80 protein-coding genes and 1 pseudogene (2 of these 81 running past the window's edge) are annotated in these 115,343 nt (G+C 74.6%); 36 read left to right on the plus strand and 45 right to left on the minus strand.

Translation table 11 applies throughout. From position 1 onward, the window contains the following. Positions 1–426, minus strand: the 5' portion of a protein-coding gene (locus O7606_RS03900) for a hypothetical protein (protein WP_281597623.1). 135 nt of this gene lie to the left of the window's left edge; the window shows 426 of its 561 coding nt (coding positions 1–426); the start codon lies at positions 424–426; its stop codon lies beyond the left edge, outside the window. Between the two features lie 1,361 nt (positions 427–1,787). On the opposite strand from O7606_RS03900, the gene O7606_RS03905 reads away from it, so the two are divergent. Further along, positions 1,788–2,285 carry a GNAT family N-acetyltransferase gene (locus O7606_RS03905; protein ID WP_281597624.1) on the plus strand — a complete coding sequence of 166 codons (498 nt, stop codon included), beginning with the start codon at positions 1,788–1,790 and terminating at the stop codon, positions 2,283–2,285. 48 nt (positions 2,286–2,333) lie between these two features. On the opposite strand, the gene O7606_RS03910 is transcribed toward O7606_RS03905, so the two are convergent. Together O7606_RS03910 and O7606_RS03915 are read right to left on the minus strand one after the other, a co-directional pair. Next, positions 2,334–3,164, minus strand: coding sequence for a 5'/3'-nucleotidase SurE (locus tag O7606_RS03910; protein WP_281597625.1), 831 nt, complete (start codon positions 3,162–3,164; stop codon positions 2,334–2,336). Next, positions 3,154–4,134 carry a PfkB family carbohydrate kinase gene (locus tag O7606_RS03915; protein WP_281597626.1) on the minus strand — a complete coding sequence of 327 codons (981 nt, stop codon included), beginning with the start codon at positions 4,132–4,134 and terminating at the stop codon, positions 3,154–3,156. Before O7606_RS03915 ends, O7606_RS03910 begins: the two co-directional genes overlap by 11 nt. 179 nt (positions 4,135–4,313) lie before the next feature. Between O7606_RS03915 and O7606_RS03920 the strand changes: the two genes are divergently transcribed. After that, positions 4,314–5,606, plus strand: coding sequence for a serine/threonine-protein kinase (locus O7606_RS03920; protein ID WP_281597627.1), 1,293 nt, complete (start codon positions 4,314–4,316; stop codon positions 5,604–5,606). An 85-nt stretch (positions 5,607–5,691) separates the two neighbouring features. Further along, positions 5,692–7,476 carry an extracellular solute-binding protein gene (locus tag O7606_RS03925; RefSeq protein ID WP_281597628.1) on the plus strand — a complete coding sequence of 595 codons (1,785 nt, stop codon included), beginning with the start codon at positions 5,692–5,694 and terminating at the stop codon, positions 7,474–7,476. Positions 7,477–7,565: 89 nt separating this feature from the next. Here the strand turns inward: O7606_RS03925 and O7606_RS03930 are convergent, their stop codons facing one another. Beyond that, entirely contained in the window at positions 7,566–8,075 is a 510-nt protein-coding gene (locus O7606_RS03930; protein WP_281597629.1) for a flagellar protein FlhE, read from the minus strand. Positions 8,076–8,397: 322 nt separating this feature from the next. On the opposite strand from O7606_RS03930, the gene O7606_RS03935 reads away from it, so the two are divergent. Beyond that, complete coding sequence (locus O7606_RS03935; protein WP_281597630.1) at positions 8,398–9,588, plus strand: serine hydrolase domain-containing protein; 1,191 nt, start codon at positions 8,398–8,400, stop codon at positions 9,586–9,588. Between the two features lie 149 nt (positions 9,589–9,737). Here the strand turns inward: O7606_RS03935 and mmsB are convergent, their stop codons facing one another. The 4 genes from mmsB to O7606_RS03955 form a co-directional block, all read right to left on the minus strand. Continuing rightward, on the minus strand, positions 9,738–10,985 hold the full coding sequence (mmsB, locus tag O7606_RS03940) for a multiple monosaccharide ABC transporter permease (protein WP_281597631.1): 1,248 nt from the start codon (positions 10,983–10,985) through the stop codon (positions 9,738–9,740). Then, positions 10,982–12,496, minus strand: coding sequence for a multiple monosaccharide ABC transporter ATP-binding protein (gene mmsA, locus O7606_RS03945; protein ID WP_281599481.1), 1,515 nt, complete (start codon positions 12,494–12,496; stop codon positions 10,982–10,984). Before mmsA ends, mmsB begins: the two co-directional genes overlap by 4 nt. 41 nt (positions 12,497–12,537) lie before the next feature. Then, the gene (gene chvE, locus O7606_RS03950; protein WP_281597632.1) at positions 12,538–13,680 is read right to left on the minus strand and encodes a multiple monosaccharide ABC transporter substrate-binding protein; all 1,143 of its coding nucleotides are present in this window, start codon (positions 13,678–13,680) and stop codon (positions 12,538–12,540) included. Positions 13,681–13,933: 253 nt separating this feature from the next. Beyond that, complete coding sequence (locus O7606_RS03955; RefSeq protein ID WP_281597633.1) at positions 13,934–14,734, minus strand: hypothetical protein; 801 nt, start codon at positions 14,732–14,734, stop codon at positions 13,934–13,936. Positions 14,735–14,902: 168 nt separating this feature from the next. Here O7606_RS03955 and O7606_RS03960 point away from each other — a divergent pair, with 168 nt between their 5' ends. Next, entirely contained in the window at positions 14,903–16,801 is a 1,899-nt protein-coding gene (locus O7606_RS03960) for a BTAD domain-containing putative transcriptional regulator (RefSeq protein ID WP_281597634.1), read from the plus strand. Here O7606_RS03960 and O7606_RS03965 read toward each other — a convergent pair. From O7606_RS03965 to O7606_RS04000, 8 genes are all read right to left on the minus strand, one after another. Beyond that, positions 16,779–17,522: a DUF2071 domain-containing protein gene (locus O7606_RS03965; RefSeq protein WP_281597635.1), complete on the minus strand. Its 744-nt coding sequence runs from the start codon at positions 17,520–17,522 to the stop codon at positions 16,779–16,781. The two genes, O7606_RS03960 and O7606_RS03965, sit on opposite strands and share 23 nt — an antisense overlap. Before the next feature lie 117 nt (positions 17,523–17,639). Beyond that, positions 17,640–18,416 (minus strand): J domain-containing protein, encoded by a 777-nt coding sequence (locus O7606_RS03970; RefSeq protein WP_281597636.1) that lies wholly within the window; start codon positions 18,414–18,416, stop codon positions 17,640–17,642. Beyond that, entirely contained in the window at positions 18,413–19,300 is an 888-nt protein-coding gene (locus O7606_RS03975; protein ID WP_281597637.1) for a hypothetical protein, read from the minus strand. Before O7606_RS03975 ends, O7606_RS03970 begins: the two co-directional genes overlap by 4 nt. A 154-nt stretch (positions 19,301–19,454) precedes the next feature. Next, positions 19,455–20,687: a cellulose binding domain-containing protein gene (locus O7606_RS03980; RefSeq protein ID WP_281597638.1), complete on the minus strand. Its 1,233-nt coding sequence runs from the start codon at positions 20,685–20,687 to the stop codon at positions 19,455–19,457. A 254-nt stretch (positions 20,688–20,941) separates the two neighbouring features. Beyond that, positions 20,942–21,229: an acyl carrier protein gene (locus tag O7606_RS03985; RefSeq protein ID WP_281597639.1), complete on the minus strand. Its 288-nt coding sequence runs from the start codon at positions 21,227–21,229 to the stop codon at positions 20,942–20,944. Next, positions 21,226–24,438, minus strand: a complete 3,213-nt coding sequence (locus O7606_RS03990; protein ID WP_281597640.1) for an amino acid adenylation domain-containing protein — start codon at positions 24,436–24,438, stop codon at positions 21,226–21,228. The genes O7606_RS03985 and O7606_RS03990 overlap by 4 nt, the downstream gene beginning before the upstream one ends. Positions 24,439–24,466: 28 nt before the next feature. Then, complete coding sequence (locus tag O7606_RS03995) at positions 24,467–25,975, minus strand: AMP-binding protein (RefSeq protein ID WP_281597641.1); 1,509 nt, start codon at positions 25,973–25,975, stop codon at positions 24,467–24,469. Further along, the gene (locus O7606_RS04000) at positions 25,972–31,647 is read right to left on the minus strand and encodes a non-ribosomal peptide synthetase/MFS transporter (protein WP_281597642.1); all 5,676 of its coding nucleotides are present in this window, start codon (positions 31,645–31,647) and stop codon (positions 25,972–25,974) included. The genes O7606_RS03995 and O7606_RS04000 overlap by 4 nt, the downstream gene beginning before the upstream one ends. Positions 31,648–31,787: 140 nt before the next feature. Between O7606_RS04000 and O7606_RS04005 the strand changes: the two genes are divergently transcribed. The 7 genes from O7606_RS04005 to O7606_RS04035 all read left to right on the plus strand — a co-directional run bounded on the left by O7606_RS04005 (position 31,788) and on the right by O7606_RS04035 (position 41,170). Beyond that, on the plus strand, positions 31,788–33,200 hold the full coding sequence (locus tag O7606_RS04005; protein WP_281597643.1) for a condensation domain-containing protein: 1,413 nt from the start codon (positions 31,788–31,790) through the stop codon (positions 33,198–33,200). A gap of 18 nt (positions 33,201–33,218) precedes the next feature. Then, positions 33,219–34,625 carry a condensation domain-containing protein gene (locus O7606_RS04010; RefSeq protein ID WP_281597644.1) on the plus strand — a complete coding sequence of 469 codons (1,407 nt, stop codon included), beginning with the start codon at positions 33,219–33,221 and terminating at the stop codon, positions 34,623–34,625. Between the two features lie 67 nt (positions 34,626–34,692). Next, complete coding sequence (locus tag O7606_RS04015; RefSeq protein WP_281597645.1) at positions 34,693–34,890, plus strand: hypothetical protein; 198 nt, start codon at positions 34,693–34,695, stop codon at positions 34,888–34,890. Then, positions 34,887–35,900 (plus strand): cupin-like domain-containing protein, encoded by a 1,014-nt coding sequence (locus O7606_RS04020; protein WP_281597647.1) that lies wholly within the window; start codon positions 34,887–34,889, stop codon positions 35,898–35,900. Before O7606_RS04015 ends, O7606_RS04020 begins: the two co-directional genes overlap by 4 nt. Positions 35,901–36,181: 281 nt before the next feature. Next, positions 36,182–38,296 (plus strand): cellulose binding domain-containing protein, encoded by a 2,115-nt coding sequence (locus O7606_RS04025; protein WP_281597648.1) that lies wholly within the window; start codon positions 36,182–36,184, stop codon positions 38,294–38,296. Positions 38,297–38,432: 136 nt separating this feature from the next. Next, on the plus strand, positions 38,433–40,439 hold the full coding sequence (locus O7606_RS04030) for an EAL domain-containing protein (RefSeq protein WP_281597649.1): 2,007 nt from the start codon (positions 38,433–38,435) through the stop codon (positions 40,437–40,439). A gap of 26 nt (positions 40,440–40,465) precedes the next feature. After that, positions 40,466–41,170, plus strand: coding sequence for a VOC family protein (locus O7606_RS04035; RefSeq protein WP_281597650.1), 705 nt, complete (start codon positions 40,466–40,468; stop codon positions 41,168–41,170). Here O7606_RS04035 and O7606_RS04040 read toward each other — a convergent pair. Both O7606_RS04040 and O7606_RS04045 read right to left on the minus strand, forming a co-directional pair. After that, positions 41,145–41,387, minus strand: a complete 243-nt coding sequence (locus tag O7606_RS04040; protein ID WP_281597651.1) for a hypothetical protein — start codon at positions 41,385–41,387, stop codon at positions 41,145–41,147. The two genes, O7606_RS04035 and O7606_RS04040, sit on opposite strands and share 26 nt — an antisense overlap. Continuing rightward, a complete protein-coding gene (locus O7606_RS04045; protein WP_281597652.1) occupies positions 41,381–42,097 on the minus strand; it encodes an NAD(P)-dependent oxidoreductase in 717 nt (238 codons plus the stop codon). The genes O7606_RS04040 and O7606_RS04045 overlap by 7 nt, the downstream gene beginning before the upstream one ends. A gap of 181 nt (positions 42,098–42,278) precedes the next feature. Between O7606_RS04045 and O7606_RS04050 the strand changes: the two genes are divergently transcribed. Continuing rightward, positions 42,279–42,602, plus strand: coding sequence for a cupin domain-containing protein (locus O7606_RS04050; protein WP_281597653.1), 324 nt, complete (start codon positions 42,279–42,281; stop codon positions 42,600–42,602). Between the two features lie 97 nt (positions 42,603–42,699). Continuing rightward, positions 42,700–43,734 (plus strand): DJ-1/PfpI family protein, encoded by a 1,035-nt coding sequence (locus O7606_RS04055; RefSeq protein WP_281597654.1) that lies wholly within the window; start codon positions 42,700–42,702, stop codon positions 43,732–43,734. Here the strand turns inward: O7606_RS04055 and O7606_RS04060 are convergent. Continuing rightward, positions 43,694–45,928: an alpha-galactosidase gene (locus O7606_RS04060; RefSeq protein WP_281597655.1), complete on the minus strand. Its 2,235-nt coding sequence runs from the start codon at positions 45,926–45,928 to the stop codon at positions 43,694–43,696. The two genes, O7606_RS04055 and O7606_RS04060, sit on opposite strands and share 41 nt — an antisense overlap. A gap of 21 nt (positions 45,929–45,949) precedes the next feature. Further along, positions 45,950–47,239: a peptidase M23 gene (locus O7606_RS04065; protein WP_281597656.1), complete on the minus strand. Its 1,290-nt coding sequence runs from the start codon at positions 47,237–47,239 to the stop codon at positions 45,950–45,952. A gap of 89 nt (positions 47,240–47,328) precedes the next feature. Here O7606_RS04065 and O7606_RS04070 point away from each other — a divergent pair, with 89 nt between their 5' ends. Then, entirely contained in the window at positions 47,329–47,526 is a 198-nt protein-coding gene (locus O7606_RS04070; RefSeq protein WP_281597657.1) for a ferredoxin, read from the plus strand. A gap of 60 nt (positions 47,527–47,586) precedes the next feature. Here O7606_RS04070 and O7606_RS04075 read toward each other — a convergent pair whose 3' ends face one another. The 4 genes and pseudogenes from O7606_RS04075 to O7606_RS04090 all read right to left on the minus strand — a co-directional run bounded on the left by O7606_RS04075 (position 47,587) and on the right by O7606_RS04090 (position 50,920). Next, positions 47,587–48,765, minus strand: coding sequence for a cytochrome P450 (locus tag O7606_RS04075; RefSeq protein WP_281597658.1), 1,179 nt, complete (start codon positions 48,763–48,765; stop codon positions 47,587–47,589). A 486-nt stretch (positions 48,766–49,251) separates the two neighbouring features. Next, positions 49,252–49,677 (minus strand): hypothetical protein, encoded by a 426-nt coding sequence (locus O7606_RS04080; RefSeq protein WP_281597659.1) that lies wholly within the window; start codon positions 49,675–49,677, stop codon positions 49,252–49,254. A gap of 666 nt (positions 49,678–50,343) precedes the next feature. Next, a pseudogene (locus O7606_RS04085) lies at positions 50,344–50,469 on the minus strand (cold shock domain-containing protein); the annotation flags it as partial. A gap of 208 nt (positions 50,470–50,677) precedes the next feature. Next, complete coding sequence (locus O7606_RS04090; RefSeq protein WP_281597660.1) at positions 50,678–50,920, minus strand: hypothetical protein; 243 nt, start codon at positions 50,918–50,920, stop codon at positions 50,678–50,680. A 243-nt stretch (positions 50,921–51,163) separates the two neighbouring features. Between O7606_RS04090 and O7606_RS04095 the strand changes: the two genes are divergently transcribed. The 3 genes from O7606_RS04095 (at position 51,164) to O7606_RS04105 (ending at position 54,526) form a co-directional block, all read left to right on the plus strand. Further along, positions 51,164–51,610: a hypothetical protein gene (locus O7606_RS04095; RefSeq protein WP_281597661.1), complete on the plus strand. Its 447-nt coding sequence runs from the start codon at positions 51,164–51,166 to the stop codon at positions 51,608–51,610. Between the two features lie 239 nt (positions 51,611–51,849). Continuing rightward, a complete protein-coding gene (locus O7606_RS04100) occupies positions 51,850–53,967 on the plus strand; it encodes a cellulase family glycosylhydrolase (protein ID WP_281597663.1) in 2,118 nt (705 codons plus the stop codon). 190 nt (positions 53,968–54,157) lie between these two features. Then, positions 54,158–54,526: a YciI family protein gene (locus O7606_RS04105; protein ID WP_281597665.1), complete on the plus strand. Its 369-nt coding sequence runs from the start codon at positions 54,158–54,160 to the stop codon at positions 54,524–54,526. Positions 54,527–54,637: 111 nt separating this feature from the next. On the opposite strand, the gene O7606_RS04110 is transcribed toward O7606_RS04105, so the two are convergent. The 12 genes from O7606_RS04110 to O7606_RS04165 form a co-directional block, all read right to left on the minus strand. Then, entirely contained in the window at positions 54,638–56,251 is a 1,614-nt protein-coding gene (locus tag O7606_RS04110) for an RICIN domain-containing protein (protein ID WP_281597666.1), read from the minus strand. 174 nt (positions 56,252–56,425) lie between these two features. Next, on the minus strand, positions 56,426–57,385 hold the full coding sequence (locus tag O7606_RS04115) for a hypothetical protein (protein WP_281597667.1): 960 nt from the start codon (positions 57,383–57,385) through the stop codon (positions 56,426–56,428). Next, positions 57,382–58,749 (minus strand): hypothetical protein, encoded by a 1,368-nt coding sequence (locus tag O7606_RS04120; protein WP_281597669.1) that lies wholly within the window; start codon positions 58,747–58,749, stop codon positions 57,382–57,384. Before O7606_RS04120 ends, O7606_RS04115 begins: the two co-directional genes overlap by 4 nt. Then, on the minus strand, positions 58,742–59,044 hold the full coding sequence (locus O7606_RS04125; RefSeq protein WP_281597670.1) for a DUF6403 family protein: 303 nt from the start codon (positions 59,042–59,044) through the stop codon (positions 58,742–58,744). Before O7606_RS04125 ends, O7606_RS04120 begins: the two co-directional genes overlap by 8 nt. A 198-nt stretch (positions 59,045–59,242) precedes the next feature. Further along, positions 59,243–62,611 carry a hypothetical protein gene (locus O7606_RS04130; RefSeq protein WP_281597671.1) on the minus strand — a complete coding sequence of 1,123 codons (3,369 nt, stop codon included), beginning with the start codon at positions 62,609–62,611 and terminating at the stop codon, positions 59,243–59,245. A 553-nt stretch (positions 62,612–63,164) separates the two neighbouring features. After that, positions 63,165–65,291: an alpha-glucuronidase gene (locus O7606_RS04135; RefSeq protein ID WP_281597672.1), complete on the minus strand. Its 2,127-nt coding sequence runs from the start codon at positions 65,289–65,291 to the stop codon at positions 63,165–63,167. Further along, positions 65,288–65,977 carry a DUF624 domain-containing protein gene (locus O7606_RS04140; RefSeq protein ID WP_281597673.1) on the minus strand — a complete coding sequence of 230 codons (690 nt, stop codon included), beginning with the start codon at positions 65,975–65,977 and terminating at the stop codon, positions 65,288–65,290. Before O7606_RS04140 ends, O7606_RS04135 begins: the two co-directional genes overlap by 4 nt. Beyond that, a complete protein-coding gene (locus O7606_RS04145; RefSeq protein ID WP_281597674.1) occupies positions 65,974–67,596 on the minus strand; it encodes a xylan 1,4-beta-xylosidase in 1,623 nt (540 codons plus the stop codon). The genes O7606_RS04140 and O7606_RS04145 overlap by 4 nt, the downstream gene beginning before the upstream one ends. Before the next feature lie 63 nt (positions 67,597–67,659). Continuing rightward, on the minus strand, positions 67,660–69,294 hold the full coding sequence (locus O7606_RS04150) for an extracellular solute-binding protein (protein ID WP_281597675.1): 1,635 nt from the start codon (positions 69,292–69,294) through the stop codon (positions 67,660–67,662). A 40-nt stretch (positions 69,295–69,334) separates the two neighbouring features. Then, positions 69,335–70,255 carry a carbohydrate ABC transporter permease gene (locus tag O7606_RS04155; RefSeq protein WP_281597676.1) on the minus strand — a complete coding sequence of 307 codons (921 nt, stop codon included), beginning with the start codon at positions 70,253–70,255 and terminating at the stop codon, positions 69,335–69,337. After that, positions 70,252–71,241, minus strand: coding sequence for an ABC transporter permease subunit (locus tag O7606_RS04160; RefSeq protein ID WP_281597677.1), 990 nt, complete (start codon positions 71,239–71,241; stop codon positions 70,252–70,254). Before O7606_RS04160 ends, O7606_RS04155 begins: the two co-directional genes overlap by 4 nt. Positions 71,242–71,251: 10 nt before the next feature. After that, on the minus strand, positions 71,252–73,690 hold the full coding sequence (locus O7606_RS04165) for a glycoside hydrolase family 3 N-terminal domain-containing protein (protein ID WP_281597678.1): 2,439 nt from the start codon (positions 73,688–73,690) through the stop codon (positions 71,252–71,254). Between the two features lie 329 nt (positions 73,691–74,019). Here O7606_RS04165 and O7606_RS04170 point away from each other — a divergent pair, with 329 nt between their 5' ends. Then, the gene (locus O7606_RS04170) at positions 74,020–75,054 is read left to right on the plus strand and encodes an acetylxylan esterase (RefSeq protein ID WP_281597679.1); all 1,035 of its coding nucleotides are present in this window, start codon (positions 74,020–74,022) and stop codon (positions 75,052–75,054) included. A gap of 24 nt (positions 75,055–75,078) precedes the next feature. Here the strand turns inward: O7606_RS04170 and manD are convergent, their stop codons facing one another. After that, positions 75,079–76,287 (minus strand): D-mannonate dehydratase ManD, encoded by a 1,209-nt coding sequence (gene manD, locus O7606_RS04175; RefSeq protein WP_281597680.1) that lies wholly within the window; start codon positions 76,285–76,287, stop codon positions 75,079–75,081. A 426-nt stretch (positions 76,288–76,713) separates the two neighbouring features. On the opposite strand from manD, the gene O7606_RS04180 reads away from it, so the two are divergent. Together O7606_RS04180 and O7606_RS04185 are read left to right on the plus strand one after the other, a co-directional pair. Beyond that, positions 76,714–78,150, plus strand: a complete 1,437-nt coding sequence (locus tag O7606_RS04180; protein ID WP_281597681.1) for an endo-1,4-beta-xylanase — start codon at positions 76,714–76,716, stop codon at positions 78,148–78,150. 153 nt (positions 78,151–78,303) lie between these two features. Then, positions 78,304–79,161, plus strand: a complete 858-nt coding sequence (locus O7606_RS04185) for a maleylpyruvate isomerase N-terminal domain-containing protein (protein WP_281597683.1) — start codon at positions 78,304–78,306, stop codon at positions 79,159–79,161. A gap of 104 nt (positions 79,162–79,265) precedes the next feature. Here the strand turns inward: O7606_RS04185 and O7606_RS04190 are convergent, their stop codons facing one another. Continuing rightward, the gene (locus tag O7606_RS04190) at positions 79,266–79,508 is read right to left on the minus strand and encodes a hypothetical protein (RefSeq protein ID WP_281597685.1); all 243 of its coding nucleotides are present in this window, start codon (positions 79,506–79,508) and stop codon (positions 79,266–79,268) included. 276 nt (positions 79,509–79,784) lie between these two features. Here O7606_RS04190 and O7606_RS04195 point away from each other — a divergent pair, with 276 nt between their 5' ends. From O7606_RS04195 to O7606_RS04245, 11 genes are all read left to right on the plus strand, one after another. Continuing rightward, positions 79,785–82,421 (plus strand): hypothetical protein, encoded by a 2,637-nt coding sequence (locus tag O7606_RS04195; RefSeq protein WP_281597686.1) that lies wholly within the window; start codon positions 79,785–79,787, stop codon positions 82,419–82,421. Beyond that, positions 82,418–83,995 carry a hypothetical protein gene (locus tag O7606_RS04200; protein WP_281597688.1) on the plus strand — a complete coding sequence of 526 codons (1,578 nt, stop codon included), beginning with the start codon at positions 82,418–82,420 and terminating at the stop codon, positions 83,993–83,995. The genes O7606_RS04195 and O7606_RS04200 overlap by 4 nt, the downstream gene beginning before the upstream one ends. Then, entirely contained in the window at positions 83,992–85,356 is a 1,365-nt protein-coding gene (locus O7606_RS04205; RefSeq protein ID WP_281597689.1) for a DUF4407 domain-containing protein, read from the plus strand. The genes O7606_RS04200 and O7606_RS04205 overlap by 4 nt, the downstream gene beginning before the upstream one ends. A 32-nt stretch (positions 85,357–85,388) precedes the next feature. Beyond that, a complete protein-coding gene (locus O7606_RS04210; protein WP_281597690.1) occupies positions 85,389–86,102 on the plus strand; it encodes a VWA domain-containing protein in 714 nt (237 codons plus the stop codon). After that, entirely contained in the window at positions 86,102–87,793 is a 1,692-nt protein-coding gene (locus O7606_RS04215) for a protein phosphatase 2C domain-containing protein (RefSeq protein ID WP_281597691.1), read from the plus strand. Before O7606_RS04210 ends, O7606_RS04215 begins: the two co-directional genes overlap by 1 nt. 4 nt (positions 87,794–87,797) lie before the next feature. Further along, positions 87,798–88,769, plus strand: a complete 972-nt coding sequence (locus O7606_RS04220) for a protein kinase (RefSeq protein ID WP_281597692.1) — start codon at positions 87,798–87,800, stop codon at positions 88,767–88,769. 47 nt (positions 88,770–88,816) lie between these two features. Next, positions 88,817–89,584: a protein DA1 gene (locus tag O7606_RS04225; RefSeq protein WP_281597693.1), complete on the plus strand. Its 768-nt coding sequence runs from the start codon at positions 88,817–88,819 to the stop codon at positions 89,582–89,584. Then, positions 89,581–89,772, plus strand: coding sequence for a hypothetical protein (locus O7606_RS04230; RefSeq protein ID WP_281597694.1), 192 nt, complete (start codon positions 89,581–89,583; stop codon positions 89,770–89,772). The genes O7606_RS04225 and O7606_RS04230 overlap by 4 nt, the downstream gene beginning before the upstream one ends. A gap of 184 nt (positions 89,773–89,956) precedes the next feature. Continuing rightward, a complete protein-coding gene (locus O7606_RS04235) occupies positions 89,957–93,106 on the plus strand; it encodes an AAA family ATPase (protein ID WP_281597695.1) in 3,150 nt (1,049 codons plus the stop codon). Between the two features lie 86 nt (positions 93,107–93,192). Then, the gene (locus O7606_RS04240) at positions 93,193–95,718 is read left to right on the plus strand and encodes a caspase family protein (RefSeq protein WP_281597696.1); all 2,526 of its coding nucleotides are present in this window, start codon (positions 93,193–93,195) and stop codon (positions 95,716–95,718) included. An 89-nt stretch (positions 95,719–95,807) separates the two neighbouring features. Next, a complete protein-coding gene (locus tag O7606_RS04245) occupies positions 95,808–96,035 on the plus strand; it encodes a hypothetical protein (protein ID WP_281597697.1) in 228 nt (75 codons plus the stop codon). Positions 96,036–96,080: 45 nt separating this feature from the next. Here the strand turns inward: O7606_RS04245 and O7606_RS04250 are convergent, their stop codons facing one another. Next, complete coding sequence (locus O7606_RS04250) at positions 96,081–96,677, minus strand: LuxR C-terminal-related transcriptional regulator (RefSeq protein WP_281597698.1); 597 nt, start codon at positions 96,675–96,677, stop codon at positions 96,081–96,083. A 474-nt stretch (positions 96,678–97,151) separates the two neighbouring features. Between O7606_RS04250 and O7606_RS04255 the strand changes: the two genes are divergently transcribed. From O7606_RS04255 to O7606_RS04265, 3 genes are read left to right on the plus strand one after another with little or no spacing between them, the layout of a single operon-like run. After that, positions 97,152–98,348 (plus strand): hypothetical protein, encoded by a 1,197-nt coding sequence (locus O7606_RS04255; RefSeq protein WP_281597699.1) that lies wholly within the window; start codon positions 97,152–97,154, stop codon positions 98,346–98,348. Beyond that, positions 98,329–101,121, plus strand: a complete 2,793-nt coding sequence (locus O7606_RS04260; RefSeq protein ID WP_281597700.1) for a CHAT domain-containing protein — start codon at positions 98,329–98,331, stop codon at positions 101,119–101,121. Before O7606_RS04255 ends, O7606_RS04260 begins: the two co-directional genes overlap by 20 nt. Positions 101,122–101,157: 36 nt before the next feature. Further along, positions 101,158–104,538: a CHAT domain-containing protein gene (locus tag O7606_RS04265; RefSeq protein ID WP_281597701.1), complete on the plus strand. Its 3,381-nt coding sequence runs from the start codon at positions 101,158–101,160 to the stop codon at positions 104,536–104,538. 22 nt (positions 104,539–104,560) lie between these two features. Here O7606_RS04265 and O7606_RS04270 read toward each other — a convergent pair whose 3' ends face one another. The 6 genes from O7606_RS04270 to O7606_RS04295 form a co-directional block, all read right to left on the minus strand. Next, positions 104,561–107,983 (minus strand): CHAT domain-containing protein, encoded by a 3,423-nt coding sequence (locus O7606_RS04270; RefSeq protein WP_281597702.1) that lies wholly within the window; start codon positions 107,981–107,983, stop codon positions 104,561–104,563. Positions 107,984–108,065: 82 nt separating this feature from the next. Next, the gene (locus O7606_RS04275) at positions 108,066–108,731 is read right to left on the minus strand and encodes an FHA domain-containing protein (protein ID WP_281597703.1); all 666 of its coding nucleotides are present in this window, start codon (positions 108,729–108,731) and stop codon (positions 108,066–108,068) included. Continuing rightward, complete coding sequence (locus O7606_RS04280) at positions 108,719–109,369, minus strand: 4Fe-4S cluster-binding domain-containing protein (protein ID WP_281597704.1); 651 nt, start codon at positions 109,367–109,369, stop codon at positions 108,719–108,721. Before O7606_RS04280 ends, O7606_RS04275 begins: the two co-directional genes overlap by 13 nt. Further along, complete coding sequence (locus O7606_RS04285; RefSeq protein WP_281597705.1) at positions 109,366–111,201, minus strand: AAA family ATPase; 1,836 nt, start codon at positions 111,199–111,201, stop codon at positions 109,366–109,368. The genes O7606_RS04280 and O7606_RS04285 overlap by 4 nt, the downstream gene beginning before the upstream one ends. Next, the gene (locus O7606_RS04290; protein WP_281597706.1) at positions 111,198–112,481 is read right to left on the minus strand and encodes a hypothetical protein; all 1,284 of its coding nucleotides are present in this window, start codon (positions 112,479–112,481) and stop codon (positions 111,198–111,200) included. Before O7606_RS04290 ends, O7606_RS04285 begins: the two co-directional genes overlap by 4 nt. After that, on the minus strand, positions 112,478–114,835 hold the full coding sequence (locus O7606_RS04295; protein WP_281597707.1) for a protein kinase: 2,358 nt from the start codon (positions 114,833–114,835) through the stop codon (positions 112,478–112,480). The genes O7606_RS04290 and O7606_RS04295 overlap by 4 nt, the downstream gene beginning before the upstream one ends. A gap of 339 nt (positions 114,836–115,174) precedes the next feature. Here O7606_RS04295 and O7606_RS04300 point away from each other — a divergent pair, with 339 nt between their 5' ends. Then, positions 115,175–115,343: the 5' portion of a carbohydrate-binding module family 20 domain-containing protein gene (locus O7606_RS04300; protein ID WP_281597708.1), read on the plus strand. 1,988 nt of this gene lie beyond the right edge of the window; the window shows 169 of its 2,157 coding nt (coding positions 1–169); its start codon is at positions 115,175–115,177; its stop codon lies off the right edge, out of view.

Consider the following 115,343-nt stretch of genomic DNA (forward strand, 5'->3'; position numbering starts at 1 on the left):
CGGGAAACCGGCGACGGGCAGCAGGTTCCGCAGCAGGACCAGGTGCGGGGTGGTCGGGTACGACACGGAGAACGGCAGGAAGGTGACGTCCCGGACTGTCTCGATGGTCGACCGTTGCTGCTCGGTGCCGAGCACGTAGGTGTAGTAACCGTGGTGGTCGAGTCGGGTGTCGTCGTCGTAGCGGCATCCGTAGCTGGTGGGCGCGTCGGCGAACCGGTTGATCACCACAGGCTTGTACTGGCCGCCCAGGTTGGTGCACATCGACCAGTACCGGACGTCGGTGTGCCGGCGGGGCCAGACCCCGGGGTGGGTGCCGGAGACCGGGCGGGGCGCCCGACCCCGGATCACCACGACCTGGTCCGCGCCGGGCGCGGTGAGCCAGGTGCCGAGGTACGCGTTGTCCGGGTTCGGGGCGAGGTTGTCCACCTCCGAGGTACGGACGAAAAGCTTCTCCCCGCTTGGTCCGGGAGGTCCGGGAGGTCCGGGAGGTCCGGGAGGTCCGGGAGGTCCGGGAGGTCCGGGAGGTCCGGGAGGTCCGGGAGGTCCGGGAGGTCCGGGAGGTCCGGGAGGTCCGGGAGGTCCGGGAGGTCCGGGAGGTCCGGGAGGTCCGGGGGGCCCGGGAGGTCCGGGGGGCCCGGGAGGTCCGGGGGGCCCGGGAGGCCCGGGGGGCCCGGGAGGTCCGGGAGGTCCGGGAGGTCCGGGAGGCCCGGCGTGCGGGGGACGGCCCGGCCCGCCGGAGGCGACGGAGTCGGACGACCGCTTTGCCGTGGACGTGGTCGCGGCCGGCGATGGCGGGACCGCCGCCGTGGGAGGGCACAGGGGCAGCGTGGTCGACACGCCGTCCTGGGTGAGGGTCACGGTCGGCAGGGCCACCGTCGCGTCGCCCCCGGTGGGCAGGTAGACGCGGAAGATCACCGATGCCTTCGCGCCGGCCGGCGCGTCGGACCGGGCCAGCGGGAGCCGGTTGACCTCCCCCGGCGACACCTCCGGGGTGATCCTGATGGTGAACCGACCACCCGGGGCGGCAGCCGTCTGCCAGGGGTTGGCGCTGCCCGCGTCCGGGGCGATCAGGTAATCAGGCAGGCTGGAACTGACGCCATCGCGGGTAAAGGGGGACGGCTTGTCGTCATAGACGTTGAAAGACGCGTAACGGGCGTCCGGGAAAACCCCGGAAATGGTGATCTCCAACCCCGGGGTGACCGGATAGACGGTCGACCAGTAAGTGGCCGCGCTGTCCGGCCAGTAGGCGTTCAAGCCCGTCACGCCGTACTTCGAGGCCCACGAGCAGGTTGGCATGGCGACGTCCGCGGCTGCGGCCGGTTGCGCGCCAACCGGGGCGACCGCCAGGGAAGATGTCAACGCGAGCAGCCCGAACACGGCCAGGATCGGGCGGCGCGTAGACGGCGCGGCCCTTTTCGGAACGGCTGGTTTCATGCGTCGACTTGACCATACGTAGATGTCGGCCAAGTAACGTCTGAGGTCAGCGGCGAATGGTTTCGGCCGTCGGGTTTCCGGCTCGTTACCGATGGAACTTCCACACCCTGCCCTGCGGATCGCGCATCATGATCTGTTGTCACGACACGCACATAAAATAGCGACAAGGCCATGATCGACACGAAAGGGGCGGGTAGGTCGTCGGTCGCCGGCCGGGCGCACCACCCGCCGGTCGCCGGCCGGAGGTTCGGACCGTCGCACGCCGTATCCTGCACCGCGAGCAGACCACGGCCCCTGACGTCCGGGCCGGACGCCCGTCCGGCGCCGACGCCCGAATGGAACGGATCCCGTTGATGGTCGACGTCACCGTCCGCCCGATGACCCCGCAGGACGCCGACGCGGTCCTGGCCGTCTACCAGGCCGGTCTGGACGACGGCGACGCCAGCTTCGAGACGACCGCGCCCACCTGGGCCGAGTTCGACGCCGGTCGCCGGCCCGACCACCGCTTCGTCGCCGTGGACCCCGGTGGCCGGGTGCTCGGCTGGGTCGCCGTGTCGCCGACCTCGAACCGCGCCGTCTACGCCGGCGTGGTCGAGCACTCGGTCTACGTCGCGCCGACCGCCCGGGGACGCGGCGTGGCCCGCCTGCTGCTGGAAACCCTGGTCGGGTCCACCGAGGCGGCCGGCATCTGGACCATCCAGTCCGGCGTCTTCCCCGAGAACACGGCCAGCATCGAACTGCACCGCCGCGCCGGCTTCCGGACCATCGGCGTCCGCGAGCGGATCGGCCGGCGACACGGACGCTGGCGCGACGTGCTCCTGCTCGAACGCCGCAGCCCCACCGTCACCTGACCACCCGGCGGCTGCCCGGCCACCGTCGGCGGCCAGCAGCGGGGGGGCTCAGTCGTCGGTCGGCAGGACCACGTCGGGCAGGTGCGCCAGGCCCTGGACGGCGGTGACGGCGGCGTAGCCGTCGGCCAGCAGGGCCAGGTCGGTGCCGGGCAGGCGACGGCCGCCGTTCTCCTCGACGGACGTACGGACGTAACCCTCACCGGTCTCGGCCACCGTCATCTGCACCTGGCCGAACGGGGCCAGGGTGGCCTGCCGTAGCCCGGCCACCTCTGCCGCCGGCAGGTCGGGCACGTTGAGGTTCAGCACCGTTCCCGGCGCCGCGTCCAGCAGCCAGGGCAGCAGCCGGCCGGCCAGGTCCGCTGCCGTCGCCCAGTGCCGGCTCTCGTCGTCGACCTGGTCCAGCACGGCGATCGCCGCGCCGCCGCTGCCCGCGCTCGCCGCCGTGGGCGTCAGCACGTCCAACGACACGGCCAGCGCGCGGGCGCCGTTGTTGCCGGCGGTCAGCGCCGCGCCCACCGTGCCCGAGTGCAGGATCGCGTACCCGGCGTTGGCGCCCCGGTTGATGCCGGACAGGACCAGGTCCGGCGGCGGGCCGAACACCCCCAGCCCGGCCAGCACCGCGATGTAGGCCGGTGAGGCGGCGACACCGTACGCCGGCACCCCGGGCAGCCCGGCCAGCTCCGTCCCGGTGAACACCACGCGCCCCTCGTCGGTCACCGCGGACAGCGCCGCGCTCATGCCGCTCGCCTCCTCCCGGGGCGCGGCCACCACCACGTCCGCGCCCCGGTCGTACGCGGCGCGGGCGAGCCAGCGGATGCCGGGCGCGTGCACGCCGTCGTCGTTGGTCACCAGCACCCGGGCCGGCCGGTCACCGGTCACCGTCGTCCCCCTCCGCCCCGTCGTTCTCCGCCCCGTGCCCCTCCGACTCGTCGAGCGGGACGATCCGCACCCGGTCGACGAGCTCCCGTACCGCCTCCGCGCGTCCGGTGCCCAACCCGTGCCGGGTGACGTTGAGCGCCCCGGCGGCGGCTCCGGTGCGTACCGCCTCCTCCATGTCCCCGCCCCGGGCGAGCACGGCGGCGACGCCCGCGGTCATCGAGTCGCCGGCGCCGTGGTGATCGGCCAGCTCCAGCGGGGGAGCGTGCACCAGTCGCGCCGGGCCGTCGTCGAGCAGGGCCAGCGCCGGCTCCCCGGCCCGGCTGATCAGCACCGACGTCGCGCCCTTGCGCTGCAACGCGCGTCCGGCGGCCAGCAGCGTCCCGACGCTGTCGTCGTCGGCGTACCCGTCGTCGATCAGCTCCTCGTGGCTGACCTTGAGCACGGCCACCCCGCTGTCCAGCACCGCCCTCAGGTAGTCGCCGGACAGGTCGGCCACCACGATCCCGCCGTTCGCGCTCAGGTCGGCGGCGAGCCGCCGGTAGATGTCCGGGTCCACCACGTCCGGGGAGGCCGGGCCGCTGAGCACGCTGACCGGCGCGCGCAGCCCCTCGGTCAGCGTGACGGTGTACAGGTCGTCGATGTCGTGGCGGACCATCGGCGCTCCCGGGTCCTCCGCGATCTCCGCCCGGGAGCCGTCCCGCCGGTCGTGCACGTACCAGCCGGTGGAGGCGCCGCGACGGACGACGCGCAGTGTCACGTCCTCCTCGTCGAGGAGCCTGCCCAGGGTGTCACCGACCTCGCCGCCGAGCGACACGCACAGCGTCACGGGCACCCCCAGACAGGTGATCATGCGGGTCTGCCACACGCCCTGGCCGCCGGGGTGCAGGTGCAGCTCGACCGCGTCGGCCTGCTGCTCGATCGTCACGGTCAACAGCGGCGCCGGGGCGAAGACCATCACACGCTTGTCCATGGCCACCTACTGCCCCGGCGGCCGGCCGCTGAACCGTCCCGGCCATCCCGGCGACCGGGACGTCGGGCAGCCGCCCGTGCCCGCGTTCGGCGGGGTGGGGGCGGGGTCGGCGCGGCATGGCACGATGGCCGGTGTCCCCGGTCGGCGGGTGGCCGGGGCCCGACGACTGGGAGTCGCCGATGACAGGGTTGGGCGACGCGTCGGTGCCGGGGCTGACCGCGCTGTGGACGCACGATCCGGTCACCGCCGGTCCCTACCGGCTGCTCGGCCGACTGGGCGCGGGCGGTCAGGGCGTGGTCTTCCTCGGCGCGGATGACCAGGGTCAGCGGGTCGCCGTCAAGATGATCAACATTGACCTGAGCGAGCCGCGGGCCCGTTCCCAGTTCATGAAGGAGATCGCGGCGGCCCGTCGGGTCGCCCCGTTCTGCACCGCGCAGGTCCTCTTCGCCGACGTGGACGGCGAGCGCCCCTACGTGGTCAGCGAGTTCATCGAGGGGCCCACCCTGTACCGGCACGTCCGCGAGCAGGGCCCGGTCACCGGCAACGCGCTGCACCGGCTCGCCGTCGGCACCGCCACCGCGCTGGCCGCCATCCACCGCTCCGACGTGGTGCACTGCGACCTCAAACCGGACAACGTGGTCCTCGGCCGGGACGGCCCCCGGGTGATCGACTTCGGCATCGCGCGGGCGTTGGGCAACACCGAGACGGTCACCAGCCGGGTGATGGGCACCACCGCGTACATGGCGCCGGAGCGGTTCCGCAACGACTCGGTCGGTCCGCCCTGCGACGTGTTCGCCTGGGCCGCCACCATGGCCTTCGCCGCCGGCGGTCGGCCGCCGTTCGGCAACGACTCGCTCTTCGCGGTGATGCACCGGGTGGTGAACGATCCGCCCGACCTGCCGCCGCTGCCGCCGGGGCTGGCCGAGCTGATCCAGCAGTGCCTGGCCAAGGACCCGGCGGACCGACCGGTGGCCGAGCAGGTGCTGATCCGGCTGCTCGGGCAGGACACCCGGGTCACCGCCGCGCTGCGGCCGGAGACCGTCCTGCAGGTCGGCAACGACACGGCGGGCGCGCCGACCCCGAACCACCCGCCGCCACTGCCCCCGCCTCCCGCCACCGGCCCCACCGCGACCTCCGGCGCGCAGCCCGTTCCGCCGGCCGGCGCCCGGCCCACCCCGACGGCCGGCGGGCAACCGGTTCCGGCCGTCGGCGGGTACGGTCTTCCGCTGACCGGCGGGCCGCCTGATCCGACCGGTGGTGACCACTGGGGACGGCGGTGGCGCCGGGAGGCCGCCGACGCCTGGGGGATCTCGACCGCCATCTTCCTCGGCTCGGTCGGCGCGGCGGCCGGCTACCTGGCCGCGAACGCCGCGACCGTGGCGGTGGCGACCGGCGCGGCCACCTTCGGCGTGGTCTACCTGGTGCGGTTGCTGGTCGCGGTGCTGGTGGGTGATCGGGGCGACGGTCGCTGACCGCGGGCGCCGGTCCGCCGCCGCCGGGGTGGCGCCGGGCGGATAGGTTGGCTGCCGACAGTCGACCGCCGAGGAGGACGTCCCCATGGCCCCGTCGCGCGCCCGATCATGGCTGCCGTACACCGCCGCTGTCACCGCCGGCATGCTGGTCATCGGCGGGGCGTTCGTGCTCGTCCGGGAGCGGGCCGCGGACGGCGGTCGTCCACGCGCCGACTGCGCGACCACGTTGGAGGTCACCTCCTCGACCGAGAAGGCGGCGCTGCTGGTGGAGCTCGCCGAGCGGTACGACAGCAGCGATCGGATGTTGCCCGGGGGCGGCTGCGCGCGGGTGCACGTCAGCGCGCTCAACTCGGGCAAGGCGACCGAGGCGCTGGCCGCCGGCTGGGTCGGCGTCGGGCTGCCCGAGCCGCAGGTGTGGCTGCCGACGTCGAGCCTGTGGACCGGCCAGCTCCGGCTGCTCGACCGGGCCGCCGGTCGGGCGCCGCAGACCCCGGACCGGTATCCGTCGATCGCCAACAGCCCGCTGGTCATCGCGATGCCGAAACCCAAGGGCGACCTGGTACGCCAGCGCGGCCCGATGGGCTGGGGGGAGATCCTCGGGCTCTCCGGCCGGGAGGGCTGGGCCGGGTTCGGTAGGCCGGAGTGGGGCCGGTTCACCTTCGGCAAGGACAATCCGAACCTGTCCACGTCGGGCCTGGCTGCCACCATCGCCACCTACTACGCCGCCGTGCAGCGGTCCAGCGACCTGACCCGGTCGGACCTGACCGACCCGAAGGTCACCCAGTTCGTCCGCCGGATCGAGGCCAACGTGTCGCACTACAGCGACGACTCGGTGGACCTGCTGCGGGATCTCGCCGAGGCGGACCTGGCCGGTGGGGGCGGCAGCGCCGACGACCTGAGCGCCGTGGTCCTCCAGGAGGAGCTGGTCCACCTCTACAACGAGGGGATGCTGAGCCCCCGGGAGGAGGGACGGCAGCAGGGCCGGCGGCCCACCGTCCCGCTGGTCGCCGTACACCCGAAGGAGGGCACCTTCAACCTGGACCACCCGTACGTGGTGCTGCCCTCCGCCGACGAGCGGCAACGCGTCGCGGCGGAGGACTTCCTGGCCTTCCTGACCGAGGAGCCCCAGCAGCGGGGTTTCGCGGCGCTCGGCTTCCGGGACCACGAGGGCCATGCCCCGGCGGAGCTGCTCGCCAGCGTCGGCGCCGAGCCCGCCGGCGGCCTGACCTACTTCGCGCCGCCGGACCCGGCGGTGGTGGAGGCGATGCTGGACGGCTGGAGCACGCTGCGCAAGAAGGCCAACATCCTGATCGCGTTGGACACCTCCGGCTCGATGGAGGCGGCGGTCGGCAACCGGACCCGCTTCCAGGTCGCCTCGGCGGCGGCGGCGAAGGGCCTCGCGCTGCTCAACCCGGAGGACCGGGTGGGCCTGTGGTCCTTCTCGTCGGAGACGTCGCAGCGTCCGGGCGGACCGTACCGGGAGGAGGTCCGGCTCGGCGAGTTCGACCAGAAGCAGGTCACCAGCCGCATCGCCGGCCTGCACGTCGAGGGTGGCACCGCGCTCTACGCGACCGTCCGGGCCGCGCACCGGCACCTGCTCGACCGGTACGACCCGAACCGGATCAACGCCGTCGTGGTGCTCACCGACGGCAAGAACGAGTACCGCCGGGACAACGACCTGAAGCGGCTGCTCGCCGACGTCGCCCTGGATCCGGACCGCCCGGTGAAGGTCTTCTGCATCGCCTTCGACCGGGAGTCGGATCTCGCCACCCTGGACCAGATCGCCAAGGCGTCCTCGGGTAAGGCGTTCGACGCCACCGATCCGGCGCTGATCGACGAGGCCTTCGTCAAACTGGTGAGCAGTTTCTGAGCCGACCGGGTCCGGTCGACCGCGACCGGGGCGCCGGCGCGGGCGGTCCCCGGGGTCGGGGGCCGCCCGCCCGGTCGAGCCGGGAGAGGTCAGTAGTTGTAGGTGACGTCGAGGGTGTAGCTGCGGCTGTACCGGGGCGGGTTGACGACGTACGTCGTCGACGCCGACAGGTACACCGCGTACTGGAAGGTGGTGTTCGCCGGGAAGTTGGCGAACGCCGTGGTGGAGCCGCTCCACGCCTGCGACGACCAGTTGGGCGTGACGTTGAGGCAGTTCGTGCCGTTGGTGCTCGCGCACAGGTACACGGTGTACGTGGTCAGCGACGGCGGCAGGTTGAGGAACTCCCACCGCCAGGAGACCGAGCTGATCCGCCCGGTCGACGGCGTGCCGGCCGGCGCGGTGAACGCGGTGCCGAAGTACACCCAGTTGGTCTGGTAGATGGTGGGGTAGGTGGTCTGCTGGGTGGAACCCCAGCTCGACGTGGCGGCCTGGGCGGGGGCGGCCGTGCCCAGCGTGACCGCGAGCACCACCGCGGCCACCACGGACCCCGGGAACGCCCACCGGCGTCGGCCCGGCCCGGCTCCTCTGATCTCGCGCATCTGTTCCGTTCCCCTTTCCGAAAGCCCGCAAAACTGTGGGGAAAACGAGGTTATCGATGGCGGCGAAATCAACTCAACGGCCGCCCGAACCGCTTGTCGCGCCCTCCGAAAGAATCGACACGTAATTGTACGTAACCGTGGTCGCCGATGGCGTGGGCCGGGCTGGGCGAGCGCGGACGGGACGGACAGCGGGCCGGCCGCGACGGTAGGCTGACCGTCGCGTCCACCGGGGTCGTCGGCGTCGCGCCGACCGCCCCGGCAGCTCCCGGTCCAGGCCCGGCCGGGACGGCCACCAGCCACGGGCCACCGGGAGGGCCGACGGGTGAGCACGCCACGTGTGCACGGCGACGTCGACGAGGGGTTCGGCCGGGTGGCCGACGTGTTCCGCGACAACTTCGCCACCCGTGGCGAGGTCGGCGCGTCCGTCGTCGTCTACCGGCACGGCCGCCGGGTCGTCGACCTGCACGGCGGCGTCGCCGACCCGCGCTCCGGGCGACCCTGGACGCCCGACACCCCGGCGGTCGTCTTCTCCTGCACGAAGGGGATCCTGGCGGTCTGCGCGTACCTGCTCGTGCAGCAGGGCCGGCTGGATCTCGACGCGCCGGTCGTGCGCTACTGGCCCGAGTTCGGCCGGCAGGGCAAGGCGGAGATCCCGGTGCGGTGGCTGTTCACGCACCAGTCGGGCCTGCCGGCGGTGGACCGGGCGTTGACCCTGCCGCAGGTGCTCGCCTGGACGCCGGTCGTCGAGGCGCTGGCGGAGCAGCGTCCGCTCTGGACTCCGGGCGCCGCGCACCGGTACCACCCGATGACCTACGGCTGGCTGGTCGGCGAGGTGATCCGTCGGGTCACCGGTGAGCTGCCCGGCGCGTTCGTCCAGCGGACCCTCGGCGGCCCGCTCGGTCTGCGTACCTGGCTCGGGTTGCCGGCCGGGGAACGGGACTCGGTCGCCTGGACGCTGGCCGCGCCGCCCGGCCCGCCCGGTCCGGCGGACCCGCTGGCCGACCGGTCGGCGACGATGAACGGCGCGTTCCCGTTCCCCGCCGACGACGCCGGGCTGGTCAGCTTCAACGACCCGGCCATCCAGGCGGCCGGGCTGCCCGGGGCCGGCGCGGTCAGCACCGCCGACGGCCTGGCCCGGCTCTACGCCGCCTGCGTGTCCCCGGTGGCCGGGCCCGCGCTGCTGACCACCGCCTCCGTCGACGACGCGACGGTCGTGCGGGTCGGGGGGCGGCAGTTCCAGGGCGGGCCGGACGCCGGGCACCGGTGGGGCACCGGTTTCCTGCTGCACTCGCCGCCCGGCAAGCCGATGCTCGGGCCGCGCAGCTTCGGCCACGACGGGGCCGGCGGGCACCTGGCCTTCGGCGACGACGCCCACGGCATCGGTTTCGGTTACGTGGTCAACCAGATGGGCGGGGTCGACGACGACCGGGCCGACCGGCTCACCGCCGCCCTGCGGGACTGCCTGGCCGTCGCGCGCCCGACGTCGACCGAGGAGCCGTCGCCGACCCGTTGACCTCCGACAACCGGCCCGGCGTTCGGCAGGCCCGGCGCGGCCAGCAGCGCCGCCCCGACGCTGGCCCGGTCCGTGACGTGCCGCGTCCCCGCCCGGCCTGACCCGACCGGACGGGGACGCGGGGGCCCCGGCAGGACCCGATGGTCCGGTCAGCGGGCCGCGCCGGCCCGCCGCTTGTTGTAGACGTCGAAGGCGACCGCGACCAGCAGCACCAGGCCCTTCACCACCGACTGCATCGACTGGTCGACGCCCATGAGCTGCATGCCGTTGCTCATCACCGCCATGATCAGACCGCCGACCATCGCGCCCACGACGGTGCCGACGCCCCCGGTGACGGCCGCGCCGCCGATGAACGCGGCGGCGATGGCGTCCAGCTCGAACATGTTGCCGGCGGCCGGTTGCGCCCCGTTGGACCGGGACGAGTAGATGACCCCCGCCACGGCGGCCAGGAAGCCCATGTTGACGAAGACCCAGAAGTTGACGGTGCGGACCTTCACTCCGGACAGTTGCGCCGCGGCCAGGTTGCCGCCGATCGCGTAGACCTGCCTGCCGAAGACCGTCCGCCGGGTCAGCAGGCCGTAGCCGAGCACCAGGACGGCCAGGATGATCAGGACGATCGGCAGGCCCCGGGCGTGGGCGAGCTGCCAGGCGAAGTACATGACCACGACCCCGACCAGGGCCACCCGCAGGACGAACAGCGGGAACGACTCGACGGGCTGCTGGTACCGGATCCGCGCCACCCGGGTACGGAAGCCGCTGACCGCCCAGCCGGCCACCGCGACGGCGGCGATCAGCAGGGTGAAGGCGTCGTATCCCTGCCCGCCGAGCAGCCCGTTGAGGAAGCCCGCCGCGATCTGCTGGTACTCGGTCGGGAACGGCGACAGCGAGATGTTGTCCAGCACCCGCAGCGTCAGGCCACGGAACAGCAGCATGCCGGCCAGGGTGACGATGAACGCCGGGATGCCCGCGTACGCCACCCAGAAGCCGTGCCAGGCGCCGACCGCGAGGCCCACGGCCACCGCCGCCAGGATGCCCACCCACCAGGGCAGGCCCTGCTGGATGACCAGCACGGCGGAGACCGCGCCGGTGAGCGCCACCACCGACCCCACCGACAGGTCGATGTGCCCGCCGATGATCAGGATGACCATGCCGATGGCGAGCACCAGGATGTAGGAGTACTGCAGGACGATGTTGGTGATGTTGCCGGGGCTGAGCAGGACGCCGTCGGTGAGAAACGCGAACAGCGCGACGATGACCACGAGGGCGACGAAGATGCCGCTCTGCCGCAGGTTGTTCATGATCAGCGTACGCGGGTCGCTGGTGCCGGCGTGCAGGGCGTCGCTGGGCGCGTCCGACGAGGGGCGCTCCGGGCCGGTCCTGGACTTGCTGACGGTCATCCCTTGGTTTCCCTGTCCTGTGCCATGAGCTGCATGAGCCTCTCCTGGGTGGCCTCGCCCACCGGCAGCTCGCCGGTGATCCGGCCGGCCGAGAGCGTGTAGATGCGGTCGCACATGCCGAGCAGTTCGGGTAGCTCGGAGGAGATCATGAGGACCGCCCTGCCGTCGGCCACCAGCCGGTTGACGATCGTGTAGATCTCGTACCTGGCCCCGACGTCGATGCCGCGCGTCGGCTCGTCCAGGATCAGCACGTCCGGGTCGGTGAACAGCCACTTCGACAGGACGACCTTCTGCTGGTTGCCCCCGGAGAGCTTGCCGACGACGGACATCACGCTGGGCGCCCGGATGTTCAGGTCGCGCCGGCTCTCCTCGGCGACCTTGATCTCCTCGTTGTCGTGCATCCAGCCGAACCGGGACAGTTTGCCCAGCGCGGCGGCCGACACGTTGCGGCGGATGTCCTCGATCAGGTTCAGCCCGTACCGCTTGCGGTCCTCGGTGGCGTACGCGATGCCGTTGCGGATCGCCTCCGCGACGGTGCGGGCCCGGACCTCCCGACCGTGCAGGAACAGCCGGCCGGTGATGTCGCGTCCGTAGGAGCGGCCGAAGACGCTCATCGCCAGCTCGGTCCGGCCGGCGCCCATCAGCCCGGCGATCCCGACCACCTCGCCGGCGCGGACCGTCAGGTTGACCCGGTCGACGACGGTGCGGTCCTGGACGGGATGGCGCACCGTCCAGTCCTCGATCCGCAGCACCTCCGCGCCGGGGGAGGAGACCCGGTCCGGGTAGAACGACTCCAGGTCGCGGCCCACCATGGCCCGGATGATCCGGTCCTGGGTGACCCCGCCGGCGGTGTCGAACCGCTCGACGGTGCGACCGTCCCGCAGGACGGTGATCGAATCGGCGATCGCGGTGACCTCGTTGAGCTTGTGGGAGATCAGGATGCAGGTGATGCCCTGGTCCCGCAGCCGGCGCAGCAGGCCGAGCAGGTGCGCCGAGTCGACGTCGTTGAGCGCCGCGGTCGGCTCGTCCAGGATCAGCAGCCGTACCTGCTTGGACAGCGCCTTGGCGATCTCGACGAGCTGCTGCTTGCCGACCCCGAGCTGACCGACCGGGGTGACCGGGTTCTCGGCCAGGCCGACCGAGGCCAGCAGCCTGCCGGCCTCGGCGTTGGCCCGGTTCCAGTCGATCAGGCCGCCGGGGCCGCGGCGCTCGTTGCCGAGGAAGATGTTCTCCGCGATCGACAGGTACGGCACCAGGGCCAGCTCCTGGTGGATGATGACCAGGCCGCGGGCCTCGCTGTCGCGGATGCCGCGCAACTGCACCGGCGAGCCGTCGAAGACGATCTCGCCGGTGTAGCTGCCGCTCGGGTGCACCCCGGAGAGCACCTTCATCAGGGTGGACTTGCCGGCGCCGTTCTCGCCGCAGATGGCGTGGATCTCGCCACGTCGTACCGCGAGTGAGACGTCCCGCAGGGCCACCACGCCGGGGAAGGTCTTGGTGATGCCCCGCATCTCCAGGATGGTGCCGGCCGTGGTCGTCCCGATGTCGGCGCTCACTTCTTGGCCTGACCGGCGGCGACCTCCTCGGCCGTCAGGTAACCGGAGTCGACCAGCACCTTGGTGATGTCCTCCTTGTAGACGGTCTCGATCGGCAGCAGGTACGACGGGACGACCTTCACCTTGTTGTCGTACGTCGTGGTGTCATTCGCCTCCGGCGTCTTCTCCTGGAGGAACGCCTCCGCCGCGCGGACCGCCTGCTCGGCGAGGAGCCGGGTGTCCTTGAACACCGTGGAGCCCTGCACCCCGTCGTTGATCAGCTTCACCGAGGCGACCTCGGCGTCCTGGCCGGTGACCACCGGCATCTTCTTGCTCCCCGTGCCGTATCCGGCGTTCTGCAGGGCGGTGATGATGCCCCGGGACAGGCCGTCGTACGGCGACAGCACACCCTGGACGGTCGAGCCGTCGTTGTACGCGGAGGTGAGCAGGTCCTCCATCCGCTTCTGCGCGGTCTCCTGCTGCCACCGCAGGATCGCCGCCTGCTCGATGCGGGTCTGGCCGGACTTCACCTTCAGGGTGCCGGCGTCGAGGAACGGCTTGAGGGTGTCCATCGCGCCCTTGAAGAAGTACTGCGTGTTGTTGTCGTCCAGCGACCCGGCGAACAGCTCGATGTTGAACGGCCCGGTCGCCGCGCCCTTCGCGCCGTCCTTGGTCTGCAGGCCGAGCCCGACCAGCAGGGCGGTGGCCTGGGCGACGCCGACCTTGTAGTTGTCGAAGCTGACGTAGAAGTCGACGTTGGGGGTGTTCAGGATCAACCGGTCGTACGAGATGACCGGGATCTTCGCCTCGGCCGCCGCCTGGAGCTGGCCGCTCAGCGCGGTGCCGTCGATCGCCGCGACGACCAGGACGTCCGCGCCCCGGGTGATCATCTGGTCGATCTGCTGCGCCTGGGTGGGGATGTCGTCGCCGGCGTACTGGAGGTCGACCTGGTAACCCTTGGCGGTCAGCTTCTCCTTCACCGCGTTGCCGTCGGCGATCCACCGCTCCGAGGTCTGTGTCGGCATGGACACCCCGATGGTCAGGTCACCCGGCTTCTTCTCCGCCGTGTCGCCCCCGCTGCCGGCGCCCTCGCCGCTGCAGGCCACCAGGCTCAGCGCCAACGCGACGCCGCCGAGCGCCGCCACCAGTCGTCTGCCCACCACATGCCTCCCGGACCTCGTGCCGCTGCCCGTCGCGGCCACGTCTGGATAGTGTTAGCGCTAACATAATCATCGGTCAACGGGTACCGGCAATGTGCTGGTCACGGTCGCGTAACAAACCCCCGGGACGCCCCGACAGGCCCGCGCCCGGGGCCCGTCAGCGGGCCCCGGGCGCGGAAGCGGGACGGTGGAACGACGACGAGCCGACGCCGCCCACCATCCACGACGCGACCCGACGGATCACGCCCGACCGTCACTCCGGAGTGGAGACTCCGGCGGTGACCGTCTCCGACAGCATGCCGTTCTCCCGGGTCCGGACGTAGAACCGGTAGAACGTGTTGGGCAGCAGCGGAACGACCGTGTGGCTGTACCAGCCCGTTCCCGCGCCCGGTCCGACCTGGACGGTCCGGGCCTCGGTGGTGATCACCCACCGCCCGTCCTCGAACTTGCGGGCCACCCAGTCGTAGGTGATCGAGTAACCCTCCTCGTTGGTGGAGCGGTCGACGAAGCCCACCGTGACCGCGGGCTGGCCGTTGACCTTGCCGGCCGTCAGGCTCAGGTCGGTCGGCGCGGTCGGCGTGACCGTGTAGGTCAGCACGTTCATGATCGACGAGTACGGCGCCGCCGGCTGGGTGCCGTCGGGCACGTTCACCAGCGTGAGCATCACCTGGTGGGTGCCGGCCGTCGAGGGCGCCGGCACGACGATGTCGAAGCCCACGTACCCGCCCTGCCCGGCGTGCCACTGCCCGGCCGGGAACCCGCCGACGAACGGCCCGTCGACGTTCACCCAGACGGTGACCGGCCCGCCGTTGACGTCCCGGGCCCAACCCCGGACGTGGAACTGACCGTTGGCGAAACCGTACGAGTCGACCCGGCCGGTGGGGGACTTGTCGCTGCCCTCCGGCGGCGGCGGGTCCTCCGGCGGCGGCTGGCAGATCGGCGGCGGCGGGAACGCGTCGCAGTCGGGGCGGGCGGAAGCGGGAGCGGCGGCGACCGTGACGGTGACGGCCGCGGCGGCCACCGTCGCGGCGACGGCCGCGAGAAGACGTCTCATGACCGACAGCCAACGCGGCCGATCTTGGATCCGTCTGGGAAACCGGCCGGGCAGTCCGCTACCCGACACGAACCATCCGGATCACCGTGGGCGTCTCACAGGATCAGCGGGACGACGGGCCCGCGCCGAGGGCGACGGCATCGGCATCCCGGGAGGGCGGAGGCGGGCGTGACGGTTGCGGCGACGGACGTCGACCTGTGCGTGCTCGGCCCGGTCAGCGCCCGCCGCGACCACGAGCCGGTGGCGCTCGGCGGTCGCCGGCAACGGATGGTGCTGGCGGCCCTGCTCGTCGCCCGGGGGCGGACCCTGCCGGCGGAACGCCTGCGGGAGCTGGTGTGGGGTGACCACGACCGGACCGCCAGCCGCGCCACCCTGTACGGCTACATCGCCGGCCTGCGTCGGGCGCTGGAACCGCAACGCGCCTCCCGGTCCGGGGGCCTGCTCGTCCGCGAGGGCCCCGGGTACGCGATCCGCCTGCCACCCGACCGGGTCGACGCCGACCGGTTCACCGCGCTGGTCGGCCACGGTGGCGTCCTGCTGGACCGGGGCCGCTCGGCTGAGGCGGTGTCGACCCTGGAGACCGCGCTGGCCCTGTGGCGCGGGCCGGCCTACGCCGACGTCGGCGACACCCCGTTCGCCCTGCCCGAGGTGACCCGGCTGGAGTCGCTGCGCGCCACCGCCGTCGAGCTGCGGCTCACCGCCCTGCTCGACCTGGGGCGGCACGCCGCCGTGCTCGGTGAGCTGCAGGCCCTCGTCCTCGAACATCCGCTGCGGGAACGGGCCTGGGAGCTGCTCGCCCTCGCGCTCTACCGGCTCGGTCGGCAGGGCGACGCGCTCGGTGTGCTCCACCGGGCCCGCCGCCGGCTGGCCGAGCGCCTCGGCGTCGACCCCGGGCCCGCCCTGCGCCGCCTGGAGACCGCGATCCTCAGCCACGACGAGTCGCTCGCCCCGGCCACCGGGGCCGTCGCCGCCGGGCCGGCGCGGCCCGGCGGCGGAAATCTGCCCACCCCGGTCTCGTCGTTCGTGGGGCGCGCCGCCGACCTGGCGGACGTCCGGGCCGCCGTCGCCGCGCACCGGCTGGTCACGCTCACCGGCCCGGCGGGCGTCGGCAAGACCCGGCTGGCGATCGAGCTGGCCCGGCGCCGGGCCGACGCGGACGGACCGTGGCTGGTCGAGCTGGCCGAGCTGCGGTCCCCCGGGGCGGTGGTCGGCGCGCTGGCCGCCGCGCTCGGCGCGCCGGCCGGTGACCTCGGGCAGCTCACCGCCGTACTGGCCGACCGGGCGACCCTGCTGGTCGTCGACAACGCCGAACACCTGCTGCCGGGGCTGGCGCCGGTGGTCGGCGAGCTGCTCGCCCGCTGCCCCCGGCTGCGGATCCTCACCACCAGCCGGGAAGCCCTCGACACCCCCGGCGAGCGGGTCGTGACGATCCCGCCGCTGCCCCCGGCCGACGCCGTCGCCCTGCTCACCGACCGGGCCACGGCGGCGGGCGCCCCGACCGACGACCCGGCGGTCGCCGCGCGGCTCTGCGCGGACCTCGACGGGCTCCCGCTCGCCATCGAACTGGCCGCCGCGCAGTGCCGGGCGCTGTCCCTGACCGAGGTCGCCCACCGGATGACCGGCCGGTTCGCGCTGCTCGCCGCCGGCCCGCACGGCCCGCCACGGCACCGGTCCCTGGCGGACGCGATCGGCTGGAGCTGCCGCCGGCTGACCGGGCGGCAACGACGCCTGCTCAACCGGCTCAGCGTCCTCGACGGCGCCTTCGACCTGGACGCGGCGCGACGGGTCGGGGCGGAGCACCCGGGCGACGAGGGCGTCGTCGTGGATCTCGTCGCGCTGGTCCGCAAGTCGCTGGTCACCGTGGACACCACCTGCGCCCCACGCCGCTTCGCCCTGCTGAGCTGCGTGCGCGCGTACGCCGCCGACCAGCTCGACGCCCCGGCCACGGGGGAACGCGTCCGGACCGGACGCCTCCGGTCCGGACGCGGCCGAGCCGGGAGCGGCCGAACCGGCGCGGTGACGCCGTACGTGCGGCGGGTCGCGGTCAGCCGGGTCGTCGCACGGTGACCGGCGGGCCGAACACCACCGGGACGCCGGGGGAGTACAGCACGCTCACCGGTGGCCCGGTCGGCGTCGGCAGGCCGGCGGCGGCGACCAGTTCGTCGTCCAGGCGCAGCAACTCGGCGCGGCGCAGCGGCCAGCGGGGATGCCAGTTCGACAGGCGCAGCGTGCGGCCGTACGCGCTGGTGTGCAGCGCCCAGCGGGCGGTGAGGAAGTGCTCCAGCGGGGTCGGCTCGTCGACCGGCTCGCCCACCCGGACGGTCATCCGGCTGGTCGCGCCGGTCGGGCCGGGCCAGCGCCTGCGGCAGCGGTAGGTGCGCAGGTCGCCGTCCCGCTCCATCCGCATCGCCGACCACAGGTACGGCAGCCCGAGCGTCACCCGGGCGACCAGCACCGGCAACAGCCGGGAGGCGTCGAGCGAGCGGAACACCACGGCCCGCCGGCCGGTGTCGTCGACGGAGTAGAGCCGGACGTTGGTCTCCCAGAAGCTGCCGAGGTACGGCACCGCCGGCCCCCGGCCGAGCCCCACCCCGACCATCCGGAAGGCGATCAGGCCGACGTGACTGGTCCCGTCGACGGTGTCCGGTCGGGTCCCGGCGGGCAGCAGGGGCGCGACCTGCGCCGGTGGCACCGCCCAGTGGAGGAAGGTCAGATCCCGCCAGGACTGCCGCAGGATCGCCGGGGAGAGATCTGCCGCGGGCGCGGGTTCCACCGCCTCGATGTCCATCCATCCATAGTGGCCTGCCCGGCCCGGACGCCGGTCACCGGCCCGCGACTGTTCCCCCGCGGGGGCGGTTGGGCTGCTCCGTCGCGCGGCGGGCTACGGCTGGCCGGCCAGCGCGGGCTACGGCTGGCCGGCCAGCGCGCCGACGAACAGGAGCCCGAAGTACGACGCCCCGCAGCAGAGCGTGATCCCGTTGATCCCGATCGCGAGGAGCGCGCAGGTCCGGTCGGCGCTGCCCGGAGCGGGCCGACGGCTCAGGGCGACGATGCCCAGCACCAGGCTGACCGGCCCGCACACGAGGGTGAGCAGCAACGCGAGCACCCCGAGCGACATGCCCGACGACGGCCCTGGCGGGCCCGGCGGCGGGTAGCCGCGCCGTGGACCGTACGGCGGCGGGAACGGGTACGCCTGCGGCGGCGGGTACGGCGGCCGACGCGGATACGACGGGTCGTGCGGGTACGGCGGGGAAGACGGCGGATCGGGGAGGAACTCGGTCACCACCGGCCCCGACGGTGGCGCGTCGGGCCGCCAGCCCGGCCGGGGCGGGTCGGCCGCGCCGCCGACCACGTCCGGATCGTCCCAGAGCGAGGCGGGCGGCTCGTCCCACCCGGAGGTCGGCGCGTCGTCCCAGGGCGAGGCGGGTGGGGCGGTGACCGGCTCGTCCGACCCGGCGTCCCGCCGGCGGTCGTACTCGCGACGGGTCTCCGGGTCGCTCAGCACGTCCCGGGCGACGTTGAGCAGGGTGGCCGCGTGCAGGTCGCCGGTGGCCGCGTCGGGGTGCACGGTTCGCACCTTCCGCCGGTAGGCGGCGAGGATCTGCTCCGGCCCGGCCGTCCGGGGCACCCCGAGGACCTCGTACGGATCCCGACCGCCCAGGTCACGCAGGGACGGGCTCACCGGTTCGCGGCCTCGGCGCGGGTCAGGGTGGTGGCCCGCCAGCAGGTGGCCTCCCACGAGCGGGCGCCCGCGCCGTCCCGGTAGCCGTGGCCCACGCCCGAGCAGAAGGTCAGCGACCGTTCGTCGGTCAGGTAGCACCACAGCCGTACGACCGCGCCGCCGAGGCCGGCCGGGTTGCCGGCGTAGCTGACGTACCAGTCGCCGCGCAGCGGTCGCGGTCCGGTGAGGAACGGATCCTGGAGCAGCTGCTGCGCCCGGGCCGGCAGGAGGCCCAGGACGGCGGTGAACTCCGGCCCCAACCCGAGGTCGGCCGTCCCGCCACCGCCGGGCCCGGAACCGCCGGGCCCGGAACCGCCGGGCCCGGAACCGCCGGGCCCGGAACCGCCGGGCCAGGAGCCGATGGGTCCGGAGCCGACGGGCGTCGAGCCGCCGACGGGGGTGGAGCTGCCGAAGGGCGGACCGCCCGGCGTGGCGCCGGTGGCCTGACCACCCGGAGTGGGGCTGGCCCCGCGCACCACCACGGACCGGAAGGACTGCTCCGCCAGGTGCACGGTGACCAGCTCGTACGCGGGTTGACCGGCGGCGTTCACCGTGGGCGTCACCGCGACGAGGGCACGGGTGCCGAACACCACGGCGCCGACCCGCCCGCCGAGGTCGGTGGCCCACCAGTCGAGCACCCGTCCGACGCGTTGGTCGACGCGGCCCCGTACGCCGGGGCTGAGCCGCTGCCAGCAGTCCTCCCGGCTGGCCACCGACTCGGTCCAGTCCACCGCGCCGGGGCGGTGCACCGGCGCGGTGGAGGTGGCGCGGGTGGCCGGCGCTCCCGGTTGCCGGGGCGCGGGCCTGCCGGACCGGAAGGGCTGCAACGACTGGTCGCCGGTCATCTGTCCTCGATCGGTGTGCGCCTGGGGTGACCCGCCGAAACGGCGGCAGGCTGGGTTCCACAGTAGAAAACCCGGCCCGCCGCTGTCGATTCGCCCTCCGTACCGTTGCGTAACGCCGGCCCGCCTCCCCCGAAGGGAGACGGGCCGGCGCGGGTCAGGACGTGGCGCAGGCGGCTCCGTTGAGGGTGAACGAGGACGGCCGTCCGGCGTTGCCGGTGTGGGTGGCCTGGAAGCCGATCTCCACCGAGCCGTTCGGGGCGATCGTCCCGTTGTAGGAGACGTTGCGGGCCGTGACGGCGCCGCTGGCCGGGGCGTACGTGGCGTTCCACCCGCCGGTGATCGTCTGGCCGCCGGGCAGCGTGAACGCGAGGCTCCAGCCGTCGACCGCCGTACCGCCGAGGTTGGTGATCCGTACGGCGGCGGTGAGGCCGGCGTCCCAACTGTTGACCGTGTACGTGACCCGGCACGTCCCGGCGACCGGCGGCGGCGTGCTCGGCGGCGGCGTGCTCGGCGGGGGAGTGCTCGGCGGCGGTGTGGTGGGTGGCGGTGTGGTGGGTGGCGGTGTGGTGGGCGGCGGCGTGCCGCCGATGCTGCCCGGCACCGACCGCAGCGCCTCGTGCCAGACGGCGGCCATCTTGCGGTAGCCGCCGGCGTTCGGGTGGATGCCGTCGGCCAGGTCGGCGAGCGTCAGCGCCCGGTACATGTCCACCAGGTGCACCCGCCGGCCGGCGTCGGCCTTGCTCCGCACGATCCCCGGGATCGCGGAGTTGTACGTCCGGACCTGGTTGTCCGCGTTGGCGCGCGGCACGATGGTGGCGACGAAGACGTCCGCGTTCGGCGCGGTGGTGGTGATCTTGTCGATCAGGGTCGACAGTCGGGACGCCGCGCCCGACCAGTCGCCGAACATGTCGTTGGTGCCGATGTGCAGCAGCACGGTGCGGGGGTTCGTGGCCCGCAGCCAGTTCACCACGTTGGCGTCGATCTGGGCGATGGTCCAGCCCGAGTGGCCCTCGTGGTCGTGGTCGCCGAGGCTGCTCGGCCCGTTGAACATCGAGCCGACGAAGTCGACCTTGTAACCGCCGGCGACCAGGTGCTGCCACAGGTCGATCCGGTAACCGCCGGGGACGTTGAAGCCGTCGGTGATCGAGTCGCCGAGCGGCATCACCCGGACGCCGCCGTTGGACTCGGCGTTGGCCGGGCCCGTCGCGACGGCCGCGGCGGCGACGGCGACGGCCAGGGCGAGCGCCGCGACCGCGCCGAGACGGAGCCTGCCGGCCAGGCCGCCGCGCCGGAGCCGGGCCGACGGCCGGGCGGCCGGGCGCTCGACCGGACGCGACCGGGCCGGCGGACCGCCGGGCTCGTCGGGTTGGCTGAAGGGACTGCTCATGGGGAACTCCTGAGGGCCGGGACGACCGGCGGCGACCAGGATGGGGAAAGGGTCGTCGGCCGGCGCATCCAGAGGGATGATCGGAACGACCCTGCCGCACGTCACCGGAGACCCGGCGCCGCGCGCCGGCGGCGGTGCGGCCGGTCGGCACGTGCCCTTCGCGCCGACCGGACCCGACGATATCGGCCCGTCCCCCACCCCGGCAACCATCGGCGTACGCCCATGGCCGCCGGGACGTGGCCGGCAGCCCCGGCTCAGCCGGCCGGAACCCCGCCCACCGGCACGACGGGACCGCCGCCACGCGCCGCGACCAGCAGGGCCACCAGGTCGTCCAGCGTGTCCAGACCCCGACCCGGCGTCTGGAGGTCCACCTCGACGCCGTACTCCAGCTCGACGGCGTCGACCAGACGCAACAGGCCCAGCGAGTCCAGGCCCAGCGCGACCAGCGAGCCGCCGGCCAGCAGGTCGGCCACCGCCACGTCCCCGCCGGTGGCCTCGCTGACCAGCTCGGCGACCCGTTCCCGCAGCTCCACGACAGTCATCGCGACTCCTCTCCGGCCTCTCGGATGAACGCGGCGATCTCCGCGATGGTGGGGGTGTCGAAGAACGCGTCCAACGGCACCTCGACCCCGATCCGCTGGGCGATCCGCCCGCTGATCCGGGTGATCGTCAAGGAGTGTCCGCCCAGGTCGAACAGGTCCTCGTGCGGGCCGATGTCCGGGATCCGCAACACGTCCTGCCAGATCTCCCGCAGCGTCTCGACCAGTGGGTCGCCCTCGGTCGACGACGCCTCCCCGCCGGCCGCCGGACGCGCCGCGGGGGCCGGCAACGCGGCCCGGTCGATCTTCCCGTTCGGGCTGACCGGCAACCGGTCCAGCACCATCCAGTCGGCCGGCAGCATCACCGCCGGCAGCCGGGCCGCCAGATGCCCGCGCAGGTCGGCCGGCTCCGGCACGTCGGCCCCCGGCCGGACCACCAGGTACGCCACCAGCCGGGGGTCGTCCCCGTCGCCGGGATCGTGCCGTACCACGGTCGCCCCGGCCACCGCCGGGTGCTCCAGCAGACCGGCGGTGATCTCGCCCAGCTCGATCCGGTGCCCCCGGATCTTCACCTGGTCGTCGGCCCGACCGAGGAAGTCGATCCGGCCGTCCGGCAACCACCGGCACCGGTCCCCGGTGCGGTAGAGGCGCTCCCCGGGCCCGGCCGCCGCGTCCGGGCCGGCATCGGTCCCGCCCGGGCCGGCATCGGTCCCGCCCGGGGCGGCATCGGCCCCGCCCGGGGCGGTGACGAACCGCTCGGCGGTCAGGTCGTCCCGGCCCAGGTAGCCGGCCGCCAGCCCGGCCCCGGCCAGGCACAGCTCGCCGGGCAGCCCGACCGGCACCGGCCGCAGCGCGTCGTCGAGCAGGTACGCGCGGACGTTGGGCAGCGGACGGCCGATGGTCACCTCGTCCGGGTCGGCCGCGACGTCCGCCATGGTGGCGTAGATCGTCGCCTCGGTCGGCCCGTACCCGTTGACCAGTCGACGCACCCGGGCCCGCAGCTCGGCCGCCAGCGGCACCGGCAGCGCCTCGCCACCGGCGACCGCCACCAGCGGCTCCGTCCCGTCGACGCCGAGGCCCGCCTCCAGCAGCACCCGCCAACCGGACGGGGTGGCCTGCGCGTGCGTCACCCCGTGCGCGCGGACCAGCCGCAGCACGCCGGCCCCGTCCAGCGCGCTCACCGCGGCGGCGACCACCACCCGGCCGCCGGTGACCAGCGGCAGGAACACCTCCACCCCGGAGATGTCGAACGACAGCGAGGTCAGGTGCAGCCAACGGTCGGTCGGTCGGCTGTCCAGGGTGTCCCGGACGGCGAGCAGCAGGTTCGCCAGCGCGTCGTGCCGGACCGCGACGCCCTTGGGTCGGCCGGTCGAGCCGGAGGTGTACAGCACGTACGCCAGGTCGTCCGGCCCCGGCGACCCGGCCGTCCCGGCGGCCTCGTCCGTCCCGTCGACCGGGACCTGTCCGTCGCCTCCGGCCGGTCCGTCGAGTACGGCCGGTCCGTCCGGGTCGAGCAGGTGGGCCGGGTCGTCGAGGACCAGCGTCGGGCGGGCCGGATCCAGCCCGGCCGCAGTGCCGGCGGCGGTCACCACCAGCGCCGGAGCGGCGTCGGCGAGGATCAGCTCCTGCCGGGCCACCGGATGCCCGGGATCGACCGGCAGGTACGCCGCCCGGCAGCGCAGCACCGCCAACAGCGTCACCACCGCCGCCCAGGACCGGTCCAGCGCCACCCCGACCAGGTCACCCGGGCGCACGCCCCGCTCCCGCAGCCGCCCGGCCAGCCGGACGGTGGCCGCGTCGAGCTGCGCGTAGGTGAGCGTCAGGTCCCCGTCCACCACGGCCACCGCGTCCGGGGTGGCCCGGGTCCGCTCGGCGACCAGCGCCGACACGGTGACCCCTTCCGGGTACGCCCGGGTGGTGTCGTTCCAGGCGCGCAGCACCAGCTCCCGCTCCTCGGCGGGCAGCAGCGGCAGCTCGGCCACCGGCCGCGTCGGGTCGGCCACCACGGCGGCCAGCAGGGTCCGCAGGTGCCCGCCGACCCGGGCCACCGCGTCGGCGTCCCAGGCCGTCGGGCTGTGCTGGAGGCTGACGGTCAGCCCGGTCGGGGCGTCCACCATCTGCACGTGCAGCGCGTTGCGCGCCGCGCCGCCGAACAGCGCCCACTCGACCCGGCTGGCCACCCCCTCGAAGACCGGCTCGGCGTCCCGCCGCCGGTAGCCCACCGACACCGGGGTCAGCGCGGGGGCCGGACGGAGGCCGCCGACCGCGTGCGCCAGCGGCACCGCGCGGAACCGGTACCGCTCCCGCAGTTGCGCGCGGACCGCGCGGACGTACCCGGCGACGTCGCCGGTGGCCGGGGCGACGTGGGTGGGCAGCTCGTTGACGAACAACCCGACCTGGTCGGCCTGCGCCGGCGTACGGGTGGACAGCCCGACGCCGACCGGCGCGCCCGGGTTGCCGTACCGGGCCAGCAGCGCGTGCACCACGGCGAGCAGCAGCTCGAAGCGGGTCACGCCGAGCGCGGCGGCCGTCCGGCCGACCCCGTCGACCAGCTCGCCGGGCAGCTCCACGTCGACCGTCGCGCCCGGCTCCGCGGCGGCCGGCGCCCGCCGTAGGCCGGGCAGCGTCACGTCACCCGGGCCGGTCCAGTGCCGCGCCCAGTACGCCCGGGCCGCCGGCAGCGCCCCGCCGACCAGGTCCTGCTCGGCGGTGGCGTGCCCGGCGTACCCGTCCGCCGGCGGCGGCAGGTCGACGGGCCGTCCGGCCCGCGCGGCGGCGTAGCCGGCGGCCAGGTCCCGGACCAGCACGTCCTTGCTCATCCCGTCGAAGACCAGGTGGTGCGCGCAGACCAGCAGCAGATGCGTCCCGTCGGCGGCGGTGAGCAGGGTGAACCGGGCCAGCGGGCCGACCGTCGGGTCGTGCCGGCGGCGGATCTCCTCGGCGACCCGCCCGTCGGTCAGCTCCCCGGACGTCACCACCGGCCGGCTCTCGGCGGGCGCCAGCCGGGGCGTGCCGTCGTCGTCGACGACGACCCGGGTGGCCAGGACGGGATGCCGGGCGGTCACCGCCGCGCACGCCTCGAGCAGCGCCCGGCGGTCCAGCTCCGCGCCGAACCGGATGCCCAGCGCCATGTGGTACGCCGTGCCGGCCACCCCGGCCTGCTCGGTGAACCAGACGGCGTGCTGCGCGTATGTCGTCTCGGCGGCGCCCACGTGCTCTCCCCGGGTCTTTCGATGGTGGTCAGTTGTCGAAGTGACTGGTCAACTGGCGTTTGAGGACCTTGCCGCCGGCGTTGCGGGGCAACCCGTCGACCAGCCGTACCCGCGCCGGCAACTGGTAGTCGGCCAGCCGCCCGGCGAGGAAACCGCGCAGCGCGGCCAGCGTCAGCGCCGCCGGGTCGACGCCCGGCCGGGGCACCAGCACCGCGGCCACCGCCGCGCCGAGCACCGGGTGCGGCACGCCCACCACGGCCGCCTCGGAGACGCCCGGATGCTCGAACAGCGCCGCCTCGACCTCCAGGGAGGAGATCTTGAACGCTCCGGACTTGATGACGTCCTGGTGCCGGTCGGTGAGGTAGAGGTAGCCGTCGGCGTCCAGCCGGCCGACGTCGCCCATCCGCACCCAGCCGTCCCGGAAGGTGGCCCGGTTGGCCGCGTCGTCGCGGTAGTAGGCCCGGGGGTGCGGGGCCCGCAGCCACACGTCGCCGGTGACCCCGGCCGGCAGCGGGTCACCGTCCGCGTCGGCGATCATGAGCTGGCCGCCGACCGGCCGACCCACCGCGTCCCGCCGCGCCGGATCGTAGATCATCGTGGTCTGGGCCGGGGCGGCCTCGGTCGACGTGTAGTAGTTGACCACTGTGGCCTGCGGAAACGCCGCCGCCAGGCGGGACGCTACGGCCGGGGGCAGCGCCGCCGCGGTCGACCCCACCAGGTGTACGCCGGAGAGGTCCCGCCCCCGCAGCGCCCCCGAGTCGAGCAACTCGATCGCGATCGACGGCACCACGAACACCGTGCCGACCCGGCCGCCCTCGACCAGCCGGGCGAACCGCAGCGGGGTGAACCGGGGCAGGGTGAGCGCGGTCGGCTTGGCGGTGAGCGCGTTGAGCAGCATCGTCTGGCCGGCGTTGGTGCCGATCGCGAACGCGTGCAGGAACGCCTCCGAGTGGGCCAGCGCCAGCCGTCGCGGATGGCTCGGCGCGCCGACGACCAGGTTGGCGTGGCTGGCCCCGACCCCCTTCGGCCGCCCGGTGGTCCCCGAGGTGTAGAGGATCTGCGCCAGGTCGCCGCCGCGCACCGTGGGCGGCTCGACGCCCGGGTCGACGGCGGCGCGCAGCTCGGCGACCGTCCACGCCGGCAGCCCGGCCGGGACCACCGGGGCGTCACCGCCGTGCAGCACCGCGACCGCCGCGCAGTGGGTGAGCGCGTGCCCGACCTGACCGGCCGCGAGCCGGTCCGACAGCGGCACGGCCACCGCGCCGGCCCGCAGCGCCCCGGCGTACGCGACCGCGTACGACGTCCAGTCCTGCTGGCCGAAGACCAGCCCCACCCGGTCGCCGGGGCGGACCCCGCGCCGCAGCAGCGTCCCCGCCACGGCAGTCGCCGCGTCCGCCCACTCGGCGAAGGTCAGCGCGGCCACCCCGGCCACCTCGACGGCCACCCGGTCCGGGTGCAGGTCACGCCGCCAGGCGAGCAGCTCCGGCACGGTACGGGCGACCGGCGTCACCGGCCGCCGCAGCGACGTGCCGCTCATGACCGACCAGGTCCCACGCTCGCGGCGGGAACCGCCCGGGGCGCTTCCGTGCCCCCGGCGGCGGCGCGGGCCTGGCGGGCCTCGATGCCGATCAGGTCGTCCGGCGGGGCGTCGGGCACCTCGTCGTCGAACCGGGCCAGCACCCGGGTCCGCAGCGACACCAGCGCGGTCACCGCGATGCAGCCGGCGAAGATCACGTACAGCAGGGCGATGCCCCGGCCCGGCCCGACCCCGATCACCGCGCCGACGCTGCCGGCCAGCGCGCCACCGGGCAGCAGCAGCGGCTCCAGGGCCTGCGAGGCGAACGGGGCGATCACCCCCCAGCCCAGCGGCATCGTCGACCAGGCGACCATCTGGTTGAGGGCGAACACCCGGCCGTGGAACCGGGGTGGCACCTTGGTCTGGATGATCGTGTTGTAGACGCCGTTGACCACGCCCAACGCCAGGTACATCCCGAACGCGCCGGCGCCGATCACCACCAGGTTGGGGCGCAGCCCGGTGACCAGGCAGGCCGCCGCGATGCCCAGGGCGCCCAGCAGCACCGCCCGCATCCGGTTGCGCCGCGGGCCGCCCCAGACCAGCATCACCAGCCCGCCGACGGCCGCGCCCAGCCCGCCGGTCAACGCGATCCGGGCCACCTCGGCCAGGTCGGCGAAGCCCAGCACCAGCGGGGAGAGCAGGTACAGCACCGGGAACAGGAACAGGTTCAACGCGGCGAAGAAGATCAGCATGGCCCGGAACTCGCGCCGCCGTACCGAGTAGCGCAGCCCGCCGAGGATCTCCTCGCCGATGCCCTCCCGCCGGCGCAGCGCCAGCGTGCCGGGGAACCGGATGGCCAGCAACACCCCGATCGCGAACAGGTACGACGCCACGTCGATGAGCAGGATGCCCGACAGGCCGACCGCCTCCAGCAGGGCCACCGCGATCAGCGGCACCAGGAACTGGGTGATCCCGGTGGCGGTCTGCGCCAACCCGTTGGCGTGGCCGAGGTAGCGCTTCGGCACCAGTTGCGGCACGGCGGACAGGAACGCCAGCCGTTGGAACGCCAACGCCACCGACAGCCAGCCGACCAGCAGGTAGAAGTGCCACACCTGGATGCTGTCGGTGAGCACCAGCGCGGCCAGCGTGGCGTTCGCCGCCCCGGCGGCCACGCCGGCCAGCAGCAGCACCCGGCGTCGGCTGCTCCGGTCGATCAGCGCGCCGGCCAGCGGGGACACCAGCAGGCCGGGCACCAGCCCGAGCACCGCGAACAGCGCGAAGCGGGCCAGCGACCCGGTCTCCAGGTAGATCCACAGCGGGATCGCGAAGTTGGTCAGCGCGGTGCCCGTGCTGGAGACGATCTGCCCGGCGGCGACCAGGCCGAAGCGGGCCATGCTCGGCTGCGGCGTCCGTCCGGCGCGCGGACGGCGACGGCCGCCCGCCCCGCCCGGCGGCGCCGTCGGACCGCCCGCGGGCGCGCCGGGAACGGGCGTGTCCGCGGCGGGCGGCCCGAGGGCCGGCGCGACGCTCGGTGGCGTGGGGCTGCGGTCCGACACGGCGGCCAACTCCCACGCCGGATCGGGGCCGTCCGCCCCGACCGTGCCGACCACCCCGGCCGGCGCGGCGAGCCGCCGGTGCACGGTGGTGACGATCTCGGCCAGCTCCTCGGCCCGGTACTTCAGGAAGTAGTGCCCGCCCTCGTCGATCACCGCCAGCGCGGTGCGGTCGCTGAGGAAGTGCCACTCCCGGAACCGTTCCTCGTGGTAGTCGGTGCCCCGGTCCCGGTCGCCGACCACCGAGACGATCGGCGCGCGCAGCGGCGTGACGTTCTGGTGCGTCAGCGCGGTGAAGTACTCCTCGGAGACCCGGGCGTCGTGCCGCATCGCCCGGATCAGGAAGGCCGCCTCGTCGGGGTCCAGCGCGCCGATCGAGGTGCCCTGGGCCTGCAACCAGGTGCGGTAGATCCGGTCGCTGCGGATCCGCTCGGCCAGCCGCAGCCGCAGCAGCGGGCCGAGCAGCCCGCCCACCGGCCGGGCGAACGGGAACACCGCGCCCAGGTAGACGGCGTCCAGCTCCCGGCCGGCGGCCTCCAGCCGCCGGGCCACCTCGACGGCGAGCGCGCCACCGGGGCCGCAGTGCCCGTAGAGGACAAGCGGACCGTCCACCCGGGCCAGGATCTCCGCGGTCACGTCGGCGGCGACCTCGTCGATCGGCGCGGGCTCACCACCCAACCCGATGTCGTGCCCGGGCACCGCCACCGACAGCAGCCGGTATCCGGCGGGCAGGGCGTCGGCGAGCGGCTGGTACACCACCGCGCTGCCGCCGCCGTACGGGACGCAGACCAGGGTGGTGGTCCGTCCGGCGGCCGGCGCGGGCGGGGTCAGCTCGTGCAGCAGCCCGGCCGGGCCGGTCGGGCCGGTGGCGACCCGGGCGGCCAGCTCACGGACCGTGCGGTGCCGGAACAGGTCCATCACGCTGACCCGGGGCGGGGCGCCGTCCGGGCCGGCCGGCAGCTCCCGCCGGATCCGGGCCACCACCTGCGTGGCCAGCAGCGAGTGCCCGCCGAGGTCGAAGAAGTCGTCGGTGGCGCCGACCTCCGGCAGCCCCAGGACCTCCTGCCAGATCCCGGCGATCAGCGTCTCCACCGGGCCGACCGGGGCGGCCCGTTCCCCGGTCGGCGGCTCGGTGGTCGGCTCGGGCAGCGCCGCCCGGTCCACCTTGCCGTGTTCCTGCAACGGCAGCGCGTCCAGCCAGACGAACCGCTGCGGCACCATGTGCTCGGGCAGCCGGTCGGCCAGCGTACGGCGCAGCTCGGCCGGCTCGGGTACGACCGACCCGGGCGTCGCCTCCAGGTAGGCCACCAGCCGCCCGTCGCGCAGCGTCACCACCGCCTGGCGCGCCGGCGGGCAGTCCCGCAGGGCGGCCTCCACCTCGCCCAGCTCCACCCGGTAGCCCCGGATCTTCACCTGGTGGTCGGCGCGGCCGAGGAACACGAGCTCCCCGTCGGCCCGCCACCGCCCCAGGTCACCGGTGCGGTAGAGCCGCGCCCCCGGCGGCCCGTACGGGTCGGGCACGAAGCGTTCGGCGGTCAGCCCCGGCCGGTTCAGGTAGCCCCGGGCCAGTCGGTCGCCGCCCAGGTAGATCTCGCCGGGCACGCCGACCGGCGTGGGGCGCATCCGCGCGTCCAGCACGTGCGTCCGGGCGTACGGCAGGGGTCGGCCGGTCGGCACCGGGCCGGTCGACTCCGCGTCGGCGGTCACCTCGTGGGTGGCCACCCCGACGGTGGCCTCGGTCGGCCCGTAGTGGTTGAACACCCGGGTCGCCCCGGCGGCGGCCAGCGGCCGGATCCGGTCCAGGTCGGACGCCTCGCCGCCGAGGATGAGCGCGCGGGCCGGCAGCAGCTCGGCCGGCTCGGCGTCGGCGGTCAACGCCGCCAGGTGTGACGGGGTGATCTTCAGGTAGTCGATGCGGTGCGCGCGGAGCTGGTCGGCCAGCTCCGCGCCGGTGCCCCGCCGGGGCAGCAGGTGCACCGCCCCGCCGGTGGCCAACGCCAGGTAGAAGACGGTGACGGCGAAGTCGAACGCCATTGACTGGAGCAGCGCGTACCGGGCGGCCGGCGTGACCTCGAAGCGGGCGGCCACCCCGTCGAGGTAGCGCAGCACCTGCCGGTGCGCCACCGCCACCCCCTTGGGCACGCCGGTGGAGCCGGAGGTGTAGATGACGTACGCGAGGGTGTCGCCGTGCGTCGCCACGTCGGGGGCGGTGTCCGGGCCGGCGGCGACCCGGTCCCGGATGTCGTCCAGGCAGGTCGGGGCGACCGGCGTCGGGACGGTCGGGTCGGTCGGGGTGAGCCGGTCCCGCAGGTCGGCGCTGGTCAGCACCACCGCAGGCCGGGCGTCGGCGAGCATGGTGGCGAGTCGGTTCGGCGGCTGCTCCGGATCCAGCGGCAGATACGCCGCGCCGGCCCGCAGCACCCCGAGCAGCGTCACCGCAAGCTCCGTCGACTGCTCCAGCAGCACGCCGACCAGCGCGTCCGGGCCGACGCCGGCCGACCGCAGCCAGCGCGCCAGCCGGTTGGCCCGCCGGTCGAGCTCCCGGTAGGTCAGGGTGTCCGCGCCGCACACCACGGCCGGCGCGTCCGGGGTGGCGGCCACGTGCGGGGTGAGCAGGTCCGCCAGGGTGGTGGCGTCGCCGGTCACCCCCGGCGTCCCGGCCGGGGCGTCCGGGGCGTCCGGGGCGCTGAACGCGCGTACCCGGTCGTGTTCGCCCGGGTCGAGCAGGTCCAGGTCGACGATCGGCAGGTCCGGTCGGGCCACCGCCGCCCGCAGCAGGGCGGTGAGCCGGTCGGTCAGCCGGGCGGCCGTCGCCGCGTCGAACAGGTCGGTGTTGTACACGAGCATGCCGCGCAGGCGCCCCCGGCCGCCGGGCCCGCCGTCGTCGACCTCGCTGAGATAGAACGACAGGTCGAACCGCGCCGCGTCACCGTCCGCGCCGAACGTCTCGGTGGTCAGCCCGGCCGGCCACCGGCCGCCGCCGCCCCGGGCGTAGTTCTGCAGGGTGAACAGCACCTGGAACACCGGCGAGCGGCTGACGTCCCGGGTCACGTTCAGCTCCCGGACGACCCGTTCGAACGGGATCTCCTGCCGGGTCAGCGCCTTGACCACGGTGGTGCGGTTGCGGCGCAGCAGGGCCGCGAAGCTGGGCTCCCCGCCCGGCGTGTCGGCGTCGCCGCCGACCGGGGACAGGTCGGCGCGCAGCGCGAGGGTGTTGACGAACAACCCGACCAGGTTCTCCAGCTCAGGGGTCACCCGGCCGGCGACCGGGGAGCCGACGGCGAAGTCCCGCTGGCCGCTGTGCCGGAACAGCAGCGCCTGCAGGCCGGTCAGCAGCGTCATGTACAGGGTGGCCCGGTGGGCGCGGGACAGCCGGCGCAGCCCCTCGGTGAGGTCGGCGTCGACGGTGAACCGGTGGGTCGCCCCGGCGTAGGTCTGCACGGCCGGGCGGGGCCGGTCGGTGGGCAGCTCCAGCGCCGGCACCCCGGCCAGGGTCCGCGTCCACCAGACGAGGTCGGCCGCGGCGGCCGGGGTGTCGGCCCGTTGCCGCTGCCAGGCCGCGTAGTCGGCGTACGACAGGGACGGCGGCGGGGGCGGCGGCGCGCCGTCACGCAGCGTGCCGTACCGGGTGGCGATCTCGCCGAGCAGCAGGTTCAGTGACCAGCCGTCGCTGACGATGTGGTGCATCGCCAGGTGCAGCACGTGGTCGTCGTGGGCCAGCCGCAGCACCAGCGCCCGCAGCAGGGGAGCGGTGGCCAGGTCGAACGGGGTGCGGGCGGACTCGGCGACCAGGGCGCGGGCGGTCGCCTCGTCCGGCACGTCACGGACGGTGACCGGGACCCGTACCGCCGGGGCCACCTCGACCAGCGGCTCGCCGAGGTCGTTCTCGGTGAACCGCATCCGGAGGCTGTCGTGCCGGCCGGCGGCGGCGTCGACGGCGGCGGCCAGCATCCCCGGATCGAGGAGACCGGTCAGCCGAACGGTCGCGTAAACCAGATAACCGGCCGTACCGGGAGTCAGTTGTTCGGTGAACCAGATTCTCTCCTGCCCGAACGACAACGACGGAGTCGCGCCGACGGGTTCGGAAAGCGCGGTCGAGGAGGGACGGACAACCCGAGCCGGAAGGTCTACATTGGTCACTCGGATCGGCCTTCTCAGTTGGTGGCGGGCGAGGATCGCAGTCTGCCGAACGCAACCGACGCATGTAATCAACTGAACGGCGCACTGTGGAAAGCCCGAACGTTCGATCCGGAATCCGGGTGTCCGACTTACGGTCGGGAATGCGAATCGCGGATGCCGTGGTCCCGGCCGAGTGGGCCGATCAGACGCTGGTGCTGGCCGAGTTCGGTGGTGGCCGCACCGAGACCGCCCCAGTGACCTGGGCGCAGCAGGTGATGTGGCGGGCCGCCGAGCGGTCCGGGTCGAACCACCGGTTCATGAACCTGCGCCGGACGGTGCCGGTGTCGGAGCGGGTCCGCGCCGACCTGCCCAGCGTGACCAGGGCCCTCGGCCTGCTGGTCAGCCGGCACGGCGCGCTGCGCACCCGGGTCCGGTCGATCGACGGTGAGCTGCGCCAGGAGGTCGCCGCCGCCGGCCAGTTGCCGCTGCTGGTGGCGCCGGGCGAGGCGGACGGGTCGGCCGCGGCCCGGCAGGCGGCGGCGCGGCTCGCCGACGTCGCGTTCGACCACGCCGCCGAGTGGCCGCTACGCGTCGCCCTGGTCACCGTCGACGACCGGGTACGCCAGGTCGTCCTGGTCTTCAGCCACTCCGCCGTCGACGCGTACGCCGTCGACGTGGTCCTGCGGGACCTGCGGCTGATCCTGCTGCGCGGGGCGCTGCGCACCCCGCCCGGCCCCCAGTCCGCCCAGGTGGCGCGGGAGCAGCGCGGAGTGGACCAGGCGCGTTCGGCGCGCGCCGTGGAACGCTGGGTCCGCGAGTTCGCCCGGCTGCCGCATCCGCCGATGGACCAGGTCGGCCCCGGCCTCTCCCCACGGGTACGCCGGGGGACGCTGGTCTCGTCGGCCGTGGACCGGGCGGCCCGGCTGATCGCCGCCCGGCAGCGGGTCAGCGTGTCGGCGGTGCTGCTGGCCGCGACGACGGCGCTGGCCGCCGGCCGGGACTCCTCGACGGTGTGCGGGCTGTTCACCATGGCGCACAACCGGTTCCGCGCCGACTACGCCGACGCGGTGGCGAATATCGGGCAGATCGGAATGTGCGTGGTGGAGTTGACCGACCGGCCCGCTTTCGGCGAGCTGTTGCCCCGCATCTGGCGGGCCGCGCTCACCGGCTACCGGCACGCCTATTACGATCCGGCCGCGTTGCGGCGGAGTTTCCAGGACGCCGGCCACGACCCGGAGACCGCGTTTCTGCCGTACTACTACTTCAACGACGTCCGGCTCGCCGGCGGGGGCGTCGAAACGGTTCCGGTGGTCAGCGAGAAGCAGTTGCGGGCCGCGACGGCGGACAGCTCCTTCGGGTGGGTCGACGGCATCGAGCGGGCGGCCTGGCACCGGCTGACGCACGTCGTCGACGAGCCGGGAGCGGCCGGCCTCACGCTCAGCGTCGACACCCGGTTCGTGGCCGTCGACACGGTCGAGCCGTTCCTGCGTGACCTGGAGGAGCTGCTGGTCACGGCGGCTTTCCGGGAGGTGCCCTGGCCCTGGACGCCGTCGTCGACAGTGGCCGGGAGCTGACCGGTTGTAATCTGAGCCGTGCTCGTTTCCCAGCCGGTCGACGGTACGACCGAAGAGATGGCGTACGTGGACTTCCACGGTGGGCGGGCCGCGACAGGGCCGCTCACCTGGGGCCAACGCGCGATGTGGCGGGCGGTGACCGAGTTCGAGTCCACCCGGCACAGCTTGCTCAACCTGCGCCGGACGCTGCCTGTCTCGCCGCGCGCCCAGGTGCCGCCCCGCCGGGCCCTGACCGCGTTCGCCGCCCTGCTCGGCCGGCACGAGTCGCTGCGCACCCGGGTCCGGGCCGACGGCGGCGACCTGCGGCAGGTGGCGTCGGCCGCCGGGCGGCTGCCGGTGCTGGTGTGCACGGTCCCGACCGCCGACGCCGACCCGGACGGTCGGGCGGCGGCCCGGCGGCTGGTCGAGCGGCTGGGCGGTCCCCGCTTCGACCATGCCGGGGAGTGGCCGCTGCGGGCCGCCCTGGTGGTGGTCGACGGCCTCGTCCGGCAGGTCGTGGTGGTGTTCAGCCACTCCACCGTCGACTTCCACGCCACCGAGACGGTGCTGCGGGACCTGCGTCTGCTGCTGGTGCGCGGCGTCGTGCCCGGCCCGCCGGGCCTACAGTCGCTGGACGTGGCCGACCGGGAACGGCAGGCCGAGCGGCCCCGCTCGGCGCGGGCGGTGGCGTACTGGCTCCGCCAGTTCCGGTCGCTGCCGCCCGGCGCCTTCGCCGAGCCGGCCGGGCCGGCGGCCACCCCCCGGTACCGCCGGGGCGCGCTGACCTCACCGGCGGTCCACCAGGCGGCGCGGCTGCTGGCCGCCCGGCACCGGACGAGCAGCCCGACCGTGCTGCTCGCCGCCACCGCCGGCGTCCTCGGCGATCGGGCCGGCTCAACCGTCTGCGGCGTCTTCACCATGGCCAACAACCGCTTCCAGCCCGCCTACGACACCGCCGTCAGCAAGCTCAACCAGGTCGGGCTCTGCCGGATCGACGTCGGCCCGGGGCGCCCGGGCGGCGGGGTCGGGAGCTTCGCCGAGCTGCTCGCCAACGCCCGGCGGGCGTCCCTGGACGGCTACCGGCACGCCTACTACGACCCGCTCGAACTGGCCGGGGCCTTCGCCGAGCAGGGCCTCGACCACGGCACCGCGCTCGCGCCGTTCTGCTTCTTCAACGACATCCGGCTGCCGCAGGAGGTGCCCGCCACCGTCACCGAACCGGCGTCGGGGGAGCTGGAGTCGGCCCGGCAGGCCAGCGCTTTCCGGTGGCTGGAGGAGCTGGAGCGGTTCGCCTGGCGCTGCCGGATCCAGGTCGTCGACGCCCCCGGCGCGGTCGAGCTGGTCGTCACCGCCGACACCGCGTACCTGCCGTCCGACCAGGCGGAACAGCTCCTGCGGGACATCGAGCACAGGCTGGTCGAGGCGGCCCGGACCAGCCCGCGCTGACCCGTCCCGGGGACCCGGGACACCGGCACCTGGTGACCGGGACGCCCGGCCCGGTTGACTGGCGGGCATGACCGCTCACCCGGACCACATCCCGGCCCACGTCAAGAACAGCTACCCGACCTGCCCGCCGGTGCGCCGGGCCGCCCGGCCCACCCCGCTGCCGGAGACGGAGCACTTCCCGGCCCACGTCAAGAGCAACTATTCGACCTGCCACGGGCACCCCCGGGGCGTCACCCCGACCCCCGCCCCGGGGATCGGGGCATGACGTCGCCCACGCTGTCCCGGCTGGACCGTGGCTGGCGGGAGTGGCTGGTGGAGAACCTCGCCATGGGCGTGCCGGTGGCCGACGTGCGGGCCGCCGCCGTCGCCGGCTGCGGTGACGCCGACGCCGTGGACGCCGAGCTGCGGGACCTCACCGGGCATCCGTACTTCGCGGTGTGCCGCCGGCTGGCCCTGCGGTACGACTGGATGGAGTCCGTCCTGGACACCTACCGGGCGTTGCGGGCCGACGACGGGGGCCGCACGCTGGAACGCCGGTCGGACGTCACGCCGGAGGAGTTCTTCTCCCGCTACTACTTCGGCAACCGCCCGGTGGTGCTGGAGGGCCGGATGGCGGACTGGCCGGCCCTCGGCTGGACCCTCGACACGATGGCCGCGGCCTGCGGCGACGCCGAGGTGGAGGTGATGACCGGTCGGAACGCCAACCCGGACCACGCCTGGCAGTACGACAGGCACCGGACGACGATGCCGTTCCGCGACTACCTCGCGCTGCTCGGCTCCGGCGTGCGCACCAACGACTACTACATGGTGCCGCGTAACGAGAACTGGGCCGGGCCGCTGCGACCGCTCGCCGCCGACGTGCGCCCGCCCGAGCGGATCGTGGACCCGTCGGCCACCGGCCACCTGCTGCTCGGGCCGGCCGGCACGGTCACCCCGTTGCACGTGGACAACAGCTCCGTGCTGCTCTGTCAGGTGCTCGGCCGCAAACACGTCCGGCTCGTCCCGTCGTACGAGCGGCACCTGGTCTATCCACGTGGCGGCACGTTCAGCGCGGTCGACGCGGCCCGGCCGGACCTGGCGCGGCATCCCCGGTTCGCCGAGGCGACCGTGCTGGAGACCGTCCTGGAGCCGGGCCAGATGCTGCTCGTCCCGGTCGGCTGGTGGCACTGGGTGCAGGCCCTGGACGTCAGCGCCACCGTCACCTTCCACCACTTCCTCGTGGCCGGCCAGAACCACAAGATGGCCACCCCGCCGGCGGCCGGCGAACAGGACTGACCGCACGGCCGGCCCGCCACGTCCGGGCCGGCCGTGCGCCGGGGGCCGTCGGCGGCTTGAGTTCGGCGGAACCGGCGTGAGATCGTGGTACGCCGACGAGGCAGCCGCGCGGGCTGACCCCGTCCCATGGGCGACGGAGGGCCGGGTGGCCGTCCGACGGGACGGACTCGTGTGTCGAGCACCCGACCACGTCCCGCCACGAGTCCGTCACCGTCCACCGGCAGGCGCGCCCGCCGGTGGCCGGCCGCGACGGTCCTCGTCCGTTCCGAAGGAACCCGACCATGCAGAACCCGAGCGGGTACGCGTACCCGGCTCACCTCTCCCCGCCGCGCCCGACCCGCCGCCGATGGACGGCGCTCGGGGCCAGCCTGGCGCTCGCCGTCGGCGTGCTCGCCACGGTCGACGCCCCGGGCGTCCGCGCCGCCGACCCGGACCCGGTCCGGGTGACGGTGAACGCGCGGGCCGGGATGGCCACCGTGCCGGACACCGCGCTGGGCGTCAACCAGGCCATCTGGGACACCCACCTCGGCAGCGCCGAGACGTCGGACCTGCTGCGCGCGGCCGGGGTGCGGATGCTCCGCTACCCGGGCGGCTCGTACTCCGACATCTACCACTGGAAGACGCACACCGCCCCCGGCGGGTACGTCGCCCCGAACACCGACTTCGACACCTTCATGGCCGGGGCGCGGCGGGTCGGCGCGCAGCCGATGATCGTCGCCAACTACGGCACCGGCACCCCCGCCGAAGCCGCCGAGTGGGTGCGCTACGCCAACGTGACCAAGGAGTACGGCGCGAAGTACTGGACGGTCGGCAACGAGAACTACGGCAACGGGCACTACGGGTCCGGCTGGGAGGCCGACGAGCACCCCGACAAGAGCGCCACCTACTACGCGAACCTGGTGGTCGACTACGCCGAGGCGATGAAGGCCGTCGACCCGACGATCAAGGTCGGCGCGGTGCTGACCATGCCGGGGAACTGGCCGGACGGGATCACCGCCGGCGCGGACCCGGGGCCGTGGAACCGGACCGTGCTCGGCATCGCCGGACCGAAGATCGACTTCGTGGACGTGCACTGGTACCCGGGCGGCGGCGCCGCCCAGTCCCTGGAGCGCATCGCCCACGTCGACGACGCCGTGCACCTGCTGCGGCAGCAGATCACCCGGTACGCCGGGCCGGACCCCGACCGGATCGGCATCAGCCTCACCGAGCTGAACGTGGAGGAGGGCCGCACCACCCAGCCGGGCGCGCTCTTCCTCGTCGACGCCTACAGCCGGCTGCTGGCCAACGGCGTGTTCACCATCCAGTGGTGGAACGTCCACAACGGCATCGGCACGGTGTCCACGGTGGCCGGCCACACCGACTACGGCGACTACGGGCTGCTGTCCAGCGGCACCTGCACGGCCGACGGGTCGGTCTGCCAGCCGCCGCTGAACACCCCGTTTGGGCCGTACCACGGGCTGACCATGATGAGCCGCTTCGCCCAGCCCGGCGACCGGTTCGTCCGGGCCGCCGCCGACGAGCCGCTGGTCTCGGCGCACGCGGTACGCCGCCCCGACGGGGCCCTCGCGGTGCTGCTGGTCAACAAGGACCCGGCGAACGCCCGCCCGGTGGCCATCGACTACGCCGGGTTCACCCCGTCGGCCGCCGCGCCGACCGCGCACGTGCACACCAACGGGGCCACCGCCGTCACCACCAGCCAGGGCGGCAGCGCCACCAGCCGGACCCTGCCGCCGTACTCGTCGACCACGCTGGTGCTGCGCCCCGCCGACGCGGAGACCGGCCGGCCCGGCGCGCCCGGCCAGCCCACCGCCGCCGACGTCACCGACCGGACCGCCACCGTCTCCTGGCCGGCGGCCACGCCGGGCGCGGCGCCGATCGCCAAGTACGAGGTGCACCGGCAGAACGGGGCGGTCAGCGAGCAGCTCGGCGAGACGGCCGGCACCTCGTTCACCGCCGGCAACCTCGTCCCGGGTCGCCGGTACACGGTCAACGTGCTGGCCCGGGACACCGCCGGTCGGGTCTCCTGGTCCTCGCCGCCGCTGACCTTCACCACCGGCAGCCCGACGGAGAGCTCCTGCGCCGTCCGGTTCACCACCGACGGCGACTGGGGCAACGGCTACATCGGCGGCGTCGAGATCGTCAACACCGGGTCCGCCCCGGTCGACGGCTGGACGCTCACCTGGACCTGGCCCACCACGTGGCAGCAGGTCAGCAGCGGGTGGAACGCCACCTGGGAGCAGACCGGCACGGCGGTCCGGGTCACCGCCACCGCCGACAACCGCCGGCTCGCCCCGGACGGCGGGAGCACGAGCGCCGGCTTCGTCGGCGCGTACAGCGGCCCGAACGTGCTGCCCACAGTGTTCCGGCTCAACGGCGCGCTCTGCGCCACCCGGTGACCGTCGGGGCGGGACTGGCCCGACCGGCCGGTCCCGCCCCGGCCGGCCCGTGGGTAGACTCCGCGTCGCGGTTGGATGACCATGTGTCGGTGCCCGGGTGGCACGCCGCGACCGTGAGGGATGGGGTGGTCACCGGATGGGGACTCTGCCGGCCGTCGCGGCCGACGCCGCCGCCACCGCCATGATGGTGCTCAGCCCCGATGGCCGACGCCTGTGGTCGAATCCGGCCGCCCGACGCTGCGGGGTACGCCCGGAGCAGTTGACGCTGGCGGGCGTCGAGCCGGGCGGCCCGCCCGTCGACCGGTCCTGGCCGGACGCCGACGGGGCCACCAGGTGGTGGCAGGTGTGCTGCCGGGCCGCCGAGCACGACGGCCGGCCGGTGCGGGTGTACGAGCTGCGCGACGTCACGGAGGAACGCCGGGAACGCGACCGGGGACGCAACTACCGGTGGCGGCTGGCGCACATCGAGCAGCTCGCCCGGGTCGGCACCTGGGAGTGGGACGTCGCCACCGACACGGTGGTCTGGTCGGACGTGCTGCTGGAGATGTTCGGGCTGCCGGCGGGCACCGAGCTCGACTACCCGGCGTACCGGGCGCTGCTGCACCCCGAGGACATCGCGCTGATCGAGCAGACCCTCGCCACCGCGCTGCGGGTCGGCGGGACGTTCGCCTACACCCACCGGATGTACCTGGCCGACCGCACGACGCTGCGGGTCTTCGAGTGCTACGGCGAGGTCTTCCCGGACGCCTCCGGCGCGCCCGAGCGGGTGCTCGGCACCGCCCACGACATCACCGAGATGCGGCGGGTCCAGGAGGAGCTGACCCAGCTCGCCGAGCGGGACCCGCTGACCGACCTGCCGAACCGGCGGGCCCTGCTCGCCCGCCTCGACGAGCTGCTCGTCTCCGGCGGGCCGTCCGGCGCGCTGCTACTCATCGACATCGACAACTTCAAGGACATCAACGACGTGCACGGCCACGCCGTCGGTGACGACGTGCTGCGGCTGCTGGCCCGGCTGCTGGTCCGGCACCTGCCGGCCGGGACGGTGCTGGGGCGGTTGGGGGGCGACGAGTTCGCGGTGGTGCTGCCCGACGCGACCGCCGGGGACGCGCTGGCCGTCGCCGAGAGCCTGTGCAACACGGTGGTCCGCAGTCCCGTGCCGTTGGCCGGGGCCGGGCTGCGGGTCAGCCTGAGCATCGGGGCGGCCTCCCCGGAGCCGGGCGACACCCGCGACGCGGTGCTCGCCCACGCCGACCTGGCCCTGTACGAGGCGAAGAACGCCGGTCGCAACCGGGCCCGGCTGTACCTGCCCGAGCAGTACCGGCACGCGGTGCAGCGGGTCAACGTGGTGACCCGGGTCCGGGACGCCCTCGACGGGCACCGGATGCAGCTCGACGCCCAGCCGATCATCGACCTGGCGACCGGCGAGGTGGTCAGCCACGAGCTGCTGATCCGACTGCGGGACGGCCGGCAGCCGCCGCTGTCGCCGGCCGACTTCCTGCCCACCGTGGAACGCGACGACCTGATGGGCGAGCTCGACCGGTGGGTGGTGCGCACCGCCGTGGCGGCGCTGGCCCGGCCCTCGGCGGCCGGCGCCGGGCTGCGGTTCGACGTGAACATCTCGGCCCGCTCGATGGAGTCGCCCGGTTTCGGCGACTGGGTGGTGGAGCGGCTGCGCGCGGCCGGCATCGCGCCCGGCCGGCTGGGGCTGGAGGTCACCGAGACGGCCGCCATCACCAACGTCGCGGCGGTACGCAACCTGGCCGGCGTGCTGCGGGACGCCGGCTGTCCGCTCAGCCTGGACGACTTCGGCGCCGGGTTCGGCTCGTTCGCCTACCTCAAGCACCTGCCGTTCAGCACCGTCAAGATCGCCGGTGACTTCGTCCGGCAGGCCGACCGGGGCGGGGCCGACCCGGTGCTCATCGACGCGGTGGTGCGCGCCGCGCACGGCCTGGGCATGCGGACGGTCGCCGAGTCCGTCGAGCACGCCGGGCTGGTGCCCGCGCTGCGCCGGCTGGGCGTCGACGCCGGGCAGGGTTACCATCTCGGCCGTCCGATCCCGTTGGACGTGCTGCTCGACCGGGACCGGGCCGAGCGGCGTACCGCCGTCACCGCCGACGCCGTGGTACGACACCCCGACCACTGACCACGCCGTCCCCTCAGGAGCCCCAGGTGAGCGAACCCCCCGTGCCGGCCGTACCCGGTGGCGTCGAACTCGTCACCGGCGACGTCGCCGCCGCCCGCGCCTTCTACGCCGAGCTGCTCGGCTGGACGTACGACACGTCGGGCGACCGGACGGTCGCGCTGGCCGACGGCGTGCCCGCCGCCGAGCTGGTCGCCGCCGCCGGGGCGGCCCGCTGGTGGGCGGTGTTCACCGCCCCCGACACCGCCGCCGTCCGGGCCGCGGCCACCCGGGCCGGCGCGCGTCTGCGCGGCGACGACGTACGCGATCCGCTCGGCGGCGCGTTCCGGCTGCGCGCCGGGGTGGCCGCCGCGCCACCCGGCCCGGGGAGACCCTGCTGGTACGAGTACATGACGTCGACGCCCGCCGACGCCGACCGGTTCCACGCCGAGGCGTTGGCGCTGACCGTGGGCGCGCCGCCCGGCGCGCCGGACGACTCGTACGCGGTGCTGGCGTACGCGGGCCGCCCGGTCGCCGGCCGGCTGGCGTTGCCCGCCCCGCTGGCGGGCGTGCTGCCGGCCGGCTGGATGGTCTACTTCGCGGTGGCCGACCCGGACGACACGGTCGCCCGGGCCGAGCGGGCCGGCGGCCGGGCGCTGCTGCCGCCACGTGACGTCCCCACCGGTCGGGTGGCCGCGCTGACCGACCCGGCGGGCGCGGTGTTCACCGTCATCCGGCCCGCCCCGGCGGCCTGACCGCCGCCGCCCGGCCGCTCACCTCGTCCGGGCCGGTGGGCGGTCGACGCCCCGCCCGGGTACGGGCCCGCAGGGCGTGCACCACCGCCGCCATGTCCGCCCCGGCGTGCCCCGACCGCAGCGTCTCGCCGTACAGGGCGTGGCAGACGTCCAGCAGCGGCACGACGGCGCCCCGGGCGCGGGCGGCGTCGGCGATCAACCGGTTGTTCTTCAGCACGTCGGCGATGGCCGCCTGCGCCGCGAAGTCGCCCGGGCCAGTTTGTCGACCTTGGTCCGGGAGACCGTGGAGGCCATCGGCCCGGCGTCCAGGATCCGGGCCAGCAGCGCCGGGTCCGCGCCGTGCTCCTCGGCGAAGTGCACGGACTCCGCCAGGCCGGTGACCATGGTGATCAGGAAGATGTTCACCGCGAACTTCATCACCAGGGCCGAGGGCGGCGGACCGCAGTCGAACACCTCCGCGCACATCGGCGTCAACGCGGGTCGGCACCGCGCGACGGCGGTCGGGTCGTCGCCGGCCACCATCGCCACCAGGCGGCCCGCCTCCGCCGGCCCGCGCGACCCGGACACCGGCGCCTCCACGTAGTAGCCGCCGGCCGTGGCCACCTCGTCGGCCAGGGCCCGCGAGTAGCCGGCGGCGACCGTGCCCATCTGCGCCACCGTCCGCCCGCGTACCCGGTCGGCGAACCCGGCGGTCCCGCGGGTCAGCACGGCGTCGGTGGCGGCCCCGTCGGCGAGCATCAGCAGCACCACGTCCGCGCGGGCGAACACCTCCGCCGGGTCGCCGGCCCGTTCGGCGCCGGCGGCCACCACCGGGTCACAGCGGGACGCCGTACGGTTCCACACCACCACCGGTAGCCCGGCGTGGGCCAGGTTCAGCGCCATCGGCTGCCCCATGATCCCGAGGCCGATGAAACCCAGCGTCGTCACGTGCGCCTCCACTCTCGTCGGTCAGGTGGACCGCCCGTGCGCGGGCGGGCCAGAGTCGGGGAATTGGACGGTGATCCGCCCGGCCGGTCCGGGGTGGGATGGGCACCGGACCCGGCCACCGCGCCGACCGTTCCGGCGGGCGCGAGGACCCCGCCGGACCCACCGACCGGAGGGGACGGACATGAGGGTGATCACGGAGGCCGGTCGGCGGCTGGACGGCCCGGACGCCAGGTACGTCGAGCACCTGCGGGTGCCGCGCCTGAGCCTCGGCACGTACACCGTCCCGGCCGGCGCGGTGGACCCGCAGCGACCGCACACCGAGGACGAGGTCTACGTCGTGCTGGCCGGGCAGGGCCGGTTGCGCACGCCGGAGCGGACCGTGGACGTCGGGCCGGGCAGCGTGGTGTTCGTCCCGGCGGGCGAGGAGCACCGCTTCGTCGACGTCGTCGCCGACCTCACCGTGCTGGTGTTCTTCGGCCCCGCCGAGGGTACCGCCGGCCCCTGAGCCGGCCACGATCCGGGCCGGATGGACACGACGGGTACGGAGCACGTCCCGAGTCTCGCCCCCGACCCGCCCGCCGACGAGTGGCCGGAAGGCCACCATGCGCAACAAGCGGGCCATGGCCTTTCTCCCGCACCGGGTCGCCGTGCTCGCCCTCGACGACGTGGTGGGTCTCGACCTCGGCATGCCCACCCAGGTGTTCGGCACCGCCCGGACCCTCGACGACGTCCCCTTCTACACGGTCGGGGTCTGCGCCCCCGGCGGCGGTCCGGTACGCAGCAGCGCCGGCTTCCGGGTGCTGCCCGAGCACGGGCTGGAGCTGCTCGCCGCCGCCGACACGGTGGTCGTGCCCGGGGTGCGCGGCGGTCCGCCGCTGGACACCGGCACGCTCGACCCGACGGTCACCGCGGCGTTGCGCGCCGCCCACGCCCGGGGGGCCCGGGTGATGGCGATCTGCACCGGCGCGTTCGTGCTCGCCGCCGCCGGGCTGCTCGCCGGGCGGCGGGCCACCACCCACTGGGCGTACGCGGACCGGTTCCGCCGGCTCCACCCGGACGTCGACCTGGACCCGGCCGTGCTGTTCGTCGACGACGGCGACGTGCTGACCTCGGCCGGCGTCGCCGCCGGGCTCGACCTGTGTCTGCACGTCCTGCGCGGCGACCACGGCAGCGAGGTGGCCGCCCGGGCGGCCCGACGCTGCGTGGTGCCGCCCTGGCGCGACGGCGGCCAGGCCCAGTACATCGAGCGGCCGGTGCCCCGCGACCCGGACTCCGGCACCGCCGCCACCCGGGAATGGGCCCGGCAGCGGCTGTCCGAGCCGGTCACCCTGCGCGAACTGGCCGGGCACGCCCGGATGAGCGTCCGCACGTTCACCCGGCGCTTCCGCGCGGAGACCGGCCTCAGCCCGGCGCAGTGGCTGCTGCGGCAGCGCACCGACCATGCCCGACTGCTGCTGGAGACCACCGACCTGGCCGTCGAGCAGGTGGCCCGACGGTCCGGCTTCGGCACCGCCGTCGCGCTGCGCCAACGGCTACGTCAGCACGTCGGCGTCACCCCGTCGGCGTACCGCCGCACCTTCCGCGTCGACGACGCCCTCACCGGTGGGGGAGCGGGCCGACCGGCTCGACGACGGTGACCTCCAGCAGCAGGGCCTGCTCGGGGCGCAGCGCCGGGAGCTGCACGCCCACCGTGCCGAGCGCCGCGCCGCTCAGGGTCACCCCGCCGGCCGCCAACCACGCCGGCCCGGTCACCTCCAGCGTCGCCGGCTCCGGCGCGCCGGCCGCCAGCCGTACCGCGTACCGCCGGGACGGGTCCAGGCCGGGCAGCCGCGCCGGACCGGGCACCTGGGCCACCGAGGTGGCCAGCCGGGCCACCGCGAACACCGCCCGCGCGCCGTCCCGGGCGACCACGCCGTGCACGTGTACGGCCGGGTCCGGGTGGTCGACCCGGACCACCCGGCCGGTGTGCAGCAGCGGACGCAGCCGTTTGTGCAACGCGATCCAGCCGGCCAGCTCGGACCGCTCCACCGCCGACACCGCGCTGATGTCCCACTCGACGCCGTGGTGGCCGAAGAGCGCGGCGGCGGCCCGGAAACCCAGGTCGTGCACCCGGCCGGTGGTGTGCGACCGGGCCGGTCCGATGTGCGCGCCGACCAGCTCCGGCGGCAGCAGCAGCCCGGTCCAGCGTTGGATGGCCAGCCGCTCCAGGGCGTCGTTGCAGTCGCTGGCCCAGACCCGGTCGGCGCGGCGCAGGATCTCCAGGTCCACCCGGCCGCCGCCGGACGAGCAGCTCTCGATCTCGATCCGGGGGTGCCGGGCGCGCAGCTCGTCCAGCAGCCGGTACACCGCGACGGTCTGCTCGTGCGTTCCCGGCCGACCCCGGTGCCCGGCCTCGGTGAGGTCCCGGTTGTGGTCCCACTTGAGGTAGTCGATCCCCGGGTACGCGGTGAGCAGCGCGTCCAACCGGCCCCGCAGGTGCGCGTACGCGTCCGGGTCGGCCAGGTCGAGCACCTGCTGGTGCCGCCAGGGCAGCGGCAGCCGCCCGTCCGGCCGGAGCACCCAGTCCGGGCGTTCCCGGTACAGGTCGGAGTCCGGGTTGACCATCTCCGGCTCGACCCAGAGCCCGAACTGCATGCCGTGCCCCCGGACGTGGTCGATCAGCGGGGCCAGCCCGTCCGGCCAGACGTCCGGGTCGACGTGCCAGTCGCCGAGGCCCGCCCGGTCGTGCCGGCGACCCCGGAACCAGCCGTCGTCGAGGACGAACCGTTCCACGCCCACCTCGGCGGCCCGGTCGGCGAGGGCGGTCAGCCGCCGCAGGTCGTGGTCGAAGTAGACGGCCTCCCACACGTTCAGCGTCACCGGCCGGGGCGTGCGCGGATGCCCGGGCCGGGCCCGCAGGTGGGTGTGCAGCACCTCGCTGAGGCCGTCCAGCCCGGCGTCGGAGCGTGCCGCGTAGAGCAGGGGAGTGGCGTACTCCGCGCCGGGGGCGAGCACCACCTCCCCGGGGGCGAGCAGCTCGCCGCCGCCCAGCACGGCCGCGCCGGTCGGCAGGCGCTCGGCGTACGTGACGTGGTCGCCGCTCCACGCGGTGTGCGCCGCCCACACCTCGCCGTGCCGGAACCCGAAACCGGGCGTCCCGGCCACCAGCAGCAGCGTGGCGTCGTGCCCGGTACGCCCGTGCCGGCCCTCCCGCACCCAGGCGCCCATCGGCCACGGGTGCCGTTGCGGCGCGCGTTCCCGACACCAGCGGCCGGTCAGGTCGAGCAGCTCGGTGGCGACCGCCGGCACCGGCAAGGCCGGGGTCAACCCGACCAGCTCGTACGGGCGCTCCCCGTCGTTGCGCAACCGGTGCCGTACCCGCAGCAGCCCCGCCGGGTCGAGCTCGATCTCCACGGTCAACGCCAGCCCCGCCACCGGATCGGCCGCCCGCACCCGGACCCGCGCCCACCCCGCCGCGTCGCCGTCGCCATCACCGTCACCGTCGCTGTCGCTGTCGCTGTCGCTGTTGCCGGGGGCGGGCCGGTCGGGGTCGTCGCGTACCTCGACGTCGAGCAGGCGGAACGCGGTGGACCAGGCGGCGCGGTCGCGGTGCCCGGCCAGGCCGGGCCGGCCGCTCCAGCCGGCGCTCGCCTCGGGCAGCAGCGACAGCGTGGCCGGCACGTCGAAGGCGCCCGGCGGCACCGGCGCGACCGTGGCGTCGACCAGGGCGGGCAGGTCGTCGGCGGGCACCGGCCCCAGGTCGGCGCCCCAGTGCGCGACCCGGGGCAGGCCCGGGCCCCGGGCGTCGAGCACCAGACTGGTCCGGGCGCGGCGCAGGTGGACGATCGTCATTCCGGAGACGCTACGGCGGGCTCAGCACCAGCCGTTGACCGGTCCGCTCACCCCCGTCCAGAGGTACGCGTCGCTGATCCAGGAGCCGTCGGTGAGCCGGTTCCACAGGGCCGTGGCACCCCACCTGCCGGTGTGCGTGGTGCCGTTGGCCGAGCAGGCGACCGAGACCGTCGCCCCGTCGGTGGCCGCGCCGACCACGCCGTACCCGGTGCCGGGGCCGGAGCGCCGGTTGACCGTGCCGCCGCCGAAGCTGTCCACGATCCCCTGGGTGAGCCCGAGCGCGCCGTAGTTGTAGAGCGTCCCGCCGGTGTACACCTGCGCCGAGCCGTGCAGGGCCGACCCCTGGTACGGGCTGCCGCCGTTGACCAGCACCCACTTGCCGATGTTGTGGCCGGCGATCGGCGCGTACGCGTCGTGCTGCCGCAGGGCGAAGTGCACGTGTCGACCCAGGGCCGAGCCGCCGCAGGTCACGTCGGTGCCGGTGTCCCCGAGGTACGTTCCCTCGCCGACGCTCGCGCCGTTGACGGAGATGTTGTTCCACAGGTGGTAGTAGTCCGTGGCGTACCCCCGGTCGTGGATGACCCGGATCCAGCCCCGGCACATGGTGTAGGCCGTGCCGGCGCGCGCGGCGAGCACCCGCTGGTCGCCGCCGGCCAGGTCGAGCGAGCTCCACGGCGAGTCGCTGCCCGCCCACCCGTGCGGTCCGCCGGCGTAGGACCACGACTGCCCGACCGCGTACGGCAGCCGCATGCCGGTGCGGGTGTCGCCGCCGGCGTACGGCGTGACCTGGGCGGTGAACACCGCCCGCTCGGCGGGCGTCACGACGGCGTCCGGCGCGCGCCGGGCCAGGTCGGCGAAGGCGGCCTCGCCGTCGAAGGCGACCCGCCAGCCGGCGTGCTCGCGGCGCGCGACGAACACCCAGCCGACTGGGTGGGTGTCCGTCTCGTGCGGGGCCACGACCACGGCGGTGCCGAACGCCCACGCCTGGCCTGAGCGGCGGGTGACGCTGACCCGGACGTCGCCGGCGTCGGCGGCGCGCAGCTCGTCGTGCGTGGCGACCCGGTCGAGGAGCCGGCCGGTGACCGCCGGCACGACGTCGTCCTCCGGCGCGGCTTCGGCGGGCACGACGGCGCTGGTCGGCGGAGCGGTCGTGGCGCGGACGGCGGTCGTGGCGTGGACGGCGGCGGTGGGATGGTCGGCGGCGGTGGCGGGCGCCGCGGCGGTGCTGGCGAGGGTGACGGCGGCGACGGCGGACGCGGTGCCGGCGGCGAGCGCGGCCCGCGCTCCGCGTCGGGCAAGTCTCAAGAACACGTGCCCTCCATAATCGACTAGCATCAATGTACAGGGATGTTGGAGGGTAGTCTTCGGGGCGGAACGTGTCCACAGCGGAGGGCAGAGCCATGCGGGTCACCGTCGACCGGACGAAGTGCTACGGGTCGGGGCAGTGTGTCGCGACCGCGCCGGACGTGTTCGACCAACGCGACGAGGACGGTCTGGTGGAGCTCCTGACGGCCACCCCGTCGCCCGACCGGCACGCCGACGTGGTGGACGCCGCCGGGTTGTGCCCGGCCGCCGCGATCACCACGCACGCCGACTGAGCCCGGCGACTCCGCCCGGCGACCGGGCCGCGCCCGGCGGGCACGCCGGGGGTGTCGGCCCTACCAGGTGACCGGCAGCTCGTGCAGGCCGTAGACGGTGCCGTCGTCCTTGACCGGCACCTCGTCGGCCGGCACCGCCAGCCGCAGGCCCGGCACCCGCCGGAACAGCGTGTCGAAGACGATCTGCAACTCCAGCCGGGCCAGGTGTTGCCCGAGGCACTGGTGCGCGCCGAAACCGAAGCTGAGGTGGTGCCGCGCGGCCCGGCCCAGCTCCAGCGCCTCCCCGTCGGGAAAGGCGGCCGGGTCACGGTTCGCCGCGTTGGCGAGCATGACCACGCCCTCGCCCGCCCGGATCAGCACCCCGCCGATCTCCACGTCCGCCAGGGCCACCCGGCACATCACCAGCTCGGCGATCGTGAGGTACCGCAGCAGCTCCTCCACCGCCTGCGGGGTGCGGCCGGGGTCGGCCCGCAGCGCGGCGAGCTGATCGGGGCGTTGCAGCAGCGTGAACACCCCGAGCGAGATCATGTTGGCGGTCGTCTCGTGCCCGGCGATCAGCAGCAGGAAGGCCAGCGAGACCACGTCGCCCGCCTCGGCGCCGCGCCGCAACTGCCGGCCGATCAGGTCGTCCCCGCCCGGCGTGGCGGCCTTGGCGGCCACCAGGTCCCGCAGGTAGTCGTGCAGCTCGCTGGCCGCCTTCATCCGCTGCGCGGGCGCGGCCGTGCGCCGCAGCGTCGTCTCGGTCGCCCGCTGGAAGAACTCGTGGTCGGCGTACGGCACGCCGAGCAGGTCACAGATGATCAACGAGGGCAGGGGCAGCGCCAGCGCCTGCACGAGATCGACGGGGCGGGGACCGACGAGCAGCGCGTCTACGTGCTCGTCGGTGACCTGTTGGATCCGGGGTCGCAGCGCGGTCATCCGCCGGACGGTGAACTCACCGGTGACGGCCCGCCGGGCGGGCGCGTGCTCGGCCGGGTCCATGTCGAGCAGGGCCGGTCGCCGACCTTCCACCCGGGGCAGGTCGGGGTTGAAGTGCGGGTGGCCGGGGCGCTGACGGTCGGTGCTGAACCTCGGGTCGGCCAGCACCGCGCGGACGTCGGCGAACCGGCTCACCGCCCAGGCCTGCTGGCCGTTCGGCATGGTGACCCGGGTGATCGGCGCCTCCTCCCGCAGCCGGACGTGCTCGGCGTGCGGCGCGTAGGGGCAGGTGCGGACGAGCGGCAACACGGGAGCCGTCATCGAGTCGTCCCATCATGATCGAGCGTGGTCAGGTGGACGAAGGACCGCCGGTCGTATCCGCACGGTAACCCAGAGCGACCGGATGAGTCCACACTGGCCCGTCAGCCATGGTTGGCGGATCTCGTCCGCCGCGCTCTCGTGTCCGTCGGGCTCGGATGACCCTGAGTGATCCTCGGCCGGAGTGGTCGGTGTCGTTTGACGCCCTTTGCTCTGCACCCTTACCAGCGCCAGCGACCCTGAGTGATCGCTGGTCGTCCGTAACTTGTAGCCCACGAGCGGGATTTCCGTAGGTGGATTGCTGGTGGTGCCTACTCGGGTGCAGAGCAAAGCCTCCGTCGGGCAGCTCGACGTTCGCCCGGACCTCACTCCCGGTGTTAGCCAGGCGTCGATCGGCGGCGAACACGCACAGCGAGCAAGGGCGAACAGGCTCATGAGTCCGGGGCTGGACGGCCGGTACGCCCCGCCCACTCATCCGTCAGCCGACGGTCAGGCCCACGCCACGCCCGCCTCGACCGGGAGCGTGCCCGGCGGGCAGTAGACACTGACGTTCCAGTAGCTGTACAGCACGCTGGACGTGTAGGTGTTCTGGTTGTTGCAGGTGATGTACGCGAGCCAGACCGAGGTGGGTGAGATGGGCGAGCACGCGATGTTGAAGTACCACTGGTATCCGTCGAAATTGAACGTTCCCGCCGAGCAGTTCAGGCTGGAGATCTGCACCGGCTTCGATCTGGCCGAGGGCGAGAAGGGGATCTTCTTGACGGACTGAGAAACGCCAGCGGCCTGGAACATCTGCCTGGCCCCCACGGTCTGGGGCACCTGCGGAGTGTCCGCAGCCTGGGCAGGCGTCATGCCCACCAGTCCGCCGACAAGGGCGCCACAGGCGATCAGTGCAGCGTTGATTCGTCTACGCATGCGTATCCCTTCGGATCTCACGTCCTGCATCCGGACGTATCGATAAAAGCCTAAGAGATCGAATTCCCTCCGACAAGGATACGGTTTCCGCGTTCGTCGCTGGCGAACTAATTGCAAAGCCGTCCTTTGTGGATCGTGCGGCCGAATTCAGATCATTCCGCGAAGGCGGCAGACCGTCGGTCTGGCCGGTTTCCGTCGTCGACGTGGCGGGGACGAGGACCTCGGCGCCGGACCAGTCGACGTACTCCTGGGCGACCGGTCGGTAGGGCTCGTCGTTCTCGTCCAGGGTGGTGAACGCGGCGTAGCGCCGGCCCGACCCTCGCCTTTGGCGTCGAGGCGTGGAGCGACTTCCTGCGTACGTTCAATCGGGCCTGAACTGTCGTCCCGGTCCATCTGACCGGTGCTTTTCCGGATGCGGGGCAGCGGGCAGACGGGAACGGTCGGACGGCGGGACGGTTCAGGCGGAGTCGATCGAGACGAACGCGAGGATGACGACGGTCTGCGGCGGCGCCACGTCGGCGAACGGCTCGCCGTCGACCAGCCGCGGAAGGCGTGCCGTTGGCCGTCGACGACACCGTCGAACGGATCTCCGGCCGTACCGTCGCGTGCCGGGCCCGCGGGCAGCCGGGCCGACGTCGCGGTGGGGACGGGTCGCAGGCCGGGTGATCAGATCGGCCGTACGTCCTTAGCCCCCGGCCCCTTCGTCAACTGCACGATCCTGAACGCGACGCGTTGGCCGTCGATCAGGCTGCGGTGGCCCGGCGCGAGCATGGAGAAGTGCACGAAGACGTCGGCGCCACCGCCGCCGTCCTCGGGCGTTGGGGAGTGGTGACCGGCGGGACCGGGGGCTTCGCCGTCTTCGGGCGGGCGAACCTGGCGACGGGTTCACCCTCGGGCGCGCGGGCAGGGCTCTGGGCAGCGGACAGTCGGCCCAGGGTCTGGTGGAGGGCGGCGGCGCTGCGGGGTCGGTCCTCCGGCTTCTTGGCGAGCAGCGAGAGGATCACCGTGTCCCACGCGGCGGGCAGCCCCGGCCGGATCGCGCTGGGCGGTTTCGGCGGGCCGCCGACCGGGCCTCGCGGTGCAGCCGGGCCGCCGCCTCGGGCGCCTGGAAGAGACCCGAGATCAGCTTGACGGCCACGTACCGGCCGAGCGTCTCGTCGTGGGCCTTCCACAGTTGGCCCATGCCTCCTTCGCCGACCAGCTCGGTCAGGCGGTATCTGCCGTTCAGAACTTGCCCCGCCATGTGCCGCCCACTTCCTGCCGCCCGGTCCACCTGGCGGCCGTCCGCTCCGGCCGCCGTGTCCAGGATGGAGCGTAGACCGCCCAGGGCGCTCCGTACGAAGCGACCGTGGACGGCCTGCCGGGGTGGGCCTTCCACGGCGTTTCCATCGGGCTTGAACGCCGCTGGGGGAGGTTGAGGTGGTCCGGCGCTCCTGCCGGATCTGCCGAGGAGGAGACGTCTCCACGTCTCCGGGAAGGAACGACGATGAGAGGTACGACGCGTTTCATCAGGCGGGCCGCCGTGCTGACGGCTGCGGTCGGTGCGTGGTTCGCGTTCGCCGCGCCGGTCACGGCGGCGAACGCCGCTACCGTCGAGTCGACGGACGCCTCCGTGAGCGTGGTGAACGAGCCGCCGGACATGACGCCGTCGAACGTCGGCGTGCTGGCCTGCTACGACAGCAACGTCCGCAACGGCGGCGGGGGCGCGACCGTGGCGAAGTCCATCTACCTCAGGAACGGGCCCAACGAGGGGTGTGGCAGCTCGAGCGGCTACTCCATCCCGGTGGACGTGCGGCTCGGCGGCTGGTGCTACAAGTACAACGAGTCGGGGAACCTGTGGTACTACGTCAGCGTCGGCGGCGCGGCGCCCCATGGTTGGATCTACTCGGGGAACGTCAAGAACGTGAGCACGTTCGACACGGTCTGCTCCTGAGGTGACCTGAGCACCCGGGGTTGACAGCGGTCTGTCAGGGCTCGTCCGGCTCGCCCGGACGGGCCCTGACCTGTGTGGGCCCTGGCCCCGGAAGGGCGCGGCTCGCGCCACGAATAGGGTTCAGTCGATTGACAAAGTTTGGATTCCAAACTTAATCTGCGCGGAACGTGGACGTGGCCGGCGTGGGCGGCGGGCGTCCCACCCTCCACCGGAACACCCCTCGTCCCGCAAGGAGCGTCATGACCGGACTTCGCGGCACCCTACGACGAACCCGATGGCGGATCAGCCTGGTCACCAGCACCGTCGCGGCGCTGGTGGTCGGCTTCGCCATGATCATGGTGGGCACCGCCCAGGCCGCCGCCGGCTGCCAGGTGACCTACGCGGTCGGCAGCCAGTGGCAGGGCGGCTTCACCGCCAACGTCACCGTCACCAACCTCGGCGACGCGATCAACGGATGGCGGCTGACCTGGACGTTCCCGTCCGGGCAGCGGGTCACCGACGCGTGGAACGCCACCGTCACCAGCTCCGGCGCGACGGTCACCGCCGCCAACGTCGGCTACAACGCGGCGCTGCCCACCAACGGCAGCGTGTCGTTCGGCTTCAACGGCGCCTGGTCCGGCACGAACACCGCGCCGACCTCGTTCGCGCTCAACGGCGTGACCTGCACCGGCAGCGTCGGCGGCACCACCCCGCCGCCCACCACGACCCCGCCGCCGACCACCCCGCCCCCGACCACGCCGCCGCCCACCACCCCGCCGCCGGCCGGTGACGCGATGGCCGCCGTCGCCGCCATGCAGCCCGGCTGGAACCTCGGCAACTCCCTCGACGCGGTCGGCAGCGACGAGACCGCCTGGGGCAACCCGCGCATCACCGAGGCGCTGCTGGACAACGTCAAGGCGCAGGGCTTCAAGAGCATCCGCATCCCGGTCACCTGGAGCGCGCACCTGGGCGGGGCCCCGAACTACACCATCGAGGCCGCCTACCTCAACCGGGTGAAGGAGGTCGTCGACTGGGCGCTCGCCGACGACTTCTACGTGATGATCAACATTCATCACGACTCGTGGCAGTGGATCAACACGATGCCCACCGACCGCGTCAACGTGCTGAACAAGTACAACGCGATCTGGACCCAGCTCGCCGCGACCTTCCGCACCACGTCGCCGAAGCTGATCCTGGAGAGCGTCAACGAGCCGCAGTTCACCGGCAGCTCCGGCGACGCCCAGAACGCCGCCCTGCTGCACGAGCTGAACACCTCGTTCCACCGCATCGTGCGCGCCTCCGGCGGCAACAACGCCACCCGGCTGCTGGTGCTGCCGACCCTGCACACCTCCTCCGAGCAGGCCCGCATCGACGAGCTGACCGCCACCTTCAACACCCTCAACGACCGCAACCTGATCGCCACCGTGCACTACTACGGGTACTGGCCGTTCAGCGCCAACGTCGCCGGCGGCACCCGCTTCGACGCCACCGTGCAGAAGGACCTGACCGACTCGTTCGACCGGGTCCACGCCGCGTTCGTCGCCAAAGGCATCCCGGTGATCATCGGCGAGTACGGCCTGCTCGGCTTCGACCGGCACACCGGCACCATCGAGCAGGGCGAGAAGCTGAAGTTCTTCGAGTTCTTCGGCCACTACGCCCGGACGAAGGGGTTCACCACCCAGCTCTGGGACAACGGCCAGCACTTCCACCGGACCAACTTCACCTGGCAGGACCCGGAGCTGTGGGCCCAGATCCGGTCGAGCTGGACCACCCGCTCCGGCACCGCCTCGTCCGACCTGGTGTTCAGCGCCAAGGCCACCGCCATCACCAGCAAGACCCTGACGCTGAACCTCAACGGCACCTCGTTCTCGTCGCTGCGGCAGGGCAGCACCACCCTGGTCCGGGGCACCGACTACACGGTCAGCGGCGACCAGCTCACCCTGACCGCGGCGGCGCTGACCCGACTGCACGGCAACCGCGCGTACGGGGTGAACGCCACCCTGCACGCGCACTTCTCCGCCGGGGTGCCGTGGCGGATCAACATCGTCACGTACGACCGGCCGGTGCTGTCCAACGCCACCGGCCCGACCAGCGGCTTCGCCATCCCCACCCAGTTCCGGGGCGACCAGCTCGCCACCATGGAGGCGAGGTACGCCGACGGCAGCAACGCCGGCCCGCACAACTGGACGTCGTACAAGGAGTTCGACGTCGCCTTCGCGCCCGACTACCCCGGCAACCGGCTCGTCCTGAAGCCGGAGTTCTTCGCCGAGGTCAACGACGGCGCGCCGGTCACCCTCACCTTCCACTTCTGGAGCGGCGAGAAGGTGACCTACCGGGTCACGAAGTCCGGCAGCAACGTCACCGGTGTCGCGCTCTGATCACACGTACCGAGGAACCTGGTGGTCCGGCCGGCGCTCCCGGCCGGACCACCGGCGTTTCCGCCCCGGGCGACCGGCGGCGCGGCTTCCGCGCGAAATTCCTCCTGGCGTAGCGTCGGAACACCGGCGAGCCGTTCGTGGCAGAGGCGGGGGCGGCCGGTCGAGGCCGCCGGAACAAGGGAGTGGTGGGATGACGCGGTACCTGATCTCGTTCGACGACGGCGCGATGGACCACATCCCCGACGGGGACTGGCCCGACGTGGGCAAGGCCGCGCACGCGGTGACCCAGGAGGCCGTGGACGCCGGCGTGTTCGTGTTCGGCGCGGGGCTGGAACGCCAGCAGTCGAGCGTCGTGACCACGGACGGGCTGGTCACCGACGGCCCGTTCCCGGAGACCAAGGAGGTCATCGGCGGGTTCGTGGTCGTCGACGTCGCCTCCCGCGCCGAGGCGCTCGCGTGGGCTGCCAAGATCGCCGTCGCGTGCCGCTGCGCTCAGGAGGTCCGGGAGCTCATGGCCGACCCGGAGACCGACGAGATGCTCCGCCGGGCCGGCCGGTGACGCGACCGCCCGTCCTCCCGACCCGGAAACCCGACGGCCGACGCCCCGCCGTGCTGGCGCGGGCGTCGGCCGTGGGCGTCCCCGGGGAGACGGACGGTCAGCCGGGACGGCTCAGCAGCGGCTGATCGTCGAGTTGGACAGGACGACGTTGCTGATCACGAAGTTGGTGGCGCAGGGGCTCTCCAGGATCCGGTTGTTCACCAGCGTGAAGTTACGCAGGGTGATGTCCCGGTTGCCGGGGAACTCGCTGCGCGCCGCCAGCCGCACCTCGCCGCCGCCGCTGATCGTCCCGCCGTTGGTCGCCAGGCTCACGCCGTAGCAGTTCTCGATCAGGACGGCGTTGTTGCCGGTGTTGGCGATGTCGACCCGGTCGATCACCGCGCCACCGGACTCCGACACGCAGAAGATGCCCCGGCCGCCGCCACGGGCCCGGACGGTGCCGACCCGGATGTTCGTCGGGTAGCTGCTGCCGATCCGGCCGTTGCGGTTGGCCATCCGGAACGCCGCGTAGCCGGTGCCCGCGCCCGCGTTCTCCGCGTCCACGGTGGTGATGGTGGCGTTGATGGTCTCGTTGAGCAGCAGCCCCGACTCGCCGACGTTGCGGGCGGTGACCGTGCCGACGGTCAGGCCGTCCACCCCGTACGTCTCCACCGCGTGCGAACGCGCGCCGGAGACGTACACGTTGTCGATGCGGACGTTGCGGGTCCACTGGCTGGTGTCACCCCGGTTGTCGATCCGCACGCCGAGCCCGTCGGAGAGCCGCATGTCGATCTGGCCGAGGATCACGTTGGTGACGTTGCGCATGAAGATCCCGTACAGCGGCGCGCCGGTCACGTTGAGGTGCTGCACCTCGACCTCGGTGGCGCCCCGCGAGTAGATCGGGGCCTGGTCGCCGGAGCCCGACCCGGTCACGTTGATGGTGCCGCACACGTCGATGGTGGTGTAGCTGGGCAGCGAGATCCGCGAGTTCGCGCTGATCGTTCCGGAGCCGCGCACCACGACCCGCTGCTTCGACGTACGGCCGGCGCTCAGGCTGCCGATCGCGGCCTGGACGGCGGCCCGCATGTCGGCGCCGGTGTAGACGGTGCTGCCGCCGTTGCGGGCGGTCCAGGTGCTGCCGTTGAGCACCGCCTCGGCGTGGAACGCGCCGCCGCCGCAGTCGCCGCCCGACGAGCCGAGCCGGACGAGCTGCCACTGCTGGTTCCAGCCGTCCACGTCCTGGTACTGGGAGATCATGCCGCCGTCGGCGGTGGAGAACGCCCAGACGTCCAGGGCCTTGTTCGAGTGCCGGTTGACGAAGCGCACGTACCCGCTGTCGGAGTCGGCGAGCCGGAAGTGCTGGCGGGTGTTGCCGCTGACCGCCGGGTTCTGCACGAGCTGGACGCCGTCGTTGGCGTTGGGCAGCTCGAGCACCTTCCCGCTGTGCGCCGAGCGGACCTGGTAGTAGCCGTTGCCGACGTCGACGAACCGCCACTGCTGCACGGCCAGGTCGTTGCGGGTGTACTGGTTGACCGGGGCGTTGTCGGCGGTGGACCAGTTGTACAGGTCCATCGCCTTGCCGCTGTGCCGGTTGACGAACACGTACGTGGCGCCGGTGTCGGGGGTGGCCGCGGAGGCGGCCGGCGCGGTGACCGCCGCGTCGACGCCGATCAGGGCGAGCGCGGCGGTGGCCGCCGCGGCGAGCCGCCAGCGACGTGGGCGCGGTGGCGTGGTGGTGGGTGCCATGCAGGCTCCTCGGTGAAAATGGGTGGCGGACGGACTCGCCGGACACCGCCCATGTGACCGACGAGGCATCCCGGAGGGCGCACAAATTTACCCTTGTAGATAAATGTGGTCAAGGGCTCCGGTGGCCCACCCCCACCCTCCCCACCCCGTCACCAACGTCCATGGACAGAACGCCTAGATCGACCCGGGGGAGCGGCTGAGGTGGGTGGCCCGGCGGGTCAGGGAATCGATGCGTCGGGTGAGGCGGTCGCGGTGGGCCGGGTCCCGGGCCTCGGCGGTGCTGAGGTCGTCGAGCAGCTCCGCGTAACCGGTGACCAGCTCCCGGTAGTCGTCGACGAAGGCGCGCTGGCGCTCGTTCGCCGGACGCGGGGCCGCGCCGCCCGGTGGGCCCACCCGGCGGGGCAGTCGCCCGTCGAGGTCGATGATCTGCTGGGCCAGCACCGCCGTCGCCGCGCTCAGCGTGCTGTCGGCGTCGTCGGCGGCGGCCCGAAGCGCCCGCCGCGAGTCGGCCAGCCGACCGGCCCGCAGCCCGGCCGCGTACACGGCGGCCGAGCCGGCGACGACGGCCAGGATCGCCGCCGCCGCGACCAGGTAGCGGGGCAGGGACGGGCTGATCGTCCGGGTGCCGTCCGGGACGATCTTCGCGCGTACCAGGCGGTCGTAGTTGATCGTGATGACCTTCATCGCCTCCAGCGGGCGGTCGACGAACTGGTCGGTCCCCTGACCGATGACGGTCTCCGCGACGAACGCCCGACCGAAGTTCTCGTCGTCCCGCCCGGGGACCAGCGCGCAGCCGTACGTGTCGAACTCGTCGTCGTCCCGGCTGAGCAGCAGCACCAGGGTGCCGTCGGCGGCCCGGTGGAGTCCGTCGCAGCCGTCGCGCAGATCCGTCCCCGGGGCCAGCAGCACGACGACCAGGCGACGGTTCCCGATGATCCGTTCCGCGGCTGCCTCGTCCAGGTCGACCCCGGGCGCGGCGTACACCGACGAGACGCGGACGTCCCGGGCGACCGGGCCGTCGAGGATCCCGCCCGACCACAGCGCCCAGCCGGCCAGGACCAGGCAGCCCAGCACGGCCAGGCTGAACGGCGTACCCAGGAAACGACCCGCCGCCCGACGGCGCGGCGCGGTCACGCCAGCCCGCCCTGGAGGTACCCGGCCGGCCGGTAGCCGGGAACGCCCAGCGTGCGGGCGCAGGCGTCCAACTCGGCCTCCGCGTCGTCCAGCAGCCTGCCGACGTGCCCCGCCGGCAGGTCCTCGGCCAGCGCGGAGCGGGCCGCCTGGAGCACACCGATGCCCCGGGTCAACGCCGGGTCGCTGCGCCGGTCGGTCAACAGGGACATCTCCACGGCCAACGCGGTCAGCGCGGCCAACCGCGCCGACGGTCCCGGCCCGCCCGCCGTGCCGAAGCCCGCGCCCCGCAGCCGCAGCAGCGACCGGGCGGACAACCCGAGGAACGCCACCACACAACCCGCGAAGATCCACGGCAGTACGGGCAGCGCCACCCGCAGCGGGTCCGCCGGCCGGTACGGCAGCGGCCGGTCGAACAACCCCGCGTAGCGGATGTCGGTCACCTGGTTCAGCCAGGCGTGCAGCACGTTGTCCTGCGGATAGTCGTACCGGCTGAACCGCTCGGCGAACCGGGCGTAGAAACTCGCCCCGGCCAGCTCGGCGAAATCGGCCGCCCGGGGGCCGTGGTACTCCACCCACGAGCCGTACATCACCACCACCGGACGGCCGGGGAACGCCCCGGCCAGCGCCGGCCCGTACCGGGGGACCGGGGTGCCGAACGGCTGCCGGGGCAGCGCCACGTACAGCCCGGCCGCGTCCGGGAACGCGTCGTCGGCGGCCTTCGGCACGCCGGTCAGCGTCGCGCCGTCCGCCACGTGCCACCCGGTGGCGCGCAGGTCGGCGGTGACGGCGGCCAGCTCCGGGGCGGTCGGCTCCCGCCAGCGCAGCCCGTCCCGGTCGTCCGGGGACGGCAGCTCGCGCAGCGCGGCGACCAGGGCCAGCAGCGGGCCCGTCACGTCACCGGCGACGAACTGGGCCCGCCACCCGGTCAGCCGGTCGGCGGTCGCCGCGTAGAAGCCGCCGGTGACCTCCGTGCCGATCACCCGGATCCGGGCGTTCTCCACGCCCCGGACCAGCTCCCGTTCCGTCTTGTCGAGACCGGGCGGCGCGACCAGGATCCGTACGTCGTCCCCGCCGATCGCCGCGCGGACCGCCGCCTCGTCCCACCGGGCGACCGCCCCGGGCAGCCGCACCACCGGCGCGGCCCCGACCAGCGCGGTCATCTCCGCGACCGTCGGCACGCTGGCGTCGCTCAGCTCGCCGGCCGACCCCTCCGGGACCGCGTTGGCGGTGGTCGGCGAGCGCCCGTAGCTGACGTCGAGGCTCTGCCGCTGGGCGAGCAGGAACACCACCAGCACGAGCACCGCCATCCCGAGCAGCGGCCAGCGCAGCAGCTCGACCCGGCGCCGGCGGGACCGGTCAGCCATCAGCGTGCTCCCGCCACAGCCGGTCGGCCCGCTCGGCGTGCTCCGCCGCCGTCCGCGCCGCGGCGGAACCGCCACGTCGGGCGGCGATCAGCTCGGCCTGGCTGAGCAGCCGCTCGGCCTCGGCCACCGGGCGACCGGCCGCGTCCCGGCTGACCGCCGCGCTGTCGATCGCCGCCCGCGCCGTCGACCAGGCCACCCGCCGCTCCCGCTCCCGGGCCCGCCAGCGGGGCGCGAACGCGGTCACGAACCCGGCCGCGACGATCAGCACGCCGCCGCCCACCCAGGTCAGCCACATGACCGAACCGTCCTTGCCGGGCCACGCCCGCCGGGGTTACACACGAGAGGTGACACCCGGCCGAGTCTGCCGTACCGGATCAAGCCCGCTTACCCCGGCCGCCGTGCCGGGCCGTCCCGGCTGCTGGGGTACGGAAAGTGGTCTTGCCCCGCCGCAGCGGATACCCGGGACCGGCCTTCGCCCGTACCTGGGGAGGGGTCATGACCTTGCCATGGTGATGGCGAAGGCCGCGTCGCGGACGTCGGCCACCGGGTGCCGGCGCAGCTCGTGCACCAGTTCCCGCCACGGCTCCGACCAGCCGTAACCCTTTCCCCTGCCGGCGAGCGCGACCGCGAACAGGCCGGCGGCGGCCTCGTGCCGGGCGGCCAGTCGCCGGGCCGTGTCGAGGATCGGCGTCGGGTCGGCGGCGCCGGCGGTCCGCTGACCGCAATGGGCGGCTAAACGCGCCGCCAGGTTGGCGGCGAGCGCCGGGCGGTCCTCGACCAGGGCGGTGATCTCCAGGAGGTCGGCGGTGAGTTGGTCGGCGGTGTCGTCGTCGAGCCGGACGAGCGCGGTCAGCAGGCCGGCAGCCCCGGCCCGATACGCGGAACGCCGGCCCAACTCGCGGGCGGCCTCCCGGACGGGGGCGCGGTCCACCTGTGGTTCCGCCGACGCGGCCCAGTCGGCTGCCGCGCCGAGGACGGCCTCCATCCGGCGGCGGGCGGGACGGTCGGCGGCGGGGCCGCCCGGCTCGGGGTCGGTCTCGTCGGCGTGCACGAGGGCGCGCAGGGCGGCGTCGAGGACGGTCCGCTCGGGGCGGTCGGGATGGTCGAGCAACGCGCCGACGAAGGGGCGCAGCGACGGCCAGAGGTGCGGGTCGGTCAGGTCGGTGAGCGCCGCCGTGACCAGTGTGCCCAGGTCGGGGGGCCAGGGCAGCCAGGGGCCGAGGCGCGACCAGGCGAACCGGGCGACCTGCCGGTCCGGGCTGGCGCAGGCACGGGCGACCAGGGCGGCGTACCGGGGCCGGTCGGGCACCGGGACGTCGTCGGGTGACGTCGCCAGCACGGTCACGCTCTGTTCCCGGCCGGCGTGGACGGCCTCGTCGAGGACGATCCAGCTCTCCGGCGCGGCCAGCCGTTGCCGGGCGGCGGCGACGACCGCCGTGCGGACGTCGCGGTGCTGGTCGGGCTGCTGCCAGGCGGACACCAGCACCGGCATCGCCTCGGCCGGGCCGAACCGGCCGAGCAGCCGCAGGGCTTCCTTGCGGCTGGTGACCTTGCCCCGGCCGAGCGCCACCGTCGACAGTGGCGCGAGCAGGGCGGACGGGCGGACGAACCGGGCGGCCCGGCCGGCGGAGTACAGGGCGACCCGGGCCCGGTCGGTGTCGGCGTGGGCGAGCAGCACCGGCAGCGCCTCCTCCGGGCGGTCGGTCCAGGGCAGCGCGCCCAACGCCGCCTCGGCCAAAGTCACGTTCGCCGAGTCGACGTACCGCAGCACCAGGTCACGCCCGGCGTCCGGCACCTGGGCGGCGGCGCGGAGGGCCGCGGCCCGGTAGGCCAGCGGGGTGCCGGCGTCCGCGACCAGCCGGGCCTGCAACGACACGTACGCCTGCCGCTGCCGGGGCAGCCAACGTCCGGGACGCTCCGGCGGGCCGGGGATCCAGCGGGTGCCGGCGGTGAGGAACGCCCCGGCGGGCGGCGGCCCGGTCAGCACCCGGTCGAGCAGGTCGGTGCGGCGGGCGCTGACCGCACGCCACACGACGTCCAGGGTGATGGTGGACGGGTCGTCGGCGAGGACCTGCGCGACCCGCTGGTCCCGGGTGCTCGGGTCGGCCAGCCACAGCCCGACGGCCCGCCGGACGGTGTCGGAGACGTTGCCGGGGCGGGTGGCCCGACGCAGCAGCTCCTGGAGGTCGGGCAGCTGGTGGGCCCGCCGGCCCAGCGCCCGGGTCACCGCGAACAGCGGCGCGGCGTTCCCCCGTGCCAGGCCGGCTTCGATCCAGGGACCCAGCCGGGTCAGGACGAGGGCTTCCTGACCTCGGCGCAGCGTCCGGTCGAACTGGCCCAGCGGCGGCAGCCGGTGACCGCCGAAGAGCCGGTCGAGGGTGTCCAACGCCCAACCCACCAGGGCCGGCTCGTCGAGATGGTGGGCGAGGACCCGGGTGGCGAGGGCGCCGAGCGCGGAGAGGGTGCCGGGGGAGGCGTCCCGGGCGGTCGTCGCGTCCACGGTGAGCTGGGTCAGCGCGTCGACCGAGTCGGCGCGCAGCAGCGGGACCAGGACCGTCGCGCCGAGCACCGCCGCCGCGCGTACCGGATCCTGCTCGTTACGCAGCCGGGGCAGCCGGGCCACCGCCTCGGCGACCACGGCCGGGTCGCCGCTGCGGCGCGCGGCGGCCAGCAGCAGCGTCCAGCCGGCGGAGCGGTCCTGCGGGTCGGCGGCCCGCAGCGCGGGCGCGAGCGCGGCGGACGCCTCCGGCCAGGGCAGCAGCGCGCTCCACGTCCGGACCGACGCCTCGTGCAGGCGGACGACGTCCAGGGTGAGCGCCCGCCGGGCCTCCCGCTCCCGCCAGGCGTACGGCAGCGCCGCCACCAGCGCCGGGTTGGGCGGTACGCGGTCGGTGTCCACGTCGGCGTGCGCGGCGTCGTAGAGGGCCCCCCGGTCGGCCGGGGGCACGACGAGCAGCAGCCGGCGCAGCTCGTCGGGGCGTCGACGGAGCCGGCGGGCCAACTCGACCAGGTCCGGCCAGGGCAGCCGGCCGAGCCGCCGCAGTAGCGCCCGGGGCAGCCGACGGCGGGTCAGCCCGCCCGCCCGGGCGGGCGCGGTCAGCAGGGCGAGCAGCCGGCGCGGGGCGACGGCGGCGAGCGGACCGTAGTCGACCAGGTCGCCGGGGAGCCGGTCGGCCGGGACGTGCCGTTCCAGCAGGTCGAGCACCCGCCCCGGGTGGCGCCGGGCGACCGTCAGCAGCTCCGGGCCGTGGGCCGTCCACCAGCCCGCACGGCGGGCCGGACCGAGGTCGGCGAGCGTCGTCTCCGCGTACGCGAGCAGGGTTTCGCCGTGCCGACGGGCGAGCGGCTTCCAGTTGCCCACCGCGTGCGCCAGGTCGGGCAGCAGCCGACCGACGTGGCCCGGGGCACAGACCGGGAGCAGCGCGGCGGCCTCGGCGTCGCCGAAGCCCCGCCGGACCTCGTCGACGAGCGCGTCGGCGAGGTCGGCGCGACGCAGCCGGCGCAGCGTCCGGTAGACCAGGCGGCGCAGGTCGGCGGAGGCGTCGCGGAGCAACCCGGCCAGGTCGGCGGCGCTCAGCCAGCCGGCGCGCAGCCCGGCCCGGACCGCCGCCGCCCGCACCGACCGGTCCGGGTCGTCCACCGCCGCCAGCACTCCTGCCCGGTCGCCGACGACCTGGCCGGCGGTGACCGCCAGGAACCGGTGGTACGTGTCGCCGGCGCGCAGGTCGGCCAGCACCTCCGGCAGGTCACCGCTGTCGGCCAGGGCCCGGACCCGGTGGGCCAGGGTCACCATCCGATCCGGGTACGCCAGCGCGTCCAGTTCACTGAGCAGCCGCTTCGTCGATCGTCGCACGGCGACCATTGTGGCCGGCTGGGGTGGCAGACGCCGAACGGGTTTCCGGTCGGGCCCCTTCGGAGAGGGTGTTCTCATCAGGCTCTGAGCTCGGCGGGCATGGAGTGTTCCTGGATCTTCCCCACTCGCGGCGAGGAGGGTACGGGTACCGGTCGACAGCCGGAAGATGGGGCTCATCCCCGCGTGCGCGGGGAAGGGGCCACCAGCGACATAGCGGTTGATCTCGCGGCAGGATCACCCCCGCGTACGCGGGGAAGAGCGTTCGTGCCCGAACGGGTTCAGCGGCGGCTGGGATCACCCCCGCGTGCGCGGGGAAGAGACTTTTTGGCCTGGGGCGTTAGAGATCAACTAGTGCGTTTTTCTTCACTTTGATTCGCTTGGTGTCCGCATGGTGGACGGTGGTGGTCACACCGGACAGTGTTCAGGGTTCCACTGTCCGGAGGCAACTGTCGGCGGCCGGCGAGTCGTGTCCGCAGGGGCGTCGGGGGCCGAACTCTGCCCGTACGACGGGATGGTCGTGAGGAGAGCGGGCGTCGCGGGCATGGTGGCCGGAGGGCCGGGGTCAGTGGATGGTGCGGCCGTGCGCGTCCGGCACCCCGGACTTGCGGTAGAAGTACGTGTTGATCTGGTCGCGCCACTCGACGGCGTTGCGGAGCTGCTCGTCGAGGCGTTCGCTGACCCGGGCGTGCAGCGCGTCGTCGACCAGGCCGGCGAGCCGCCGCCACCGCTCGCGCATGGTCTCCACCTCGGTCACCCCGGCGAAGTGGGTGTCGTAGATGTGCTGGATGACGGTGACGCCGCTGTGCAGGACGTGCCCGTACGGGACGTGGTGGAAGAACAGCAGCAGCTCGTCGGGGCAGGTCTCGGGTGACTCGTACACCTCGGACCAGGGCGGCGGGTACTGGCCGGTGAAGCCGGTGCCGGTGGCCCGGGTCCGGTCCACGCCCACGCCGTCGCGGTCGGCGAAGTGGTACGTGCCCCACGCGGTGTACTCGTACCCGTCGACGGACGGGCCGTAGTGGTGGTGGGTGGGGCTGACCATGAAGCCCACGCCCAGCGGCGCGGTGTACCGCTCGTACGTCCGCCACGAGTCGTCCATGATCTCGTGCAGGGCGCGTCGGAGCAGGTCGGGATCGGTCACGGCGCCGGCGGGGAAGGTCAGGTCGAGCCACTCGTCGAGGATGTCCTCCGGCGTCAGGGCGGGGTCCCAGGCGAGCCGTCCGAAGGCGTACAGGTTGGCCTGGGCCAGCGGGTGCCCGGTCCAGAACGGGTCCGCGCCGACGTTGGAGACCCCGACCAGGCCACCCCCGGTTCCCGCCGGGGCGCCGGCGGCGAGGTCGGCGACGGTACGACCCTGCGGCCCCCACGGGGCGAAGGCCAGCACCTCGTGCCAGAGCGGGCCCAGGTAGCAGACGTGGCGTTGCTGGCCGGTGTACTCCTGCGTGACCTGCACCTCGACGGCCATTTTCGTGGCCGGCATGGCGGCCAGCACCGGGGAGATCGGCTCGCGGGGCTGGAAGTCGATCGGACCGTACTTGACCTGCACGACGACGTTGTCGTGGAAGCGTCCGTCCAGCGGGGCGAAGTGGTCGTACGCGGCCCGCGCCCGGTCGGTGGTGCGGTCCCGCCAGTCCTGCCGGTGGTTGTAGACGAACGCCCGCCAGCGCACCGTCCCGCCGTGCGGGGCGAGGGCCTCGGCGAGCAGGTTCGCGCCGTCGGCGTGGTCGCGGCCGTAGCCGAACGGGCCGGGCTGGCCCTCCGAGTCGGCCTTCACCACGTACCCGCCGAAGTCGGGGATGCGGGCGTACACGGCCCGGGTGGTCTGCGCCCACCAGGCGCGCACCCGGTCGTCCAGCGGGTCGGCGGTGGGTAGGCCGCCGAGGACCATCGGCGCGGCGAAGCTGACCGACAGGTGCGTGCGCACGCCGTACGGGCGGAGCAGGTCGGCGATCGCGGCGACGTCGCCGAGCCGGTCGGTGAGCAGCCGCGCCTCGGTGGCGTGCACGTTGACGTTGTTCACCGAGATCGCGTTGACCCCGCAGGCGGCCAGCAGCCGGCCGTAGGCGCGGATCCGGTCCGGCTCGTTCCGGGCGGCCCCGTCCCGCCAGAAGATCGAGCCACCGGCGTAGCCGCGTTCGACCTGCCCCATCACCGGGTGCACGTCGACGTTGTCCCAGTGGTCGAGCATCCGCCGGGCCAGCGCCGGGCGGTGCCGTTGCGGCGGGCCGGGCGTGAACGCCGCCGCGCCGAGCCGGACCAGGTGGAACAGCCCGTACAGCAGGCCGGCGGGGGTGTCGGCGAGCAGCGCCGGCACGTCGCCGGAGCGGTCCAGCAGGAAACCCTCGTCGCCGAGCGTGCCGGCCACCTCGCCGGCGACCCTGGCCGCGTGCTCGGGCAGGGGCGCGGCGTCGGTGAGCGCGACCACCAGGTCGACGTCACCGGCGGCGGCGTCGGCGGTGGGGGAGGGGACGGGGGAGGATGCGGGGCCGGTCGACCGGTGGGCCCGGCCGCCGTGCCGGGCGCACGCGGCGGCGACCTCGTCGTACACCGTGTCGACGAGCGGGCCGACGCCGCTCACCAGGACCCGGCGGGCGCCCAGGGCGGCGAACGCCTCCGCCGGCAGCCAGGCCGGATGCCACTGGTCCGGCGAGGGCCCGGGGGTCGACGCGTCGTCTCGGGGCTCGGTCACGCGGTGAACTCCTTCTCGATCGTGTCGATCATCGGGCGGCTGGTCCGGTGGAGCAGGGCGACGAACACCGCGCCCAGCAGCGCGAGCACCGCCTCCGAGCCGACCGCGACGACCCCGGCGGCCAGCGCCAGCAGCGCGGCGTGGCCGATCGTCACGCCCGGCCGGCGGATCAGGAAGTACGCCGCGAGGCGGGCCACGTCCCGGGTCCGGAAGGTGAAACAGGTCGTGATGACCAGGGCGTTGACGCCGGCCAGCAGCGCGGTCACCGCGACGACGACCAGCAGCGCCGACCACCAGCCGGGCAGGCCCACGGCGGCCCGGTGGGCGAGGTTCACCGCGACGACCGTCAGCCACAGCAGCAGCGGCAGCCAGATCCGCGACACCGGGCCGAGGTTGGCCCGCCAGGCCCGCCGGAACACCGCCGCCGGTCGCAGGTCGGTCAGGTCCGGGCGCTGGTGGCGCAGCGTGTGGAGGGCGGCGGCGACAGCCGGACCGAGCGGCGTCAGGCAGAGCGCGGCCAGCGGCAGGTTGCTCCGGTCGCGGTCGAGCAGCACCAGGCCGACCAGGCCGGGCGCGGTGGTGAGCAGCAGCATCAGCTCCACCACCAGCAGGATGTGCACGGTCGCCGCGCCCCGGGCCAGGGGCCCGTCGCCGACCTGCCGGCCGGCGCGCGCGGTGTCGCTCACGGCCGCTCCGCCGCGCCGTCGCCGGGGTCGCCGCCCGGAGCACCGCTGCCCGGAGCGGCGTCGCCGCCCGGAGCGCCGCTGTCCGGGTCGGCGTCGCTGCCCGGAGCGGCGTCGCCGGGGTCGCCGTACAGGCGGGCGTCGTCCCACCAGGGCGGGGTCTCGTCGCGTACCGCGGTGATCTCGACCAGGGTGACCTCGTGCCGGCTCAGCGTGAGGTCGACGGCGACCCGGCCGCCGGCCACCGGCAGGCTCCGGTGGGTACGGGCCGGCTCGGCGGCCTCGCGCAGCGTGTCGAGCTGGCCGGGCCGGGGCGAGGCGGGCCGGCCCAGCTCGCCCCAGGCCCGCCAGGCGTTGCCGTGCTCCTCGCTGACCGAGGAGCGCAGCACGAACGCCGACGTCGCGCCGGAGAGCGGGACGGACAGCGCCACCTCGTGCCGGTCGACCGGGTCGCGGCCGGTGACGTCGACCGGGGCCCAGGCCAGCACGGCGACCCGGCCGGAGGCGTCCCGGGTGACCAGGTGGTCGTCGCCCCGGGCCAGCACCCGGTCACCGAGGCGGGCCATGAACGCGTACAGGTGGTAGGTGGGTTTCTTGATCTGCCGGTGGGTGAGCAGCCCGAACCCGCCGTGGAACAGCGCGGTCGGGATGCCCTGCTCCTCGAACACGTCGCTGAACGTCCAGTACGAGAACGAGTCGACCAGGTCGCCGCCGGCGGCCAGCACCGGGGCGAGGTACGCGGCGTGGAAGGCGGTGTCGTGGATCGGGTTGTCCGGCCGGTAGGAGGAGTTGAACTCGGTGATGTGCACCGGCAGGTCGGCCAGCGCGGTGCCGGCCAGGTGACGGCGGGGCGCGGCGAACTGCTCCAGCAGGTGGGCCGCCGGGGCGAGGGTCTGGTGGGTGCCGAACGGCACGTGCCGCGCCGGGCCGGAGGTGTACGCGTGCCGGCTGACGAAGTCCACCGGGACGTCCCGGGCGGTGACGAACTCGGCGAACGGGGCCAGCCACTCGTCCGCGCCCGGGGAGATGGCCGGGCCGCCGACCTGCAGGCCGGCGTCGACGTCCTTGACGGCGTGCGCGCTCACCTCGTACAGCCGGTGGTAGGCGTCCCGGTCGGCGCGCTGCCAGAAGTCCGGCAGGTTCGGCTCGTTCCACACCTCGATCGGCCAGCGGCGCACCTCGTCCGGTCCGTACCTGTCGACGAGGTGCCCGACGGTGGCCCGGACCAGGTCGGCCCACTCCGTCCAGGACTCCGGCGGGGTGACGTTGCCCCGCCACCAGAACACCGTCTGGTCGCCGGAGGCCAGGTCGGAGGGCATGAACCCCAGCTCCACGAAGGGCCGGACGCCCAGCTCGAGGTACGCGTCGACGACCTGGTCGACGTACGTGAAGGAGTGCCGCACGTGCCGGGCGCCCCGGTGCTCGTACGGGCGGTGCACGCCGACGCCGTCGCTGAGCAGCCCGTGGCCCCGGATGTGCCGGAAGCCGATCTCCCGCTGGACCAGGGCGAGCGAGTCCTGGTAGTCGCGGCGCAGCGCCAGGTCGAACCGGCCGGTGCCGACGCAGACCCGCCACGCGTCGGACAGTCGCCCGGTCGGCTGGTCCGGGACGTGGATCCGCATGGTGGTCCTCTCCTGGTGGGCGCGGGGCGGGCGGGTCCGGGAGCGCCGGACCCGCCCGGGACGTCAGCCGTTCTCCTTCTCGAACCGCTCGTGGGACTTGTTGACGAGGTCGAGGTACTTGTCCAGGTTCTTGCCCTTCAGCTCACCGACGTAGGCGTCCCACTCGCTCAGCGGGCGCTGCCCGAGGATGAACTTGAGGGTGTTCTGGGTGACGTGGTCCTTCAGCGGCGTCTCCCAGAGCGTGGCCTGCTCCCGTTCCTCGTCGGTGAACGGGAACGGCGGCTCGACCTCGATCGGCGTGCGCGCGTTCATCACGTCCTGGAACTGCATCTCCTCGGCGGAGAAGAAGGACTGCACCAGGTCGAGTTTGCCGCCGTAGGCGAACACGCCGTTGCCGAAGCCGAAGTCCTTCTGGAGGTGCTTGCCGCCCTTCGGGTTCAGGCCGACCATGTCGACGTCCGGGGTCAGCGTGCGCTTGCCGGCGGCGTCCTTGCTGAACGTGGTGCCCTCGACGCCCCACTTGGCGAACTCCTGGCCGGCGTCGGAGTAGTAGAGCCAGTCGACGAACTGCATCATCGCCACGAAGTTCTTGCTCTCCCGGGCCTTCGAGGAGATCATCACGCCGTTCTCCAGCCGGCTGGCCGGGTTGATCTCACCGGCCGGGCCGACCGGCAGCGGGATCTTGACCAGTCTCGCGCCGGGCTGGGTCTTGGCCAGGTCCGGCCGGTAGTCGTTGACCAGGCTCTGCGCGTTGGAGGTGATGGCGAAGGACCTGCCGTTGGCGAGCTTCTGCCGGGCCTGGTCGTCGGTCTGGGTGAAGCTCTCCGGGTCCATCAGGCCCTCGGCGACCAGCTTGTGCAGGTACTCGATCATCTGCTTGTACGGCTCGGACGCGCCGGTGTAGACGAACTTCTGCGCCGCCTTGTCCCAGGAGGCGTGCTGGTACGTCCAGCCGCCCTTGGTGCCGTACGCCTCGCCGACGATCCGCAGCAGCGCCCCGCCCGGGGTGGGCTTGCTCCACCGGTCCGAGTACGGGTAGGAGGCCGGGTACTTCGCCTTCATCGCCTTGAGCACGGTGTACAGGTCGTCCCAGGTCTTCGGGACGGGCAGGCCGAGTTGTTCGAGGACGTCGGCGCGCAGCGCCACCGAGTACTCCGCCCAGGGCTTCTCGTGGATGCCGGGCAGCAGGTAGAACTTGCCGTCGGACTGGCGCAGCGTGTCCAGCTCCGGTCGCAGGTTCCAGCGTTCGATCTTGTCCTTCAGGTTGGGCATCAGGTCCAGGTAGTCGCTGACCGGGAGGATCGCGCCGGAGGAGACGAACGCGTTCTCCTGCGGGTGGTACGTCTTCGGGATGATCATCGGCGCGTCGCCGGCGCCGACGAGCAGGCTGCGCTTCTGCTCGTAGTCGCTCAGCGGCACGGCCACCGGCTCCAGTTTGACGTTGGTCCGCTTGGTCAGCTCCGACCAGAACAGCCACTCGTTCTTCAACGGGTACGACGGGTGGTTGTTGTACATGATGGAGAAGGAGAGCGGCTCGGTGGCCTTGAACTGGTCACCCAGCCCGTACTCGGCCATCGCGCCGGCCCGGTTGCCGTCGAGGTCCTCGGCCTCGGCGGCGTCCCCGGAGCAGGCGGCGAGACCGAGGGTGAGCAGACCGGCCGCGACTATCGCCGTACGGCGCCACGTTCGTCGGAACACGGCACGTCCTTTCGTGGAGGTGGTGGGGGAACTGGGGGAGTCAGCCCTTGACCGCGCCGAGCATGACGCCGGACACGAAGTACCGCTGGATGAACGGGTAGACCAGCAGGATCGGCAGCGTGGTGAGCACGATGGTGACGGACTGCAGGGTCGCCGCGGCCTGGAGCGCGTCGTCCTCGCCGACCCCGCCGGCGTTCTGCGCGCCGGTGGCCCCGGCGATCAGGTTGCGCAGGTAGACGGTCACCGGGAAGAGCTCCTGCTGGTCCAGGTAGAGGAACGCGGTGAACCACGAGTTCCAGAACGACACCGCGTAGAACAGCACCATCGTGGCGATGATCGCCTTGGACAGCGGCAGCACGATCCGCAGCAGGATGCCGTACGTGTTGAGGCCGTCGACGGCGGCGGCCTCCTCCAGCTCGGTGGGCAGGCTCTCGAAGAACGCCTTCATCACCAGCAGGTTGAACACGTTGATGGCGTTGGGCACCACCACCGCCCAGATGGTGTTCTTCATGCCCAGGCTGGTGATCAGCACGTAGTTGGGGATCAGGCCGCCGGTGAAGAACATGGTGAACACGGCGACGCCGACCAGCGCGCCCCGCCCCTTGAGCTGCGGCTTGGACAGCACGTACGCGTAGCAGGTGGTCAGCACGATGGAGATGGCCGTGGCGACCACCGTGTACAGCACCGTGTTGCGGTAGTTCGTCCAGAACAGCGAGTCCGACATCACCAACTGGTACGTGGTCAGGTTGAACCCGCGCGGGACCAGGTTCACCCTGCCGGCGATGATCGACGCCTCGTCGCTGAGCGACCGGGCCACGATGGTGACGAACGGGTACAGCGTCACGATCACCACGGCGGTCAGCACGAGCGCGTTGACCGCCTGGAACACCCGGCGGCCCCGGGTCGGTCGGGGGCCGCGCGGCCGGCCCGTCGGTCGGCGTGCGTCGGCGCGCAGGGTCACCACAGGCTCGTCCCCACCGTGCGCTTGGAGATGGTGTTGGCGGTCAGCACCAGGGTCAACCCGATCAGCGCCTCGAACAGGCCGATCGCCGCCGCGTAGCTGAAGTTGCTGGACTCGAAGCCCATCCGGTACAGGTACGTGGAGATCACGTCGGCGGTCGGGTACGTCAGCGGGTTGTACAGCAGCAGGATCTTCTCGAAGCCGACCGCCATGAACGTGCCGATGTTGAGGATCAGCAGGGTGACCATGGTCGGCCGGATCCCGGGCAGCGTCACGTGCCAGGTCTGCCGCCAGCGGCTCGCGCCGTCGATCCGGGCCGCCTCGTACAGGTTGTCGTCGATGGTGGTCAGCGCGGCCAGGTAGAGGATGGTGCCCCAGCCGACGGTCTGCCAGACCTCGGAGGAGACGTAGATGGTGCGGAACCATTCGGCGCGTTGCAGGAACGGCACCGCCTCGCCGCCGAACGCGCCGACGATCTGGTTGACCGTGCCGTCGACCGACACCAACTGCATCACCATCGCGGCCACGATCACGATGGACAGGAAGTGCGGCAGGTAGGACACCGACTGCACGAACCGCTTCAGCCGGCGGGCCCGTACCTCGTTGAGCAGCAGCGCCAGCACGATCGGCAGCGGGAAGCAGAACAGCAGGGTCAGCGCGCCCAGGGTCAGGGTGTTGGTGAACACCTCCCAGAAGGTCGGGTCGGTGAGGAACATCCGCACGTACCGCAGCCCGACCCAGTACTCGCCGAAGATGCTGCCGCCGGGCCGGAACCGGCGGAACGCGATCACGTTGCCGGCCATCGGCAGGTACCGGAAGACCAGGAAGAACAGCAGCGGCAGCACGGCCAGCGAGTAGAGCTGCCAGTCCCGGCGCAGCGCCTGCCGCCAGGTGCGCCGGCGGGGCCGCCGACGCGGGGCCGGGACGGCCGGGGCCGCTGGGGGCGGGGCCGCCGGTGGTGGGCGCAGCGTGTCCGGGGTGCTCATCCTCGGTCTCCTAGGCGGGGGTGACGCGGGTCGTGGACAGCAGCTCCCGCAGGTGTCCGACCTCGCGTTCGACGCCGACGAGCCGCAGCGGCAGGGCGGCGACCACGTCGGCGCTGGACCGGGCCAGTCGCAGCTCCACGTCGCCGGGCTCGACGATGCGCCGGCCGCGCACGCCGGTGAACGAGGTGACGTCGGCGGGCACGGTGAAGGTGACCCGCGCGGCGGCCCCGGCCGCCAGCTCGACCCGGACGTAGCCGACCAGGCGGACCACCGGTCGGGTGGTCTGCGCCACCGGGTCGTGCAGGTAGAGCTGGACGACCTCGGCGCCGGCCCGGTCGCCGGTGTTGGCGACGGTCACCGCCACGTCGACCTGCCCGTCGACCGCCCACCGGGCCGGCTGCGCCGCCCCGGCCCGCGTCGGGTCAGCGCCGTCGGTCGTCGGGTCGGCCGTCGGGTCCGCGCCGTCGGCCGTCGGGTCGGCCGGCGTGGCCAGGACGGCCGGGTCGGTCCAGGCGAACGTGGTGTAGCCGAGCCCGTGACCGAACGGGAAGGCGGGCGTGGGGTCGATCGAGGAGACCTGGGAGCGGTGGCCGAGCCGGGGGGAGAGGTACGTGCCGGGCAGTCCGGCGGAGTCACGGGGCACGCTGACCGGCAACCGGCCGGACGGGTTCACCGCGCCGGTCAGCACCTCGGCGAGCGCCTGCCCGCCCCGCTGGCCGGGGAAGAACGCCTGGACGACGGCGGTGGCGGCGTCGAACTGCGCGCCCAGCGCGTACGGGCGACCGCTGAGCACCACCAGCACTACCGGGGTGCCGGTGGCGACCACGGCCCGGACCAGCTCGGCCTGCACGCCGGGCAGCCGCAGGTCGGGCGCGTCGCACCCCTCGCCGGAGGTGCCCCGGCCGAACATCCCGGCCCGGTCGCCGACGGCCAGCACGCACACGTCGGCCTCGCGGGCCACGTCGACCGCCGCCGCGATGCCGGAGGTGTCGTCGCCGGTGACCGCGCACCCCGGCGCGTACGTCAGGTCGGGGCGCAGCCGGGTGAGCGCCCCGCGCAGCGAGTCGATCTCCACGCCGGTCTCGTGCTCGGGGTGCCGCACCCCGACGTGCAGCGGGAACGAGTAGCAGCCGAGCATCGCCATCGGGTCGTCGGCGACCGGCCCGACCAGCGCGATCCGGCGGTCGGCGGCCAGCGGCAGCAGACCGTCGGTGTTGCGCAGCAGGACGACCGACTCCCGGGCCAGGCGCAGGGCGATGTCCCGGCCCGCCTCGTCGTCGAAGCGCAGCGCGTCGAGGTCCGCGGGGCGGGGCTGCCAGTCCTCGTCGAGCAGGCCCAGCTCGATCTTCTGGGTGAGCACCCGCAGCAGCGCGCGGTCGACCAGCGCCTCGTCGACCGCGCCGGAACGGACCGCCTCGACCAGCCCCGGGCCGAACGCGTCCACGGTGGGCAGCTCGACGTCGATGCCGGCGCGCAACGCCAGCCGGGCGGCGTCCGTGCCGTCGGCGGCCACCCCGTGCAGGGTCTCCAGGAACCGGACGGCGAAGTAGTCGGCGACCAGGATGCCGGTGAACCCCCAGTCGTCCCGGAGCAGCCCGGTCAGCAGGCTCTCGTCGGCGGCCACCGGCATGCCGTCGATCTCCGCGTACGAGTGCATGACCGAGCGCGCCCCGCCCAGCCGCAACGCCATCTCGAACGGCGGCAGGATGACGTCGGCCAGCTCCCGGGGGCCCATCGACACCGGGGCGAGGTTGCGTCCGCCCCGGGAGACCGAGTACCCGGCGAAGTGCTTCAGCGTGGCGACCACCCCGGCGGACTCCAGTCCGCGCACGTACGCCGCGCCGGTCGTCCCGACCAGGTACGGGTCCTCGCCGATGGTCTCCTCGGTGCGGCCCCACCGGTAGTCCCGGGTGACGTCCAGCACCGGGGCCAGGCCCTGGTGCACCCCGGCGGCCCGCATCGACCGGCCGATCCGGTGCGCCATCTGCTCGACCAGCTCCGGGTCGAAGGCGGCGCCCCAGCTCAGCGGGGCCGGGTACACGGTGGCCCGCCAGGCGGCGAGGCCGGTCAGGCACTCCTCGTGGACCTGCGCCGGGATGCCGAACCGGCTGGCCGCCACGATCTGCTCCTGCGACGCGGCCAGCGACCGCGCGCCCTGCGCCGGGTCGACCGGGGCGGTGCCGAACGGCCGGGTGAGCTGACCCAGACCGTGCCGGATCACGTCGGACCACTCCACGGAGTCGTCGACCATGTCGGACTGGTGCGGCGCGACGCCCTCGCCGGAGGCGTCCGCGCCGACCCACACCCCGACCAGTTGGGCGATCTTCTCCTCGACGGTCATCAGCGGCAGGAGCGCGGCGGCCCGTTGCGCCGCCGGCAGGCGCTGGTCGCGCCACCGGTCCGGATGCCGGGAGCGCGGATGGTCGTCGACGGGCAACAGACTCTCCATGCCAAACCCCTTCTGCCGGACCCGGGAGGCGTTCCCGTGCGCGACACGACTCGCGTTGACGCTGTCAAGTTTCGAAAGTTTCGGAAATCGTGACGTTACCTGTGCCGGCAACTTATGGTTCGCATCCAGGGCTGTCAAGGTCTCGAATCGACTGCTCAGCAACAGGTGTCCATAGATCGGGATGCTGGACGGCGATTCCCGCCGCGAGCTGGTCGAACGACAGAGATCAATCCTGAGGATGATCGCGTGATAATATCCGCCGATATATTTCCGGTAACCGGGCGGGTTTTCCCGGTCCGGCCGCCGTCCGCGCCGTTCCGGGAGGATGCGTGCCCTTCTCCGATCTCCCCCTCGACCAGTTGCGGCGGTACGCGCCGGCCGTCGCCGAGCCCGCCGACTTCGACGCGTTCTGGCGGGCCACCCTGCGGGAGGCGGCGACCCTGCCGGTGCTGCTCGACGTCCGGCCCGAGCGGACCGGCCTGCGGCTGGTGGAGACGTTCGACGTCACCTTCGCCGGCTTCGCCGGCGACCCGGTGCGGGCCTGGTACACCCGGCCGGCCGGCGCGGACGGCCCGCTGCCGGCGGTGGTGGAGTACCTCGGCTACGGCCGGGGCCGGGCGCTGCCGCACGAACGGCTGATGTGGCCGGTGGCCGGCTACGCGCACCTGCTGATGGACTCCCGGGGGCAGCACGGCCAGCACAGCGCCGGCGACACCCCGGATCCCCGGCTCGGCGCGCCGGGCGGCCCGTTCCCGGTGACCTGGGGCATCCTCGACCCGCAGAGCTACTACTACAGGCGTCTGATCACCGACGCGGCGCGGGCGGTCGAGGCGGTCCGCGCCCTGCCCGGCGTAGACCCCGCCCGGGTCACGGTCGCCGGGAACAGCCAGGGCGGCGGGCTCGCCCTGGCGGTGGCCGGGCTGGTGCCCGACCTGGCGGCGGTGATCGCCACCGCGCCGTTGCTCTGCGACCTCCAACGGGCGATCGAGCTGACCGACGCCGCGCCGTACGGGGAGATCGGGCGTTACCTGGCCGCCAACCGGGAGGCCGAGGAGACGGTCCGGCGCACGCTGTCCTACGTCGACGGGGTCACCTTCGCCCGGCGGGCGGTCGCGCCCGCGCACTTCGGGATCGGCCTGCGCGACGACGTCACCCCGCCGCGCACCGGGTTCGCCGCCTACAACCAGTACGGCGCGGCCAACGGCCGGCCGACGCCGCCCCCGCGCGAGATGCACGTCTACCCGTTCAACGGGCACGAGGGCGGCGAGGCCGTGCAGCAGCGCCGACAGGTGGGCTGGCTGGCGTCGACGCTCGCCGGGTCGGCGGACGACGCTCCCGCGCCGCTGGCCGCCGGCCGGCCATGACCCCCGCCGCCCGCCCGAGCGGCCTCACCAGGGGTGCACGGAGCCGTCCTCCAGCCGGTTGACCGGCAGGTACGCGGGAGAGTAGGGGTACCCGGCGGCGGCCTCCTCGTCGATGTCCACCCCGAGACCGGGCGCCTCGCCGGGGTGCAGGTATCCGTCGGCGAAGCGGTACTCGTGCGGGAACACCGCGTCGGTCTCCGGGGTGTGCCGCATGTACTCCTGCAACCCGAAGTTGGGAATGGCGATGTCCAGGTGCAGCGCGGCGGCCATGCAGACCGGGGAGAGGTCGGTGGCCCCGTGGGAGCCGCTGCGCACGTGGTGCAGGGCGGCGTAGTCGAAGATCCGCCGCAGGTGGGTGATGCCCCCGGCCCGCACCACGGTGGTCCGGACGTAGTCGATGAGCTGCTCGCGGATGAGCGTGGTGACGTCCCAGACGGAGTTGAACACCTCCCCGGTGGCGATCGGCGTGGTGGTGTGCTGCCGGATCAGCCGGAACCCCTCCTGGAACTCGGCCGGCACCGGATCCTCCATCCAGGTCAGCGCGTACGGCTCCAGGCTGCGGCCGAGCCGGGCCGCCTCGATCGGGGTGAGCCGGTGGTGCACGTCGTGCAGCAGGCGCAGGGTGGGACCGAACTCCTCGCGTACCCGGGCGAACACCGTGGGGACGTGGGCGAGGTAGCGCTCGGTGGACCAGACCGTCTCGGTGGGCCGGGCCGCGTCGGCCGGCTCGTAGAACATCTTGTCCGCGCTGACCCCGTAGGTCTTCGCCAGGCCGGGCACGCCGCTCTGCACCCGCACCGCCCGGTAGCCGAGGTCGACGAAGCGGGCCACCTCGGCGAGCGCCTCCTCCACCGTCTCGCCGTTGGCGTGGCCGTACACCGTGACGCCCTCCCGGGAGCGGCCGCCGAGCAGTTGGTAGACCGGTAGCCCGGCGACCTTGCCCAAGATGTCCCACAGGGCGGTGTCCACGGCCGCGACGGCGCTCATGGTGACCGGCCCGCGCCGCCAGTACGCGCCCTGGTAGAGGTACTGCCAGGTGTCCTCGATGCGGGCCGGGTCCCGGCCGATCAGCAGCGGCACGACGTGGTCGCGCAGGTACGACGCCACCGCCAGCTCGCGGCCGTTGAGGGTGGCGTCCCCGACGCCGGTGACGCCCTCGTCGGTGACGATCTTCAGGGTGACGAAGTTCCGGCCGGGGCAGGTGACGATGACCCGGGCATCCGTGATCTTCACTCGGTCTCCTCAGTCGACGGTCACCGGCGGGCGGCGGGACGCGTGCCTCAGGAGGGCGTCCGCGGCCGGTGTCGGCAGCCGCGGGACCGAAAGTTTCGGTCCCCGGCGGCGGGGCGGTGTGGCGGCGCCGGCCATCATCGCACGCGTCCCGTCGTGCTGACGTGGGATGGTCCCGGGCGCCGGGGGTCGACGGTGGCCGGGGCGCGGTCGGCGTACGGCGACCGGAGGGAGCTGTCCGGTCGTTGAGTTTTCGGTCGTGTTTCGCTACCGTGCCGATGCAAGGGCTTCGATCTACCCACGGTGGTCGAGTGACCGCGACCGTCGACGTGGCTTCCGGGCGACCACGTCGAGGCGGGCCGGCGCCGTGGTGGGGCAGTGGTCGAGGTGACCGTACGCAACCGCACCGTTCTTCGAAAGGCGCCTGCCATGAGAAATCTGTTCGCCCGCGACAGCGGGCGTCCGCTTACCCGCACCCGGTCACGCGCGCTGATGTCGGCCGCCGTGGGTGTCGCGCTCGTCGCCACGACTGTGATGGTCGCCTCCAGCGCCAGCGCCGGCACGACCCTGGCCACCGCGGCCGGCGAGTCCGGCCGCTACTTCGGCACCGCGGTGGCGGCGAACAAACTCTCGGACTCGACCTACGTGGGAATCCTGAACCGGGAGTTCAACTCGGTCACCGCGGAGAACGAGATGAAGATGGACGCGACCGAGCCGCAGCAGGGTCGCTTCAGCTTCACCAACGCCGACCGGATCGTCAACCACGCCCGAGCGCAGGGGATGATGGTGCGGGGGCACGCCCTGGCCTGGCACTCCCAGCAGCCGGGCTGGATGCAGAGCATGGAGGGCTCCGCGCTGCGGCAGGCGATGATCAACCACATCAACGGGGTCGCCGGCTACTACAAGGGCAAGATCCACTCCTGGGACGTGGTGAACGAGGCGTACGCCGACGGCAGCAGTGGCGCCCGGCGGGACTCCAACCTCCAGCGCACCGGCAACGACTGGATCGAGGTGGCGTTCCGCACCGCGCGGGCCGCCGACCCGGGCGCGAAGCTCTGCTACAACGACTACAACATCGACGACTGGACGCACGCCAAGACCCAGGGCGTCTACCGGATGGTCCAGGACTTCAAGCAGCGCGGCGTGCCGATCGACTGCGTCGGCTTCCAGTCGCACTTCAACGCCAACTCGCCGGTGCCCGCCAACTACCAGACCACGCTGTCCAGCTTCGCCGCGCTCGGCGTCGACGTCCAGATCACCGAGCTGGACATCGAGGGCTCCGGCCAGGCCCAGGCCGACAACTACAGCCGGGTGGTGCGGGCCTGCCTGGCGGTGTCCCGCTGCACCGGCATCACCGTCTGGGGCATCCGGGACACCGACTCCTGGCGCTCCTACGGCACGCCGTTGCTCTTCGACGGCAACGGCAACAAGAAGGCGGCGTACACCTCGACGCTGAACGCCCTCAACGCCGGCGGCACCACCCCGCCGCCCACCACGCCTCCGGTCACCACCCCGCCGCCCACCACGCCGCCGGTGACGCCGCCGCCCACCACCCCGCCGGTCACGCCGCCGCCGCCCGGCTGCTCGGCCACGGTGTCGCTGAACTCGTGGACCGGTGGTTTCGTGGCCACGGTGAAGGTCACCGCCGGCTCCTCGGCCCTCAGAGGCTGGGTGGTGGGCATCACCCTGCCCTCCGGCACCACGGTCACCAACACCTGGAGCGCGCAGGCCAGCGGCGCCAGCGGAACGGTGAACTTCCGTAACGTCGACTACAACGGCAGCGTCGGCGCCGGGGCGACCACCGAGTTCGGTTTCCAGGGCAACGGGACCGGCCCGACCGGCACCCCCGTCTGCGCCGCCTCCTGACCGACCCGTCGACCCACGCGTCGACCCGAGAAGCACGACCCCGGGGCGGGACGGCGACCACGCCGTCCCGCCCCGCCGGGTTCCTCGCCGCCGGCTGGTCCGGGCGAGCAACCTGGAAGGTGCGGCCGGCAGGCCGGGGTGCGACCGTACGGTGTGCGTGATCAGGCGGGTCAGGAGCGCTGGCGGCAGGTCCGCGCGGCGGCGCGGCGCAGCGCCGCCGCCTTCGTCGAGCTCGTCCAGGCGCCGGGCGCCGCGCGGGTGCTGGTCACGGCGGAGTGGACCGTGGCGGACACCGCGGCCCATCTGCTCTCCATCGCCACCCACTACGTGTCGGTGCTCGACGCGGACGCCGAGCCGTTACCCGTGCCCGACCTCGGTGGCCTGCTCGCCGCCACCACCGTGGACACCCTCTCCGAGGCCAACCGGGTGGTCCTGGGTCACCTGCCCGAACGTGACCCGGCGGCGCTGGCCCGGAGCCTGACGGCCGCCGTCGACCGCTTCCTCGCGCTCAGCCGGCAGGCCGACCCGGAGCGGGTGGTGCCGTGGCTCGGGCAGTCCCTGGTGACCGTCGCCGGGATCCACGCCCACCTCGTCAACGAGCTGCTCGTCCACGGCTGGGACGTGGCCCGGGCGCTCGGCCGGCCCTGGCGGTTGCCCGACGAGGAGGCGGCGCTGTTCCTGGAGCTGTTCCTGCTGGGAATGTTCCGCCGCGACCACGGCGTGCTGTTGGAGACCGGGGCCCGCACGTCGTCCCGGCCGATCACCGTCGAGTTCCGCTCGGCGCACACCACCGCGGTCCGGCTGGTGCTGACCGGCCGGCGGGTCCGGGTCGCCGTCGACGACCCCCCGGTGGACGCGCGGGTGACGTTCCGACCCGCCGGGCTCAACCTGATGCTGTTCGGCCGGGTCGGGCTGCTGCGGTCGCTGCTGCGGCGGGACGTCGTCCTCGGCGGGCCCCGGCCCTGGCTGCTGCCCGCCTTCCTGCGCGTCGTCCACCTGCCCCGCAACTGACCGCGCCGCCGGTCCGGAACTGACCGCGCGGCCGGTCCGGGCCGCGAATGACCGCGCGGCCCCGGCCCCGGCCGCGACCGGCCGGGACCGGGGCCGTCCGCTGCTCAGTCCGACTGCCGGGCGGCCCGTTCCCGGTCGGCGTCCGCGTCGTCCGCCCCGACCGGGACGCCCGCGCCGTCGCGGGTCGCCCCGGACAGGTCGACGTCCGCGCCCCCGGCCCGGGCCGCGTCGGCCGCCGCGTCGTCCGCGCCGACGATCTCACCGCCGCTCTCCCGGCCCTCGTCACCCTCGGTGGGCCAACCGGTCGACGCCAGCCCCAGCGCCGCGTACCTCGGATCGGTGGTCATGTCGTCCTCCTCCTTCGCTGCTACCTCGGAGAACGGCATACCCGGGCGGAGCCGACCCCACACCGGGGACGGTCGGTGACCGTACCCTCCCGGCCCCGCTACGCAGTTGTACGGGCTGGTCGCCACCGGGGTAGCCGTCCACAGTGGTGGTCAGGACAGCGGCCCGCCACCTCCCCTCGACAGCGCGGTCCCGGCCGGGCCGGTCCGTCCGCACGACACACCTCACCCAGCGGAAGCCGTGCGCCGACAGCCCACCGGGCGGCAGGGAGTCCCATCGTGATCGATACGGAAATTCAGCAGCGGATCACCCAGGCCCTCGCCGGACGGCACGGCCAGCAACGGTTCGTCGACGACCTCGCGGCGGCCTGGACCTCCCTGGTCGAGACGTTCGACCAACTCGTGGCGGCGGTGGAGAACGGCCGGACGTCGGCCCGCGCGACGAACGCGCCGTACGCCGACCCGGTCGACGACGCCCTCACCGGTCTGCTCGGCGACCCGACCGCCGCGACCCGGATCGACCGGCTCCGGCAGCGGCTGGCCGACGCCGGCCGGCAGGTCGACGCGGTCCGCGCCCGGGTCCGCCGGGAGACCGTGAACATCGGCGTCATCGGCGGCACCAAGGTCGGCAAGAGCACCCTGCTGCGGACCATCACCGACCTGCCCGACACCGTGATCCCGACGACCAGGTTCAACCCGACCACCGCGGCGACCAGCCGGATCTACCACACCCTGGGCGAGCCCCGGGCGACGCTGGACCTGCACACCTGGGAATCGTTCCGGGACTCGTACCTGGCCCCGCTGCACGACCTGGCCGGCCTCGACGCCGTGCCGGCGGACCCGGAGGCGTTCCGCCGCTTCCCCTACCCGCAGCCGGGCAGCGAGCAGGCCGGTCACGCCCGGGTGGACGACTACCTGCGCAAGCTGCGCGCCGCCCAGGTCTCCTTCGCCAGCTACGCCCACCTGCTGCGCGGACCCCGACGGACGATCACCGTGGAGTTCGCCCGGTTGCGGCCGTTCGTCGCCTACCCGGACGTCGAGGAGGGCGACCCGGTGGAGGTCCAGCCGTTCCACGCGGTGCGCAGCGTCCGGATCGACCAGACCTTCCCCGAGTTCGCCGCGGCCAGGCTCGGCCTGATCGACCTGCCCGGCGCGCGCGAGGCGGGACTCGACATCGACCGGCAGTTCCTGAGCCGGGTCAAGAACGAGATCGACCTGCTGGTGTCGGTCAAGCGCGGGGACACGACGACCGCCACGTACCTCGCCGATGACTCCTACACCCGGTCGTTGGCCGACTCGGCCCGCGCCGGCGTGCCGCTGGAGGACTACTACCTGGTGGTGGTCAACCGGGACGCGGAACACGACCCGAACGGGGACTACTTCGCCAACACCGTCAAGAGCGTCGCCGAGATCTCCCGGGAGCGGAACATCCGGGTGCTGACCGCCGACGTCGTCGACCGCGACGACGTCTTCGCCCACCTGGTGCGACCGGTGCTGGAGCACCTGTCGGCCCGGCTGGCCGAGATGGACCGGGCCGTCGTGCGGGAGGCCCTCACCCTCGTCACGGCCGTCGCCGGTGAGATCGCCGGGTACGCCGACGAGGCGCTGGACCGCTCCCGGGATCTGACCCGGCTGCTGCCCGACCAGGAGAACGAGTTCCGCAACCTGGCCGAGCAGCTCCGCGACGACCTCGCCAACGACCTCGCGGCGCTGATCGACAGGTACGACGGACGGCTCGCCTCCGGGCAGGCCGACCTCGCCCTGGAGACGGCGATCGACGACGCCGTCGAGCAGGCCCGCGAGTGGGTGCGTGCCGGCCTCGGCCGGGGGGACCGCAACCGGTGGACGACGGCCGTCCAGGGCCGGTACATCTACGGCTCCCTCGAGGCCACGCAGGACGAGTACTACCGGGCCAAGACCGAGATCACCGAGATCTTCAGCCGGATCGACGTCTCGCTGGACGAGTCGGTCGAGCGGCTGCTGGAGGACGTCGCGGAGGTGCTGCGCGGCCGGCTGACGACACACCTGGTGCCGGCCGGACCGCAGGCGCTGACGCAGTTGCGGGACACCGCGGAGAGCCGCCGGGCGTTGATCCTGCGGGACGCCCTGCGGCAGCTCTGCCAGCTCAAGGTGGACTACGGCAGCGTGGTGCTGCGGGTGACCCAGCCGATCATCCGGGGCATCCACTGGGACCGGACGCCGGGCGTCCCGGCCCCGGTCACCGGCCCGCCGTCCGGGCGGCCCGGCCCCGGCGCGGCCCCGCTCGCCGCCCCGGCCCCGATGACCGCCCCGGCTCCGGGGCCAGGGGCGACCCGGCCGCCGGCCGCCCGGGTGGGCCGACCGGCCGCCGCCGGGCAGTGGGTCAGGATGCCCGACGGGTCGCTGGCCCGGAACCCGGCCGCGACGACGGCCGCCCCGCCGGTCGCCACCTCGGCGTCGACCCCGCCGGCCCCGGCCCCCGCGCCGGCCCCGCCCGTCCCGCCGGCGCGTCCGTCCCCGGTCGCGCCCGGCGCGGCGGACCCGGCCGGGCCGGTCGGCGGTGGCGTGCAGGCGGCGGCGCGACGGGGCGTGTCCAGCCTGTACGACGAGGTGACCGCCGTCGTCGACGGGTGCGTGACCGAGCTGGAGGCCGCCCTGCGCGACGAGACCCGGGTTATGGCCCGGACCCTCGCGGCGGCGGCCGACCGGTTCTTCGACACCGCCATCCGGACCAATCACACCGAGCGCGACTACGAGTACCTGTGCCGGCCGTACCAGCGGGTGGTCTGGCCGGACCGGTTCGACGGCGGCGTGGCCCGCCTCGGCGCGGACCTGGCCCGGACGCAGGACCAGGCCCGGTTGACCGCGGCGGCCGTGGAGGCGGTCCGCCGGCTCGCCGGTGGGCCGCACCTGCCGCCGGTCCCGGAGTCGACGTGAGCGCCGCGGGCCCGCCCCGGGAGCTGCGCCGGGCCGACCTGGGTGAGCTGGGCGACGAGCTGGGCTCGGGTGGGCAGGCGGTCGTCCACGACCTGCCCGGGCTGACCCTGCCGGACGCGCCCGGCCGGCTCGTCTACAAGGAGTACCGGCCCGGCCTGGCCCCCCGCGCCCGGGACATGCACGACCTGATCGCGTTGCGCGCCAACCTCGACGAGCCCGAGCGGCGGCGTCTCGACGCCTGTGCCGCGTGGCCGCTGCGCGTGGTCGGCGACGACCGGGGGATCCGGGGCGTCCTGCTGCCCCGGATCCCGGACTCCTTCTTCCAGCCGGTCACCCTGCCCAGCGGCCGGCGCAGGGAGATCCCCCGGGAGGCGCAGCACCTCTTCGTCGACGCCGACCGCTGCCGCCGGATCGGCATGCCGACGCCCACGCCACGCCAACGGCTGCGGATCTGCCGCGACTTCGCCGCCGCCCTGGCGTTCCTGCACGGGCCCCCGCTCGACGTGGTGTTCGGTGACCTCAACGCGAAGAACGAGCTGTTCCGGCTCGACGCCGAGCCGACGGTGCTCCTCGTCGACTGCGACGCGGTACGGGTCCGGGGCAGCGTGACCGGGTCACGTCAGCTCGACGCGCCGGACTGGGCCGCGCCGGAGGCGCCGGACGCGCTCAGTCGACACACCGACCTGTACAAGCTCGGGCTGTTCGTGCTGCGCTGCCTGACCCCGGGCACGCAGGCGTCCACCCGCACCGACCCCGCGTACGCGGCCGGGGCGCTCGACCCCGGGGGCGTCGCGCTGCTCACCGCCGCCCTGACCGGGCCGCCCGCGAAGCGGCCCACCGCCGAGGAGTGGCTGCGCCACCTGAGTTGGGCCCTCGGCGAGCCGTTGACGCCACCCACCCTGGACCGGGTGACGCCGGACCGCACCCTGGTCCCGGCCGGCGCGACGGTGACCGTCCGGTGGGTCGCCCACCACGCCGACACCGTCGAGGTGGGCGTGCCCGGCGGTGACGCCGTCCGGGTCGACGGGCGGGCCGGCGCCGGCAGCGTACGGCTGCGGCCAACCGGTAGCGGACCGCTGCGGGTGCTTGCCGGCAACCGCCGTGGCGTCACCGAAGGGTGGACGCCGCCGGTCGCCGTGCTGGACGCCTCCCGGTGGACGGACCTGCCGGTGCCGATGCCCCACGTGCCGTGGCCCGACGGGTGGTTTCCGGCGCTGCCGGACCTCGGGCCGGCGCTGGCCGGGGCGGGGCCCCGGGTCGACGAGGATCCGCCGCCGTCGCTGGTGGCCGCGCCGCCCCCGTTGGTCGCGCTCACCGGCACCGACGATCCGCCGCCCGGGTTCCCGACACCCGTACCCGCCCCGGTCCCCCGGTTCGACGTCGACGGCGGGCCGGTCGACGTGGTGTCGATCCTCACCGCCGGCCCGGATCTCGACTTCTCCCCGCCCGGGGAAGAGGGTCGGTCCTCCCCGCCCGGCGGAGCGGCCCGGCTCTTCAGGCGCGGCGGAAGGGGTCGGTTCTCCGGGCGCGGCGGGGTCCGGCTCCTCGGGCGCGGCGGAAGGGGGCGGCGATGAGAGTGGGGCACCTGCCGGCCTGGCTGGGCGGTGGGCAACGGGACGTCCTCGCCGTGGCGCCCGGCGACGCCACCAGGTACGGCGCGATGGGCGCCGTCCTGATCGGCACCGCCTCGGTGGCCGCGCTGTCCGCCGCCTTCGCGCTGCACACGGCGGTGCGGCTGCCGATGCCGGCGGCGTTGGCGGTGGGCGTGCTGTGGGGGCTGCTCGTGCTCAGCCTGGACCGGATGCTGGTGGTGACCATGGCCCGGCAGGCCGGCTTCTGGCGTAACCTCGCCGCCGCCCTGCCCCGGCTGGCGCTGGCCCTGGTCATCGGCGCGGTCGTCTCGGCGCCCCTGGTGCTGCGGATCTTCGAACCGGAGATCGACAGCGAGCTCCAGGTAATGCACGCCGAGCACGTGATCGACAACCAGAGGACGCTCGACGCGCAGTACGCGGACATCCCGGTGACGCAGCAGAAGGTCGCCGAGCTCCAGGCCGTCGTCAACGGCCGCGGCCAGCCCAACGTCAGCGACGACCCGGACGTGCGGGCGGCGCGGGCCACGCTCGCGGCGGCCCAGCGGGCGTACGACGACGCCGCCCGCCGGGCCCAGTGTGAGCTGGACGGCAGTTGCGGCAGCGGCAGCGCCGGCCGGGGACCGGCCTGGCGGGCGGCGAAGGCCCTGGCCGACCGGGCGTCGGCCCGGCTGACCACGGTCCGGCAGGAGACGAGCCGGATCGAACAGGCCACCGCCGAGCGGATCGACGGGGACGCCGCGACCGCCCGGGCGGCGGCCGGGCGGGAGCTGGCGACGCTGCTGCCGGGACTGACCGCCCGGGTCCAGGAGCGGGACGCCGCCCAGCGGCGGCTCACCGACGTCGAGCAGCGCAACAGCGGTCTGCTGGCCAGACTGGAGGCGCTGGACCGGCTCACTGCCGGCCGGCCGACCCTGGCCGTGGCGCACTGGGCGCTGATCGCCCTGTTCGCCAGCGTCGAACTCCTGCCGGTGGTGGCCAAGCTGCTGTCGGCGGGCGGCCCGCCCAGCCTCTACGAGCAGTTGGTGACCCGACGCGAGCACGACGTGCTCGACGACGAGCAGCTCCGCTCGGACCGGCGACGGCAGATCGTCGCCGTCCGCGCCGACGTCCGGACGCGGCTGGAGCAGCACCGCGCCGACCTTCAGGTCTCGGTCGGCCGGGAGGCCAACGCGCGGCTCGCCGCCACGCAGCAGGAGGTCGCCGACCGGGCCGTCGCGGTGTGGGGGGAGGTGGCGAAGCGGCGTACCGACGAGGAGCTGGCGCGCTGGTACGCCCGGCACCTCGGGACCCGACCGGACGTGCCGCCGACCCCGCCCGAGGACCGTAACGGCGGGCAGCCGTAGCCCGTCACCCCGTCACGAGAGGACGACGACCCATGGACCAGTCCGGCGCCAAACTCCTACCCTTCTACCTCGTCATCGACGTGTCCTGGTCGATGAGCCTGGCCGGCAAGCTGGACGCCGCCAACGCCATCATGCCGGCCATCGTCGACGCCCTGGCCCAGCAGCCGATCCTGGTCGACAAGGTGCGGTTCGGCCTGATCGACTTCTCCGACGACGCCCGGGTCCGGCTGCCCCTGTGCGACCTGCTCGACCCGGACCTGACCCTGCCCGCGCTGTCCGTCCGTGGCGGCACCAGCTTCGCGGCGGCGTTCACCCTGCTGCGCCGGGAGATCGAGGCGAACGTGGCCCAGCTCAAGGCCGACCAGTACGTGGTGCACCGGCCCGTGGTGTGGTTCATCAGCGATGGCGAGCCCACCGACGACGACCCGGTCTGGCGTGCCGCCTTCCAGGAGCTGACCTCCTCAAAGGCGTACCCGAACGTCATCCCGTGCGGCGTCGACCAGGCCGACGTGAACGTCATGGGCTCGCTGATCCACCCGTCCAGCGGGGCGAAGAAGATGGCCCTGTACATGATGGACCCGACCTTCCAGCCGGCGAAGGCGATCACCTCGATGGCCGAGGTGTTGATCTCCAGCATGATCCAGTCCGGGCACAGTCTGGCCTCCGGCAGCACCGGGGTGGTGTTGCCGCCGAAGACCAACCTGCCGGCCGGCATCACCCAGTACGACCCGGACGACTTCGTCTGATGACCACCCCACTGCTGCCGGTGTACCTCCTCGTCGATCTGGCCGACACCGGCGTCCCGGCCGGCAAGGAGGAGCTGCTGAACCACGACGTCGACGCGTTGGTCGACTGGCTCGGGTCGGATCCGACGCTGGTCGAGCAGGTCCGGGTCTGCGTGCTCGGCTTCACCAGCGAGGTGATCTACGACCTGCCGATGACCGCCCCCGCCGACATCGGCCGGCTGCCCCCGATGCCGGTCGGCGGCCCCCGGTCGTACGCGGCCGTGCTGGCCGAGGTGCGTCGCCGGGTCGGCACGGAGCTGGCCGAGCTGGAGATGGACCTGCCGATCGCGGGACCGCTGGTGGTGCTGCTCACCGACGGCCCGCCCGCGCCGGACGACCAGTGGGAACCGGCGCTGCGGGAGCTGGTCGACAACCCTCGACAGCTCACCCTGATGCCGGTCTGGTGGGCGGACAGCCGGGTGCCCGGGCTGCCGGCGTATCCCGTCGGCGTCGGGCACCGCCGTGCCGTTCCCGGCGCCGGCGGCCTGCTCCGGGTCGTCGAGTCGCTGATCCGGAGCCACCTGAGCCAGCCGGACGCCCGCGTCGAGCACGTCCACGACGGGCACGAGCGGGATGCACACGCCCGTGCCGAGCACGTCCACGACGGGCACGAGCGGGATGGACGCGCCCGCGACGGGTACGGCGCGACGACGCGGGCCGGGCGCACACCGCCCGGCCCGCGTCCGGCCGGTGTGCGGGGCGCCGCGCCCGTGCCGCCGCCGCGGCCCGCGGCGGAGCCGGAATGGGTCGGCGACTTCCAGCCGTACGCGGTGGGGCATCCCGGCCAGGCGGCCGTGGTCCGGCCGGCGCCCGACCCCGGCGAGTGGGACCGGCGGGACACCGTCCTCGACGGCGTCTGCCTGCGTGACGCGACCGGCGAGCCGGCCCTGGAGCTGCGCGCCGCCAGCGTGCGGGGGCTGTCCCACCGCTTCTACGGCACCGTCCGGCAGGACGACTACGCGTTCCGGTGCACCGCCGACCAGCGGTACCTGGTCGCCGTCGTCTCGGACGGGGTGTCCAACAGCAGGCTGTCGCACAAGGCGGCCAACCTGGTGGCCCGGGTCGGCGCCGCCGAGGTGGCGAGGATGCTCGACCAGCGACCGCCGGAGGACCTGGACTGGCCGGAGCTGCTGCGTCAGCTCTCCGACCGGGTCGTGCTGCTCGCCGAGAAGCTCGTCGAGCCGCCGCCCGACGGAGGCCGGCCCGGGTACGGCGACGTGGCCCGGCATCTCGCCGCCACCGCCCTGTTCGCCGTGGTCGGGCTGCGCCGCGTGGACGGGGCGACCCCGGTGTGTCTCTTCGCGGTCGGCGACTCGTCGGCCTGGGTGCTGCGCCAGGGTGTCCGCTGGGAGCCGCAGCAGCCGGTCAAGAACGCCGACAGCGTGATCGCCACCGCCAGCACGGACGCGGTTCCGGTGAAACGGTCCGACTTCGACCCGCCGGTGACGACCCTGCTGCACGCCGGGGACGTGCTGGTCCTGATGACCGACGGGGTCGGGGACCCGCTGGGCGACGGGGTCGGCACGGTCGGCCGGTTCCTGGCCGGGATGTGGGCCCGCCCGCCGGCGCCGTTGGCGTTCGCCGCGCAGGTCGACTTCGCCCGGCGGTCGCAGGACGACGACCGCACCGCCCTCGCGGTCTGGCCGGAGTGACGCCGTGGCCGACGGGATCCTCGACCGGGACGGGCTGGGCGGGCTCGGCCCCCAGATCGGGGAGGGCGGTCAGGCCCGGGTGTTCCACGCGCCGGGGTTGACGCTGCCGGACGCGCCCGGCCCGCTGGTGGTCAAGGAGTACAAGCCGGGCTGCGCGCCCCCGGCCGGGCTGCGGCGGCTGGTCGCGTTCCGCGCCGGCCTGGACCCGGACCGCCGGGACCGGCTGGACCAGCTCGCGGCCTGGCCGCTGCGGGTGGTCCGGGACGGCGACCGGACCGTCGGCGTCGTGCTGCCGCTGATCCCGGACACGTTCTTCCAGGACCGGGTGCTGCCCGGCACCGGTCGACGCGACCTCGCCCCCCGGGAGGTGCAGAACCTGCTGATCCCGCCGGCCCGGGCGCGCCAGGTGGGCATGCCGACGCCGACCGTCGAGCAACGACTGGTGATCTGCCGGGACTTCGCCGCCGCCCTGCACTTCGTGCACCAGCACCAACTGGTCGTCGGCGACCTGAACGCCCGCAACGCCCTGTTCCGGACGACCGGGCGGCCCGCCGTGATCCTGGTCGACTGCGACGCGATCCGGGTCCGGGGCCGGGTCGCCAGCCAACTCAACGCCCCGGACTGGGAGCCGCCCGAAGCGCAGCTCACCCAGTCCTCCGACTGCTACAAGTTCGGGCTGTTCGTGCTGCGCTGCCTGAGCACCGGCGAGCAACGGTCCACCACCCGGGACCCGGACCGCGCCGACGCCGCCCTCGACGAGGAGGGCCGCCGCCTGCTGCGCGCGACGCTGCGCGCCGTTCCCGCCGAACGCCCGACCGCCTGGGACTGGGGCAGCTACCTCCAGTTCCGGCTCACCGGCCGGCGGCTGCCGCCCCGGCCCGCGTCACCGGTCCGCGCGACCGGCACGGTCGCCACGACCGGCTGGGTGCGGGACCCGGTGACCGGCCGCTGGACGCCGGGCCGGGCCGGGCCGTGATCCCGCGCTGCACCGTCTGCGGGCGGGCGGGGCCTGGCACGCGGCACGTGTCGCTGCACGGCGAGACGACCTGCGTCGGGCATCCCGTCCGGGTCCGGTGCGTGTTCTGCGGGCGGCCCGACGCCGACCCGCGTCCGGCCGGCTGGCAGCCGTTCGACCAGACGCTGCTGCGCTGCCCGACCTGCCTGGTGGACGCCGTCGAGACCCCCGGGCACCTGCGCCGGTGGCTGCCCGTGGCACGCGCGCGGCTCGCCGAGACCGGCGTGACGCTGCCGACCCGGGTACGGGTGCGCCTGGTCGGCCCGGCGGTGGCCCGGTCGCGGCTGCCGACGCCGCACGACGGCCTGCTGCTCGGGCTGACCGAGCTGGTGACCGACGGACACGGCCGGACCCGGGCCACCGGCATCGCCGTGGTGGCCGGGCTCCCGCCGGTGATCTTCGGGCGGACCGTCGCGCACGAGATCGGGCACGCCTGGCTCGCCCAGCACGGGTACGCGCCCGTCGCCCCGCCGGTGGCGGAGGGGATCTGCGAGCTGTTCGCGTACGCCTGGCTGCGGCGGTGGCCCGCCCCGGTGGCCGAGCGGCTGCGGGACCAGATGCGCGCCAACCCCGACCCGGTCTACGGGGACGGCTTCCGCGCCGTGCACGCCGCCGTGACCCGCCACGGGCTGCCCGCCGTGCTCGACGCGGTGGCCCGTACCGGTCGGCTCCCACCCCCGGGGACCGGCGCGACCGCCAGCCGTCCGTCAGATCCGGGCGTGGGCACGACACCGACCGGACCGGATCCGACCGCCTCGCCGGGGGAGCGACGATGACCCCTGACCACCCGGACGGGCTGCCGGCGGACGTACGGGACCGGATGGTCGGGATCCTCACCGCCGCGCTCACCGACGCCTGGAACGCGGCGCTCGCCGCCGGGGCCGCGCCGGACGACCTCGCCGAGATCGTCGCCGACCGGCGGCGGGCCGTCGCGCCGCCACCGGGCGCCGAGCCGACGCCGTGACCGGAGCCCGCCGCCCGTCGGACCGGCGGTGACCGGAGTCCCGCCGGGGGCAGCCGTACCGCCGACCGGCCGTCCCCCGACCCGGTGGTCCGGGCCGACCGCGGGGCCAGTCACCGCCGCCGGCCGCGTCACGGCAGCGTGGCGCTGCTGACAGCCCCCCGGTCCAGGGTGGACGATGGCCGGCATGACGTCCGGACCGGCGACGCCGGCATTTCCGTCCCCCGGAGCGTCCTTCATCGGGCGCAGATCCGAACTCGACCGCCTCGGCGACTGGCTCGCCGCGACCCGGGACCACGTCCCCGCCACCGGGTTCGTCAGCGGTGAGGCCGGCGTGGGCAAGAGCCGACTGCTGCGGGAGTTCGCCGCCGCGGCCCGCCGCGCCGACGCGACGGTCCTCTGGGGCGGCTGCGTGGCGCTGGGCACCGGGTCGCTGCCGTACACGCCGCTGCTCGACGCGTTGCGCCGGCTGGTCCGGGAGCGTGGCGAGGAGGCGGTACGGCGACTCGGCGGCCCGGCGTACGCGGAGCTGAGCAACCTGGTCTCCGACGGCGGCGCGTCGCCGGGCGAGCCGAACCCCCAGCGGCGGGTCTTCGACGCGATCCTGCGCCTGCTCGACCGGATGGGCGCGCACGCGCCCACCGTGCTGATCTTCGAGGATCTGCACTGGGCCGACCCGTCCACCCTGGACCTGGTGCTCTACCTGACCCGGGCGTGGACCGACGAGCGGGTGCTGCTGCTGGGCAGTTACCGGTCCACCGACCTGGACCGGCGGCACCCGCTGCGGGCGCTGCTCGCCGAGCCGGACTTCACCCGCCGGATCCGTCGGCTCGACCTGCCCCGCTTCACCCGGGACGAGCTGGAGCTGTTCCTCCGGGACGCCGCCGGCGGCGAGGTGGACGAGCGCCTGGTCAGCCGGTACTTCGAGCTCTCCGAGGGTAACGCCTTCTTCGTCGAGGAGCTGATGGTCGCCGGCGTGCTGACCGACCCGGCGACGGCCCGGCTGCCCGGCTCGCTGCGTGACGTGATGCTGTCCCGCTTCGAGCTGCTCGGCGAGGACGCCGCCGACGTGATCCGGGCGGCGGCCACCGCCGGCCGCCGGGTCGGCCACCGCCTCCTCGCGCAGGTCTGTGAGCTGCCCGACCGGGCGCTGCTCAGAGCCCTGCGGGAGTGCGTGGACAAGCACATGGTGGTGACCGAGCCGGACGACGACAGCTACGTGTTCCGGCACGCGCTGCTACGCGAGGCGGTCTACCAGGATCTCCTCCCCGGCGAGCGGATCCGGCTGCACGCGGCGCTGGCCCGGGCGCTGTCCAGCGACCCGGCGCTCGGTCTCGCCGAGGACCTCACCGCCGCGGCCGAGCTCGCCCACCACTGGTTCGCCGCGAACGACCATGCGCAGGCGTTGCGGGCCACGGTGCGGGCGGGGGACATGGCCGTCCGGGTCCGGGCCTTCCGCGAGGCCGAGCAGCAGTACCATCGCGCGCTGGACCTGTGGTCGAGGCTGGTCGACCCGGAGTCGCTGGCCGGGATGCCCCGGGAACGCGTGCTCGTCGCGGCGGCGGACGCCTGCCGGTGGTCCGGTCACGTGGACCGGGCGGTGCAGCTCGTCCGTGCCGCCCTCGCCGAGGTGGACCCGGCCGTCGACCCGGGACGCGCCGGTGAGCTGTACGAACGGCTCGGCAGCTACCTGTGGGAGGCCGGCGCGAGCGACGAGTCCCACCGGGCGTACCAGCAGGCCGCGGAGCTGCTGGCCGGGCAGCCGCCCACCGCGGTGACCGCCCGGGTGCTGGCCGGACTCGCCACGGCGGACGTGCGGGCCGGCCGCTACGCCGAGGGGCGGCGGGTCGGCGTCGAGGCGGTGGCGATGGCCCGCTCGGTCGGGGCCCGCGCCGAGGAGGGCCGGGCGCGCAACACCGTGGGTGTCGCGTCGACCATGCTGGGTCAGGCGACCGAGGGGGTGGCGGACCTGCGGGCCGCGCTGCGCATCGCCGAGGCCGTCGACCACCTGGAGGACCTGGTCCGGGCGTACGGGAACCTCGCCGTCGCCCTGGAGCACGCCGGCCGGCTCACCGAGTCGGTCACGGTGGCCCTGGACGGCCTCGAGCTCGTTCGGCGACGGGGTCTGGAACAGACCCGGGGCGGCGGGGTGCTGGCCAACAATGCCGCCGCCACCCTGGTGCTGCTGGGCCGGTGGGACGAGGCCACCGCCATCGTCGAGGACGTGCTCCGGCACCGGCCGGTCCAGGAGACCAGCTACCCCCGGCTGACCCTCGCCGAGGTCAAGGTGGCCCGGGGCGCGTTCGACGAGGCGGCGGTGCTGCTCGCGACCGTCGGCGAGGCCACCGGGGCGACCGGTGACCCACGGTTCCGGGGGCCGCTGTACACCTGCGCCGCCGAGCTGGCCATCTGGCGCGGTGACCTCGACCGGGCCCGTTCGACGGTGGCGGACGGTATGGCCGAGCTCGTCGGCGTGGAGAACGAGCTGGTCCTGCTCCGGCTCGCCGCGGTCGGGCTGCGGACCGCCGCGGACGAGTGCCTGCGGGCGCGGGCGCTGCCCGACGCGGCGCCCGCCGGCCGGGACGCCCTGGCCCGGGCCGACGAGCTGCTGGCGCTGGCCCGTCGGGTGACGCCCGACCCGTCCGACTCCGCCGAGACCGCCGCGTTGCTGCGGCTCTGCCTGGCCGAGCGGGCCCGGGCCGACGCCGCCGACGACCCGGCCGGCTGGGCCTCGGTCGCCGACGTCTGGTCGGCCCTGGACCGCCCCTACCCGGCGGCGTACGCGCGCTGGCGGGAGGCGGAGGCCGCGGTCGTCGCCGGTCGACCGGACCGCGCGGCGGAAGCGGCGCGGTCCGCGTACGGGGTGGCCGTGCGGTTGTCCGCCGAGCCGCTGCGCGCCGAGCTGACGGCGCTGGCCCGGCACGCCCGACTGGACCTGACCGGCGGGTCCGAGCCACCCGCGCCGCCGGAGCCGGCCGCCCGCCCGGACCCGTTCGGCCTGACCAGCCGGGAACGCGAGGTGCTCGGGCACCTGTGCGCCGGCCGCACCAACCGGCAGATCGCGGCCGAGCTGGTGATCTCCCAGCGGACGGCGAGCGTGCACGTCTCCCACATCCTCACCAAGCTCGGCGTGCCCACCCGGGCCGCCGCCGCGACGCTGGCCCACCGGCTGCGTCTGGTCGACGGCGACGGGGAACAGGTGACGGGCCGGTCCGCGCCCCGCCAGCCGGCCGACCGCGACCGGCCGATCGCCCGACCCACCCCCCGCCCGTCCGGCGCCAGCACACCCGGCCGGCCAGAAACCCGCAATACGCAGAGAAACGTAAGCGACGGGTAGTGACGGGATCCGGGTCGGGGCGTACTGTCCACACCGGAATCAGCCGTTCGTCGAGTCTGGGGGAAGCGGTGGCCCGGAGAGCATTGGTGATCGGCGCGCAGACCAAGGACCTGACCGGAGTCGACAATGACGTCAGGGCGATGACCGGGTCGCTGTGCCGTCGCGGATTTGCCGTCGAGGCCCGGGTGGGCGCCGACGCCACCCGGGCCGGGATAATCGACGCCTACGAGAGCCTCATTGCCGAAGTCGGCCCGGACGACACGGTTTTCGTCTATTACAGCGGCCACGGTGGATATCTTGAGCCGCCGGAGGAGCCGGCGGACGGGGCGTCCGCCGGAATGGCGATGCAGTTCATCGTCCCCACCGATTACCACGAGTCGACCGACGACGACTTCCGGGGCGTCACCGCCGTCGAGCTGTCCGTGCTCCAGGCCCGACTGACCCGGGTGACCCGCAACGTCACGGTGGCGCTCGACTGCTGCCACGCGGCGCACATGTCCCGGGACCCGGACCTGCGGGTCAAGGCCCTGTTCCGGGCGGAACGCGGCGCCTGGTCGACGACGTACGAGCGGGTCGCCGAGCACCTGGCGGAGCTGCGGCGCGGCGGGCTCCGGGTGGACCTGCGCCACCCGGTCGGCGACCGGCACGCGGTGCGGCTGGTCGCCTGCGCCCCCGAGCAGTCCGCGTACGAGTACACCAACCGGGACGGGGTCCGGATGGGCTTCCTCACCGAGGCGCTGACCCGGGCCCTCGACGACGCGGGGGAGCTGCCGCTGACCTGGCACGCGTTGATGGAGGGGGTGCGCCACCGGGTGCTCGGTCTCGCGCCGGACCAGCGCCCCGGGGTGGAGGGCCCGTCCAGCCGGCTGCTGTTCACGCTGACCGACAGCGACCCGATTGTCGCCCTGCCGGTGCGGCAGGCCGGCCCCGGTCGGGCGCACCTGCCCGGCGCGGTCCTGCTCGGCGTCCAGGTCGACGACGAGTTCGCCGTCGTGCCGGCCGACGCGGCGGGGCCGGACGCCGCCACCGACGTCGGCGCGGCCCGGGTGGACCGGGTCGGCGGGTTGTCCGCGCAGGCCGTCCTGCGGTTGCGTGCCCCCTGGACGGAGCTGCCGCCCGGCGCCCGCGCCCACCGGACCAGGGCCGCCGCCCCGGCTCTGCCGGTCCGGGTGCCGCACCCCGACCAACGGACCGCCGACCTGGTGGCGGCCATCGCCCGCAGCCCCCTGACGCGGCTGGCCGGCGAGGACGAGGCGGCCCCGGTCGAGGTGCGGATCGACGCCGACGGGTACGTCCTGCGGGACCGGATCGGGCCGCTGCACGAGCCCCGGCCGCTCGTCCCGGCCGAGGTCCCGCGGGCGGTCGACAACCTGGAACGGCTGGCCCGGGCCGCCGCCCTGCGTGCCCTGAGCGAGGATCCCCGGCACACCCTCGACGATCCGGTCGCCGTCGAGTGGGGGCGGGTGGTGGCCGGCCGGCCCAGCCCGCTGCCCACGTCCGGGGCCGTCGTGTACGAGGGCGACGCGGTGTACGTGCGGGTGCGCAACGACGGCCCGGCCCCGTGTCACGTCTCGCTCGTCGACATCGGGGTGTCCGCCCGGATCACCGTGCTGACCGACACCGACCAGGTCGGGGTGCGCCTGGCCCCCGGCGCGGAGTACGTGTTCGGCCTGGACGAGCTCGACGAGCGGCTCTGCGGCGTGCCGCTGAGCTGGCCGGACGGGCTGGCCCCGGACGCCGGCCGGCTGGAGACGATCCTGGTCCTGGTCACCTCGACGCCGCAGGACGTCGGCCTGCTGCAACAGGGGGCGGTGCGCAGCGTCCCGGCCGACCGGTCCCCACTGGAGCAGCTTCTGGCCCAGGTCTCCACCGGCGGGGCGCGGGATCTGACCCGGCAGACCGGCCGGGCCGTGCGGTACGCGGTGCGGACCATCGACTTCGACCTGCTGCCGGCCGCCCCGCCGGAGGCCGAGACCGCCCGGTTCCTGGTCGACGAGCGGCCGCCGCCGTCGGCGCGGCTACTGGCCCCCCGGGGCGTGGCGACGCCGACCACGGTGGCGGTCCGCCTCGACGAGCTGGTCGTGCACCGCAACCGGGCCCTGGGCAGCGCCGACGTCCGGGTGGACGCGGTGGTGCTCACCGGTGGCGGTGACCCCGGGCGGCCGGTCTACCGGGCGCAGACCGAACGGTTCAGCGACATCGGTGACGGTCAGCGCCTACCGCTGGACCGGATGCTGCTCTACCACGGCCCGGCGGTCGACTACCTGGACATCGCCGTCTGGGTGTCCCGGGACTCCACCGGCAGCCTGGCGCTGAGCGACCTGCTCCGGGACGGTCTGACCCACACCGAGACGCAGGCGGCCGGCGCGCAGCTCGCCGGCCTGGTGGTGGCCGCCCCGCAGGCGGCGGCGGCCGTCGCCGCCGTCGGCGCGGGCGCGGTGGTGATCAACCTCGCCTACCGGCTGTTGCGGGGGGTGGTGGGCAACAGCATCGGCCTGTACCGCACCTCGTTGCTCGCGCACGAGGAGTTCGGCGTGGGCCGGCATCCGGCGCGGGGGCAGCGACGGGCCCAGGACTTCTCGTTCGTGTACACCGTCGAGGCGGTCGGCTGACCCGGCCGGACCGCGTCCGTACCGTCACCGGCTTGCGCCGTGCGCGGCGTAAGGGATCGAGCTGAGCAGACAGGAGAGGGTGGAACATCATGAGCCGTAAGCGCGTCATCATCGGACAGTCCGAGTGGGGTGTCGACGAGCGTGACGTCGACACCGTCGTCGAACAGATCAAGACCGCCCTGGCGGAAGGCGCCGTCGCCGAGCTGGTGCTGCTGGACGGCGCCGGGCGGCCGGTGACGGTCTACCTCAACGGCCGGGCGGCCGTGACGGTCGTCGTGGACCTCGACCGGGACCCGCGTCCCAGCGAGATCTCCTGACGGCCGGTGACGCCGGCCCGGCGCCCGCCCGGGCGCCGGGCCCGCTCATCCGACGGTGACCCGGACGGCCCGGACCACCGGCAGCAACCCGACCCGCTGCGCCCGCAGCACCGTGGTCAACCGGTCGGAGGTGCCGAACTTGCGGTACATCCGTTCCTGGTGCTTGGCCACCGTGCGCGGCGAGAGATCGAGGCGGTGGGCGATCGCCACCGCGGTCAGCCCGGCCGCGAGCAGTTCGAGGATCTGCTGCTCACGGTGGGTCAGCCCGGGGCGGTCGCCGGCGTCGGCGCCCCCCTCGTCGGCGACCGTGGACAGGGTGTGGGGGCGGGCCCAGGAACGCGTGAGGGTCCGCAGCGCGGCGCGCTGCGCGGCGTCGAACCCGGCCACCCCGTCCTCGATCAGCGCGGCCAACCGGCCGGGCCGCGAGCCGGCGTCGCTCCACCGCCACCGGCCGTCCACCCGACCCAGGTCGCCGAGGCTGAGCCCGGTCAACACGAGGGCCCGCAGCAGTCGGGGGTCGCCACCGGAGGCGGTCACGAGCAGGCGCCGGGTGGTCGGCTCGACCGGGCCGTCGAGCACGTCGGCGAGGAGACGGTCGGTCGACTCCGGGGTGGAGGTGGACGGGAGCAGACGGGTCGGCATGGCTTCCTCCCTCACTCGTACGGGCGGGCGGGGTGGTCCCGAACGCCCACCGACAGCGTCCCGCCGCGCCGCCGGTCGGCCCATGGTGCGGATGACGTAGTCGACCCCGACGGGGGTACGTATTTGTCGCCCCGCCCACCTCAGGCCCACCCGGCGGCGATCCACCGCTCGGCGTCGCCGTTACCGCGGCCACTGATCGGGGTCACGGTAACGGCGGTCGGGTCGCCCGGGGACCGGTCGCGCAACCGAATTACGTACACCTGCGGACCGCTGCCGGAAACGGCGCGGACCGGCATTTACGAGGGGCCGGAGAAAACCGCTGGCCACGCCGTTCCGGGTCACTCTCCGCACCTTTGCCGGTACGCGTACGAGTAGCGGATGTTCCTTGACGTAACGGGTCGGTTTCTCTGTAATAGGAGCTCCCTCCGGTGTGGACTGACGTCCAGGGGGTGACGATTCCGAAAGGGGGCCGACATGCCCGGCACCCAGATCCTGATCGACGACCGGTCGACGTCGACTGTCGCTTCCGCCGCCGATCTCGTCCGGGAACTGGCGCGCCGCGGCGTGCTCGCCGACCGGATGCGCGACACCTCCGACGCCGAGCGGCAGCGGCTCCACGGCGGGGCGTACCAGATCGTGTGGCCGGTGGTCTTCCAGCGGTTGACCCGTCGGGTCGAGCTGGCCCGGGGGCACCGCTCCTGCGCCAGAGCCCTGGACCGGCTCGAACCGGAGTGCCTGGACCGCTTCCAGGACGACGTGGAGGCCGTCCTGGACGACCTGTCCCGCAACGCACGGACGCCGATCGTCAATCTGGAGGGCTGGGTCGGCAGCCGGTTGACCGCCGCCACCGTGGACGGTCACCGCCGGCGGCGCGGCGAACGGGGCGCGCTGCAACGTCCCCGGCTGCCCGGCTGGCTGGTCACCGCCCTCGACGGTGACCCGTGGCTCACCGTCCTCGCCACCGAGGTGCTGGTCTGGGTCGGGGTGCCCACCACCGCCGGGGTCGGGACCTGGCCGTTGACGGCGTGGGCCGAACGCCGGGCCGCCGTCACCGGCCGGCTCACCCACGGGGAGGCGGAGGTGGCCCGGGACGTCGACCGGGTGCTGGCCGCGATGCGTCGACGCGGGCCGTGGTACGCCGACTTCGTCGAACGGCCGCTCGGCCGCAAGCAGGCGCCGGTGCTGCCCGCCCTGCGGGCCGAGGCCGACCAGACCCACGACTGGCCGCCCCTGGCGTTGGTCCCCCGTCACGAGGTCGACGACGCGCGGCTGCGTGACCTGGCGACCACCGCGGTGGCCGCCATCGAGGCGCGGGTACGTCGCCGGGAGGACCTGCGTGACGTGGTCGTGGACGTGCTGGGCGCCGTCTTCGGCGCCGGCACCGGCGCGGACGACCTGGACCGGACGCCCGGCGCGGGCCCGGCCGACGAGGAACGGGTGGTGGCGCTGCTCGCCGACCCGGCCACCGTCGACCGGATCGTCGCCGTGCTGCTCGACCTCCGGCCGGGCCCGACGTCACCGCGGGACAACCCGCCGGACGGGCCGCGTGCCGACCGCTGTCGGCCGCTGGCGGCCGGCTGTCCGTCAGTAGCGCGTGAGACGGCCCGGCGCGCACGCCGCCGGGCCGACGAGACCGAGCAGAGGAGGCGCGGTGACCGCGCAGGACGCTGACGAAGGCGGGGTGGGTGAGCTCCTGCCCCGGTGCGCGCTGACGGTCGCCCGCCTGATCCAGGGGGAGGGCACGCCCGAGGACGTCGAGGCGGCCGTCGCCGACCTGCGCCGCCTCCCGGCCGACCTGCCCGAGCGGGGGCCGCTGGCCGCCGGCCTGGTCGTCGTCCTCCTCCGGTCCGGGCTGGACGCCGGGATGGGTAACCTGCGTCACCTCGACGACCTGCTCGCCATCGCCGACCGGCACCCTCCGCCGGGCCCGGACTGGCCGCGGATCAGGGCCGTCGCCCGGGTCACGGCGACCCTGCGGGCCGGCGCGACGATGGAGCGTCGCGACATGCGGGCCGCGCTGCGGGAGGTGACCGCCCTCACGGCCGTCACCGACGCCGATCCGGGCGTGCGCCAGCAGCTCGGGTTCATGCAGGCCGGGATGGCCGCGATGGCGGCCGCCGAGGAGGGGGACCTCGCCGGGCTGCGGCGCGGCATCAGTGAGTTGGAGGGGTTACGGGCGACGCTCGACAACCCCGAGCTGGCCGGCGTGGCCGACATGATGGTCACCAGCATCCGGGCGCTGGCCGCGACCCAGCAGGGCGACTTCACCGGCCTGCCGGACACCGTCGAGCGGATCAGGGACTTCTCCGCCGGCTTCGGGCCGCAGCACATCCTGACCGGGGCGGTGCGGGACATGGAGACCGCGATGGCGCCGCTGCGGCCGCTGATCGACCCGGACGGCCCGTCGGCCGGGCCGGTCAGCGACGAGCAACTGGACGCGCTGCGCGCGCTCGCCGACCGTCCGGACGCCTCGCCCGCCGAACGCGCCCTCTACCAGCTCACCGCCGAGTCCGCCTGGCTGACCGGCAGCGACGGCGCCCTCGACCCGGGCCGGCTCGACCAGGCCGTCGACACGTTCCGCCGGGTGGTCGCCGACACCCCGACGGGGGATCCCCAGCGGGCCTTCTACCTCGTCGGTCTCGGTCTCGCGCTCTACCGGCGGACCGAGGTGACGGGTCGGGTGGACGGCCTCGACGAGGCCGTCCGGGCGCTCACCGAGGCCCGGCTGCTCGCCCGTGGGCCGGAGCACCCCCAGTGGTCCCTCGCGAGCGAGGTGCTCGCCGCGATCAATCGTCGGCTCGGCGAGACGTCCGGGGCCCGCCGCATCGCGATCGACGGCCTGCGCCGGCACGCCTGGAGCGCGCTGTTCCAGGCGGATCCCGCCGCCGTGGCGGGCGCCGTCCGGGACGCCGCGGAGAGCGCGGTGCAGATCGCCCGGGACTGCCTGGCCGACAACGAGCCCGCGGACGCCATCGGGGCCCTGGAGGCCGGACGCGGGCTGCTGCTGTTCGCCGCGACCGAGTTCCACAGCCTGGACACCCGGCTCGACGCGGTCGGGCGACGGGACCTGGCGCACCGTTGGCGGGTCGCCGCCGCCGGTGACCCCGCCGCGGTCCCGGCCGAGCTGCGCCGGGAGGCGCTGGCGGCGCTCTCCACGCCGGACGGCGCGACCCCCGCCGCCGCGGCCGGCCTGCTGGACCCGCCCACCCTGCCCGAGATCCGTTCGGCGTTGCAGGCGCTGGACGCCGACGCGCTGGTCTACCTCGTCTCGGGTCAGGCGCCGGCCCCCGGCTGGGCGGTGATCGCCCCGGCGCAGGGCCCACCGAGTTTCATCCCGCTGCCCAACCTCCAGCTCGACGAGGAGGTGGACGTGGAGCGCTACCTGGCGGCGTTGTCCCACCGGGACGCGGTGCTCGCCGAAACCCGGTCGGACGCCCCGGATCCCGAGCGGGACCTCAAGTCCCAGGCGGCGGAGTCACGTTTCCTGGGCAGCCTCGACGCGCTGTGCGACTGGGCCTGGCGGGCCGCGGTCGGCCCACTGGTCGAGCGGTACCTCGCCCGCCGTCCCGCCCCGCCGTCCGGCCGGCCGCCCCGGGTCGTGCTCGTCCCGGTGGGCAGCCTGGCCCGCATCCCGTGGCAGGCGGCCCGACGCGCCGACGGCCGGTACGCGGTGGAGCTGGCCGCGTTCTCACAGACGGTCTCCGCCCGGACGTTGTGCGACTCGGCCGCCCGGTCGGCGGTGCCGGTCACCCCGCTGGGCCTGGTGGTCGGTGATCCGGACACCGCCGGCGAGGCGGCCGACCTGGCCGCCGCCCGGGTCGAGGCGTACGGCATCCACCAGGCGTTCTACCGGGGGGCCAGATACGTCGGTCGCCGGCCGGACGGGTCGACCAGCCGGTCCGGGCCCGGCGACGGCGGCGTGGTGCGGGACTGGCTGACCGACAACCGGCCCGGGGCGGGCGCCATGCTGCACCTGGCCTGTCACGGCGTCATCCAGACCGACCCCACCGACACCTCCTCGTACCTGCTGCTCGCCGGCGGGGACCGGCTCACCGCCGAGGAGCTGGTCGGGTTGCTGGCCGCCGGGGAGCGCCCGGTCGGGCTGGTGGTGCTCGCGGCCTGCCGTACCGGCGTCTCCGGCCGGGGCTACGACGAGGCGTACAGTCTCGGCACCACGTTCCTGGCCGGCGGGGTCCGGTCCGCGTTGTCGACGCAGTGGCGCATCCCGGACCGGGCGACCTCGGTGCTGATGTTCATGTTCCACCATTTCCTGGTGGCCGAGCGCCGGCCGGTGTGGGACGCCCTGCGGCGGGCGCAGCTCTGGATGCTGGACCCGCGACGGCAGTGCCCGGACCGGATGCCCCCCGCGCTGCGTCGCCAGGTGACGCAGACCGAACCGGCGCGGGTCGTCGCCTGGGCCGGGTTCACCCACTGGGGGCAGTGACACCGCCCCGCGCGGCGGCAGGCAAAGGAGAACGACGTGACGTCCACCCAGGACAGGATCACCGCGTTGCGGGCGGAGTTGGACGGGCTCACCGGTCCGGCCCGCTGCCGTCCGCTGCTCACCCTCGGGCAGCTCCTCACCGACCGGTACTGGCGGACCGGTCCGGGCCGACCCGAGGGACTGGCCGACCTGAACGCCGCGATCGGGGCGCTGGACGAGGCGTACCGCCTGCTGGACCCGGCCGACCAGCACCGGGCCCTGGTGGCACACGGCCTGGGCCTGCTGATCGGGACGCGCCACCTGTCCCACTTCGGCGGCGACGAGGACCAGGAGACCGCTCTCCGGCTGCTGACCGAGGCGCTGCGCAGCCCGCTGCCGCCGGCCGCCGTGCTGCTGGCCGAGATGGTGCTCGGTCAGCTCCACCTGGCCCGGGGCATGAAGGGGATGGCGTTCGGCTCCCCGGCGATGCTGCGCGACGGCGCGCCCGCCGCGGCCAAGGCAGACGCCGACCGGGCGGTCGAGCTGTTCCGCAGGATCAGCGCCAGCCCCATGCTCAGCGAGGAACTCGCCGGACCGCTCCAGACGATGTTGTCCGTGGCCGAGCCGCTTCGGGAGCTGATGGACGGGATGGGCGGCGGGATCGGCTCGTTCGACGTCGGCAAGCTGCAGCGGCTGCTCACCGTCGTGCAGCAGTTCCAACAGCAGATGGCCGCAGCCGGGGGCGCGACGCCGACCGGCGCTCCCGGTTTCGGTGGCATGCCTGGCTTCGGTGGCATGCCCGGTTTCGGTGGTGCTCCCGGTTCTGGCGGCGCTACCGGTTTCGGTGGTGGCTCAGGGCCCGGCGGGTTGCCCGTGTCGCCGGTGCTGCCGAACCCGATGTTCCTCGGCGGCGAGGCGCTGGCCGCGATGCATCCGCTGGACCGTCCGGTGCCGGTCTTCCACGGCCCGGAGCCGGACGCCCCGCCGGCGCCGGCCCGCCCCCGTCCGGTCGTCGTCCGCCCCGAGACGCAGGCCCTGCGTCGGGAGGTGGCGCGTCAGGTGGCCGACCTCACCGGCGCGCCACCGGACGACGTCACCCCGGAGCGGGCGTACGAGTGGGCGGCCACCCTGCTGCGGCCGGACCGTCCGGACCGTCCGGTGGACGCCGTCGACGAGTACGTGGCCCTGGCCACCGCCGTAGTCCACGAGGCGGCCGAGCACGCCGCCGCCGTCCACGAGGCCGCCGAGCACGGGGCGGACGACCCGGTGAGCGTCGGGCTCGACCACTTCCTGCTCGCGGTGGCGCTGTTCCTGCGGGGCGGAGCCGACGCCGGCGGCTGGGGTGACGCCGACGGGTGGGGTGACCCGGCAGGCCCGGGCGACGCCGGTGACCGGGGGAACGTCGACCTCGCCGGCACCGATGTGCGGGCGGGAACGGAACACCTGCTGGCAGCGGCCGAGCTGCTGCCGCCGGAGCATCCCGCCGCGCCGACGGTCCTGCTCGGGCTGGGCGCGTTCCTCGACGACCGGCAGCCGCTGCGCGGGGTCTCCGGGCCGCTCGCCACCCGGTTCGCCGCCCGCGCCGACGCCCTGCTCGCCGCCCGCGCCGACGCCGACCGGCAGACCGGGGCCGGCGGTGACGTCGGGGACCGGTCCGCCCACGTCAACGGTCCCGCCGGAGACCTCGCCGTGGTGCGGGCGCTGGGTGACGTGTGCCGGGCCGCCGTCGCGGTCCGCGCCGGCGCCGTCGACCAGCTCGCCGAGCCCGACCTGGCCGCGTCCGTCAGGGCGGTGCCGGCAACCTACCCGTGGCGACGCCGGGTGCGGGTCGCGGCGGGGCTCGCCGACGTGGCCGGCGGGCTGGCGACCCTGGACGTCGGCCGCCTGCGCGCCGGCGCGGCGCTGATCAGCGCGGCCGGCGACGCGGCGGCCCCTGGCCCGGCCGTCGGCGACGCGCCGTCCCCTGGCCCGGCCGACGATGCCACCCGTGGCGCGGCTGCGGTGGCGCTGCCCGGCCGGCTCGCGGCGGTGCTCGTGGCGCTCGTCGACGACGACCTGCCGGCCCTGCGGTCGGCCGCCGACCGGCTCGCCGCGCTCGTGACGCCGGGCGGGACGGGAGTCGACCCCGCCGACGGCCCCGCCCTGCGTGCCCTGCTCGACGCCCTGCCGGCCGGCTCTGCCACCCCGGACCGGGACGCGCGCGGGCCGGTCGGGGCGATACCGTCGTCCGCCGGGCCGCTGGAGGTGTTCGAGGCGCTGGAGACCGCCGCCACCGCCGGGCCGACGTCGATCGACCCGCTCGTCCGGGACGCCGCCACGGCGTTGCTCGGCGGCCCCGTCGACCCGGTCGGGACGGCCCGCTCCGTCCCGCCGCCCGATCCCGCCGAGGTGGCGGCCGGGCTGCGTGCCGTCGGCGCGTCCGCCCTGGTCTACCTGTACCCGGTGGCGGGCCGGGAGCACCACGCGGGAGCGTTGCTGCTGGAGGCCGGGACGGGCCGACCGGTGCCGCTCGGCGTCGTCGGCACGCCCGACGTCGACGCCGCCGCGCCGGTGGACTGGCCGCGTCGTGCCTGGGACGCTCTGGTCGCGCCGCTGCTGGACCGGCCGACCGCCGACCGGTCGCCCCGCCGGATCCTGCTCGTCGCGGCCGGACCGCTCGGCCGGCTGCCGTTGGCCGCCGTGCCCGCGCCCGACGGCGGCTTCGCCGGCGACCATCTGGTGGTCTCCACGGTCGCCTCCGGTCGGCAGGTGGTGGCGCTGGCGGGCCGGACCCCGCTGTCGGTGACCGGCGACGCCGTCTTCGTCGCCAATCCCCGGGGGGACCGGGAGGCCGCGAGCTACGACACGATGGTCCTGCGCCGCATCTTCCACCCCGGCTCGGTCGGGCTGGGCCGCACCGTGGAGGCCGTGCACGGGGCGGGCACGCCGGCCGAGGTGCTCGCCCACCTGCCCGGCCCGGCCGGCGGCGGCGCCGGGCTGCTGCACCTGGGCTGTGGCCTGCGGGCCACCGGTGCTCCCGCGGTGGAGCTGGCCGCCGCGACGCCCGGCGGGCCGGATCAGCTCGACGCCGCCGCGATCCTCGACCGGCCGGCAGCCACCGGCCCGGCGGGTGGCCTGGTCGTCCTGCCCGCCGACGCCGGCCTGGACCGCTGGCTGCCGCTGGCCGACGCGCTGCTCGACACCGGGGTGACCGGGGTGGTCGGCTGGCTCTGGCCGGTGCCCGCGCCGGTCGCCGCGCTGGCGCTGTTCGTCCTGCACCTGCACCTGGTCGACGAGGGGCATCCGCCGGCCACGGCGGTGTGCCTGACCCAGCGGTGGATGCGTGACCCGGACCGTAAGACGCCGCCGCACCTGCCGGCCGGACACGCCGCGACCGCCGGCCGGGTGGACCTCGCCGATCCGGCGTACTGGGCGGCGCTCTGCCACCGGGGCCGGTGACGTGCCGCGCGCCCGTCCGACGTCACGCCCCCAGGTGGACGAACGGCGCCCACAGCCCGGGTCGGTCGGGCCGCTCGTCCCGTAGCCGGCGCAGCGCCCGGTGCAGGGCGCGGGCCCCGGTGTCCGCGTCGACCGGCCCGTCCGGGCGGTACGTCTGGTAGACCAGCTCGGCCACCCGGGCGGCGGTCGTGTCGTCGACCGTCCACAGGGTACCGATGACGTGTCGCCAGCCGGCGTAGCTCAGCGCGGCCGACAGGGTGATCGCCTCGTCCACCGCGCCCAGGCCGCCGGTCGCGGTCTTGCACGCGGCCAGGAAGATCCAGTCACCCGCGGGACGGTCGGCGGCCACCAGGTCACCGACGGCGAGCAGCCCGTCGTGCAGCAGCAGTCCGCCCCGCGACGGGTCGGCCAGGTCCTGGGTGCCGTGGCAGCTCACGTGTGCCCGGCGGTGTCGGGTCAACGCCCGGTCGACCGCGGCGCGGGTCGCCGCGGGGCCGCTGAGGATCTCGCTGCCCGCACTCCGGGCCAGCAGCGCCGCCAGCATCCGTCGTTCCCGTTCCACCGCCGGTAGGGACGGCTGGCCCGGGGTGTCCGGCAGGGCCACCACCAGCATGCCGTCCCCGTCGTCGGGGCGGGACGTGTCGGCGGCCGGCGCCGTCCCCAGCGCGCGCAGCGTCGGCACGTACGAGGAGACCACCCGGTCCAGCACCGAGCAACCGGAACCGTCGTGCCGGCCGGCGGCGTGCAGCGGCAGCAGACTCAACAGGCCGGTCGGGCACCACCACAGCCGGGGCGCGACGTCGACCTCCGGCCGGTGTCCGAGGGCGTCGAGCACCGGCTCGGCGACGGCGTCCCACAACCAGGCCAGGGTGGCCGGGCCGGCGGGGTCGACCCGGGACCGGACGATGTCCCGGCCCGGGGCGGCGCCGTCCCCGTCGAGCCGGAGGTACGCCCCGACCTCGGCGGTGAGCCGCTCCTCGGTCAGGGCCGGCAGCGCCACCGCCCGTACCGTGCCACCGGAGATCACCAGCGCGTCGGCGCGCAGGTGACTGACGGTGACCACGACCACGGTCCGGTCCCCGACCGTCGCCCGCAGCTCCGTCCACGAGGTGGGTCGCAGGAACCGGTCGGGGCGGGGCAGCGCGGCCGTCGGCGGCAGGGCCCGGATCCGGGCGACCACCGCGGCGAACCGCGCGGCCCCGTCCCCACGCCGGTCCACCACGTCGGTGAGCATGCCGGGCCCGGCGTCGACCACCGTGGCGGACGGGGCGTCCAGGGCCGCCCGGGCCTGCTCGAACTCGTCGGCCAGCGCCGGGTCGACGGCCCGCAGGGCGCTGACGCCGGTCCGGGTCTCCAGCAGTTGGGTCCACAGCACGCCCCGGGCCTGCTCCAGCAGCTCGACCGCGCGTTCCGGCTGGTCGGCGGCGACCGCCGCGGCGGCGGCCTCGGCGGCCAGCCCCGACACGGCCGCCAGGTTCTGCTGCCGGTCCGCCCGGTTCAGGCCGCGCCAGGCGAGCAGGGGCAGCAGCTCGACCGCTGCCGCGTACCCGTCCAGGGCCGCTGCCGGGCCGTGCATCCGTGCCTGAGCGGTGGCGTACCGGCGGGCGGCGGTGACCCGGACGCGTACGGCGACGTCCGGGATGCCGGCCAGCTCCCGCCATGCCGCGACGGCGGCCTGGCCGTCCTCGGGTCGCCGGTGGCGCTCGAAACGGCTCCAGCGCGCCCGGCCCAGGCCCATCAGCGCGCCGGCCCGTTCGGCGCGACCGGCGGGAAGCGTGTCGAGCACCTCGGCGAGCGCGTCGACCGCCTCTTCGACCGCGGACGGTTCCTCCTGCGCCGACCCGTACCCGAGGTCGACCAGCCCGTTCATGCTGATCGCGAAGTTGACCAGGCGGGACGGCCGCTCAGCCGACCGGGCGGGGGTGGCCCGGACCGCCTCGCGGTGCGCGGCGACCGCCCCCTCGACGTCGGCCCGGTCGGGCGGGTCGGTCATGGCGGCCCGGGTGGCCAGCGCCATGCCCAGGTTGGTGAGGAAACCACCGCGGTCCGGGTGTCCGGGCGCGATGGTGTCGGCGGCCTGCCGCATGGCCCGGATCGCCTCGTCCAGTTCCGCGCCGTCGCGGGACCCCAGGTGACTTGCCCAGAGGGTGGCGCCGAGCATGGCCAGGAACCCCGGATGGTCGGGGTGGCCGGGCGGGATGGCGGCGACGGCGGCGCGGGCCGCTTCGACGGCGGCGCGGGCGTCCTCCGTCGCCCCGGTCCGGACGGCCCGTTGACGCAGCATCTGGCTCAGGTTGTTGAGCAGACCGAGCCGGACCGGATGGGTCGGCGGCGTCGACCGGGCCGCATCGCGGGTCACCCGGATGCCCTCGTCGAGCAGGTCCGGCTCCTGGCTGCGGCGGTGGGCCGACCAGCAGGCCAGGCCGAGATTGCCGAGGATCCGCAGCCGGTCCGGGTCGGCGGGGTCGGCGTCGGCGGCGAGCGCGCGACCGACGGCGACGGCCGCCCTGATGTCGTCGGCGTCGAGACGGTGCTCGTACCGGGTCTGCAACGTCACGACCAGCAGGTCCCGGGCGGCCTGGCGGAGCGGGTCCGGGGTGGTCGGCTCCTCGGCGAGCTGCCGGGCCAGTCGGACCGCCGCGTCGACGTCGGCGTCCAAACGGGTCCGGTCGAAGCGGGCGAGCAACGCCGACGCGAGCTGGTAGCGGGGCAGGCGTCCGGCCGCAGCGGCCGGTGAGACCGGGTCGACCGCCTCAGCCAGCGCGGTCACCACGTCGTCCAGGTCGTCGTCGTGCGGCCCGCCCCGGTCGGAGAGCGCCGAGGCCAGGTTGCCGAGCAGCGGCAGCCGGCCGGGGTGACCCGCCGGGACCAGGGCCAGCGCGGCGCGGGTCAGCGCGATCCCCTCGGCGCGCAGCTCCGGCCCGGCCGACGTCGGCTGTGACTCCGCCTGGTCGAGCAGCGCGGCGCCGGCGGCGGCGAGCAGGTCGGCGCGGCCAGGATGCTCCGCGCCGACGGCGGCCACCGCGGCCCGCCACAGCGCGAGCGCCCGCTGCCGGGCCCACGGGTCGTCGGCGTCGCCGAGTCGCCGCTGCGTCTCGTACGCCGCCGTCGCGAGCTCCTCGGGGCTGCCTGCCAACCAGGCCGGCGCCCGCCACGCGGCGGGTATCTGCCGGGTGTCCGGCGCGAGCTGCGAGAACCACCGTACGGCGGCGAAGAAGTCGGCGTTGTCGTCCGGCTCGGGCAGCGCGTGGAACCGGCACGCGTGCCACTGGCCCAGCACGGTGACCGCCTCGTCGCGGGCGCGGTCGTCGTACCCGGGCAGCGCCGCGGCGAGCAGGTCGGCCTCCATGACCCCCCGCTCGTCGAGCAGCAGGGTGGCGTCCCGGCGGTCGATGTACGCGGCGATCCGGACCCCCAGCCGGGCCAGCAGCTCGCGGTGGCGCAACCGGGTCAGCATACGGTGGACGGACCGCCTCATCTCTGCTCCTCCCACCTCGGTCGGTGGTCCGGGCGGCCGCCGCCGACGGTCAGGCCGGCCCGACCACGAGCGAGACGCTGCGGCCGAGCCGTAGCCGCGCGCCGGCCGGCAGGTCGACGGTGGTGCCGGGCGGCACCGCCGTGTCGTCGACGAAGGTGCCGTTGGTCGAGCCCAGGTCGGTCACCGTGGCGTGCCGACGCCGGTCCACGGTGACCCGGGCGTGCCGCCGGGACACGGTGTCGTACCGGGCCAGCACCTGTGCCGCCGGTGACTCCCGGGGGTCACGGCCGAGGACGAGTTCCGTGCCGGGCAGGACGACCTGCCGCCAGCGGACGTCGACCCCGCCGTCGAGGCGCAGTACCAGGCCCCCGGCCAGGGGCGACAGGCAGGCCGGGCAGACCGGGATGTCGGCCGTCGGCAGGTCGGCGTCGCAGCGCGGGCAGGTCGGGTCGGCGGACCGGCCGCCGTCGTGGTCGGCCGGCCCGCCGTCGTGGCCGACCCACCCGCCGTTGTGGTCGGCCGCCCCGCTGTCGTGGCCGACCCGCCCGTGGCCGACCCGCCCGTCGCCGTGGTCCGGCGCGAGCAGCGCCGTCGGGTCCGGGGCGGCGGCGTCGACGACCGCGTCCGGCGCGGTGAGGTTGGCCCGGCACCCCGGGCAGATGAGTCCGCCGGGGACGACGGGCCGGTGACACGCCCGGCAGATCAGGTCTCCCATGAGGTCTCCTCGACGTGCACGTCCCGTGCGGCCAAACCCCGGGCGACCCGGTCGAGGTCACCGGCGCGGGGGATGCCGACCAGCCAGATCCGGCCGGCGGAGACGGTGGCCTGCAGGCCCCGGGGCGGGACCGGGGCCGCCGGGCCGTACCGGTGTCGGCCGAGCGGGGTGAGGGGAACGATCCGTTGGTTGGTCGAGCCGCGCAGCGGTGGGTCGCCGACGTTGCGGCGGGCCACGTACGGGCCGGCGACCACCGCGTCGCACCCGGCGAGCACCTCGGTGAACCGGCGGGCCCGGTGCCACGGGTACCCGGTGTAGAGCAGGACGTCGATCTCCCGGTCCCCGCGCCACGCCGTCACCCCGGCGAGCAGCGCGGCGACGGCCGCCGGCTGTTGCAGCGGTTCGCCACCGGAGACGGTGACCCCGTCCAGGGGCTCGGGCAGGCCGGCGAGCCAGTCCAGCACGGCCCTCACCGCGACGGCCCGGTCGGGCCGCCGCGCCCAGGTGTCCCGGGCCAGGCAGCCGGCGCAGCCGATGGCGCAGCCCTGCACCCAGACGCCGGCCCGGTGGCCCGGCCCGAGCACGGTGACCGGGTGGTGCAGCCGGCTGATCTCGATGGTGTCGGCGTCGGCGGTCATGCCAGCTCCAGGGTGATCAGGTCGCCCTCGTCGCGGACCCGGGTCACGGTGACCGTCGAGCCGGCCGGCGGAGCCTCGGCGAACAGCGCCCGGGCCAGCGGGTTCACCAGCGCCGTCTCCAGCGCCGAGCCGATGCCCCGGCCGCCGTGCGCCAGGTCGGTGGTGCAGCGGGCCCGCAGCCAGGCGCGGGCCTGGTCGGCGAGGACGACGTGGAGGTCGTGCTCGTCGCGTAGCCGGCCGAGGATGTTGGCGAGCTGGAGGTCGAAGATGCGCGCCGCGGCTTCCGGGCCGACGAAGTGGAACACCACGATGTTGTCGCCGAGTCGGTTCAGCAGCTCCGGTCGGCGCAGCTCCCGGTTGAAGTGGTCCTCGATGGCCGCCCGCACCCTGGCCTCCACCTCCGGGTACGGGGCGCCGGGCAGGACCGTGGGTCGGCTTCCGCCGGCCGGGTCCGGTTCGGACATGCCGAGGTTCGAGGTGAAGATCAGGATGCTCTCGGAGAAGTGCACGGTGCCGCCGCGGCCGTCGGTGAGCCGACCGTCCTCCAGGATCTGGAGGAACTTGTCCAGGATCCGCGCGTGCGCCTTCTCGATCTCGTCGAAGAGGATCACCCGGAACGGCTGTTGCCGGACGGCGTTGGTCAGCTCCCCGCCGGCTTCGAAGCCGACGTAGCCCGGTGGCGCGCCGATCAGCCGGTCACCCGAGTGCTCGGCGGAGAACTCGCTCATGTCGAACCGCAGGTAGGCGGACTCGTCCCCGAAGACCACCTGGGCCACCGCCTTGGCCAGCTCGGTCTTGCCGACGCCTGTCGGCCCGGCGAAGAACAGCACCCCACGCGGACGCGACGACGCGCGGGACGCCTGCGCGCCGGAGAGTCCCAGCGCGGCCCGTTTGAGGATGTCGAGGGTCTTGGTGACCGCCTGCGGTTGCCCGACGACCCGGTTCGGCAGGGACCGCTCGCCGGCCAGGATCCGGTGCCGCAGGAACTCGCGCCGCCACGGGTTGTCCAACACGCCGAGCTTGTACATCCGGGCCGCGTCGGGCAGCTCGCGGCTGGTCAGGCCGCGGTCGTGGGCGAGCCGGGTGGTCTCTATCATGCCCTGGAGGGTCATTCCCTCGGCGTGCTCGGCGAACGCCCGGGCCAGCTCGCCGAGCTGCGGCTCGTCGTGCCCCTCCGGCCGCAGCAGCAGTCGGGCGGTGCGTTCCCGGTCGCCGTAGTCGGGGGTGGGCAGGGCGATCGCGCGGACCCGCTCGTTGGCGGCGGTGAACCAGGCCGGCAGGTCACCCTCCTGGCCCAGCAGCCAGATGACCGGGTTGTACAGGCTGCCGGTGCGGCCGTGCGCGGCCGAGACCGGCTGGGCGGTCCGGGCGAGCTTGTCCATCCGGCGCAGGAACACCCGTTCGGCGTCCTGCGGGTCGGTGGGGGAGCGCAGCAGTCGCGCCGCCCGCAGCAGCATCGCCGCGCGGACCGGCTGCCGGGGGCGGGCGACCGCCTCCGCCTGGGTGGCCAGGGCGGCCAGGTCGGGGGCCCGCCCGCCGGCGCGGAACCCGTCCCCGAGCAGCGACCTGGCCGCCGCGGGGGCGTCCGACGCGCCGATCCGGCGCAGCTCCGGCCCGTCCACGCAGTCGTGGGCCAGCAGGAACGTGTAGCCGCTGCCGGCGAGCAGCCGGCCGAGCAGGTCGGGCAGGGGGACGAGCTGGGTCGCCCCGCCCGCGCCGACCAGGTACGAGTCGTCGGCGTTGCCCCACAGCACGTACTGGGCGTGGGTCGGCAGGGTGGCGTGGATCTCCCGGGCGAACGCGGGCCAGTCGGTCAGGTCGAGGTCGGTCATGACCGCTCCGGCCGGTGCTGGTCGCGGTACCGGTGGCTGGTCCGGCCCTGCTCGTCGGCGTCCCGGCCGGGGACGGCGGGGACGGGCCGGGCGCCGGGATCGGTGAGCACGATCGGGGTGAACGCCAGCCCGGCGTCGGCGAGCCGGCCGACCGCCCGGTCGAGGTCGCCGCACCAGGCCGCCTCGGCGGAGGTGTCCGCCCCGGCGTCCCCGGGGCCGTCGGCGCGGTACATCATCGCGACGAGTTGCCGGTCGTCGCCGTCGACCCGCATCCGGACGAGGTGGTCGGGACGGCCCGGGTGGCTGATCTCCAGTCGACCCTCGGCGGCCTCGCCGACGGAGAAGTCCGGCCCCACCAGATAGCCCAGCTCGCCGAGCACGTCGGCGACGGCGTCGGTCAGGCTCGCCGCCGAGGCCCGGGACTCCACCTGGGCCCGCAGCCCGGCGACCTGGTCCAGCAGTCCGTCGTCCAGGTCCCGCCGGAAGGCGGCGACCTCGGCCAGCGCCGCCCGGACCGCGTCGAGCCGGTCCGGGTCGAGCCCGTGTCCGGGCCGGTACGGCGTCATGGCGTCGAGCACCTGGGCGGCGGTGACCGCGTCGTCGTACCGGCGGGCCGCCCGGTCGTTCGCCTCCTGCACCCGCAGCCGCAGCTCCACCAGGTGCGCCGCCCGGTCCGACCGGCGGGCCAGCGTCGCCGCGACCGCCTCGACGCCGGCCCGGTCCGTCCCGTCGGCCCGCGGGTCCAGGGTGGAGAGCATGCGGGCGACCACCGCGCCGAGCTCCGGCGCCGGAGTGGGCGTCGGGCCGACCGGGGCCGGGGCGAGCACCTCCGCGGCGTCGACCAGCGGCCCGCCGCTCACCTCGGCCAGCAGCGCCGACAACCGGCGCGCCGTCTGGTCGGCGAGCGCCGTGGCGGCCCGCCGGTGGGCCGCCGCGACCAGCCCGGGGACCGTGCCGCACCAGTCGGCCACCGCCGGGGCGTCGACAGGTGGGGTGAGTCCTGGTTCCGGGGGCAGGCCGGCGGCGGTCAGCGCGGCGGCGGCCCCGGCGGCGTCCACCCGGGCCCGCACGAACGTCTGCGCCAGCCGTTCCCGCTCGTCGGCGGCCTGCGCCAGCGCCGCCTCCAGCGCCTCGCGTCGGCTGCGGCGCTGCTGGGTCAGGCAGCGGATCCGTTCGTTGCGCGCGGCGGCCTCGGCCGGGTCGAGGGCCAGCAGCGTGCCGAGTCCGGTGGCCAGTTGGGCCCCGCCGACCGCGAAACCGATGATGCTGATCCCACTCACTGGTGTCCACCTTCGGAGATGTCGCCGAGCAGCGTCCGCCGCCGGTTGGTGTGGAGCCGGCCGAACCGGGCCAGCCGGACGCCCGTCCAGCCCAGGTGTCCGCCCGCGGCGGCCAGGGTGGCCAGGGCCCAGCCGCCGCCGGCCAGGTTGAGCAGCGGCCCGAGGAAGCAGCACCCGAGGCAGCACAGCACCGCGAGCAGCGCCGGCGGCAGGCTGCTGCGGAGCCGGTTGCCGGTCTGCCGCAGCCTGGCCCAGCCCTCCGGCGCCCGGCGGCCGAGCTGCTGCAGCCGGGCCAGCGCCGACCAGGTGGGATGGTAGAACCGGCCCAGCCGGTAGGCCACGGCGGACTCCGCGGCCGTGCCGACCAGCCAGGCGACGCCGTAGGTCACCACGACCGCGGCGTCGACCTGGGCGCTGCGGCCGTCGACGGTGACCAGGGCGCCGGCGCCGAGCGCTCCGACGGCGCCGGTCAGCAGCACCCCCGCCCAGATTCCGGCCGCCGCCGCGACGTGCCCGAACGCCCCGGTCCGGCCGGCGGCCCGCTGCGCCTCCTCCTGCTCCCACAGCGCCCGGCCCCGGTCGCGTTCGGCGCGCGCCCGGGCTGCCTCGGCCTCCGCCTCGCCGGCCACCGTCAGCACGACCAGCGCCGCCGCCGGATCCGCGCCGTCGGGCAGCGCCGCGAACCAGGCCGGCCGGTCCGGGACCCGGTCGCGGGCGGCGGCGGCCCGCGCGGCCAGCGCCGGGGCGACGTCGGGGTCGGCCGCCGCGCGCAGCAGGGCCGCGAGATGGGTACGCCCTGCCCGCGCCAACGCCTGCCGGGCCGGCGCGGGCAGGGCGGGGTGGGCGCGGAGCGTGTCGAGGCTGGTCAGCCCGGTCCGCCACCGCCGGTCGATCTCCCGCAGCGGCTCGCCGCCGGCGAACCCGGCGAGCAGGTCGGCGAGCTGGTGCCGCCACAGCTCGTCGACGATCTCGGCGGCGGGCCCCGGTCCGCTCTCGGCGGTCGCGGCGAGCCCGGCGACGTGCTCGGGCAGCAGCGACGTGCCTCGGTACGTCGGCGGCAGCGTCGGGTCGAGCCAGCGCAGCAGGTGCGCCATCCGCAACCCGGGCGGCAGGTCGGCGGTGAGCACCTGGTCGATCAGCAGGATCCGCTGCTCGACGTCGGTGTCGAACTGCTCCAGCCAGGACCGCAGCAGCCGCCAGCCCTCGCCCGGGTCGCCGGGGGTGCCGACCCGCTCCAGAAAGGTGCGCTGCGCGTGGTCCCAGTGGGCCGCGAACGCGCGGGCCAAATCCGTCCGGGTCCAGCAGTCCCGCCCGGCGACCGTGAGGGGCCGGCGGGCCCGGCCCCCGGCGGCGTGGTGGACCGGCGGGCTCTGGCCGGCCAGCCAGGCGTCGACCTGCTCGACGCCCCAGCGGTGGTCCGGGTCGCGGACCAGCAGCCCCTGGCAGAGCAGCCGCAGCCGCTCGTCGGTGACGCCGGCCAGGGGCACGTCCCGGACCAGCAGCTCGTGCAGGGCGACCCGTTCGGCGAGGCCGGCGAACGGGGCCTCGCCGGTGGCCAACTGCCGGACGATGATCCCGAGCGCCCACCAGTCCTGGGCGGGGGAGAACCGGCCGGAGAACGATTCGGGCGCGGCGTACGCGATGGTGTGCGCCCGTCGGGTGAACCGCTTGGACGCCTCACCCAGGTACTTGCTGAGACCGAAGTCGCTCAGCGCCAACCGGACCGGCGCGGTGGAGCGAAGCAGGACGTTCGACGGTTTGAGGTCGCTGTGCGTCAGGCGTGCGCGGTGCAGCTCGGCCAGGGCCGCGCTGATCTGCCCGACCACCGCCACGATCTCCGGGGTGGGCAGCGTGGCGGTGTCGAGGTGGTCGGCGAGGCTGCCGCCGGGGACGTACTCCATCAGCTCCCAGTGGCGGCCGTCGTCGTGCCCGGTCCGTTCCGGCGCGACCAGGTGGGTCCGGTCCAGGGTGACCAGACGCGCGGCCACCTCCCGGTCGACGGTGACGTGCCGACGGTAGATCTTGACGACCCGCTGGTCGCCGGCGGTGTCCCGGACCAGCACCAGGTCGGCCTCGCCGCCGCCGGGCAGGTCACGGACGATCCGCCAGTGCGCGCGCAGCGGCGTCGGCAACCGCAGCAGCCCGTCGGCGGCCCACCCGTGCGGGTCCGCCGCCCCGGCGTCGGCGCCGGTGGGCTCCCGGCGGGTCGTCGGTGGGCCGGCCGGGTCCTCGCGCCGGGTCGGCGGTGGGTCCGCGGCCAGGTCCGCCGGCACGTCCTCCCGTCGGGTCGGCGGCGGCTCCGGGTCCCCGGGGCGTCGGTCCGCGTACGGCGGTGCCGACGGCTCCTCGCTCATGCGTCTCGCCCCACCACTGTCGCGTCCTCCGCCGTCGTCGCGTCGTCACCTGTGACGGGACTGACGGACAGCGCGCGTGCCGGTCGGCGCGGGGACGGACCGGAGCGACGCGGCCCGGAACAGCGCCGCAAGGAGTTGAAATGTCTGGAAGCGCTTACGGGGCGCTGTGGTGGGATTTCGGTGTGATCACCACTGCTCGGGCTCGTGTTGCCGGTTGGTTTCCAAAATCCTCCCGCAAGGTCTTGCAAAGTTTGCAGAAATGCAGCATGGTTCTGTCAACCCGGACGGCCGTCCACTCTCGCCAGAGTCCCGTCGACCCGGAAGAAGGTCCCCGTCCCCATGCCACGTCTGCGACCACCCCTGCCCGCCCGCGCCGGCCGGGTCCTGCTCGCCGTCGCCCTCGCCGCGACCGGCGTCGCCCCGGCGGTCGTCACGGCCGCCACCGCCACCCCCGCACGGGCGGCCGTCACCCTCAACGACAGCGAGGTGACGGCCAACCTGTGGCAGT

The organism is Micromonospora sp. WMMD882, assembly GCF_027497255.1.
Taxonomy (GTDB): domain Bacteria; phylum Actinomycetota; class Actinomycetes; order Mycobacteriales; family Micromonosporaceae; genus Micromonospora.

What these genes read in the sequence shown, in the direction of transcription:
- O7606_RS03995 (WP_281597641.1), bottom strand. Translation starts at nt 25,975, where the DNA reads ATGAGCGGCACGTCGCTGCGGCGGCCGGTGACGCCGGTCGCCCGTACC.
- O7606_RS03915 (WP_281597626.1), bottom strand. Translation starts at nt 4,134, where the DNA reads ATGGACAAGCGTGTGATGGTCTTCGCCCCGGCGCCGCTGTTGACCGTG.
- O7606_RS03980 (WP_281597638.1), bottom strand. Translation starts at nt 20,687, where the DNA reads ATGAGCAGTCCCTTCAGCCAACCCGACGAGCCCGGCGGTCCGCCGGCC.
- O7606_RS03985 (WP_281597639.1), bottom strand. Translation starts at nt 21,229, where the DNA reads ATGACTGTCGTGGAGCTGCGGGAACGGGTCGCCGAGCTGGTCAGCGAG.
- O7606_RS04025 (WP_281597648.1), top strand. Translation starts at nt 36,182, where the DNA reads ATGCAGAACCCGAGCGGGTACGCGTACCCGGCTCACCTCTCCCCGCCG.
- O7606_RS03920 (WP_281597627.1), top strand. Translation starts at nt 4,314, where the DNA reads ATGACAGGGTTGGGCGACGCGTCGGTGCCGGGGCTGACCGCGCTGTGG.
- O7606_RS04020 (WP_281597647.1), top strand. Translation starts at nt 34,887, where the DNA reads ATGACGTCGCCCACGCTGTCCCGGCTGGACCGTGGCTGGCGGGAGTGG.
- O7606_RS04110 (WP_281597666.1), bottom strand. Translation starts at nt 56,251, where the DNA reads ATGGCACCCACCACCACGCCACCGCGCCCACGTCGCTGGCGGCTCGCC.
- O7606_RS04235 (WP_281597695.1), top strand. Translation starts at nt 89,957, where the DNA reads ATGACGTCCGGACCGGCGACGCCGGCATTTCCGTCCCCCGGAGCGTCC.
- O7606_RS04280 (WP_281597704.1), bottom strand. Translation starts at nt 109,369, where the DNA reads ATGACCGCCGACGCCGACACCATCGAGATCAGCCGGCTGCACCACCCG.
- O7606_RS04160 (WP_281597677.1), bottom strand. Translation starts at nt 71,241, where the DNA reads ATGAGCACCCCGGACACGCTGCGCCCACCACCGGCGGCCCCGCCCCCA.
- O7606_RS04285 (WP_281597705.1), bottom strand. Translation starts at nt 111,201, where the DNA reads ATGACCGACCTCGACCTGACCGACTGGCCCGCGTTCGCCCGGGAGATC.
- O7606_RS03905 (WP_281597624.1), top strand. Translation starts at nt 1,788, where the DNA reads ATGGTCGACGTCACCGTCCGCCCGATGACCCCGCAGGACGCCGACGCG.
- O7606_RS04245 (WP_281597697.1), top strand. Translation starts at nt 95,808, where the DNA reads ATGAGCCGTAAGCGCGTCATCATCGGACAGTCCGAGTGGGGTGTCGAC.
- O7606_RS04050 (WP_281597653.1), top strand. Translation starts at nt 42,279, where the DNA reads ATGAGGGTGATCACGGAGGCCGGTCGGCGGCTGGACGGCCCGGACGCC.
- O7606_RS04075 (WP_281597658.1), bottom strand. Translation starts at nt 48,765, where the DNA reads ATGACGGCTCCCGTGTTGCCGCTCGTCCGCACCTGCCCCTACGCGCCG.
- mmsB (WP_281597631.1), bottom strand. Translation starts at nt 10,985, where the DNA reads ATGACCGTCAGCAAGTCCAGGACCGGCCCGGAGCGCCCCTCGTCGGAC.
- O7606_RS04165 (WP_281597678.1), bottom strand. Translation starts at nt 73,690, where the DNA reads ATGGAGAGTCTGTTGCCCGTCGACGACCATCCGCGCTCCCGGCATCCG.
- O7606_RS04255 (WP_281597699.1), top strand. Translation starts at nt 97,152, where the DNA reads ATGCCCGGCACCCAGATCCTGATCGACGACCGGTCGACGTCGACTGTC.
- O7606_RS04130 (WP_281597671.1), bottom strand. Translation starts at nt 62,611, where the DNA reads ATGGTCGCCGTGCGACGATCGACGAAGCGGCTGCTCAGTGAACTGGAC.
- O7606_RS03955 (WP_281597633.1), bottom strand. Translation starts at nt 14,734, where the DNA reads ATGAGACGTCTTCTCGCGGCCGTCGCCGCGACGGTGGCCGCCGCGGCC.
- O7606_RS03965 (WP_281597635.1), bottom strand. Translation starts at nt 17,522, where the DNA reads ATGGACATCGAGGCGGTGGAACCCGCGCCCGCGGCAGATCTCTCCCCG.
- O7606_RS04120 (WP_281597669.1), bottom strand. Translation starts at nt 58,749, where the DNA reads ATGGCTGACCGGTCCCGCCGGCGCCGGGTCGAGCTGCTGCGCTGGCCG.
- O7606_RS04105 (WP_281597665.1), top strand. Translation starts at nt 54,158, where the DNA reads ATGACGCGGTACCTGATCTCGTTCGACGACGGCGCGATGGACCACATC.
- O7606_RS04215 (WP_281597691.1), top strand. Translation starts at nt 86,102, where the DNA reads ATGACCACCCCACTGCTGCCGGTGTACCTCCTCGTCGATCTGGCCGAC.
- O7606_RS04070 (WP_281597657.1), top strand. Translation starts at nt 47,329, where the DNA reads ATGCGGGTCACCGTCGACCGGACGAAGTGCTACGGGTCGGGGCAGTGT.
- O7606_RS04275 (WP_281597703.1), bottom strand. Translation starts at nt 108,731, where the DNA reads ATGGGAGACCTGATCTGCCGGGCGTGTCACCGGCCCGTCGTCCCCGGC.
- O7606_RS04145 (WP_281597674.1), bottom strand. Translation starts at nt 67,596, where the DNA reads ATGCGGATCCACGTCCCGGACCAGCCGACCGGGCGACTGTCCGACGCG.
- O7606_RS03975 (WP_281597637.1), bottom strand. Translation starts at nt 19,300, where the DNA reads ATGACCGGCGACCAGTCGTTGCAGCCCTTCCGGTCCGGCAGGCCCGCG.
- O7606_RS04060 (WP_281597655.1), bottom strand. Translation starts at nt 45,928, where the DNA reads ATGACGATCGTCCACCTGCGCCGCGCCCGGACCAGTCTGGTGCTCGAC.
- O7606_RS04005 (WP_281597643.1), top strand. Translation starts at nt 31,788, where the DNA reads ATGCGAATCGCGGATGCCGTGGTCCCGGCCGAGTGGGCCGATCAGACG.
- mmsA (WP_281599481.1), bottom strand. Translation starts at nt 12,496, where the DNA reads ATGCGGGGCATCACCAAGACCTTCCCCGGCGTGGTGGCCCTGCGGGAC.
- O7606_RS04055 (WP_281597654.1), top strand. Translation starts at nt 42,700, where the DNA reads ATGCGCAACAAGCGGGCCATGGCCTTTCTCCCGCACCGGGTCGCCGTG.
- O7606_RS03930 (WP_281597629.1), bottom strand. Translation starts at nt 8,075, where the DNA reads ATGCGCGAGATCAGAGGAGCCGGGCCGGGCCGACGCCGGTGGGCGTTC.
- O7606_RS04230 (WP_281597694.1), top strand. Translation starts at nt 89,581, where the DNA reads ATGACCCCTGACCACCCGGACGGGCTGCCGGCGGACGTACGGGACCGG.
- O7606_RS03925 (WP_281597628.1), top strand. Translation starts at nt 5,692, where the DNA reads ATGGCCCCGTCGCGCGCCCGATCATGGCTGCCGTACACCGCCGCTGTC.
- O7606_RS04080 (WP_281597659.1), bottom strand. Translation starts at nt 49,677, where the DNA reads ATGCGTAGACGAATCAACGCTGCACTGATCGCCTGTGGCGCCCTTGTC.
- O7606_RS04015 (WP_281597645.1), top strand. Translation starts at nt 34,693, where the DNA reads ATGACCGCTCACCCGGACCACATCCCGGCCCACGTCAAGAACAGCTAC.
- O7606_RS04030 (WP_281597649.1), top strand. Translation starts at nt 38,433, where the DNA reads ATGGGGACTCTGCCGGCCGTCGCGGCCGACGCCGCCGCCACCGCCATG.
- O7606_RS04180 (WP_281597681.1), top strand. Translation starts at nt 76,714, where the DNA reads ATGAGAAATCTGTTCGCCCGCGACAGCGGGCGTCCGCTTACCCGCACC.
- O7606_RS04125 (WP_281597670.1), bottom strand. Translation starts at nt 59,044, where the DNA reads ATGTGGCTGACCTGGGTGGGCGGCGGCGTGCTGATCGTCGCGGCCGGG.
- O7606_RS04190 (WP_281597685.1), bottom strand. Translation starts at nt 79,508, where the DNA reads ATGACCACCGATCCGAGGTACGCGGCGCTGGGGCTGGCGTCGACCGGT.
- O7606_RS04205 (WP_281597689.1), top strand. Translation starts at nt 83,992, where the DNA reads ATGAGAGTGGGGCACCTGCCGGCCTGGCTGGGCGGTGGGCAACGGGAC.
- O7606_RS04210 (WP_281597690.1), top strand. Translation starts at nt 85,389, where the DNA reads ATGGACCAGTCCGGCGCCAAACTCCTACCCTTCTACCTCGTCATCGAC.
- O7606_RS04100 (WP_281597663.1), top strand. Translation starts at nt 51,850, where the DNA reads ATGACCGGACTTCGCGGCACCCTACGACGAACCCGATGGCGGATCAGC.
- O7606_RS04090 (WP_281597660.1), bottom strand. Translation starts at nt 50,920, where the DNA reads ATGGCGGGGCAAGTTCTGAACGGCAGATACCGCCTGACCGAGCTGGTC.
- O7606_RS04250 (WP_281597698.1), bottom strand. Translation starts at nt 96,677, where the DNA reads ATGCCGACCCGTCTGCTCCCGTCCACCTCCACCCCGGAGTCGACCGAC.
- O7606_RS04295 (WP_281597707.1), bottom strand. Translation starts at nt 114,835, where the DNA reads ATGAGCGAGGAGCCGTCGGCACCGCCGTACGCGGACCGACGCCCCGGG.
- O7606_RS04095 (WP_281597661.1), top strand. Translation starts at nt 51,164, where the DNA reads ATGAGAGGTACGACGCGTTTCATCAGGCGGGCCGCCGTGCTGACGGCT.